Origin of the sequence: Buttiauxella noackiae ATCC 51607 (genome assembly GCF_001654865.1) — a bacterium.
Taxonomy (GTDB): domain Bacteria; phylum Pseudomonadota; class Gammaproteobacteria; order Enterobacterales; family Enterobacteriaceae; genus Buttiauxella; species Buttiauxella noackiae.
The window spans coordinates 57,672-173,014 of sequence record NZ_LXEO01000015.1 but is presented as its reverse complement, the minus strand read 5'-3'; the positions used below and the strand labels follow the sequence as shown (position 1 = coordinate 173,014).

105 protein-coding genes, 1 tRNA gene and 3 pseudogenes (2 of these 109 cut by a window edge) are annotated in these 115,343 nt (G+C 48.9%); 60 read left to right on the top strand and 49 right to left on the bottom strand.

The features are described 5' to 3' along the window. Positions 1 to 522, bottom strand: partial view of a glycyl-radical enzyme activating protein gene (locus tag M979_RS07055; protein WP_064554260.1) — the 5' portion only. Its footprint begins 378 nt before the window's first position; 522 of the gene's 900 nt are visible here — the first part of the coding sequence; its start codon is at positions 520 to 522; its stop codon lies beyond the left edge, outside the window. A gap of 132 nt (positions 523 to 654) precedes the next feature. On the opposite strand from M979_RS07055, the gene fsa reads away from it, so the two are divergent. Next, complete coding sequence (fsa, locus tag M979_RS07050; RefSeq protein WP_064554259.1) at positions 655 to 1,317, top strand: fructose-6-phosphate aldolase; 663 nt, start codon at positions 655 to 657, stop codon at positions 1,315 to 1,317. 27 nt (positions 1,318 to 1,344) lie between these two features. Here the strand turns inward: fsa and yciZ are convergent, their stop codons facing one another. Beyond that, on the bottom strand, positions 1,345 to 1,527 hold the full coding sequence (yciZ, locus tag M979_RS07045) for a protein YciZ/DeoL (protein WP_064554258.1): 183 nt from the start codon (positions 1,525 to 1,527) through the stop codon (positions 1,345 to 1,347). Between the two features lie 220 nt (positions 1,528 to 1,747). On the opposite strand from yciZ, the gene M979_RS07040 reads away from it, so the two are divergent. After that, positions 1,748 to 2,617 (top strand): crotonase/enoyl-CoA hydratase family protein, encoded by an 870-nt coding sequence (locus tag M979_RS07040; protein WP_034455446.1) that lies wholly within the window; start codon positions 1,748 to 1,750, stop codon positions 2,615 to 2,617. A 103-nt stretch (positions 2,618 to 2,720) separates the two neighbouring features. Here M979_RS07040 and M979_RS07035 read toward each other — a convergent pair whose 3' ends face one another. Further along, positions 2,721 to 3,611 carry a LysR family transcriptional regulator gene (locus tag M979_RS07035; RefSeq protein WP_064554257.1) on the bottom strand — a complete coding sequence of 297 codons (891 nt, stop codon included), beginning with the start codon at positions 3,609 to 3,611 and terminating at the stop codon, positions 2,721 to 2,723. 87 nt (positions 3,612 to 3,698) lie between these two features. On the opposite strand from M979_RS07035, the gene M979_RS07030 reads away from it, so the two are divergent. Further along, positions 3,699 to 4,073 (top strand): carboxymuconolactone decarboxylase family protein, encoded by a 375-nt coding sequence (locus M979_RS07030; protein WP_064554256.1) that lies wholly within the window; start codon positions 3,699 to 3,701, stop codon positions 4,071 to 4,073. Positions 4,074 to 4,104: 31 nt separating this feature from the next. Here M979_RS07030 and pdeR read toward each other — a convergent pair whose 3' ends face one another. Beyond that, complete coding sequence (gene pdeR / locus M979_RS07025; RefSeq protein ID WP_034455447.1) at positions 4,105 to 6,096, bottom strand: cyclic di-GMP phosphodiesterase; 1,992 nt, start codon at positions 6,094 to 6,096, stop codon at positions 4,105 to 4,107. 300 nt (positions 6,097 to 6,396) lie between these two features. Further along, a pseudogene (locus M979_RS23760) lies at positions 6,397 to 6,510 on the bottom strand (hypothetical protein); the annotation flags it as partial. 276 nt (positions 6,511 to 6,786) lie between these two features. Here M979_RS23760 and M979_RS07020 point away from each other — a divergent pair. Beyond that, positions 6,787 to 7,569, top strand: coding sequence for an HNH endonuclease (locus M979_RS07020; protein ID WP_064554255.1), 783 nt, complete (start codon positions 6,787 to 6,789; stop codon positions 7,567 to 7,569). Positions 7,570 to 7,832: 263 nt separating this feature from the next. Here the strand turns inward: M979_RS07020 and M979_RS07015 are convergent, their stop codons facing one another. From M979_RS07015 to fabI, 4 genes are all read right to left on the bottom strand, one after another. Further along, the gene (locus M979_RS07015; RefSeq protein ID WP_157093211.1) at positions 7,833 to 8,333 is read right to left on the bottom strand and encodes a hypothetical protein; all 501 of its coding nucleotides are present in this window, start codon (positions 8,331 to 8,333) and stop codon (positions 7,833 to 7,835) included. A 289-nt stretch (positions 8,334 to 8,622) separates the two neighbouring features. Further along, positions 8,623 to 10,557 carry an exoribonuclease II gene (locus tag M979_RS07010; protein ID WP_064554253.1) on the bottom strand — a complete coding sequence of 645 codons (1,935 nt, stop codon included), beginning with the start codon at positions 10,555 to 10,557 and terminating at the stop codon, positions 8,623 to 8,625. A 100-nt stretch (positions 10,558 to 10,657) separates the two neighbouring features. Continuing rightward, the gene (locus M979_RS07005) at positions 10,658 to 11,818 is read right to left on the bottom strand and encodes a CMD domain-containing protein (protein WP_064554252.1); all 1,161 of its coding nucleotides are present in this window, start codon (positions 11,816 to 11,818) and stop codon (positions 10,658 to 10,660) included. A gap of 224 nt (positions 11,819 to 12,042) precedes the next feature. Next, positions 12,043 to 12,834: an enoyl-ACP reductase FabI gene (gene fabI / locus M979_RS07000; protein WP_064554251.1), complete on the bottom strand. Its 792-nt coding sequence runs from the start codon at positions 12,832 to 12,834 to the stop codon at positions 12,043 to 12,045. 283 nt (positions 12,835 to 13,117) lie between these two features. Here fabI and M979_RS06995 point away from each other — a divergent pair, with 283 nt between their 5' ends. Next, positions 13,118 to 13,528, top strand: a complete 411-nt coding sequence (locus tag M979_RS06995) for an SRPBCC family protein (protein WP_034455451.1) — start codon at positions 13,118 to 13,120, stop codon at positions 13,526 to 13,528. A 50-nt stretch (positions 13,529 to 13,578) separates the two neighbouring features. On the opposite strand, the gene sapF is transcribed toward M979_RS06995, so the two are convergent. The 6 genes from sapF to pspF form a co-directional block, all read right to left on the bottom strand. Next, positions 13,579 to 14,385 carry a putrescine export ABC transporter ATP-binding protein SapF gene (gene sapF / locus M979_RS06990; RefSeq protein WP_034455452.1) on the bottom strand — a complete coding sequence of 269 codons (807 nt, stop codon included), beginning with the start codon at positions 14,383 to 14,385 and terminating at the stop codon, positions 13,579 to 13,581. Further along, complete coding sequence (sapD, locus tag M979_RS06985; RefSeq protein ID WP_034455453.1) at positions 14,385 to 15,377, bottom strand: putrescine export ABC transporter ATP-binding protein SapD; 993 nt, start codon at positions 15,375 to 15,377, stop codon at positions 14,385 to 14,387. The genes sapF and sapD overlap by 1 nt, the downstream gene beginning before the upstream one ends. Then, positions 15,377 to 16,267 (bottom strand): putrescine export ABC transporter permease SapC, encoded by an 891-nt coding sequence (gene sapC / locus M979_RS06980; RefSeq protein ID WP_034455454.1) that lies wholly within the window; start codon positions 16,265 to 16,267, stop codon positions 15,377 to 15,379. Before sapC ends, sapD begins: the two co-directional genes overlap by 1 nt. Next, positions 16,254 to 17,219, bottom strand: a complete 966-nt coding sequence (gene sapB, locus M979_RS06975) for a putrescine export ABC transporter permease SapB (RefSeq protein WP_034455455.1) — start codon at positions 17,217 to 17,219, stop codon at positions 16,254 to 16,256. The genes sapC and sapB overlap by 14 nt, the downstream gene beginning before the upstream one ends. Continuing rightward, positions 17,216 to 18,856, bottom strand: a complete 1,641-nt coding sequence (sapA, locus tag M979_RS06970) for an ABC transporter substrate-binding protein SapA (RefSeq protein ID WP_064554250.1) — start codon at positions 18,854 to 18,856, stop codon at positions 17,216 to 17,218. Before sapA ends, sapB begins: the two co-directional genes overlap by 4 nt. A 174-nt stretch (positions 18,857 to 19,030) precedes the next feature. Next, positions 19,031 to 20,029, bottom strand: a complete 999-nt coding sequence (pspF, locus tag M979_RS06965; RefSeq protein ID WP_209439628.1) for a phage shock protein operon transcriptional activator — start codon at positions 20,027 to 20,029, stop codon at positions 19,031 to 19,033. 158 nt (positions 20,030 to 20,187) lie between these two features. Between pspF and pspA the strand changes: the two genes are divergently transcribed. The 7 genes from pspA (at position 20,188) to tyrR (ending at position 26,086) form a co-directional block, all read left to right on the top strand. Then, positions 20,188 to 20,859 carry a phage shock protein PspA gene (pspA, locus tag M979_RS06960; RefSeq protein ID WP_034455458.1) on the top strand — a complete coding sequence of 224 codons (672 nt, stop codon included), beginning with the start codon at positions 20,188 to 20,190 and terminating at the stop codon, positions 20,857 to 20,859. A 62-nt stretch (positions 20,860 to 20,921) separates the two neighbouring features. After that, positions 20,922 to 21,149, top strand: a complete 228-nt coding sequence (gene pspB, locus M979_RS06955) for an envelope stress response membrane protein PspB (protein ID WP_064554248.1) — start codon at positions 20,922 to 20,924, stop codon at positions 21,147 to 21,149. Then, positions 21,149 to 21,508, top strand: coding sequence for an envelope stress response membrane protein PspC (gene pspC / locus M979_RS06950; RefSeq protein ID WP_064554247.1), 360 nt, complete (start codon positions 21,149 to 21,151; stop codon positions 21,506 to 21,508). The genes pspB and pspC overlap by 1 nt, the downstream gene beginning before the upstream one ends. 45 nt (positions 21,509 to 21,553) lie before the next feature. Further along, the gene (gene pspD, locus M979_RS06945) at positions 21,554 to 21,784 is read left to right on the top strand and encodes a phage shock protein PspD (RefSeq protein WP_373978627.1); all 231 of its coding nucleotides are present in this window, start codon (positions 21,554 to 21,556) and stop codon (positions 21,782 to 21,784) included. A 123-nt stretch (positions 21,785 to 21,907) separates the two neighbouring features. Continuing rightward, positions 21,908 to 23,305 carry a YcjX family GTP-binding protein gene (locus tag M979_RS06940; protein WP_064554246.1) on the top strand — a complete coding sequence of 466 codons (1,398 nt, stop codon included), beginning with the start codon at positions 21,908 to 21,910 and terminating at the stop codon, positions 23,303 to 23,305. Next, positions 23,302 to 24,366: a YcjF family protein gene (locus M979_RS06935; RefSeq protein WP_064554245.1), complete on the top strand. Its 1,065-nt coding sequence runs from the start codon at positions 23,302 to 23,304 to the stop codon at positions 24,364 to 24,366. Before M979_RS06940 ends, M979_RS06935 begins: the two co-directional genes overlap by 4 nt. A 157-nt stretch (positions 24,367 to 24,523) precedes the next feature. Continuing rightward, complete coding sequence (gene tyrR / locus M979_RS06930; protein ID WP_064554244.1) at positions 24,524 to 26,086, top strand: transcriptional regulator TyrR; 1,563 nt, start codon at positions 24,524 to 24,526, stop codon at positions 26,084 to 26,086. Between the two features lie 34 nt (positions 26,087 to 26,120). On the opposite strand, the gene tpx is transcribed toward tyrR, so the two are convergent. Then, complete coding sequence (gene tpx, locus M979_RS06925) at positions 26,121 to 26,627, bottom strand: thiol peroxidase (RefSeq protein ID WP_034455464.1); 507 nt, start codon at positions 26,625 to 26,627, stop codon at positions 26,121 to 26,123. Positions 26,628 to 26,976: 349 nt separating this feature from the next. Here tpx and ycjG point away from each other — a divergent pair, with 349 nt between their 5' ends. Continuing rightward, the gene (gene ycjG / locus M979_RS06920) at positions 26,977 to 27,942 is read left to right on the top strand and encodes an L-Ala-D/L-Glu epimerase (RefSeq protein WP_034455465.1); all 966 of its coding nucleotides are present in this window, start codon (positions 26,977 to 26,979) and stop codon (positions 27,940 to 27,942) included. 7 nt (positions 27,943 to 27,949) lie between these two features. Here ycjG and mpaA read toward each other — a convergent pair whose 3' ends face one another. After that, positions 27,950 to 28,657, bottom strand: a complete 708-nt coding sequence (gene mpaA, locus M979_RS06915) for a murein tripeptide amidase MpaA (RefSeq protein ID WP_034455466.1) — start codon at positions 28,655 to 28,657, stop codon at positions 27,950 to 27,952. Between the two features lie 379 nt (positions 28,658 to 29,036). Between mpaA and M979_RS06910 the strand changes: the two genes are divergently transcribed. Next, entirely contained in the window at positions 29,037 to 30,656 is a 1,620-nt protein-coding gene (locus M979_RS06910; RefSeq protein ID WP_064554243.1) for a peptide ABC transporter substrate-binding protein, read from the top strand. A 112-nt stretch (positions 30,657 to 30,768) separates the two neighbouring features. Here the strand turns inward: M979_RS06910 and M979_RS23265 are convergent, their stop codons facing one another. Further along, a complete protein-coding gene (locus M979_RS23265) occupies positions 30,769 to 30,867 on the bottom strand; it encodes a YoaK family small membrane protein (protein WP_034455468.1) in 99 nt (32 codons plus the stop codon). A gap of 10 nt (positions 30,868 to 30,877) precedes the next feature. Next, positions 30,878 to 31,969, bottom strand: coding sequence for a GGDEF domain-containing protein (locus tag M979_RS06905; protein WP_064554242.1), 1,092 nt, complete (start codon positions 31,967 to 31,969; stop codon positions 30,878 to 30,880). A gap of 217 nt (positions 31,970 to 32,186) precedes the next feature. Here M979_RS06905 and zntB point away from each other — a divergent pair, with 217 nt between their 5' ends. Beyond that, the gene (gene zntB / locus M979_RS06900) at positions 32,187 to 33,170 is read left to right on the top strand and encodes a zinc transporter ZntB (protein WP_064554241.1); all 984 of its coding nucleotides are present in this window, start codon (positions 32,187 to 32,189) and stop codon (positions 33,168 to 33,170) included. A gap of 264 nt (positions 33,171 to 33,434) precedes the next feature. After that, a pseudogene (ynaL, locus tag M979_RS24130) lies at positions 33,435 to 33,597 on the top strand (proline-rich small protein YnaL); the annotation flags it as partial. Between the two features lie 32 nt (positions 33,598 to 33,629). On the opposite strand, the gene ttcA reads toward ynaL, so the two are convergent. Next, entirely contained in the window at positions 33,630 to 34,565 is a 936-nt protein-coding gene (ttcA, locus tag M979_RS06895) for a tRNA 2-thiocytidine(32) synthetase TtcA (RefSeq protein WP_064554240.1), read from the bottom strand. A 249-nt stretch (positions 34,566 to 34,814) separates the two neighbouring features. Then, positions 34,815 to 34,937: a hypothetical protein gene (locus M979_RS24010; protein WP_390886950.1), complete on the bottom strand. Its 123-nt coding sequence runs from the start codon at positions 34,935 to 34,937 to the stop codon at positions 34,815 to 34,817. A gap of 286 nt (positions 34,938 to 35,223) precedes the next feature. Here M979_RS24010 and M979_RS06890 point away from each other — a divergent pair. The 3 genes from M979_RS06890 to M979_RS06880 all read left to right on the top strand — a co-directional run bounded on the left by M979_RS06890 (position 35,224) and on the right by M979_RS06880 (position 45,068). After that, a tRNA-Gly gene (locus M979_RS06890) sits at positions 35,224 to 35,298 on the top strand. Positions 35,299 to 35,640: 342 nt separating this feature from the next. After that, the gene (locus M979_RS06885; RefSeq protein WP_064554239.1) at positions 35,641 to 44,220 is read left to right on the top strand and encodes a GH36-type glycosyl hydrolase domain-containing protein; all 8,580 of its coding nucleotides are present in this window, start codon (positions 35,641 to 35,643) and stop codon (positions 44,218 to 44,220) included. Between the two features lie 485 nt (positions 44,221 to 44,705). Further along, the gene (locus tag M979_RS06880; protein ID WP_064554238.1) at positions 44,706 to 45,068 is read left to right on the top strand and encodes a hypothetical protein; all 363 of its coding nucleotides are present in this window, start codon (positions 44,706 to 44,708) and stop codon (positions 45,066 to 45,068) included. A 358-nt stretch (positions 45,069 to 45,426) separates the two neighbouring features. On the opposite strand, the gene M979_RS06875 is transcribed toward M979_RS06880, so the two are convergent. Next, positions 45,427 to 45,717, bottom strand: coding sequence for a Bor family protein (locus M979_RS06875; RefSeq protein ID WP_034455482.1), 291 nt, complete (start codon positions 45,715 to 45,717; stop codon positions 45,427 to 45,429). 271 nt (positions 45,718 to 45,988) lie between these two features. On the opposite strand from M979_RS06875, the gene dbpA reads away from it, so the two are divergent. After that, positions 45,989 to 47,362, top strand: coding sequence for an ATP-dependent RNA helicase DbpA (gene dbpA / locus M979_RS06870; RefSeq protein WP_064554237.1), 1,374 nt, complete (start codon positions 45,989 to 45,991; stop codon positions 47,360 to 47,362). Between the two features lie 43 nt (positions 47,363 to 47,405). On the opposite strand, the gene gap is transcribed toward dbpA, so the two are convergent. Next, positions 47,406 to 48,407, bottom strand: coding sequence for a type I glyceraldehyde-3-phosphate dehydrogenase (gene gap / locus M979_RS06865; protein ID WP_064554270.1), 1,002 nt, complete (start codon positions 48,405 to 48,407; stop codon positions 47,406 to 47,408). A gap of 190 nt (positions 48,408 to 48,597) precedes the next feature. Between gap and cybB the strand changes: the two genes are divergently transcribed. Further along, complete coding sequence (gene cybB / locus M979_RS06860) at positions 48,598 to 49,128, top strand: cytochrome b561 (protein WP_064554236.1); 531 nt, start codon at positions 48,598 to 48,600, stop codon at positions 49,126 to 49,128. Here cybB and M979_RS06855 read toward each other — a convergent pair. Further along, complete coding sequence (locus M979_RS06855; protein ID WP_064554235.1) at positions 49,125 to 50,135, bottom strand: glycosyltransferase; 1,011 nt, start codon at positions 50,133 to 50,135, stop codon at positions 49,125 to 49,127. The two genes, cybB and M979_RS06855, sit on opposite strands and share 4 nt — an antisense overlap. 413 nt (positions 50,136 to 50,548) lie before the next feature. Between M979_RS06855 and M979_RS06850 the strand changes: the two genes are divergently transcribed. The 4 genes from M979_RS06850 to M979_RS06840 all read left to right on the top strand — a co-directional run bounded on the left by M979_RS06850 (position 50,549) and on the right by M979_RS06840 (position 52,953). After that, complete coding sequence (locus M979_RS06850; RefSeq protein ID WP_064554234.1) at positions 50,549 to 50,818, top strand: hypothetical protein; 270 nt, start codon at positions 50,549 to 50,551, stop codon at positions 50,816 to 50,818. A 375-nt stretch (positions 50,819 to 51,193) separates the two neighbouring features. Beyond that, a complete protein-coding gene (locus tag M979_RS23750) occupies positions 51,194 to 51,322 on the top strand; it encodes a hypothetical protein (protein ID WP_245164669.1) in 129 nt (42 codons plus the stop codon). A gap of 205 nt (positions 51,323 to 51,527) precedes the next feature. After that, positions 51,528 to 51,803, top strand: a complete 276-nt coding sequence (locus tag M979_RS06845) for a metal/formaldehyde-sensitive transcriptional repressor (RefSeq protein WP_034455505.1) — start codon at positions 51,528 to 51,530, stop codon at positions 51,801 to 51,803. Between the two features lie 31 nt (positions 51,804 to 51,834). Continuing rightward, on the top strand, positions 51,835 to 52,953 hold the full coding sequence (locus tag M979_RS06840) for an S-(hydroxymethyl)glutathione dehydrogenase/class III alcohol dehydrogenase (protein ID WP_064554233.1): 1,119 nt from the start codon (positions 51,835 to 51,837) through the stop codon (positions 52,951 to 52,953). Between the two features lie 50 nt (positions 52,954 to 53,003). Here the strand turns inward: M979_RS06840 and M979_RS06835 are convergent, their stop codons facing one another. Next, complete coding sequence (locus M979_RS06835; RefSeq protein WP_074388630.1) at positions 53,004 to 53,354, bottom strand: winged helix-turn-helix transcriptional regulator; 351 nt, start codon at positions 53,352 to 53,354, stop codon at positions 53,004 to 53,006. Positions 53,355 to 53,476: 122 nt separating this feature from the next. On the opposite strand from M979_RS06835, the gene M979_RS06830 reads away from it, so the two are divergent. Continuing rightward, on the top strand, positions 53,477 to 54,220 hold the full coding sequence (locus M979_RS06830; RefSeq protein ID WP_064554232.1) for an SDR family oxidoreductase: 744 nt from the start codon (positions 53,477 to 53,479) through the stop codon (positions 54,218 to 54,220). Positions 54,221 to 54,290: 70 nt separating this feature from the next. Here the strand turns inward: M979_RS06830 and M979_RS06825 are convergent, their stop codons facing one another. Further along, positions 54,291 to 54,536 (bottom strand): DUF2554 family protein, encoded by a 246-nt coding sequence (locus M979_RS06825; protein ID WP_064554269.1) that lies wholly within the window; start codon positions 54,534 to 54,536, stop codon positions 54,291 to 54,293. 209 nt (positions 54,537 to 54,745) lie between these two features. Then, complete coding sequence (locus M979_RS06820) at positions 54,746 to 55,075, bottom strand: SMR family transporter (protein ID WP_034457061.1); 330 nt, start codon at positions 55,073 to 55,075, stop codon at positions 54,746 to 54,748. Positions 55,076 to 55,399: 324 nt separating this feature from the next. Here M979_RS06820 and nfrB point away from each other — a divergent pair, with 324 nt between their 5' ends. From nfrB to M979_RS06805, 3 genes are read left to right on the top strand one after another with little or no spacing between them, the layout of a single operon-like run. After that, positions 55,400 to 57,625 carry a cyclic di-3',5'-guanylate-activated glycosyltransferase NfrB gene (gene nfrB / locus M979_RS06815; protein WP_064554231.1) on the top strand — a complete coding sequence of 742 codons (2,226 nt, stop codon included), beginning with the start codon at positions 55,400 to 55,402 and terminating at the stop codon, positions 57,623 to 57,625. Beyond that, positions 57,622 to 60,402 carry an NfrA family protein gene (locus M979_RS06810; protein WP_064554230.1) on the top strand — a complete coding sequence of 927 codons (2,781 nt, stop codon included), beginning with the start codon at positions 57,622 to 57,624 and terminating at the stop codon, positions 60,400 to 60,402. The genes nfrB and M979_RS06810 overlap by 4 nt, the downstream gene beginning before the upstream one ends. Beyond that, positions 60,402 to 61,265, top strand: a complete 864-nt coding sequence (locus M979_RS06805; RefSeq protein ID WP_064554229.1) for a DUF4434 domain-containing protein — start codon at positions 60,402 to 60,404, stop codon at positions 61,263 to 61,265. Before M979_RS06810 ends, M979_RS06805 begins: the two co-directional genes overlap by 1 nt. Here the strand turns inward: M979_RS06805 and M979_RS06800 are convergent, their stop codons facing one another. From M979_RS06800 to M979_RS06790, 3 genes are read right to left on the bottom strand one after another with little or no spacing between them, the layout of a single operon-like run. After that, a complete protein-coding gene (locus M979_RS06800) occupies positions 61,266 to 61,388 on the bottom strand; it encodes a DUF2474 domain-containing protein (RefSeq protein ID WP_064554228.1) in 123 nt (40 codons plus the stop codon). Beyond that, positions 61,388 to 62,401 carry a cytochrome d ubiquinol oxidase subunit II gene (gene cydB, locus M979_RS06795; protein WP_064554227.1) on the bottom strand — a complete coding sequence of 338 codons (1,014 nt, stop codon included), beginning with the start codon at positions 62,399 to 62,401 and terminating at the stop codon, positions 61,388 to 61,390. The genes M979_RS06800 and cydB overlap by 1 nt, the downstream gene beginning before the upstream one ends. Further along, positions 62,401 to 63,801, bottom strand: a complete 1,401-nt coding sequence (locus M979_RS06790) for a cytochrome ubiquinol oxidase subunit I (protein ID WP_034455514.1) — start codon at positions 63,799 to 63,801, stop codon at positions 62,401 to 62,403. The genes cydB and M979_RS06790 overlap by 1 nt, the downstream gene beginning before the upstream one ends. 214 nt (positions 63,802 to 64,015) lie before the next feature. Between M979_RS06790 and M979_RS06785 the strand changes: the two genes are divergently transcribed. The 3 genes from M979_RS06785 to M979_RS06775 all read left to right on the top strand — a co-directional run bounded on the left by M979_RS06785 (position 64,016) and on the right by M979_RS06775 (position 66,420). Further along, positions 64,016 to 64,225: a hypothetical protein gene (locus M979_RS06785; RefSeq protein WP_064554226.1), complete on the top strand. Its 210-nt coding sequence runs from the start codon at positions 64,016 to 64,018 to the stop codon at positions 64,223 to 64,225. Between the two features lie 249 nt (positions 64,226 to 64,474). Beyond that, a complete protein-coding gene (locus M979_RS06780) occupies positions 64,475 to 65,887 on the top strand; it encodes an aminotransferase-like domain-containing protein (protein ID WP_064554225.1) in 1,413 nt (470 codons plus the stop codon). 2 nt (positions 65,888 to 65,889) lie between these two features. Continuing rightward, on the top strand, positions 65,890 to 66,420 hold the full coding sequence (locus M979_RS06775; RefSeq protein ID WP_064554224.1) for a GNAT family N-acetyltransferase: 531 nt from the start codon (positions 65,890 to 65,892) through the stop codon (positions 66,418 to 66,420). Here M979_RS06775 and M979_RS06770 read toward each other — a convergent pair. Further along, on the bottom strand, positions 66,412 to 67,203 hold the full coding sequence (locus tag M979_RS06770; protein WP_034457063.1) for an IclR family transcriptional regulator domain-containing protein: 792 nt from the start codon (positions 67,201 to 67,203) through the stop codon (positions 66,412 to 66,414). The genes M979_RS06775 and M979_RS06770 overlap by 9 nt on opposite strands. Before the next feature lie 314 nt (positions 67,204 to 67,517). Here M979_RS06770 and M979_RS06765 point away from each other — a divergent pair, with 314 nt between their 5' ends. The 7 genes from M979_RS06765 (at position 67,518) to benD (ending at position 73,727) form a co-directional block, all read left to right on the top strand. Next, positions 67,518 to 68,636 (top strand): muconate cycloisomerase family protein, encoded by a 1,119-nt coding sequence (locus M979_RS06765; RefSeq protein ID WP_064554223.1) that lies wholly within the window; start codon positions 67,518 to 67,520, stop codon positions 68,634 to 68,636. A 10-nt stretch (positions 68,637 to 68,646) separates the two neighbouring features. After that, complete coding sequence (gene catC, locus M979_RS06760) at positions 68,647 to 68,937, top strand: muconolactone Delta-isomerase (RefSeq protein WP_034455519.1); 291 nt, start codon at positions 68,647 to 68,649, stop codon at positions 68,935 to 68,937. A gap of 78 nt (positions 68,938 to 69,015) precedes the next feature. Beyond that, complete coding sequence (gene catA, locus M979_RS06755; RefSeq protein ID WP_064554222.1) at positions 69,016 to 69,942, top strand: catechol 1,2-dioxygenase; 927 nt, start codon at positions 69,016 to 69,018, stop codon at positions 69,940 to 69,942. Between the two features lie 88 nt (positions 69,943 to 70,030). After that, the gene (locus M979_RS06750; protein WP_064554221.1) at positions 70,031 to 71,416 is read left to right on the top strand and encodes a Rieske 2Fe-2S domain-containing protein; all 1,386 of its coding nucleotides are present in this window, start codon (positions 70,031 to 70,033) and stop codon (positions 71,414 to 71,416) included. Then, on the top strand, positions 71,413 to 71,901 hold the full coding sequence (gene benB / locus M979_RS06745) for a benzoate 1,2-dioxygenase small subunit (RefSeq protein WP_064554220.1): 489 nt from the start codon (positions 71,413 to 71,415) through the stop codon (positions 71,899 to 71,901). Before M979_RS06750 ends, benB begins: the two co-directional genes overlap by 4 nt. 14 nt (positions 71,902 to 71,915) lie before the next feature. After that, a complete protein-coding gene (gene benC / locus M979_RS06740; RefSeq protein WP_064554219.1) occupies positions 71,916 to 72,944 on the top strand; it encodes a benzoate 1,2-dioxygenase electron transfer component BenC in 1,029 nt (342 codons plus the stop codon). 9 nt (positions 72,945 to 72,953) lie between these two features. Continuing rightward, a complete protein-coding gene (gene benD / locus M979_RS06735) occupies positions 72,954 to 73,727 on the top strand; it encodes a benzoate diol dehydrogenase BenD (RefSeq protein WP_064554218.1) in 774 nt (257 codons plus the stop codon). Positions 73,728 to 73,917: 190 nt separating this feature from the next. Here the strand turns inward: benD and M979_RS06730 are convergent, their stop codons facing one another. Together M979_RS06730 and M979_RS06725 are read right to left on the bottom strand one after the other, a co-directional pair. Further along, positions 73,918 to 74,346 (bottom strand): TOBE domain-containing protein, encoded by a 429-nt coding sequence (locus tag M979_RS06730; protein ID WP_064554217.1) that lies wholly within the window; start codon positions 74,344 to 74,346, stop codon positions 73,918 to 73,920. Positions 74,347 to 74,390: 44 nt separating this feature from the next. Next, positions 74,391 to 74,777 carry a VOC family protein gene (locus tag M979_RS06725; RefSeq protein WP_064554216.1) on the bottom strand — a complete coding sequence of 129 codons (387 nt, stop codon included), beginning with the start codon at positions 74,775 to 74,777 and terminating at the stop codon, positions 74,391 to 74,393. Positions 74,778 to 75,066: 289 nt separating this feature from the next. Between M979_RS06725 and ydcS the strand changes: the two genes are divergently transcribed. The 5 genes from ydcS to patD are packed head-to-tail and all read left to right on the top strand — an operon-like array spanning position 75,067 to position 80,437. Then, on the top strand, positions 75,067 to 76,212 hold the full coding sequence (ydcS, locus tag M979_RS06720) for a putative ABC transporter substrate-binding protein YdcS (protein ID WP_064554215.1): 1,146 nt from the start codon (positions 75,067 to 75,069) through the stop codon (positions 76,210 to 76,212). Between the two features lie 13 nt (positions 76,213 to 76,225). After that, positions 76,226 to 77,251 carry an ABC transporter ATP-binding protein gene (locus tag M979_RS06715; RefSeq protein ID WP_064554214.1) on the top strand — a complete coding sequence of 342 codons (1,026 nt, stop codon included), beginning with the start codon at positions 76,226 to 76,228 and terminating at the stop codon, positions 77,249 to 77,251. A 7-nt stretch (positions 77,252 to 77,258) separates the two neighbouring features. Beyond that, the gene (locus M979_RS06710) at positions 77,259 to 78,197 is read left to right on the top strand and encodes an ABC transporter permease (protein ID WP_425338128.1); all 939 of its coding nucleotides are present in this window, start codon (positions 77,259 to 77,261) and stop codon (positions 78,195 to 78,197) included. Then, entirely contained in the window at positions 78,187 to 78,993 is an 807-nt protein-coding gene (locus tag M979_RS06705; protein ID WP_064554212.1) for an ABC transporter permease, read from the top strand. Before M979_RS06710 ends, M979_RS06705 begins: the two co-directional genes overlap by 11 nt. A gap of 19 nt (positions 78,994 to 79,012) precedes the next feature. Further along, complete coding sequence (patD, locus tag M979_RS06700; RefSeq protein ID WP_064554211.1) at positions 79,013 to 80,437, top strand: aminobutyraldehyde dehydrogenase; 1,425 nt, start codon at positions 79,013 to 79,015, stop codon at positions 80,435 to 80,437. A gap of 43 nt (positions 80,438 to 80,480) precedes the next feature. On the opposite strand, the gene M979_RS06695 is transcribed toward patD, so the two are convergent. The 3 genes from M979_RS06695 to M979_RS06690 form a co-directional block, all read right to left on the bottom strand. Then, positions 80,481 to 81,617, bottom strand: a complete 1,137-nt coding sequence (locus tag M979_RS06695; RefSeq protein ID WP_034455532.1) for an HlyD family secretion protein — start codon at positions 81,615 to 81,617, stop codon at positions 80,481 to 80,483. Between the two features lie 4 nt (positions 81,618 to 81,621). Further along, positions 81,622 to 81,948, bottom strand: a complete 327-nt coding sequence (locus M979_RS22425; protein WP_072009402.1) for a DUF3302 domain-containing protein — start codon at positions 81,946 to 81,948, stop codon at positions 81,622 to 81,624. A gap of 261 nt (positions 81,949 to 82,209) precedes the next feature. Next, on the bottom strand, positions 82,210 to 83,736 hold the full coding sequence (locus M979_RS06690) for a sensor domain-containing diguanylate cyclase (protein ID WP_064554210.1): 1,527 nt from the start codon (positions 83,734 to 83,736) through the stop codon (positions 82,210 to 82,212). Positions 83,737 to 84,265: 529 nt separating this feature from the next. On the opposite strand from M979_RS06690, the gene M979_RS06685 reads away from it, so the two are divergent. Both M979_RS06685 and yqfB read left to right on the top strand, forming a co-directional pair. Beyond that, a complete protein-coding gene (locus tag M979_RS06685; protein WP_064554209.1) occupies positions 84,266 to 84,439 on the top strand; it encodes a GhoT/OrtT family toxin in 174 nt (57 codons plus the stop codon). A 28-nt stretch (positions 84,440 to 84,467) separates the two neighbouring features. After that, positions 84,468 to 84,782 (top strand): N(4)-acetylcytidine aminohydrolase, encoded by a 315-nt coding sequence (yqfB, locus tag M979_RS06680; RefSeq protein WP_064554208.1) that lies wholly within the window; start codon positions 84,468 to 84,470, stop codon positions 84,780 to 84,782. 43 nt (positions 84,783 to 84,825) lie between these two features. Here the strand turns inward: yqfB and M979_RS06675 are convergent, their stop codons facing one another. Beyond that, positions 84,826 to 85,041, bottom strand: a complete 216-nt coding sequence (locus M979_RS06675) for an HP1242/YdcH family protein (protein ID WP_034455537.1) — start codon at positions 85,039 to 85,041, stop codon at positions 84,826 to 84,828. Between the two features lie 265 nt (positions 85,042 to 85,306). Between M979_RS06675 and M979_RS06670 the strand changes: the two genes are divergently transcribed. The 3 genes from M979_RS06670 to tsr all read left to right on the top strand — a co-directional run bounded on the left by M979_RS06670 (position 85,307) and on the right by tsr (position 88,417). Next, positions 85,307 to 86,068: a siderophore-interacting protein gene (locus M979_RS06670; protein ID WP_064554207.1), complete on the top strand. Its 762-nt coding sequence runs from the start codon at positions 85,307 to 85,309 to the stop codon at positions 86,066 to 86,068. Between the two features lie 10 nt (positions 86,069 to 86,078). After that, the gene (locus M979_RS06665) at positions 86,079 to 86,666 is read left to right on the top strand and encodes a PadR family transcriptional regulator (protein WP_034455540.1); all 588 of its coding nucleotides are present in this window, start codon (positions 86,079 to 86,081) and stop codon (positions 86,664 to 86,666) included. Positions 86,667 to 86,752: 86 nt separating this feature from the next. Further along, complete coding sequence (tsr, locus tag M979_RS06660) at positions 86,753 to 88,417, top strand: methyl-accepting chemotaxis protein (protein ID WP_064554206.1); 1,665 nt, start codon at positions 86,753 to 86,755, stop codon at positions 88,415 to 88,417. Positions 88,418 to 88,531: 114 nt separating this feature from the next. On the opposite strand, the gene M979_RS06655 is transcribed toward tsr, so the two are convergent. From M979_RS06655 to M979_RS06645, 3 genes are read right to left on the bottom strand one after another with little or no spacing between them, the layout of a single operon-like run. Further along, positions 88,532 to 89,569 (bottom strand): type II toxin-antitoxin system HipA family toxin, encoded by a 1,038-nt coding sequence (locus M979_RS06655; RefSeq protein ID WP_064554205.1) that lies wholly within the window; start codon positions 89,567 to 89,569, stop codon positions 88,532 to 88,534. Positions 89,570 to 89,571: 2 nt separating this feature from the next. Beyond that, positions 89,572 to 89,886 (bottom strand): HipA N-terminal domain-containing protein, encoded by a 315-nt coding sequence (locus M979_RS06650; RefSeq protein ID WP_064554204.1) that lies wholly within the window; start codon positions 89,884 to 89,886, stop codon positions 89,572 to 89,574. Next, a complete protein-coding gene (locus M979_RS06645) occupies positions 89,871 to 90,194 on the bottom strand; it encodes a helix-turn-helix domain-containing protein (RefSeq protein ID WP_064554203.1) in 324 nt (107 codons plus the stop codon). The genes M979_RS06650 and M979_RS06645 overlap by 16 nt, the downstream gene beginning before the upstream one ends. A 311-nt stretch (positions 90,195 to 90,505) precedes the next feature. Here M979_RS06645 and M979_RS06640 point away from each other — a divergent pair, with 311 nt between their 5' ends. The 7 genes and pseudogenes from M979_RS06640 (at position 90,506) to M979_RS06605 (ending at position 98,215) form a co-directional block, all read left to right on the top strand. Continuing rightward, positions 90,506 to 91,528, top strand: a complete 1,023-nt coding sequence (locus M979_RS06640) for an LLM class flavin-dependent oxidoreductase (protein ID WP_064554202.1) — start codon at positions 90,506 to 90,508, stop codon at positions 91,526 to 91,528. A 10-nt stretch (positions 91,529 to 91,538) separates the two neighbouring features. Then, a complete protein-coding gene (locus M979_RS06635) occupies positions 91,539 to 92,675 on the top strand; it encodes an amidohydrolase (RefSeq protein ID WP_064554201.1) in 1,137 nt (378 codons plus the stop codon). A 62-nt stretch (positions 92,676 to 92,737) separates the two neighbouring features. Next, positions 92,738 to 95,096, top strand: a pseudogene (locus M979_RS23745) (NtaA/DmoA family FMN-dependent monooxygenase). Between the two features lie 10 nt (positions 95,097 to 95,106). Continuing rightward, positions 95,107 to 95,610 carry a GNAT family N-acetyltransferase gene (locus M979_RS06620; RefSeq protein WP_064554199.1) on the top strand — a complete coding sequence of 168 codons (504 nt, stop codon included), beginning with the start codon at positions 95,107 to 95,109 and terminating at the stop codon, positions 95,608 to 95,610. A gap of 9 nt (positions 95,611 to 95,619) precedes the next feature. Next, entirely contained in the window at positions 95,620 to 96,546 is a 927-nt protein-coding gene (locus tag M979_RS06615) for an amino acid ABC transporter permease (protein WP_064554198.1), read from the top strand. Next, on the top strand, positions 96,530 to 97,309 hold the full coding sequence (locus M979_RS06610) for an amino acid ABC transporter ATP-binding protein (protein ID WP_064554197.1): 780 nt from the start codon (positions 96,530 to 96,532) through the stop codon (positions 97,307 to 97,309). The genes M979_RS06615 and M979_RS06610 overlap by 17 nt, the downstream gene beginning before the upstream one ends. Positions 97,310 to 97,318: 9 nt before the next feature. Then, positions 97,319 to 98,215 carry a transporter substrate-binding domain-containing protein gene (locus M979_RS06605; RefSeq protein WP_064554196.1) on the top strand — a complete coding sequence of 299 codons (897 nt, stop codon included), beginning with the start codon at positions 97,319 to 97,321 and terminating at the stop codon, positions 98,213 to 98,215. On the opposite strand, the gene M979_RS06600 is transcribed toward M979_RS06605, so the two are convergent. Beyond that, on the bottom strand, positions 98,202 to 98,786 hold the full coding sequence (locus M979_RS06600) for a TetR/AcrR family transcriptional regulator (protein WP_064554195.1): 585 nt from the start codon (positions 98,784 to 98,786) through the stop codon (positions 98,202 to 98,204). The two genes, M979_RS06605 and M979_RS06600, sit on opposite strands and share 14 nt — an antisense overlap. A 94-nt stretch (positions 98,787 to 98,880) precedes the next feature. Between M979_RS06600 and M979_RS06595 the strand changes: the two genes are divergently transcribed. Next, the gene (locus M979_RS06595; protein WP_064554194.1) at positions 98,881 to 99,771 is read left to right on the top strand and encodes an ABC transporter six-transmembrane domain-containing protein; all 891 of its coding nucleotides are present in this window, start codon (positions 98,881 to 98,883) and stop codon (positions 99,769 to 99,771) included. Here M979_RS06595 and tyrP read toward each other — a convergent pair whose 3' ends face one another. The 3 genes from tyrP to M979_RS06580 all read right to left on the bottom strand — a co-directional run bounded on the left by tyrP (position 99,772) and on the right by M979_RS06580 (position 103,084). Next, a complete protein-coding gene (gene tyrP, locus M979_RS06590; RefSeq protein WP_034455556.1) occupies positions 99,772 to 100,983 on the bottom strand; it encodes a tyrosine transporter TyrP in 1,212 nt (403 codons plus the stop codon). A gap of 150 nt (positions 100,984 to 101,133) precedes the next feature. Further along, positions 101,134 to 101,892 (bottom strand): transporter substrate-binding domain-containing protein, encoded by a 759-nt coding sequence (locus M979_RS06585; RefSeq protein ID WP_064554193.1) that lies wholly within the window; start codon positions 101,890 to 101,892, stop codon positions 101,134 to 101,136. A 31-nt stretch (positions 101,893 to 101,923) separates the two neighbouring features. Continuing rightward, positions 101,924 to 103,084 (bottom strand): amidohydrolase, encoded by a 1,161-nt coding sequence (locus tag M979_RS06580; RefSeq protein WP_209439627.1) that lies wholly within the window; start codon positions 103,082 to 103,084, stop codon positions 101,924 to 101,926. 91 nt (positions 103,085 to 103,175) lie between these two features. Between M979_RS06580 and M979_RS06575 the strand changes: the two genes are divergently transcribed. Further along, a complete protein-coding gene (locus tag M979_RS06575; RefSeq protein ID WP_074388629.1) occupies positions 103,176 to 104,141 on the top strand; it encodes a LysR family transcriptional regulator in 966 nt (321 codons plus the stop codon). Here M979_RS06575 and M979_RS06570 read toward each other — a convergent pair. Then, complete coding sequence (locus M979_RS06570; RefSeq protein ID WP_064554191.1) at positions 104,065 to 104,985, bottom strand: DMT family transporter; 921 nt, start codon at positions 104,983 to 104,985, stop codon at positions 104,065 to 104,067. The genes M979_RS06575 and M979_RS06570 overlap by 77 nt on opposite strands. Positions 104,986 to 105,190: 205 nt before the next feature. Between M979_RS06570 and M979_RS06565 the strand changes: the two genes are divergently transcribed. Continuing rightward, positions 105,191 to 106,105, top strand: a complete 915-nt coding sequence (locus M979_RS06565; RefSeq protein ID WP_064554190.1) for a LysR family transcriptional regulator — start codon at positions 105,191 to 105,193, stop codon at positions 106,103 to 106,105. Between the two features lie 173 nt (positions 106,106 to 106,278). Then, positions 106,279 to 106,914: a carbonic anhydrase gene (locus M979_RS06560; protein ID WP_064554189.1), complete on the top strand. Its 636-nt coding sequence runs from the start codon at positions 106,279 to 106,281 to the stop codon at positions 106,912 to 106,914. Positions 106,915 to 107,559: 645 nt separating this feature from the next. Here M979_RS06560 and M979_RS06555 read toward each other — a convergent pair. The 4 genes from M979_RS06555 to M979_RS06540 all read right to left on the bottom strand — a co-directional run. Beyond that, positions 107,560 to 108,858: a glycoside hydrolase family 10-like protein gene (locus tag M979_RS06555; RefSeq protein ID WP_064554188.1), complete on the bottom strand. Its 1,299-nt coding sequence runs from the start codon at positions 108,856 to 108,858 to the stop codon at positions 107,560 to 107,562. A gap of 209 nt (positions 108,859 to 109,067) precedes the next feature. Continuing rightward, positions 109,068 to 110,405: an HlyD family type I secretion periplasmic adaptor subunit gene (locus tag M979_RS06550; RefSeq protein ID WP_342446857.1), complete on the bottom strand. Its 1,338-nt coding sequence runs from the start codon at positions 110,403 to 110,405 to the stop codon at positions 109,068 to 109,070. Then, the gene (locus tag M979_RS06545; RefSeq protein WP_064554186.1) at positions 110,405 to 112,144 is read right to left on the bottom strand and encodes a type I secretion system permease/ATPase; all 1,740 of its coding nucleotides are present in this window, start codon (positions 112,142 to 112,144) and stop codon (positions 110,405 to 110,407) included. The genes M979_RS06550 and M979_RS06545 overlap by 1 nt, the downstream gene beginning before the upstream one ends. A 10-nt stretch (positions 112,145 to 112,154) precedes the next feature. Then, on the bottom strand, positions 112,155 to 115,343 hold the 3' portion of the coding sequence (locus M979_RS06540) for a peroxidase family protein (protein ID WP_064554185.1). The gene runs 2,136 nt beyond the window's last position; 3,189 of the gene's 5,325 nt are visible here — the last part of the coding sequence; its start codon lies off the right edge, out of view; it ends in the stop codon at positions 112,155 to 112,157.

Here is a 115,343-nt window from a genome sequence, read left to right as displayed (position 1 = left end):
ATGGTTAATCGATGGTTCAATGTATTTCCACGGCACATGGAGACAAGACTCCACGGCAGTATGAATGCCTGCCTCCTTGCTTCTACACAGCAACTGTTCTGCGATGTCAGGCTGCATAAAGGGCTCACCACCGGAAAGCGTAATTCCACCACCGCTGCGGTCGTAAAATGGTTTGTCGCGAAGCACTTTGTGCATGATCGCATCAATACTTTGTGTCTCACCGCATACGCTTAATGCCTGAGTAGGGCAGCAATCCGTCAACGTAGCCATATCGTCAGTCGTTAGCTTTCCACGAGCGATAACCAGGGCACCATCAGCACGACTAATTGCATGTGGTGCTGCCTGCGGGCAAAGATCGCAACCGGTAAGGCACAAACGCTCATCAAACAACACATCCTGGCCACGAGCGCGGCTTTCAGGGTTCTGGCACCAGCGGCAGCCCAGAGAGCAGCCTTTCAGGAATACGACAGTGCGAATACCTGGACCATCATGTGTTGAGTAACGTTGGATATTAAATAGCATAAGCCCGCCCTTATCTTCTGTTCGTAAATTAGATTACTTTCGAATGAAAGTTTTATTGATTTTGATCAGATAAAGAACAGACAGTGTCGTTATGATGTCTGTATTGAGATATTCGACAAATCCGGAGAGTTTATGGAACTGTATTTAGATACTGCTGACGTTGCTGCAGTGAAGCGCCTGGTGCGCGTTTTGCCTTTGCAAGGCGTTACGACAAACCCATCAATCGTTGCCAGGGCGGGAATTTCTTTGTGGGAAGTGCTGCCATCGTTGCAGGATGCATTAGGCGGTGAAGGCAAATTATTTGCTCAGGTCATCGCTTCGCAGGCTGAAGAGATGGTGAAAGAAGCAGAGCTGCTAGTGAAACGTGTCCCTGGTCTGGTAGTGAAAGTCCCTACCACGATAGAAGGCCTGGCGGCGATGAAACAGTTGAAAGTACTCGGTATTCCGACACTTGGCACGGCGGTATATGGCGCCGCTCAAGGATTACTTGCCGCATTAGCTGGTGCTGAATACGTCGCGCCATACGTCAACCGCCTGGATGCGCAGGGTGGCGATGGCATTCAAATGGTGCAGGATTTGCAGCAGTTGCTGACGCTACATGCTCCACAATCTAAAGTTCTAGCCGCAAGCTTCCGTACACCACATCAGGCCATGTCATGTCTGCTGGCAGGATGTGAAGCAATTACGCTACCTGTTGATGTCACTGAACAACTACTTACAACACCAGCCGTGAATGCGGCGATTGCAACGTTCGAGAAAGACTGGCAGGGCGCATTCGGCTCATTGAGCCTATAAAAAAGCCGATTTTCACCGGCGTTAGATTCAAATCTCCCAGGGCGACTTTTTCAAGTCGCCTTCTTTTATCTCTTCACCATTAGCGATTTTCAGCAATTCCGTTTTCAGGATTTCAAGATTGTTAATAGCAGACGCATGATCGCCCCCCACCAGAATATCCAGCACGGTATCAATACGTTTTGCGAGTTGCAGAGGGTCCACTGAAGGCATAGTGCGTCCTGTTCAGTTGCGGAAAAATGTTGCCTTCATAATGCAAAAAAAGGTCTGGAAAGAGAAGGCTCAATTGCGAATTTTTACCCTTACACATCAATCAATTATTGAACAACATATAAGTAATAATTATTAAACACTCCGATGCATTCATCCAATTGCAGTAGTGGATTAGTCTGATCCTGCGTGTAACGCGCTTTCATAACATGAGGATAAGATAATGACAGTAATTAACCAGCCAACCTGCAAATTGTTCACGGACACTACTCGATTCACCCAGTTGTCGGGTTACTACGAGGCAGAACGTCGCACTGTGTGGATGATGTTGAGAGCACAGCCCCGTCCTTGCTTCAACCATAAGTTAATCGAAGAAATTATGAACCTGCGGTATCTGGTTCAACAGGAGGGATTTGTGGTTGATTTTTGGGTGACAGGCTCTCTGGTGCAGGGGATGTATAACACCGGTGGCGATTTGGGCTTTTTCGTTGAATCAATACAGCAGGGGCGTCGTGAGGTACTGCGAGCATATGCCAGGGCTTGTGTCGACTGTGTCCATGCAGCCTCCCGAGGGTTTGATAGTGGTGCAATCAGCCTGGCAATGGTTGAAGGCAGTGCCTTAGGCGGGGGATTTGAAGCAGCATTAGCGCACCATTTTGTACTGGCGCAACGAGATGCACGTCTTGGTTTCCCGGAGATTGCTTTTAACCTCTTTCCAGGAATGGGCGCTTACTCGCTGGTTGCACGCCGTTCAGGCATGAAACTTGCTGAAGAGCTCATTTATAAAGGAGAGTCTCACACCGCAGAGTGGTATCAACAGTTTGGACTGGTTGATGAACTGTTTGAACCAGGCCAGGGCTATCTTGCTACTCGTACTTTCATTGATACATTGCAGCCTAAACTGAATGGTGTTCGGGCTATGTTGCGTGCCCGTCAGCGTGTACTTCAGCTTCCTCGTTCGGAGTTGATGGATATTACCGAAGACTGGGTTGATGCAGCATTTTGCCTCGAAGCTAAGGATATCGCTTATATGGAAAGGTTAGTGCAATTGCAAAATCGTCACAGCGCAACAGCTTTACGCAAAGCCAGTTAACATGTGAGCCAACGCTCGAATACGGCTGTGGGCCTGGGTCTGGTAAATAATTCTGCCGTTCGTTGACGCCGTTCTTGTAAAGAAAGGCGTCTTCTTTTAGGCATTACCGGCGTAGTAGTTCAAGAAATGCCTGCAGAACAGGTGACGGATTTTGTTTAGACCAGGCAACACCAATACCCATAGTCAGATGATGAGTCTCTTCCTTCAGTTTACGGAAAATAACACCTTGTCGCGTGATGCACTGCAATGATGAAGGGACCAGCGCAATACCTTTTCCTTCCGCAATAAGTCCCAGCATAATGTGATGATCTTGCGGTTCCGGAATGATATGAGGCCTGAAATCAATCTTGTGGAAAAACGCCTGGCAGTAATCATAAAAGCCGGGATTTAATCGCCGTTCGAACCAGAACATTGGTTCGTCGCGAAGTGAATCAAAACTGATGAGGCGTTTATGCGCGAGTTTATGGCCTGTGGGCAAAGCCACCACTAGAGGGTCATCTAAAAGTTTTTCAAAAGCCAGACCTTGAACGTCTGTATGCAAACCTATAAATGCCGCATCCATCGTCCCTTTTTTCACCTCACGAACGAGATTTATCGAATGATTTCCTGCTGTATGGATTTGCCAGGCAGGAAAACGTTGGCACAAATTTTCTGTCACATCAGGGATTGCACTCCGTTCGAAAACCGTTGTGTAACCAACAACAAATTTCCCACCAATGTTACTTCGCATCTCTTTTACGACGGCAATCGCTTTTTCTGCCTGAAGCAGAGTGCGTTTTACTTCCGGTAAAAATGCGTGACCAGCCTCAGTGAGAGTGACCCCCGTTTTGCTTCGAAGAAATAACGGTACTCCAAGTTGGTCTTCTAGCTGTCGAATTTGTCTGCTTAACGGGGGTTGAGAAATATGTAGACGCGATGCGGCACGACTGAAATTGAGCTCTTCACTCACTGCCAGAAAGTAACGAAACTGTCGTAAATCGATGGATTCATTCATACCAAAAAGGTATCACAAAAAGGGTATTGGATGCGTTGAACAATAAAATTTAGAGTTCGTTCACTACTCAACATAAGGGGCTATAAAATGGAAAGTGAACGCTATCAACGAGGTCTGGAAAAATTAAAAGAAGTTGATGGGCATGCAGGTGAAAATGTCATTAATAGTCTGAGTGATATAGCACCCGATTTTGCGCGTCTACTGATTGAATTTCCATTTGGCGATATCTACTCAAGGCCAGGGCTCGATTTAAAAGCCAGAGAAATTGCGGTTGTTGCCGCACTTACCGCGCTTGGAAATGCGACACCGCAGCTTAAAGTCCATATCCAGGGCGCACTGAATGTTGGCTGGTCAGAACAGGAAATTATTGAAGTGATCATGCAAATGGCTGTATACGCTGGGTTTCCTTGTGCGTTGAATGGGTTATTTGCGGCGAAAGAAGTTTTCGCACAACTAAAATAGCCAAGAAACGCCGGCTATTTTATTTGCATACTTATCGCGCCGTTCTGGCCTGATATCGCTTTAACCAACGTTCAAATACGGCAGCGGGCATGGGTTTTGCAAATAAGTAGCCCTGCCGCTCATTGACGCCATTCTTCGTCAGGAAGGCGTCTTCTTTCTGGTTTTCAACGCCTTCGGCAATGACCTGTAAATTGAGCGCTTGTGCCACTGCAACAATTGCACGCACCAGCGATTGGGATACCGATTGTTTATGAATATCGCGCACGAAACTTTGGTCGAGTTTTATCGCGTCGATCGGGAAACGGGCAAGCTGAGAAAGTGAGGAATAACCCGTCCCAAAATCATCCAAATGCACTTGGGCACCCAGGCGGCTGAATTGTTGAATAACCGAAAGTGCAAGGTCTTCATTTTCAATCAGGCAGCTCTCTGTAAGCTCAACATCAATCGGGCAGTATTCAAAATTGAGATCTTTTAGCGCTTGTTTCAGATCGCTGAAGATTGTCTGATCGGCTAACTGGCGGGCAGAGACGTTGACCGCGACGCGTAAATTAATGCCTTTGTCGCGCCATTTTGCTACCTGCTGGACCACACTTAACATCACCCATCGCCCAAGAGGCACAATTAACCCGGACTCTTCTGCATAGGAGATAAAATCCAACGGCGGAATAAGTCCACGTTCTGGAGATTGCCAACGTACCAGAGCTTCCAGGCTTCTGACTTCACCTCTCCAGGTCATTTTAGGCTGATAGTGAATAACAAGTTGGTCGTTATCGAGCGCTTTACGTAAGTTGGTGTCGAGCCATAAATACTCAAACACGCGTTGATTCATTTCTGGAGCAAATACGCAGAACTTGCCACGGCCACTCTCTTTAGCGGTGTACATCGCAGTATCAGCATTGCGAATCAAACTTTCACGGTCCTCACCATGTTGCGGAGCCAGCGAAATACCTAATGAACAGCCGGAATAGACTTCAATCAAACCAATGCGGAAGGGCTGTTTTAGCCGCGCCAGAATACGCGATGACATGGCTTCCAGCGTAGCCTGTGAGGTGTCAGTGGCGAGAACAATAAACTCATCACCACCCAGGCGCGCGAGTATCTGTCCTTCATCAAGGCAACTTAGAATCGCTAATGACACGGCCTGTAATAACTGGTCACCAAACATATGCCCGTAAGCGTCATTTACTTTTTTAAAGTTATCAAGATCGAGATAAACGATCCCAACCTGGCTTTCACCACGGTTTTCAATCGCGGAGGTGATTAAATCATTGATGGCATTACGATTGGGTAGGCCAGTGATGGTATCGGTATTCGCCAATACGCGCAGGCGTTCCTGTGCACGGCGTTCTTCGGTGATATCAGTACCAGAGCAAATCAAATAGATTTCATTCTTACCGCTGCCGCTATGGACAAATTTGTTGCGAAACAAAAACAGTCGCTGGCCCTTACGGGTTTTTATCCAGCGTTCTACTTCGTAAGAATTTCCATTACGAAAGAATCCACTAATGTTGCGTTTGGAAGCGGCTGCTTCACTACGGCTCATAAATAATTTAAAAACGTTTTGGCCAATAACTTCTTGTTCTTTAAGGCCGGTATACTCTTCGCTCAAACGGTTGAAACGTTGAATATTGCCTAATCTGTCGAGAATGACGATGACAGAGTTTGCCTCCGACACGACCTGTTCTGCGAATGAGAGCCCTTGCACCAAATCGCGGGCAACAGAAGGGGTATCATTCCAGGCCGATGCAGTACCTGCCCATTCTTTTTTTGATACCTTCCGGCCAACTAAATGTACGGAAACTTCACTACCAAATAATGAAATCGACATAGTGACGCTTGAAGTTATTACCGTCATTTGGCGGATTTGCTCCGCCTGTTCGGGTTCAAGAGCGACCACCTGGCTGACATCAGAGCTTTCGCTGGCTGCTAATTGCAGAGCGTTGCTATCGTTTGGTAAACGCCAGTATGGGCTGGTTGTCCCTAAATAACGGTAGAGCAGATTTTGCTCCAAATCGTCTTTCATGCTCTCTCCTGAACAGGGGCCGACATAGCGTGTCAGTCTGTTATTCATATTAGCAATATAAACCGATTTTAAAGCGACAACCGTGAGTTAAAGACATTGTTTTTGCAGAAGATGTGAAAAATCTGAATCTTCGGCACTTCGTAGATAGTTTTTCCTACCTTATAAGCAGAAGAAAACGAGTTATGGTGCTAATCATTACCCCATTGTGATTATGATCCTAAATGAATACCCAGCAAAAAAAGACCAAAAAAAAAGCTGAACACGAGGTTCAGCTTTTAGATTTAGATCACTAACTTACCGTCAGATTGCTGGACGTGCGATCACACTACGGGTTTCCATACGTACTTCTGCGATTGTCACATCAATCACATCTGTCACTTTGTAAGCCACTTGGCCTTTAATCCGCACAGTTCCTGGCTATCGGTTCTTACTTTTGTCCTTGTCTTAAATTCACTTTTGAGTTGCTGCTGTCTGCCAACAATGTAAACGTTTCATAAATGTCTTCATGAAAGCTGTTTGGGCGAATTATCTGGAACATTCATTCCGCCGCAAGAGGCTGATTGGTCTTGCAAGTTGACTAGTAATCTTGCAGGCAAATTGAGGTTAAAGACTCACGCACTTCATTTTTAACTTAAGTTTTCTTGCATAAGTGTCGATATTGTAATTATTAACTGTTTAAAGGAGAGAAACATGCAATATTTCTACGCATATCATGGCCCAAAAAATAAAAATGATTTTGATTACAGGAATGGGTATGGCGTCGGTCAAGAATGGAAAATGCGCCAAATAAAAACAGGTGACCGTATTTTTGTAATCCAAAATCTTACTGGTAATAACGATTTTCTGCTGTGCGGTTTGTTTGAAATTGTTAAAACGTATGAAGACTTGTCCAATATGTTCCCGTATCGAGTTGAGTTAATTGATCAGTCTAAGCTTGATGACTTCGTGCCTTTAGATGAATTGCTCATTGGTCAATTACTTCCCCAAGTCCAGGGAAGTGACAAATGGAATAATTTTAAAAGACATTTTTGTCGGCAGGGCGCATCACTTGAAGCTCCATTGGGTGAAGATGTTGTTACCGTGCTCAATTCACTGGTGGTCATGTCTGATGATCAACAGGAGGCAATCGAGCGCAGAGAGGATGGTCTGCGCATGGTTAAGTTCCGTAGGGATCAGGAAAAATTTCGTAAAGCAGTGATGTCAAATTGGGGCGGAAAATGCGCGATTACTGGTAGTTCGTTGGCAGTTGAAGCATGCCATATTATTAGTCATGCCGATAAAGGCTTACCAAGTGTAGAAAATGGTATTGCCCTTGCTGCCGATTTCCATAAGTTATTTGATAGCGACAACTTGAGCTTCTTGGAGAATCAAATCATTCTGTCAGAAGCAGCAAGGCTTGAACCTCGCTATAAAGACTTTCACAATAAAAAACTACGTGAGCCACTGAAGCCCGTGAATCTATCGCTTAAATGATGGATAAGCCCGCGAAGGATTAGAGACAGTTTGCGAAAATAGCTGATGATGTCTTTGGCCTGGTTTGTTCAATACAATCGGGGGTGTTTGATTTAATCTCAATAATGGGCTCAAGTTCGAATTATCTAATCAAGTCCATAACATTGGCTAATGTTACGAGGGGATCTCTGGATGAGGACTTTCGTAACATTAGGAATGAATCCTTTACGTGATAGATTTTAGGTGTCTTCTGCACTTTAGATATCACACCAAATCTTCTCGCATTATTCAAAATGTGTTTTGGCGATTGAGCAACCGTTAGATGTTTGTGAGGTAATCATATAACCATAGTTACCTTTTTGGGGGGTGAATATCACATCAGTAAGTAAGCCATCTTTGTATTGCCATTGAGCTTCACTTTCATGTCCTTCTATAGTGTAAATTTCTTGTCCGGCTTGGATTACTTTTTTCACATTGCCGGATAAGCGTAAAGTTCCGTTTGTATCGCTGTTGATATCAAACACAAACAACTTGCCTTTGTCTTGTTTGATCTGGATAAAAAATCCTTGCGCCTTACCCGTTTTACTTGAATCGTGGCGACTGATCCAGATTGCAGGGCTATCACACCTGATTTCAGAGCTAATTAACATATCCGTCTCAGAGAGAGCAGGTGGCTCTTTATCAACATTGCGACCATTGTTAGTTTTATCGCCACCACTGGCTATATACAGCACAACTAAAACAAACATAAGAACCAAACCTAAACACCCGTTTTTAGTATTCACTTCTATAATCTCACAAATAAAGATGATTTATCACTGGTAATAACAATCAACAATAATATCAGGTATTTAATACATATTATTAACAATACCTTGGTGTTGTTAATAATTATTTAATAAAGATGTTAATTAATAACAAATGGTATTTTGTAATGGAACTGAATGAAATAAATATATTCCGAATGGACTAGGGTATAAATAAATTTTTCGCAAAATTCTAAACTTAAGCCTCTCACAACAAAAAAAGCTGAACACGAGGTTCAGCTTTTAGATTTAGATGACTAATTTACCGTCAGATTGCTGGACGTGCAATCACACTACGGGTTTCCATACGTACTTCTGCGATTGTCACATCAATCACATCTGTCACTTTGTATGCTACTTCGCCTTTAATCTGTACCGTTCCTAATTCCTGGCTGCATACCATTTCATCGCGGACGGCATGGATGAATGGGGCAGGGATAAAGGCAACAGCGCCATTTTCAATCAGACGTACGCGCATCCCACCACGGCTAACATCAATGATCTCAGCGCTAAAACGAGTATCCGTTCCGGCTTTGTCACTCAGGAAGCGAGCATATAACCAGTCACCAACATCGCGTTCAGCCATGCGGTTCAGGCGACGACGTTCAGCCATTTGTACAGTGGTTTCGTCTTGTGGGCGGGATGCGGTTTCACCTTTGATTATCGCTTTCAACAGGCGATGGTTGATCATATCGCCATATTTACGAATCGGTGAAGTCCAGGTTGCGTAAGCCTCCAGACCCAGGCCGTAGTGCGGACCGGGTTCGGTGCTGATTTCAGCGAAGGACTGGTAACGACGAATGCGGGTATCAAGGAAACCAGTCGGCTGTGCGTCGAGTTCACGGCGCAGTTTACAGAAACCGTTCAGCGTCAGAACTTCTTGCGCATCCACCTCAAGGCCATGGCCTTGCAGCATGTTAGCCAGTTGCTCAATGTTTGCCGGATCAAAACCGGTATGGACGTTATAAATGCCGAAGCCCAGTTTTTCACGCAGCACAACGGCTGCACAAACGTTCGCGGCAATCATTGATTCTTCAACGATGCGGTTAGCGATACGACGTGGTTCCGCAACGATATCCAGCACTTCGCCTTTTTCACCCAATACAAAGCGGTAATCAGGACGATCTTTGAACACCAGTGCGTGGGTACGACGCCATTCAGCGCGGTTCAGGCAAACGCGTTCCAATAGGCGGATTTGCTTAGCGATAGTGTCGCTCGGTGGCTGCCAGTCGCCTTTATCTTCTAACCAGTCAGAAACGTTGTCATAGGCCAGTTTGGCTTTTGACTCGATGGTCGCTACGAAGAAGTTAATTCCCTCTTCGATGCTGCCATCTTGCGCGATAACCATACGACACGCGACAACCGGACGAGTCACGTTAGGGCGCAGTGAGCATAAATCGTCAGACAACTCGCGAGGCAACATCGGGATGTTAAAGCCCGGCAGATAGTTGGTGAAGGCGCGGACTTTGGCTATTTCATCAAGCTTGCTGCCTTCGGCAATCCAGGCGGTAGGATCGGCGATGGCAACGGTCAGTTGTAATTTGCCATCGGCAAGTTCTTCAACATGCAGCGCATCATCCATATCTTCGGTGCTGGCGCTGTCAATGGTGACGAAATCCAGGGCGGTTAAATCTTCACGCACCAGGCCTTCATCCAACATTTCAGTCGCTACACCATCTGGTGCTTCACGCTCAAGATTGTGACGTGACAGGGTCACCCACCATGGCGCGAGATGATCGTCACCAAAGGTAATGAATTGTGTCAGATCGGCGTAGAAACCGCGGTCGCCTTTAAGCGGATGGCGTTTCATTTCCGCAACTGCCCAATCACCATTCTGAAAATCATGCGTGACATTGCGGTCGGCGCGGCACTGAATGGCATCACGCAATAATGGATGGTCAGGAACGATAGACAGACGATCGTCCTTACGTTGGACACGGCCAACAAACCGGCTGAGGAACGGTTCGATAAGCTCTTCTGGCTCAGCGGTTTCGCGGTCCTTGTCGGTATGAATCACCGCGCTCACGCGGTCGCCGTGCATCACTTTTTTCATCTGCGGTGGCGGAATAAAGTAACTTTTTTGGGAGTCCACTTCGAGGAAGCCAAAGCCTTTTTCCGTGCCTTTTACCACGCCTTCAACGCGTGGAGTTTGGGAGTGCAGTTGCTGTTTAAGCTGCGCGAGCAGCGGATTATCCTGGAACATGTTTTTTAGTTTTCGTGGCCAAAAGAGCGGCTGACAGTTTTACGCGAAACCACCCTTTGCGGCAAGCGCTGTTTGCCGCAAAGGCATGTGCTATCAATGTTTAGCGGGTATTACCGAGCCCGATTTTCAATCGATTTATCCAGCCATATAACCCTGAACTGACCAGCAATTGCAAAGCTTCACCTTTACTAAAACCCTGTTCGAATAAAGGTTGAAGCTGGGCTGCGCTAAAACTCCCGGGTGCGCGAGTTAAAACGCGGACAGCCTGGATTATCGCGCGTTCACGTGGGTGATTATGGCTCCAGGCTTGTAACGCTCTTTCGCCGTTGCGCATGGTTTCAGGTAAACCACTTTCACCACGCCATGCTTTTGCAAAACCCGTAAAGCAACTGACACTTCCGTTAATACGTGCGGTCAACAGACCGACCAAAATTTGATCATCACAGGCCTGAGCACTCGGAGTGAGCAGAAAATGAGTTATCTGGCCGAATAGGGAAAAAGCTGTGGCATCGTGAAGCAGCAGCCAACTCATATCTTGCAAGATATTTTGAGACAGGCAGTCGTTGTGTACATCCAGTTGCAGTGTGTTTGCATAGCCAGGTTCAACTTGTGGCAAACCTGGTTGCCACACCTTGTCGCCATCAAGGAATAACTCAGTAGGGGCATCTTGCTGGGTATCAAGTCCCGGAAGCCAGCGGACAGGTAAACTTTGTAAAGCCTGGAATACTGCAATCACGCGGGCCTGAAAGCCGATAAAGCCAATCAACTGGTTAAATGTCACCATGTCATTAACCGACAGCGCAACTTCATCAAGCTGCTGACGCGAAATATCATCAATCAATGTCGGTTGGCTGGCCAGTTGGCGGGCATACTGGGTGATTTGTGTAAGACGGCGGTTGCTTTCGCGTGATGAGTCTGGCCCTGGTTGGGGGGCTAGTCGGGCCGCGTAATGATTGCAAAGTCGCTGAACACCATACACCTGCGCGACAGTGAGTGCGGTGCTCAGGCGGTCATAGCAACTCAGCGTATGCAGGCGGGTCACGGGGCTGTTTTCTGGCAACAAGCATTCGCTGATATCACGTGCAACTGAAAGCCACGCATACTGAGAGGTGAGCTGGTCAGCGCCGATTTTTAAATCAAGTAAAAAACGGTCTTCGAGAAACGCGGCTTCGGGAACTAACGGAAGCACAGCGGCATCGTTACGACTGGACTGTGTTTCATGGTACCAGTGGCCTTTGCCTGAGATTCGGCGTTGTTCCATGGTCATTCCTTGGTCAAAGAGTTTACAAGCCCGGGAAAAACACCTGACGGCCTGGTTTGCTGCTTTATCCTGGCGTAAGCGCGGGAGGTGACAAAAGAATGATCGGTGATAATAAATATCGGAAAAGTATAACTACGAAAGGAATTTCAGAATTAACAGGCAAGATTATGGGTGAGGCGAGGGAGTTAACAGGGCAGACAGAGCCTGCCCTGTTGTGAACTGAATTAAGCTTTCAATTCCAGTTCGTTCATTGCAGCGATGCTGAAACCGCCGTCAACGTGCAGAACTTCACCGGAAACACCGGCAGAGAGGTCTGAACACAAGAACGCTGCTGAGTTGCCCACATCTTCAATGGTCACAGTACGACGAATTGGTGTCACTGCTTCGCAATGTGACAGCATTTTACGGAAGTCTTTAATGCCAGATGCTGCCAGAGTACGGATTGGACCCGCAGAAATGGCGTTCACACGCACACCTTCTGCACCCATCGCGTTTGCCATATAGCGCACGTTAGCTTCCAAAGATGCTTTAGCCAGACCCATCACGTTGTAGTTAGGGATAGCGCGTTCTGCACCCAGGTAAGACAGTGTCAGCAGTGCTGAGCCTGGGTTAAGCATTTCACGGCAAACTTTTGCCATCGCAACAAAGCTGTAGGAGCTGATGTCGTGAGCAATTTTGAAGCCTTCACGGGTAACCGCATTCACGTAGTCGCCATCTAACTGGTCGCCTGGTGCGAAACCGATAGAGTGAACGAAGCCGTCGAATTTCGGCCAGCTTTTCGCAAGCTCAGCAAACATCGCATCGATGCTTGCATCTTCTGCAACGTCACACGGCAGAACCAGGCTTGAACCTAAGTCTGCAGCAAACCCTTCCACACGGCCTTTCAGTTTTTCATTCTGGTAAGTAAAAGCCAGTTCAGCACCTTCGCGGTGCATAGCCTGTGCGATACCGTAGGCAATGGAGAGTTTACTGGCGACGCCAGTGATCAGAATGCGTTTACCGGTAAGAAAACCCATAGCTTTGAATCCTTATAGTTTCTGCTAATTTTATGACTTTATAATCATCAAGTTGCTGACGACTAGTCACAATTTTTCAACACGAAAGTGAAATTATATCCCACTCAACGCCTGTTGTGTCAGGTTATTTTTCTTACTCGGAACGACTGGTTATCGTGTCACCAGAGGTCTGAACAGATGATTGTGCGGAGAAAGTGGTGGGCGCATTGCTGACACGACTGATGGATACTATGTTTTAGGGTGTTCATTTGCACTTGCCTGGTAACAAAATCACCGGAGATAAATGATGAAAATCACTGTTGAGACACAGGTTCATGCGCCCATTGAGCAAGTCTGGGATACCTACAATAACCCGCAAGATATTGAAAAATGGAATACTGCTTCGGCCGACTGGCATACCGTCAATGCGGAAGTAGATTTAAAGCCCGGAGGGAAGTTTTCATCACGAATGGAAGCGAAGGACGGCAGTATGGGCTTTGATTTTGCAGGTGTTTATACCCACATCATTCCGCATAAATTGATTGAATACACTTTCGGTGACCGTGAAGCGAAAGTCGAATTTACGGAGCAGGAGGGTGGTGTGAAGGTATATCTAGAATTTGACCCTGATACTCAATACCCCATCGAACATCAGAAAAATGGCTGGCAGGCAATTTTGGATAATTTTGCCCGCTATGTTGAAGAGAAAAAATAACGTGTTAAGGGTGGATCTCCGCAAACGGAATCCACCCTTGATATGTTTTCTTAACGATCTTTGCGCCACGCATCTGCCGTCAAAGCTTCACCGAAATGGCTGGCGATCAGGCGTTTGGTTAGGTCATGAAGCGGGGAGGCAAGAACCTCAGCAGTGCTGCCTCGTTCAACGACTTCGCCCTGATGCATCACAATAACTTTATCGCTGATGTGTTTCATCATGCCGATATGCTGTGTCACATAAATATAGGCAATGCCCTGTTTTTCCTGCAGCTCAAGCATCAGGTTAATTAGTTGCGAACGCATCGACATATCAAGAGATGCCAGCGCTTCGTCTGCAATAATCACTTTCGGACGCAGGATTAACGCGCGCGCCAAACCCAGACGCTGTTTCTGCCCTGGAGCCAGCATATGCGGGTAGTAGCTGGCGTGATCGGGAAGCAAGCCGACCATTCTAAGCGTTTCAATAATTTGCTTGTGACGCGCTTCCGGCTCAAGGTCGGTATTCAGGCGCAGTGGGAAGTCGAGAATTTGCGAAATACGCTGGCGCGGGTTTAGCGAGGTGCTCGGATCCTGGAAAATCATGCGAATATGCTGGCTTCGGTAGGTGTAATCACCGTATTGCAGCAAATGATCGTTTATCAGCACTTCGCCGGTGGTTGGCTCAACCATCCCGGCAAGCATCTTCGCCAGCGTTGATTTACCTGAGCCATTTTCACCAATAACCGCCAATGTCTGTTTTTCACGCAACGTGAAACTCAGCGGTTTTACGGCGTCAACATGCTGACGCTGGAACAAGCCGGTTCGATAGCGAAACGTTTTACTTAAATTACGAACTTCGAGCAGCGTTTCGACCATTACTGACTCTCCATATTCAGCGGGAAGTGGCAGGCATAAAGATGTGTTTTCGCCCCCATTAAGCGAGGTGTTTCTATACATTCACGCTGCGCATAAGGACAACGTGGCCCAAGCCGACAACCCATTGGTAATTGCTCCAGTAAAGGGATTGCGCCGGGCATAGTATTCAGACGGCTTTTATGTGGCATCGGGCTGCCAAAATCAGGGATCGCACGGATAAGCGCCTGTGTATATGGGTGGTGCGGGGTGGCAATTAGCTCTTCACTGGTTGCGCTTTCCACGGTTTGCCCACAATACATAACATTAATTTTATCGGCCCATTTGCTCAGCATCTGTAAATCATGGCTGATAAGCAAAATGGTGGTGTTGTTGTACTGATTTAGCCGCGTAAGTAGTTTGAAAATTTGCAACTGCGTGGTTGGTTCCATCGCATTGGTTGGCTCATCCGCAATCAACAAACGCGGCTGGTTTGCCAGCGCAATGGCTATCATCACCTTTTGACATTCGCCGTCAGTCAACTCATACGGATAGCTTCGCATCGCATCTTTATGATCTTTGATTCCCACGCGGTGTAACAACTCGGTCGCACGGCGTTTACGCCAACCGAAACGCTTCCACCAGCGGCCTTTATACGTCCAGCCCGGAATGTTCTGCATCAGCTGGCGACCAACACGTTCTGATGGGTCCAGACACGATTGAGGTTCCTGGAAAATCATCGAAACGTTGTGGCCGACAAGGCGACGACGCTCGCGTGAACTCAAACGTAGCAGATCGATGTCATCAAACCGCATACGGTCGGCGGTGACACGCCAGTTGTCTTTGGTCACACCGCAAATCGCTTTGGCAATCAGACTCTTTCCAGAACCGGATTCGCCCACTAAACCGCGGATTTCCCCTTCATTCAGGGTCATGCTGACGCGATCGACGGCTTTTACCCAACCCTCGGAGGTCATAAACTCGATGGTCAGGTTTCGAATATCAAGTAATGGCATTATTGCACCCCCGCATTGATTGCGCGGCGTAAACCGTCGCCCAGCAGGTTGACCAGCAACACACTGATCATGATAGCCACTCCGGGCAACATTACTGTCCACGGAGCGACATAAATCAACTCCAGTGCGTCACCTAGCATCGATCCCCATTCCGGTGAAGGGAGTTGTGCACCAAGGTCCAAAAAACCGAGTGCAGCAATATCCAGAATCGCCATCGATAGCGCACGGGTAATCTCAGTAACCAGAATCGCCGCCGTATTAGGCATCACCGCAAACCAAAGAATATTCAGTGTTGATGCGCCATCAAGGCGTGCGGCAACCACATAATCTTTTTCCAGTTCGTCGTGTACGGCGCTATAAACAGAACGCACCATACGCGGCAGCAGGGCGAGCCACACGGCAAACATCGCGTGCAATAAATGTGGCCCGACAAATGCCACGACAATAATGGCCAGCAGCAGCGACGGGATCGACAACAACGTATCGAGAATATGGTTGAGCACAGCAGAGCGAAGACCATGTGTTGAACCGGCAAACACACCCAGAATAATGCCGCATACAGCTGCAGCAAGCGTAACGATAAACGCGCCGCCAACTGTAGGTGCCGCACCACTTAACAGACGGCTTAACACATCACGCCCCAGGTCATCTGTACCCAGGAAGAAAGAGACATCGCCATAGCGTGACCATGAAGGGGGTAATAGTTGATACCCCAGGAACTGTTGGTCAATGCCGTAGGGCGCAAAAACACCACCAAAAATACACAGCACTACCAAAGCGCCACAACCATATAGGCCGATCATTGCCGTAGTGTCGCCGTAAAATTTTCGCCATGTCAGGCGCAGAGTGCTCGGCGGGCGCTTCTCGCGATAGACGCTATCGTAAGGCATACCATTCCTTATGTGTCAGAGGGTTAGCCATGGCACCCAAAATATCGGAGATAACGTTCACGATGATGACCAGTGAACCAATGACCATCACGCCAGCAGAAATGGCCGTGTAATCTTGTTGGCGAATCGCGTTGATAAGCCAGCGCCCAAGGCCCGGCCAACTGAATACAACTTCAGTGATCATCGCCAGCGTTAACATGGTTGAAAATTGCAGGCCGAGGCGCGGAATTACCGGCGGTAATGCGTTGTGCAGCACATGGCGATGAAGAATTGTCAGGCGTGATAAACCGCGTGTTGCTGCTGCTTTAATGTAGTTTTGGTCAAACACTTCAATGGTGCTTATACGCATCAGACGCACCACTTCAGTGGTAGGTGCGACTGCTAATGCCACCACCGGCAGCACCATGTGACGTATGGCGCTAATGATCATCTCTTCGCGATAAGGGGAGTCAGATAGCCAGGCATCAACCAGCGCAAAGCCAGTCACTGATTTCACTTCATAAAGCAAATCAAAGCGCCCGGAAACGGGCAACCAGCCTAATGTTAGCGAGAAAAACATTGTTAGTAGCAGAGCTAACCAGAATACAGGAATAGAAAAACCAACCAGTGCCAGAGCGCTAATCAGCCGGTCTTGCCATTTATTGCGCATGATACCGGCCAGCATTCCCACCGGAATACCTATCAGTAATGCCAGGCCAAATGCCAGGATGCACAGTTCCATGGTGGCAGGGAAGACAATACGTAACTGTTCATTAATCGACTGGCCGTTAATGCTTGATACGCCGAAATCCCAGTGCATGATACTTTCAAACCAGAAGACCCACGCGTTCCACAGTGATGCGCCTTGCAGTGGGGCATGAGGGGTAAAATAGTTGAGGCTAAAACCAATAAAGGTCAGAAAAAACAGCGTCACCAGCAGCAATAGCAGGCGGCGCAGAGTGTAAATAATCATGGTTTTTTCACCTCAACATTCTCACGGGAAACACCCGCAAACGATGCATTACCAAACGGACTCAGCACCAGCCCTTTAATGTCATAGCGATAGGCTTGCAAGCGCAGTGATGACGCCAGTGGCAGTACGGGCAATTGTTCGGCCAGAATGTCCTGAGCCTCGCGATAAGCTTCGATACGAGAGGCCAGTTGCTGAGACGACAATGCTTTTTGCAGTACTTCATCAAACTTAGGGTCACACCAACGAGCATAGTTGGTCTGCGATCGAATCGCGGCGCAACTCAGCATGGGGCGGAAGAAACTGTCTGGGTCATTACTGTCTGTTGCCCAACCGGCAAGCGTTAAGTCGTGATTCATATCCATTAAGCGAGCTTCCTGGAAACGGCCTTCGACGGGAACAATAATGACCTTCACCCCAATTTGCGCCATATCAGCCTGGATAAGCTCTGCTGTTTTGAGTGGGCTCGGGTTCCATGCCTGAGAACTGGTCGGTACCCATAGACGCAATTCCAGGTTGTTTAACCCGAGCGCTTTTAATTGCTGGCGAGCTTTCTGCGGGTCGTATTCGGTAATTTTGGAGTCACTATCATAAGCCCAGGAAGCACGCGGCAAAATAGAGGCGGCTGTTTCGGCTGTACCGTAGTAAATCGACTGCATCAGGCGTTGGTTATTAATAGCCAGTGCCAGAGCATGACGTACTGCCGGGTTATTTAACGGTGCTTTGTTGGTATTAAACGCCAGATAAGCGATGTTCATTCCCGGGCGCAAGGTAAGGCGCAACCGCGGGTCATCACGTAAAATTGTCAGCTGACTGGCTGCAGGATAGGCCAGCACATCGCATTCGCCGGTAATAAGTTTCGATAAACGACCTGTACCACCTGAACCCAAATCCAGAACTACCTGCGGCATTAATGGAACACCGCGCCAGAATTTCGGATGGCGCGCGAGGCGAATATATTGCCCCGCGCGATATTCACTTATCTGGAATGGCCCCGTGCCAACCGGCTGGCGGTCCATTAATTCCTGACGATCGGCCTTAGTCAGTTGATCTGCATATTCTGCAGACATCACGGATGCGTAATGTGTAGCCATATGCCATAAGAAAGAGGCATCAGGCTTTTCAAGGCGGAACTCAACGGTGTTGCTATCGAGCTTGCGAACACTTTTTACCGAGTCCGGGAACTGAAGGCTATCGAAGTAAGGATAGTTGCCGCCGTTAACGTTATGCCATGGGTGTTTGCGATCAAACACTCGTTGGAAGCTGAATACCACATCATCGGCATTCAGTGCGCGAGTGGGTTTAAACCATGGAGTGGTCTGGAACTGAACGTTCGAGCGCAGATGGAAACGATAAGTCGCACCGTTATCCAATACTTCCCAGCTCTCGGCCAATTCTGGCACCAGGCGATAAGTGTAAGGGTCAACATCCAGTAACCGGTCGTATAACTGTGCGGCAAGGGTGTCCACAGTCAAACCACCGCTGGCCATCTGCGGGTTAAAGGTATTGACCTGACCGTTGACACAATAAACAAATCCGCTGCTACGAATATCGGCTGGCTTTTCAATAGGTGTTGCAGCAAATGCCGCACCACTCAGGCAGCTAACCACCAGTAACAGGGAGGAGACAATTCCGCGCATAAGTTTTTGAGTTTTCTCGGGTGATAGCCAAAGTGTATCGCACTCTGAAGGGCTTCCCAAAATATGTCAGGCTATTTTGCTTTTTTTATAAACAAAGCCTGCAAAAAAGGCGGGGAGATGCTGTTTTTTGCAGCATGAACGGCCTTTGCTTAGACCAAAAAACAGCCCTGATACCTATTCAGATAACACAATCTGATGCTTTTTTAGTAATGCACGCAATTGATGATAAGTGAGCCCGAGCAAATCAGCGGCTTTACGCTGGTTATATTTCGCCTGCCTCAGGCTCTGTTCAACCAGTGTTTTCTCCTGATCGTTTTGCCAGGCGCGTAAATCCATTGGTAGGGCTTGTTGCGGCGGCTCGCCACTTTTTACAACAGGTACAGGTTGCCGGGCAAAGGGATCGAGGATGATTTCATCGACTGGTTCCTCACTGGACCCATGGCGATAAACTGAGCGTTCTACCACGTTTTTTAACTCACGGATATTGCCGGGCCAGGCATAATTCATCAGTGTTAATTGTGCTTCTTCGGTAAAGCCAGGAAATAGTGGAAGCTGCAATTCCCGACACATGGTGATCGCAAAATGTTCGGCCATCAACATGATATCGGGTTGACGCTCACGCAGAGGTGGCAGTTTTACTACATCAAAAGCAAGGCGGTCGAGTAAATCAGCACGGAATTTCCCTTCTTCAGCAAGTTTTGGCAGATCGGCGTTGGTTGCACAAACCAGTCGCACATTAACCTGCAATGGCTGGCTGCCGCCAACACGCTCAAGCTCACCGTACTCCACGACGCGTAACAATTTTTCCTGCACCATCATGGGTGCGGTTGCCAGTTCATCAAGAAACAACGTACCGCCGTCGGCACGTTCAAAACGGCCTGGATGGCGCTTCTGAGCGCCGGTAAAAGCCCCAGCTTCATGTCCGAAAAGTTCCGAATCCAGCAAGTTGTCGTTGAGTGCCGCGCAATTAAGGGAGATAAACGGGCCTTGCCACCGACGCGAAAGGAAGTGCAAGCGGTTGGCAATCAACTCTTTACCTGTTCCACGCTCGCCAATCACTAACACTGGTTTCTCTAGTGGTGCCAGGCGGGAGACTTGCTCCAGAACCTCAAGAAAACTGTTTGCCTCGCCAATCAAGTTATCTTTGCTATCCGCCATGATTAAATTAACCAATAGTTAGTGAATATCACCACTATAAACATAATTGATAGTGAGTCAAATTTAATGATTTCCTTATATATCAATGAAGTAAAAATCTGGCATGCCGATTGCAATAATCATTTCGAGCAAGGTGCTTGGCACCGGAAATAATGACTAAAGAGGATTGAATTATGGGTATTTTTTCTCGTTTTGCCGACATCGTGAATGCCAACATCAACTCACTGCTTGAGAAAGCAGAAGATCCACAGAAGCTGGTACGCCTGATGATTCAGGAAATGGAAGACACGTTAGTTGAAGTGCGTTCCACATCGGCTCGTGCGTTGGCTGAAAAGAAACAGCTTTCTCGTCGTGTAGAACAAGCAACGGCGCAGCAGGCCGAGTGGCAGGAAAAAGCCGAACTGGCACTGCGTAAAGACAAAGAAGATCTGGCACGTGCGGCATTGATCGAAAAACAAAAAATGACCGACCTGATCGCCACCCTGGAAGATGAAGTGGTGCATGTCGATGAAACCCTGGCGCGTATGAAAAAAGAGATTGGTGAGCTTGAGAATAAACTCAGCGAAACCCGCGCGCGCCAGCAGGCGTTAACGCTGCGCCATCAAGCAGCCTCTTCTTCACGCGATGTTCGTCGCCAGTTGGATAGCGGCAAAATCGATGAAGCGATGGCTCGTTTTGAATCTTTTGAGCGCCGCATTGACCAGATGGAATCAGAAGCGGAAAGCCACAGCTTTGGCAAACAGAAAAATCTCGACTCACAGTTTGCTGAACTGAAAGCCGATGACGAGATCAGCGAACAGCTGGCTGCGCTGAAAGCTAAAATGAATAACCAGGAACGTGGGTAATTCACTTTAACTGCGGCGTGCATAGCGCGCCGCAGCTGGCCTGACTTGTAAAAGGAGTACACATGAGCGCGCTTTTTCTTGCCATTCCGTTAACCATATTTGTGTTGTTTGTCGCCCCCATCTGGCTGTGGTTGCACTACAACAACCGTGCCGCGAATGGCGGGCAGCTTTCTCAGGGCGAGCAACAGCGACTGGCGCAATTAGCTGATGAATCACGCCGTATGCGTGAACGTATTCAGACGCTGGAGCAGATCCTTGATGCAGAACATCCGAACTGGAGAGATAAATAATGGTGAACTCAATTTCCGGTCGTAAATTGTGGCGTATCCCTGAAAAAGGGATGGTGAAGGGGGTTTGTGCGGGTATCGCGCAATACCTTGATGTACCTGTTAAATTGGTACGCCTGATTACTGTGTTAGCGATGATTTTTGGCCTGTTTTTCTTTGTGATGGTGGCCTACATTGCACTGACTTTTATCCTTGACCCAATGCCCGCGGGTGCCGACCAGGCAACGCCTCAACCGACTATGCGCGATTTGCTCGACGAAGTGGATGCTGAACTTGCGGCAGGTGAGCAGCGTTTACGTTCTATGGAACGCTATATAACCTCTGATACCTTCACGTTACGTAGCCGTTTCCGCCAGCTTTAATGTTCTCTATGGGGGCGAGTGCCCCCGTTGTAATTGGGAGAAATCATGTCTAAATTCCAGACGGCTGCGAACAAGGCTAAGCCGGGCCTGAAAATTGTCGGTAAGTTAGTCTTGCTGACTGCCCTGCGCTATGGACCTGCAGGCGTCGCGGGCTGGGCGGTCAAATCTGTCGCGCGCCGTCCATTGAAAATGCTGCTGGCGCTAACTCTTGAGCCATTGCTGGCACGAGTACTGCGCAAAATTTCAGCGCGTACTCAGGGCGGCAGTGCAAAGTAATCTTTTCTCCACACTTTTGATTTTCAATTCATTTGCCATTGATTCGGTATTAACAAGCCATATTTATTACAATCAGTGAAGATTCTCCTCAGTTGAGAGACAACGGGCGCAACCAGGACGCATATGAACAGAATCAAGAATGAACTGAATGCCCTGATGAACCGGGGTGTGGACCGACATTTACGTCTTGCCGTAACCGGTTTAAGCCGCAGCGGCAAGACGGCTTTTATCACTGCGATGGTAAACCAATTATTGAGCGTACATAACGGCGCTCGTCTGCCGTTGCTAAATGCGGTGCGTGAAGAACGCCTGCTTGGCGTGAAACGAGTGCCGCAGCGTGATTTAGGTATTCAGCGTTTCACCTATGATGAAGGCCTGGCGCAGCTTTATGGCGACCCGCCGACCTGGCCGACACCGACTCGTGGCGTGAGCGAAATGCGCCTTGCACTGCGTTACCGTTCTAACGATTCACTGCTGCGCCATTTCAAAGACACATCAACGCTGTATCTGGAAATTGTCGATTATCCGGGTGAGTGGTTACTGGACTTGCCGATGCTGGCACAAAATTACCTGAGCTGGTCACGCCAGATGACGAGTTTGCTTACAGGTGATCGAGCCGAATGGTCAGCAAAATGGCGCACGCTATGCGAAGGATTAGATCCGCTGGCTCCTGCGGATGAAAACCGCCTTGCCGCAATCTCAGAGGCCTGGACTGAATATCTACTGCACTGCAAACGAGAAGGTCTACATTTTATCCAGCCGGGGCGTTTTGTGTTACCTGGCGATATGGCCGGGGCTCCGGCGTTGCAATTCTTCCCGTGGCCAGATGTGGATAGCGTTGGTGAGTCCAGACTCGCTCAGGCAGACAAAACGACCAATATCGGCATGTTGCGGACACGCTTTGATTACTACTGTGAAAAAGTGGTCAAAGGATTCTACAAGAATCACTTCCTCAAGTTTGACCGTCAAATTGTACTGGTAGATTGCCTGCAACCGCTGAACAGTGGGCCGCAAGCATTCAACGATATGCGCCTCGCGCTGACGCAACTGATGCAAAGTTTCCATTACGGCCAGCGCACGCTGTTCCGTCGCCTGTTTTCGCCGGTTATAGACAAACTTTTGTTTGCCGCCACTAAGGCCGATCACGTTACGGTAGATCAGCACGCCAATATGGTCGCGCTGCTTCAACAACTGGTGCAGGACGCCTGGCAAAACGCAGCGTTTGAAGGCATTGATATGGACTGCATGGGGCTTGCATCAGTACAGGCAACACAAAGTGGCCTGGTTGACGTGAAAGGCGAGCAAATCCCGGCACTGCGTGGCAACCGTTTAAGCGATGGTGCTCCGCTGACAGTCTACCCAGGAGAAGTTCCGGCGCGTTTGCCTGGCAGCGCATTCTGGGAGAAACAAGGTTTTCATTTTGAACAGTTCCGCCCGCAAGTCATGGATGTAGACAGGCCGATGCCACATATTCGGATGGATGCGGCACTGGAGTTTTTAATCGGGGATAAATTGCGATGAATGAACCATTAAAACCACGTATAGATTTCGCGCAACCACTGGAAGTGGAACAAGAACCAATCTACAAAGCACCACACGCATTTAGTGAACCTGAAGCAGAAAAATTCACACCAGCACTCAGTCAACTCGATGAAATGGAAGACGACGGACAGGCAGAAGCGGTTATAGAAGCGGCGCTACACCCTAAACGCAGCCTCTGGCGACGTATGGTTCAGGTTGGGCTTGGTCTATTCGGTGTCAGCGTGGTGGCGCAAGGAATCCAATGGACGCATAACGCATTTATCACCCAGGACTGGATTGCGCTCGGTGGCGGTATTGCTGGTGGGTTAATTATTGCCGCAGGGATTGGCTCTGTCGCAACCGAATGGCGGCGGTTATGGCGTTTGCGCCAACGAGCCGAAGAACGTGATGAAGCACGTGATTTGATGAACAGTCACGGGATGGGTAAAGGCCGGGCATTTTGTGAAAAACTGGCACGTCAGGCAGGGCTTGATCACGGACATCCTGCTCTGCAACGCTGGTATGCGGCAATTCATGAAACGCAAAATGACCGGGAAGTGGTCGAGTTGTATGCACGTCTGGTCCAGCCGGTATTGGATAACCAGGCGCGTCGGGAAATCAGCCGTTCAGCCGCAGAATCAACGCTGATGATCGCAGTAAGCCCGCTGGCGCTGGTGGATATGGCGTTTATTGCATGGCGTAATTTACGACTGATTAACCGAATCGCCACGCTTTACGGCATCGAGTTAGGGTACTACAGCCGTATTCGTTTGTTCCGTCTCGTGCTTCTGAACATCGCCTTTGCCGGAGCAAGTGAACTTGTGCGTGAGGTGGGGATGGACTGGTTAGGCCAGGATCTTGCAGCGCGGCTCTCTACGCGTGCAGCACAGGGAATTGGCGCAGGCTTACTCACCGCTCGGCTCGGGATTAAAGCAATGGAGCTTTGCCGTCCGTTGCCGTGGATTGATGGTGACAAGCCTCGGTTGGGTGACTTCCGTAAACAGTTGTTGGTTCAGCTCAAAGAGACGATGAGTAAGAGCAAAAATAAACCTGCCGAGTGACACTCTGGTGATGCCGTGAGTCTTCAGGTTTACGGTATCACCTCCATTCATAGACTTATCTGTCAACTTTTCTTAACACATCTCTTCTGACCGTAACTTATCTGGAGTATCATCACTCCACCCAATGACTCAGCTTTTGCAATTGAAGGACACCTCCATGCGTCTGGAAGTTTTTTGCCAGGACCGCCTTGGTCTGACTCGAGAATTACTGGATTTACTTGTGCTGCGTAGTATCGATTTGCGAGGAATCGAAATTGATCCCATTGGGCGAATTTACCTGAATTTCTCGACACTGGAATTTGACTCATTCAGCAGTCTAATGGCTGAAATTCGCCGTATCCCAGGCGTTACGGATGTGCGTACTGTGCCGTGGATGCCTTCCGAACGCGAGCATCGTGCACTGAGTGCTTTACTTGAAGCGCTACCTGAGCCTGTACTTTCGCTGGATATGAAAAGCAAAGTAGAGCTGGCGAACCCAGCGAGCTGTGCGCTATTCGGACAAAACGAAGATAAGCTGCGTAACCATAATGCCGCAAGCCTGGTGAATGGTTTCAATTTTATGCGTTGGCTCGAAAGTTCTCCGGCCGAATCGCATACCGAACATGTGGTCATCAACGGGCAGAACTTCCTGATGGAAATCACGCCGGTTCATCTGGATGGCGAAAACGAAGAGTCTTCACTGGTGGGTGCGGTTGTTATGCTGCGCTCTACGGTGCGTATGGGTCGCCAGCTACAGAATCTCTCTAACACTGATGTTAGCGCTTTTAGTCAGATTGTCGCCGTTAGCCCGAAAATGCGCCATGTCGTTGATCAGGCGCATAAACTGGCATTACTAAATGCACCGTTGCTGATAGTTGGTGATACAGGTACGGGCAAAGATTTACTGGCTCATGCTTGCCATCTTGGTAGCCCGCGAGCGCAGAAACCCTATCTGGCACTCAATTGTGGCTCAATGCCGGATGACGTCGTTGAAAGCGAACTGTTTGGCCACGCGCCAGGGGCATACGCTAACGCTGTTGAAGGTAAAAAAGGTTTCTTCGAGCAGGCGAACGGCGGTTCGGTTCTGTTGGATGAGATTGGCGAGATGTCGCCGCGTATGCAAACTAAACTGCTGCGCTTCCTCAACGATGGGACTTTCCGCCGTGTTGGTGAAGAACACGAAGTCCATGTCGATGTTCGCGTGATTTGCGCCACCCAGAAGAACCTGGTTGAAATGGTACAAAAAGGGGAGTTCCGTGAGGACCTCTACTATCGCCTGAACGTGCTGACCCTGAACCTACCGCCGCTGCGTGATCGTCCGCAGGACATTATGCCGTTGACCGAACTGTTTGTGGCACGATTTGCCGATGAACAAGGTGTACCGCGTCCGAAATTGGCAAACGACCTGAGTAATGTGCTTACGCGTTACGGATGGCCAGGTAATGTGCGTCAGTTGAAAAATGCGATTTATCGCGCATTAACGCAATTGGAAGGGTATGAACTGCGCCCACAAGACATTTTACTGCCTGATTTTGATACCGTCAGTTTGGCTGTGGGTGAAGAGGCGATGGAAGGATCGTTGGATGATATTACCAGCCGCTTTGAGCGCTCGGTACTGACACAGCTTTATCGAACTTATCCAAGTACGCGTAAACTGGCAAAACGCCTGGGTGTGTCACATACGGCAATTGCGAACAAATTACGTGAATATGGTTTGAGCCAGCGTAAAACAGAAGAGTAGTAAGAATGCCCCCGGTTATCGGGGGCATTAACACTTAAGCCTGGAGAGCTTCCAGCGCCGCAGCGTAATCTGGCTCGTTAGTGATTTCATTCACTAACTGGCTGAATACCACTTCATCTTTCTCATTGATAACCACAACCGCACGGGCAGTCAGGCCTTTCAGTGCGCCCTCAGAAATACCAACGCCATAAGCTTGCTGGAACTCAGGGTTACGCAGAGTAGACAACGTTACCACGTTGCTCAGACCTTCTGCGCCGCAGAAGCGAGACTGTGCAAATGGCAGATCGGCAGAAACACACAGTACAACAGTGTTATCCATCTCAGTTGCCAGTTGGTTGAATTTACGCACGGATGCTGCGCAAACGCCGGTATCGATGCTTGGGAAAATGTTCAGTACTTTACGTTTTCCGGCGAACTGGCTCAGTGCAACATCAGAAAGATCTTTTGCTACCAGTGAGAAAGCTTCAGCTTTGTTGCCAGCTTGTGGGATCTGACCTGCAACCGCTACAGGGTTGCCCTGGAAATGAACGATTTGTGACATGTTTGATTTTCCTGTTTACATATAATTAACGCCGCGAACAGTGTATGTCAGTATTCCTCGTCTGAATATAAAAAACTGATACTGCAAGTAAAAGTGTCCCCGGCTATATGCCCTTCATACATCAAGTTGCCTTTTTGTTGGCTGCGCTTACTCACCCGACAAATTTGTCTGGAGTAGATTTGAACGCTATTACAGCAGCCCCGGAGAGGTGAGACCTATGGATGAGCCGAATAATCACTTACTTATGTAAGCTCATCGGGACTCGCTCCCTTGCCGACTCGATGCAGCTCGAATTATTTTGGGTATACTCTGGCAAAGATAAAAAACAACGATAACAGGCAAAACAATAATGAGAACAGTCAAGGTTTACCAGGAAGCATGGCCACTCCATACGCCGTTTGTCATTTCACGCGGTACTCGCAGCGAAGCAGTCGTGGTTGTCGTGGAGTTAGAAGAGGACGGAATTAAAGCTGTGGGTGAATGCACACCGTATCCGCGTTATGGAGAAAGTGATGTTTCTGTTCTGGCACAAATCACTACGATTATCCCGCAGCTTGAAAAGGGGATGACGCGTGCGCAGCTGCAAGACGCCTTGCCGGCTGGGGCCGCGAGAAATGCCGTTGATAGCGCATTGTGGGATTTAGAGGCTAGAAAGAATAAACGCACGCTGGCTTATACAGCAGGTTGTGAGCTTCCGGAATTAATCACAACAGCGCAAACAGTCAGTATTGCCGAGCCAGAGCAAATGGCGAAGGCGGCAAAACTGTTGTGGGATAAGGGGGCGCGTCTTTTGAAAGTCAAAATTGATGACCACCTCATCACTGAACGTATGGTGGCGATTCGGGCTGCGGTTCCGGAAGCCGTTTTAATTGTTGATGCCAATGAAGCATGGCGCAGCGACGGGCTGGCGGCGCGTTGCCAGCTACTGGCCGATCTCAATGTTGCGATGCTTGAGCAGCCTTTACCGGCTGGGCAAGACAGCGCACTGGCGAACTTTATTCATCCGTTACCTATTTGCGCTGATGAAAGTTGCCATACTCGTGAAAGTTTGCCAGCGCTGAAAGGTCGTTACGAAATGGTAAACGTGAAGCTGGACAAAACGGGAGGCTTAACTGAAGCGCTGGCGTTAACTCAGGCCGCACGCGAACAAGGGTTTGATGTGATGTTAGGCTGCATGTTGTGTACCTCGCGGGCAATAGCCGCAGCGTTGCCGCTGGCAGCTAAAGTCCGCTTTGCTGACCTCGATGGGCCAACCTGGCTGGCTGTTGATGTCGAACCAGGTTTGCACTTTGAAACCGGCAAACTTTATCCGTAACGGATTATTATTTTTGCCAGTGCAGTAAGCCCATCATGGCATCCAGATACCGCTCACTCGCATCGTCAGCCGAGATGGGCGGGAACTCGGCGGTAATACAAGGCAAATCTAAATCTGCGCACCAACTACCAAAAGAACCGGGCGTTTCATAACCGACACTGGTAACCAACGGCAGTTCGAACGCCTTCGCAAGCCATCCCCCGAGTGCTGAGTTATCAGGATCTTCAATGCAACCTAAAGGGTCGTGGAAAGAGACAACCCATGCAGGTTGTAAGGTATGAATCAGTTGGCATAAGGCTGCGGTCTCTGGCTCAGAACCCGGTTTTTGGCCTGTAGAGAGCACCACATCACGTTCATCCGCGCTACTGTTCCAACGATAAACCGTTTCACCTGATTTCCAGTTAGCTGCGGGGAAATTACGATTCAGGTCCACACCATTGGCGTTGGCGCGTAAGCCAAGTTGGCAACCGTCTGGATTGACGGCCAGCACCACATGATGGCGACGATATTCGGGCTCAAGAGTGCGCAAAGCGCAAGACAGCGTAACCATCGCGGCATTCTCATCGCCATGTGTGCCGGCAATAATTAACCCACTGCGCTGTTCGCTTTGTGCCGCGGGGAACCAAATAAGCGGTGCGCCAAAAACAGATTTACCATAACGTTCGCTACCCGGAGGCAAATGGCCTCGTTGGGAACGGGGGCGGTGGCCTGACATAAATGTCCTTACTAGAATGAGTTGCAATACGTTATTAATATCAGTGTTTAGCAAAAATCTCATCTGAAACAAATAGCCGCCAGGCCGTAGTGCTTAATCAATGAGCAGGGACGTCTTTTTTCGCCAGAAAGCTGCGGGTAATTCCAATTTCAAATGGAACAAGTTGGTACATATGGCTGGGAAATAAGAAACAAAAGATGATATAAAAAATACTCTTAAGCGTCTGTAACGACAAACTCAGACAATCATTACATTCATTCATCCGTTTATTTAGGACTGTAATTTTTCTTATTGGCAAAACAAGTAATTGCGATACATTACTGTTCAGTTCTGGGCGTGATACGTCCCTCTCTAAAAATTAACAACTACAGGGTCACTCATGAGAATACCTTTTCGTATAACGACTTGTGCATTAACGCTTACGTGCCTGTTTTCTCAAGCCTGGGCTGCGGATGTTCCCGCGGGGACTAAACTTGCCGCTGACCAGAGCCTCGTACGTCATATCAAAGATGAGCCAGCCTCTCTTGATCCGGTCAAAGCAGTAGGGTTACCAGAAATTCAGGTTATCCGCGATCTGTTTGAAGGCTTAGTTAACCAGAATGAAAAAGGGCAACTGGAACCGGGTGTCGCGACCAAATGGCAAAGCAATGACAACCGCACCTGGACCTTTACTCTGCGTGATAACGCCCGCTGGTCAGACGGAACACCTGTAACAGCGCAAGATTTTGTTTATAGCTGGCAGCGTCTGGTTGATCCAAAAAACACCTCCCCATTTGCATGGTTTGCAGCTCTTGCAGGTATTAACAACGCGCAGGCTATCATTGATGGAAAAATGCCTGCTGATAAGTTGGGCGTGACGGCAGTTGATGCCAGAACACTAAGAATTCAGTTGGATAAACCAGTACCTTACTTCCCAAATCTTACAGCCAATTTCTCGTTCTATCCGGTTCCTAAAGCTGTAGTGGAGAAATTCGGTAACGACTGGACTAAGCCTGGTAACCTCGTGGGTAACGGTGCATACGCGCTTAAAGATCGCATCGTTAACGAAAAGCTGGTGGCGGTACAGAACCCTCATTATTGGGATAATAGTAAAACAGTTATTACCCAAGTGACGTTTATTCCAATCAACCAAGAATCTTCGGCAACGAAACGTTATCTGGCGGGAGATATTGATATCACGGAATCTTTCCCAAAAAACCTCTACCAGAAATTGCTAAAAGATATTCCTGGTCAGGTTTATACCCCGCCACAGTTGGGAACTTATTATTACGCTTTCAACACCCAAAAAGGCCCGACTGCTGATCAACGAGTACGTCTTGCTCTGAGTATGACTATTGATCGTCATATCATGGCTGAAAAAGTACTGGGAACCGGCGAAAAACCTGCATGGCGTTTTACACCGGATGTCACCGCAGGATTTAAACCGGAAACGTCGCCATTTGAGCAAATGAGCCAGGAAGAGGCCAATGCACAGGCGAAAACCTTATTGCAGGCAGCAGGCTACGGACCGACCAATCCGCTTAAACTCACGCTTTTGTATAACACCTCTGAAAACCACCAGAAGATTGCAATAGCCGTTGCTTCTATGTGGAAGAAAAACCTGGGTGTGGATGTGAAGCTACAAAACCAGGAGTGGAAGACATATATCGATAGCCGTAACACCGGAAACTTCGATGTTATTCGCGCCTCATGGGTGGGTGACTACAACGAACCGTCCACCTTCCTGTCATTGTTAACTTCATCCCATAGCGGCAATATTTCACGCTTCAACTCGCCGGAATATGACAAAATTCTGCAGCAAGCAAGCCAGGAAACGACGGATGAAGCGCGTAATAAAGACTACAACCAGGCTGAAAAAATCATCCAGGAAAAAGCGCCAATAGCGCCTATCTATCAGTACACCAATGGCCGTTTAATCAAGCCATGGTTAAAAGGTTATCCAATTAATAACCCTGAGGATGTCGCTTATAGCCGCACCATGTATATCGTGGCCCACTAGATTTAGCCTGTCCTCCAGTGATGCCGGCCAGTTACACAACTGACCGGCATCACTGAACACGTCTAACCATGAGTTCTGAACATTCAGGGTTGTCTTTTTTCTTCACCATCTTTCACGAAGCGGATGTTGCGTAGCCACCCACAATAAACCAGGTGATGAATACAATCGCTGCAACAATGATTGCTATTGGAAACAGTACGCCAATTTTCATTTTTCTCTCTTTAATAATGTTGGAAAACTTGCCACCGGTTGCGGCCATTTTCTTTGGCCTTATACAGCGCGGCATCAGCTTGTGCGATAAGGCGTGTCGAGGTGGTTCCTGGCATCACAGTGGCAATACCGAGACTGATGGTTACATAAGGCATTACAGGTGAGGCTGCGTGTGGGATAGACAGGGCCTGTAGGTTCATTCTAAGCCGTTCAGCTACTTCAATTGCCTGCTGCTCCACTGCATCTGGCAGTAAAATGATAAACTCCTCTCCGCCAAAGCGAGCAACTGCGTCATGTGTTGAGCGAATTGCATCCGCCAGACATTGACCTATTTTCACCAGACATTCATCACCAGCCTGATGGCCATAATGGTCGTTGTACTTCTTGAAGTAATCGACATCCAGCATAACCAATGAAAGTGGTGTGCCGCATTGTTGCTGGCGCTGCATCGCCTTTTCGAGAAGAAGATGAAAAGAGCGACGATTGGCAATACCGGTAAGAGGGTCGTTATTCGCCAGGTCTTGTAGTTGTTTAATTAACTCTCTATTTTCTTGTTCACGACGAATCGCCAGCACAAACCACCCTCGCAAAATTCGACGGCCCGACTCAAAAAGACCGGCGAGAAGTAGATAGAGCAGCGCGTTGAGTAGGGTCAGATCAGAGGGATAAATAAAATTACAGACCAGAATCGAGATCCAGATAGGCAGGGTGAAACTCAGTAAAACCCGGCCGTCAAAATAAAGTGAAATTAGCGCAGTGAAAATCAGCAATGCTGCGAAGGGGAAAACAATCCGCGAATCGCCACTTGCCAGGAATACATAAAAACATCCTACCCATAATGCGCTGATACAAAGCAATGTCCCGTACAGAAATTTGCTTAGCCACTCGGCATATTGATCATGTGCCATGCGCAAAATGAAAATGGCGGATGATGAGACGGCGAGAATTAGCCCCATAAGAATTTCAAGTACGGGTACTGATGCCGCCACGCTTGCGATTTGCTGTGAGGGTGAGAAGTAATGCCTGCCTAAAATAAATAAGCAGAACAACAAATTAATCCATAGAAACCACGGGCCACTGACAGTGATTGCCCGTTGGCGCATGCTCTTAAGGCGGAGGTCTAAATTGGGTGAAGCCCTACGTCTTTGTGACAAACATCATCTCCGAATGCCGCGAGGCATGATTGGTTCTAAAAAACTGCAGAAATGTAACATTTTTTATTCAGCAAATTCAGCGTGTTTGGATATTTTTCCGAGTTACATAACAAAAGAAGACGGCTAGACTGACAACAGTATTGTGGTAACGCGTGGAGATAATGCAGTGGAAACCATTAAGGGATACCAGTTAAATGTGCCGGATGCCGTGTTCGCCTGGCAATTGGATGGTAAAGGCGGGGTCGATACCATTGAGGATAATGACACCATTGATGCCGAACATCCTGGTTGGTTGCATTTGAATTATACCAATAGCATTAGCGCAAATTGGCTGGCGACTACACCTCTGCTGCCAAATTATGCTCGTGATGCATTGGCAGGAGAAAGTCTGCGCCCGCGAGTTACGCGAATAGGTGAGGGGACGCTGATTACGTTGCGCTGCATTAATGGCAGTACCGATGAACGCCCCGACCAACTTGTTGCCATGCGCTTATATATTAATGAGCGGCTTATTGTGTCAACGCGCCAGCGCCAGGTTCTGGCTCTCGACGATGTGGTGAACGATCTTAAGGAAGGCGCCGGCCCGCTCGATTGTGGAAGCTGGTTGGTGGATGTTTGTGATGCGCTGACCGATCACGCAAGTGAATTTATTGAACAGCTGCATGACAAAATCATCGACCTTGAAGATAACTTGCTGGACCAGCAAATTCCCCCGCGTGGTTTCCTTGCTCTGTTACGTAAACAGTTAATCGTGATGCGCCGTTATATGGCACCTCAGCGAGATGTGTATGCGCGCCTTTCGAGTGAGCGTTTACCCTGGATGACTGATGATCATCGTCGTCGTATGCAGGATATTTCCGACAGGTTAGGGCGCGGGCTTGATGAAATTGATGCCTGTATCGCGCGCACTGCGGTTATGACTGACGAAATTGCCCAGGTTATGCAGGAAGCCATGGGAAGAAGAACCTACACCATGTCGCTAATGGCGATGGTTTTTTTACCCAGTACGTTTCTGACGGGACTATTTGGTGTGAATTTAGGGGGCATTCCTGGCGGTGGTTGGCATTTTGGTTTCAGCCTGTTTTGCATCATGTTGGTGGTTCTTATAGGCGGTGTTGCCTGGTGGTTACATCGTAGTAAATGGCTGTAAAATTTAACATTTTTAACATGCTATCGAGTAAAAAAGGCGGCGATAATTGAGCAAGGTCAATAAATGGAACGCTGGTTCAAGGCAATATCTCTTTCGCAGGTGAATGCAACGTCAAGCGATGGGCGTTGCGCTCCATATTGTCTTACTTCCTTTTTTAGAATTACTGCATAGCACAATTGATTCGTACGAGCCGACTATAAGTCGGCTTTTTTTTGTCCGCAATATGTGGTCTATGCTTAAAAGGAGTATTTAAAGGAGGCAATAATGACTGTTTATCGAAGATTAGATATGAGTGACCCGTCGTTTCCGAGTGAGCCTACGCCAATACCTGATCCGATCCCAAGACCGCAGCCGATACCAGACCCACCGCTTGACCCCGACCAAAGACCGATTATCGAGCCACCACCGCACAGTTAGCGCAGAGATTTCCCTCTCTCAGGCGAGAGAGGGAAGAGAGGATTATTTGATTTCGAGAATATCTAGGCGTTGAACAGGCGTTTCACTGTCATCTTCTTCGGGCTGCCAGCCAGCAGGTTGCATTGGCAACTCTTCGCGGTCGAAAGCTAAATCTCCGCCATCAACAACTTCAGCGCCGTGTTGCAGGCCTTTAAAATCGAACAGTTCCGTGTCACACATGTGTGAAGGCACAACATTTTGCATGGCACTAAACATGGTTTCGATACGGCCAGGATAACGTCTATCCCAGTCACGCAGCATTTCACCAATGACCTGGCGTTGCAGATTTGGCTGCGAACCGCACAGGTTGCACGGAATGATCGGATACTCACGCGCCGTTGCAAAACGCTCAATGTCTTTCTCACGGCAATATGCCAACGGACGAATGACAATGTGTTTTCCGTCGTCACTCATCAGTTTTGGTGGCATACCTTTCATCTTGCCGCCGTAGAACATATTCAGGAAAAGCGTCTGAAGGATGTCATCACGGTGATGACCAAGAGCTATTTTTGTCGCACCCAGCTCAGTCGCAGTGCGGTAAAGGATGCCACGGCGTAAACGAGAGCACAGAGAACAGGTAGTTTTGCCTTCCGGGATCTTATCTTTAACGATACCGTAAGTGTTCTCTTCGACAATTTTGTATTCAACACCGATGCTTTCCAGATACTCGGGCAGGATATGCTCAGGGAAACCGGGTTGTTTTTGATCGAGATTAACGGCTACCAGGCTGAAATTAATCGGCGCGCTCTGCTGTAAGTTTCGTAGAATTTCCAGCATGGTGTAGCTGTCTTTGCCGCCTGACAGGCAAACCATAATACGGTCGCCTTCTTCAATCATATTGTAATCAGCGATCGCTTCACCCACGTTACGACGCAGGCGCTTCTGTAATTTATTCAGGTTGTATTGATCTTTCTTTGTAATTTCTTGTTTATCTTGCATTTTATTGATTTGCCGGTTGTTTCAGGGGCACCACAGAAGCACAGCCTATAGCGCGAGTTTTTGGTTTAGATGCTGAACTGATCGCCGTTCATATCCTGTATTCAGGTTGAATCAATGTCATAAACCATTTGGGTATTTCGTGGCCCATCTGGCTGGCGATAGATGACGGGTTTCTTCCCGAAGTAAGCATTCAGCATGCGTAAGTGTGGCGTGTATGGTACGGATTGCCACGGCGAATGCCAGCACGTTTTACAGCTGCGTTCCATCCAGCGCCAATTGAGTCAGATTTTTGTTCGTCCAGGCAGATTCCAGGAACAAAATGAAGCGTACATGTTGCGATTCTTTTTTCCCATACTCACTAAGATTAAACATGATGCGCTATCCGCAATAGATAATGTGAAGTTGGGTAACGGGCTTGTTTCCGTGCAATTGTTGTTATAGTAATCAGTAGCGGGAAAATATCACCTCAATAAATACTTATAGATTGCAGGGTTAATTTCACTTATGTATTATGCCGCGCCGGCCGTTAACCCTCTCCAGAGTGTGCGATTATTAAATCTGATGTGTCGGTAGTATTACCAAACCGCCACTAGCTCATCGGGAAGAGCGGCAATCATAGGTTGTAGTACGGGGTTCGAGGCTCCGGTGGCGGACCAAAGCGGTCATCGTATAATGGCTATTACCTCAGCCTTCCAAGCTGATGATGCGGGTTCGATTCCCGCTGACCGCTCCAGACAACCTTTTTATTCGACCAGTTTGGTAGGGTAAAAAGCACTCCCTCATATTCGCTGCTTTAATCATATTCAGGCAACTGTGCGTTATTTATGCATAGGCATGGTAGGATGAACTCCCTTCATTGAAAGGCAAATCAATTTTAGCTCCACGCTATCTCGCAATGCTTATCACTGGCATATGAAAACTCACGCAAGAAAAACGAATAAAATTTAAGCTATGCTTTATAGAAGACTCTTGCAGCTGTTAAATCCCTGATGCCTGACACACCATCCTGAGAGAACGTTTCTGATCTGATTGAACAACTGCTCCTGCGCGTTCACATCGCCTGATGAGCAAATTCATGAAATTAAATCTTAAACAGTGGTTTACCGCGAGTAAGTCACTGGAACTGCATCCAAAAACCCCTGACTGGTTAGGCACTGAGCCTGCGAATGAAAGCCCTATCAAAGCTGAGCTGTTTTCTGCGGCCCAGATGGAGCGCTATGGCCAGAAGCTGGCGCGTTCCCATAAATTATCGAGCAACAAATTACCTTACTACTTACTCAAGCGCCTGGAAGATAATGAAGCCATCATTACCCGTAACTGCTACCTGCTCAATGCGGGTGAAAAGTCAGGGATTACGCCTGCAGGCGAATGGCTGCTGGATAATTACTATCTTATCGAAGAACAAATTCGTGTGGTTCGCCACCACTTACCCAAGAATTTTGGCAAGGGTTTACCGCCGTTAGCCGCGCCACATAATTGCCCGCGTATTTATGATATTGCCTCCGAAGCGATTGCCCATGCCGATGGCCGATGGGATGCCGACAGCCTGACAAGCTATATTGCAGCATATCAACAGGTGACACCGCTAACGCTCGGCGAACTTTGGGCACTGCCGGGAATGTTACGCCTGGCTCTAATCGAGAATTTACGCCGGGTCAGTATCGAAGTCGCTGACGCGCAGGAAGAGCGAAACCTGGCCGATGTCTGGATAACGCGTATTTTTGAATGTGCCGAGAACACGCCAGCAGATTTGATTATGGTAATTGCGGATATGGCACGTTCGCGTCCGCCATTGAGCAGTGCCTTTGTGGCTGAGCTGGTTCGTCGCTTGCAGGGGCGGGGGAATATGCTCTCTTTGCCGCTGACCTGGGTTGAACAGCGCCTTGCTGAAACGGGCGTCACCACCGATTACCTGATTCACCGCTTTAACCAACAACTTGCTGCAAGTCAGCTATCGGTTAGTAACAGCATTGCCGGTTTGCGTCTGCTAAGCGAAACCAACTGGGCAGACTTTGCCGAGGCCATGAGCCTGGTCGAGCAAACATTGCGTAAAGACCCTGGCGGTATTTACCCGGCAATGCACTTTGATACACGCGATCACTATCGGCACATTATTGAGATCCTTGCCCGGCACAGCCACCATAATGAACCAGAAGTCGCGAGTCATATTCTGGAGATGGCGCAGTCAGATGGTAACCATGTTGGCTATTATCTTATTGGTGAAGGGCGCTCGAAACTTGAACACCAGCTTGGGGCTAATACGTCGTGGATCGTCCGACTCCGCCACAGTTTTAACCAAATTCCGCTGCTTTCATGGCTCGGTAGCCTGAGCCTGTTGACCATCGCCTTTACCGCCGACGTTTTATCTCATACACACGAACAAGGCATGAGCTGGCCGCTGGTGCTTCTTGCTCTGCCGCTGGTGGTTCTGGTTAGCCAGTTAGCGATTAATTTACTCAGCGAGGCAACAACGCGTTTCCGTTCGCCGCTCCCGCTGCCTCGTATGGATTTCTCGACTGGCATTCCGGCTGAGTTTTGCACCATGGTAGTGATCCCTTGTTTGCTCACCAGCCGAGTGGGGATAGACAAGCTGCTTAACAGCCTGGAAGTGTGTTACCTCGGTAATAACACTGCCAATCTTTATTTTGCATTGCTGACGGATTTTGCTGATTCACCAGATGAAAACTCGCCGGAAAACGCCGATCTTCTACACTGGGCTGAAGCGCAAATGCAGAATCTGAATCGCCGTTATGCCTCCATATCCCAGCCGCTTTTCTTCTTACTTCACCGTAAAGCGCAGTGGAATGAACAACAAAACGTCTGGATGGGTTATGAGCGTAAACGCGGTAAATTGTCGTTGCTCAATAGTTGGTTACGCCAACCGGCAGAGCAGTTTTCAGAAGTCCACAGTAATGTGATTAGCCCGCCTGCTGGGGTGAAATATGTCATCACGCTGGATAGCGATACCGTCCTGCCGCGCGATACTGCCCATAAGCTGGTCGCGACTATGGCGCACCCGCTTAATCACCCGGTCTACGATCCGGTAAAACAGCGTGTCGTCAAAGGTTACGGTATTTTGCAGCCTGGGCTTGCAGAAGAGATCCCGCGTAACGGGCAGGGACGCTATGCGGCTATGTGTAGTAACGTGCCGGGTAACGATCCCTACTCAATGATGTCATCAGATATTTATCAGGATCTTTTTGGTGAAGGGTCATTCGTCGGTAAAGGTATTTACGACGTAGATACTTTTACGCAAGCCACGCGCAATACCTGCCCAGAAAACCTGGTGCTGAGCCATGATTTACTGGAAGGGTGCTATGCCCGTTCGGGCTTGCTGAGTGAAGTGCTGCTTTACGAGCAGTATCCCAATAATTACCTCACCGATGTGGCAAGGCGTACCCGCTGGATACGCGGCGACTGGCAACTGCTGAACTGGCTTACATTCAACCCCAGAAAAGAAGATGGAACGCGTGGTAAAAACCCGCTAACTACGCTTTCACGCTGGAAACTGCTGGATAACTTACGTCGAAGTCTGGTCGCACCGTCATTTCTGGTGCTTGTGTTTTGTACGCTTTTACTGGTCCCGAATCCATTTTACTGGATATGCGTATTGGCAGCGGTGCTGTTACTTCCCACAATACTGGTTATCGCCCAGGACATTCTCAACAAACCCGCACGGCGGCCATTCGTACAGCATCTGATTCTGGTGTCATCTGGCGGGCTTAAAAGCCTGATGCGTATTGGCCTTGGGTTTATCACCATGCCCCATGAGGCCGGTTATTCGCTTTATTCCATAGTGGTGACGTTATGGCGCCTGGGTATTAGCCATCGCAATCTCAACCAGTGGGCCAGTTTCGATCAGAGTACTGAGAGTGCAAAGGCTTCGCCGATGCGCTTTTATCGCGCAATGTGGCTCAATGTTGTTGCCGGTTTGGCACTGATTCTGCTCGCGGCAACCCTGGCCCCGATGATGCTGTTTGTTGCGCTACCAATCGGCGTGTTGTGGTGTCTCGCTCCATTGTTATTAAGCTGGCTGAGTCGTGAGCCCGCCCGGCCTGCCGTTACGTTTAATGCTGAAAATAAACGCCTGTTGCGCCAAAGTAGCCGCGAGATTTGGGCCTTTTTCGAAACGTTCGCCAATGAGAAAGAAAACTGGCTCCCGCCGGATAATTACCAGGAAATTCCCCAGCCGGTGATTGCACACCGCACCTCGCCAACAAATATTGGTTTGTCGCTAATGGCCAACCTGACGGCGTGGGATTTTGGCTATATTCCGCAGGGTGAAATGCTGCAACGCATCACGTTGACGCTCGACACGCTGGATAAAATGGAGCATTACCGCGGTCATTTATATAACTGGTACGACACGCGCACCCTGGCACCGCTTAACCCTCGTTATATCTCAAGTGTTGATAGCGGCAATATGGCCGGACATTTGCTCACCCTCAGCGCAGGGCTAACGGGGCTGCGTAACCGCCCAATCCTGAACACTAAACAATTGCTAATGGGCCTCGATGACACATTACAAATACTCGAGAAAGCCTGGGGGCAGCATGCACCGACATCGCTGCGCCAGCTCAGTAATCACTGTAAAAACGCCACTACACTTCATCCGGCGTTACTCTTTCCTGAATTGAAAAACATGCGTGCGCAAAGCAATCGTCTGCACGCACTTTGCAATCATGAAGAGGGGCGCATCCGCCGTTGGGTGGATCATCTCCAGCGTCAATTAGTACTTATCTGCCACGAATGGACTCATTTTCTGAGTTGGCTTCCCGCAAACTGGCAGGGTGAGTCGTTGCCAACACTTTCCTGGCTGGCACAGGCAAAACATACCGGCGAAGGCACACCCACTGAATCAGCGATACGCCAGGCTCGCACACGCCTGGATATTATTACTGAGCTGGAACAGCGTCTGAATGAGCACGCACGAATGGACTTTGCCTTTCTGTATAACGAGGTCACCAGCCTGCTCAGCGTCGGTTACAACTGCGATAACAATAAGCTCGATAATAGCCATTACGATCTGTTGCCTTCAGAAATTCGTCTTACCAGTTTCCTGGCGATTGCCACTAACCAGTTACCGCTGAAAAGCTGGTTTGCGTTAGGGCGACTCTTTACCACCATTGATAACGAAACGGCATTAATGTCGTGGAGTGGCTCAATGTTTGAATATTTAATGCCGAACCTGGTGATGCCGACCTATCCGGGAAGTTTACTGGAGGAGATGAGCCAATCAGCGGTAAAACGCCAGATTGACTGGGGCAAAGAGCGGGGCGTGCCGTGGGGGATTTCAGAGTCGGGTTACTACTCCTTTGACGCATTGCAAAATTACCAGTACCACGCTTTTGGTGTGCCGGGCCTTGGTTTGCGACGGGGGCTTGCGGATGACATGGTCATCGCACCGTATGCCACCATGATGGCATTGACGGTCTCGCCGCATAAAGCCTGCGAAAACCTGCTGAATCTCGAGAAAAACGGTGCTCGTGGGGAATATGGTTTCTACGAAGCGCTGGACTATACGCCTTCGCGTCTCGCCAGTGGCCAAATGTACGCGGTGGTTCGTTCGTGGATGGCGCACCACCAGGGCATGGCGTTTCAGGCACTGTCCCACGTCTTGTTGGGAGCGCCCATGGTCGACAGATTTATGTCCAGCCCATCATTCCAGTCAGCTCGTCTGTTATTGCAAGAAAGGGTTCCTGATGCCGTTGAGTTGTATAGCCCGCGCCGCCATTTCGAATCTCACGAAGGGGTTCTGCAACCAGTTCAGTATGAAACTCGCGAGTTTACCGATGTTGATAGCCTGATTCCCGAAGTTCAGTTGCTGTCGAACGCTGATTACCACCTGATGGTCAGCCAGTCTGGTGGCGGATACAGTCGCTGGAAAGATCTGGCGTTAACCCGCTGGCGCAGCGATGCAACCTGCGATAACTGGGGCGCGTTTTGCTATATCAGTGACCCTGTCATGAATGAAGTGTGGAGCAATACCTGGCAGCCGCTTGGTGAGCCGGTCAGCCAGTACGACGTGATATTTACCGACGCTGGGGCTGAGTATAAATTGCTGGCGGGAACAGTTAGCGTTAAAACGCAGATTGTTGTTTCACCCGAAGATGATATTGAACTGCGACGCGTCACGCTGCTGCATCGTGGGCGGCTGCCGCGTACCATTGAACTGACAACTTACGCAGAAGTGGTGCTGGCGCCGAAAGAGAGCGACCTGGCTCACCCGGCATTCAGTAACTTGTTTATTCAGACCGAGCTGCTACACGATCAGCACGCCATTCTCTGTCACCGCAGGCCTCGTGCACCTGATGAAGCTTGTCCGTGGATGTTCCATACCATGGTGGTACACGGCCAGACTCAGAACGATACCTCGTTTGAAACCGACCGCGCTAAATTCCTCGGTCGGGGAAGAACCCCTTCCAATGCGCTTGCAACCATACAAAGCGGTTCACTAAGTAACAGCGTTGGGCCAGTGCTGGACCCGATTCTTGCCATCCGCCAGTCCATTGTTTTACAACCTGGTTTACCGGTGACGGTCGATATCATTTATGGCGTAACGGAAAGCCGCCAGCACAGCCAGGCGCTGATTGAGAAATACCACGACCACCCGATAGCCGATCGCGTATTTGAACTGGCGTGGTCACATAGTCAGATAGTGTTGCGCCAGATAAATGCCAACGAAGACGATGCAACGCTCTTTAACCGCCTTGCAAGCGCAGTGCTGTTCCCTGGCCCCGAACTTCGTGCGGACGCCAAAATACTGTGCCGTAACCGTCGCGGGCAGTCAGGATTATGGGGTTGGTCTATTTCAGGCGACTTGCCGATTGTGATTCTTAATGTCACCAGCGATGAAAGTATTCTGCTTATCACCACGATGATTCAGGCCCACCATTACTGGCGGTTAAAAGGGCTGTCCGTAGATCTGGTTATTCTTAACGATAATCCTGGCGGCTATCAGCAAGAGCTACAAAACCAAATAATAGAATTGATTATGGCCGGGTCTGAAGCCAGCCAGATAGATAAACCTGGCGGTATTTTTGTGCGCAACGGTGAACATATGTCGGCGGAAGACCGACTTTTACTCCTGAGTGTGGCGCAAATTGTGCTCGACGATCGGTTCGGTGGCCTGAAAGAACAACTTGACCAGCGTCTGCAGGCGACAAATCCTACACAACTGGCCTTTATTCCTCGAACGGGAATCCCGACCAATCAACACGATCCATGGCAGCCAGATACCCGCGCGCTGGTATTATTCAATGGCCGCGGCGGATTCTCGCAAGATGGTCGCGAATACCAGATTACGTTAGATGAAAATGACCAGACACCTGCACCATGGGCCAACGTGTTGGCGAACGCCAGTTTTGGCTCCGTCATTTCTGAAGCAGGCCAGGCGTATACCTGGTATGAAAATGCACATGAATACCGCCTTACTCCGTGGGAAAACGACCCCATTAGCGATCGATCTGGTGAAGCGTATTATTTGCGTGATGAAGAAAGCGGTGCGGTCTGGTCACCGACCACCTTACCGGTGCGTGGCAACGGCCACTATCTTTCCCGCCACGGATTTGGCTACAGCGTTTTTGCGCACCGTGAAATGGGTATCGACACGGAGTTGACGATACTGGTGGCAGAACATGCACCAGTAAAAATTGCCATTCTGACACTTAGCAATACGTCTGGGCGTACACGTAAAATCTCCGTGACAGGTTATGTGGAGTGGACACTGGCTGAATCTCGTAGCAAATCGGCCATGCATGTTGTGACTCGCGCGTCGACAACCGGGCGCGGCTGCGGCGTATTGGCAAATAACTTCTACAACAGCAATGGTTCGGAGAGAACGGCATTTTTCGCGGTGTCAGGAGTGCATTGTTCAATAACCGGCGACCGCCGGGAATTCCTTGGACGCAATGGTTCGCAGCGAAATCCAGCGGCCATGAAGTTGCGCACATTGTCTGATAAAACGGGCGCGGGTCTGGACCCGTGTGGTGCGATTCAGTCTGCCACCACGATGATTGATGGCGATCAGCGAACCTTTATTTTTGTGCTGGGTATCGGGCAAAGCCCGCATGACGCGGAGCTAATGATTAATCAGTATCTGAGTGAAGACGCGGCACGTAGCGAACTGGCGAATGTTCACCGTTACTGGCACCGGATGCTCGATCAAATCGTCGTTACCACCCCGGACTCTGCCGTCAACCTGCTTTCCAATGGCTGGCTGCTATACCAGACCATAGCTTGCCGCCTGATGGCTCGCAGCGGTTACTACCAGTCTGGTGGTGCTTTTGGTTTCCGCGACCAGTTGCAAGACACATTGGCTCTGAGTCATGCCGCTCCGGAACGGCTGCGCGAGCAAATCCTGCTGTGTGCATCACGTCAGTTTGTTGAGGGCGATGTGCAGCACTGGTGGCATCCACCATTAGGAAATGGGGTTCGCACCCGTTGTTCTGATGATTACCTTTGGTTGCCGCTGTCTATTTGCCACTACGTTAAAACCACCGGTGACATTGGTTTGCTTGAACATCGCTTGCCGTACCTTGAAGGGCGTGAATTACAGCCTGGCGAAGAGTCAGCCTATGAACAACCCGTTATCAGCGCGCTGGAGGAGACGCTCTGGCAGCACGGGGTAAAAGCCATTCGCCACGGCTTGCGATTTGGTCAACATGGCTTGCCGTTGATGGGCGCGGGTGACTGGAACGATGGTATGAACCTCGTCGGGCTGGAAGGCAAGGGCGAGAGCGTCTGGCTTGGGTTCTTCCTCTATGATGTTTTGCCGCAGTTTGCGCAACTCGCGGAACAAAACCACGATGGGGAAATTGCCGCGCTTTGCCACCAAGAAGCCGCAAAACTGCAAATCAATCTTGAGACGGCTGCCTGGGATGGGGCATGGTATCGCCGGGGCTATTTTGATAGTGGAGAAGCTCTGGGCTCGCAGAGTGCCAAAGAGTGCCAGATAGATGCCATTGCCCAAAGTTGGGCGGTGTTATCCGGGGCGGGAAGCGCGGAGCGGTGTGCGCAAGCGATGCAGGCGCTGGACTCACGTCTGGTGGATAACGAGGCCGGCCTGATAAAACTTCTTACCCCGCCATTTAACGGGAACGGGCCAAACCCTGGCTACATTCAGGGTTACTTGCCAGGCGTGCGCGAAAACGGTGGGCAATATACTCATGGGGCTATCTGGGCGGTGATGGCGTTTGCCCGCAGCGGCAATATCGAACGGGCCTGGCAGCTATGGTCTCTGATTAACCCGATTAATCACGGACTCACTACAGATGCCATTGAACGTTATAAAGTCGAACCGTATGTGATGACGGCAGATATTTATAGCGTTGCGCCGCACACCGGGCGCGGCGGCTGGAGTTGGTATACCGGTTCGGCCGGTTGGGCATATCGGTTAATCATCGAAACCTTGCTGGGTATTCAACGCCAGGGTGACTCAATCACTGTTCATCCATTACTGCCGCGCGACTGGCCTTATGTGAGCCTGGTTTATCGACATGGTTCGAGTGATTATCAGATAAATGTGCAGCGAGGGGAGGGAGAGTATCAGCTCATACTGGATGGCGTATCGCAGCCAGGAAATACCATCCCATTGATAGATGATGGGCAGAGGCACGTTGTAGATATTAACTTAGGGATACCAGGCAATGAATGACTGTAAAAGATGACAAGCCTAAAAGCGTAGTATGAACTAAAGACTACCGAGGATACCGCCTGAACTCTTCACATACCATCGCGCTTTTGACGCGGAATATGTGAAGTAAGGTCATGCAACTCAGGTAGTCGTCCTCATCAGCTACATGGCCGGAGGTTACAAGCCTTGATGACTCTATGTTTGCGAAATAATAGTCAAAGAACCAGAAAGGCATAAATAATATATGGGTATATTCCGTAGGACTAAGAAACTAATTACCTGCTAACTTTTTGTCGTCATATGCAACAGATATGATCATAGAATTAACAATATATTAAAATATAAACACTGCAAACTAGTATCAAATAGAATATTCACTCAGAGTTATAATTGGTGTGAATAAATACCGTTTAATACAAATATAAAAAAACCATTTCAAAATGTGTAATCAATAAGTGGATTCCTATATACTTCGACCCCCTCTCACTTAAAACATCTCTGGGATCATGAAAAAAATACATCTTATTTCTTTGGCTGCAGCATCACTTGCACTTGTGCTTTGCGCAGTTTATTCGCTCAACAGTGCTCCATCCTATGTAAGAGATGCAGAAGCGCGGGTTGCTTCTTATCTCAGCTATTCCTTCGGGCCGACTACCTGTCAGAGTGATGAAAAGGAAGTAAATGCATGGGCTATGAAATGCAAGATAGAATCTGGTCAGAAGGATTTAAATTACACTGTATATCCTGCTGAGAAAGCGCCAGAAGGTGCATCCAGATCATTTTATATTGTTGCTGAAGACACTGCCGCTAAACAGAGCGCAAAAGCTGAGTTGATGGTCTATCTCAATATCAATACTCACACAAGCTAATTTATTGATATCTTAATAATTTTCGAGGTTGTAATGTGCCGGTGGTGGGGCTTTAGAATCAGCGCAAATTTATAAATTGAGGTGATTTAGCGTAAGTCACCTCAAGTAGGTTCCTTCAATTTGATCGATCAAATAATGAAAATGTGCATATTTATCGAAGGTGTTGATAATTAGCATCAGCCAAACCATTACGACAACAACAAGAACTGCTGTTGCTACTTTAAATCCCCATGTCATTGAAAATCATCTTCTTATTCATTTTATACTATTGCCAGACGGTATCATTTCGGCATGTTATTATTTTATGTTAATCAAATCAAAAACGTTTAATGCCGGTGCATAACACCGGCAAGGGTATTTATTTAGAGCAATATACGCGAGCATCGCGAGGGGTATAAATTCCCAGAGTGATAAAGCCCAGGAAACCGTCAGCAAATGTCTGCTGCACTTCAGTGCGAACAACTTTATCAGCACCACCACATACAGCTGCAGCATCAACAGTTTTTGTTTGACCAATTCCGCTAACGAAGAAATGGTGTGTCGTGGTTTGCTGTGGTTTTTCAGCAATATCTTTGTTAATGGTAAATGTCTGCTGGGCGCAGCCAGATAAAATTACAGAAGCAACAACCGCTATCATTAACTTTTTCATAAATACCTTATTTTAATTGTGGTAACCATAAACAGCTTCGCATTGTATATGTGGTTATTAAATCCGACTAGCAATGCGTAAGAATTATCTCGGCTATCGTTTGGTTTTTGTTTATGTTCCGAACAAACAGTAGGGACAGACGTTTATCCATGGCGGCTTTATGATTGAAAACTCCAGCGCTATTTTGCCTGAAACTGCCGCGTTGCCCCCTCAAATCTGCTAAGATGCGCGCCAGACGCTGTCTGACAGCCCATTAATTGAGAGTATAACTGTGACATCTTTTTCTACCCTAAACGTTCTGCCAGCAGAACAACTCGCCAATCTCACCGAACTTGGTTACCACACCATGACGCCTGTTCAGGCGGCTGCATTACCCGCGATACTGGCTGGGAAAGATGTCCGTGCTCAGGCGAAAACCGGCAGCGGTAAAACTGCGGCCTTTGGCCTGGGTTTGTTGCAACATATTGATGCGAGCCAATTTATTACGCAGTCGCTGGTGCTATGCCCAACGCGTGAACTGGCCGATCAGGTGGCTAAAGAATTACGTCGCCTTGCGCGCTATATGCCAAATATCAAGGTGTTGACGCTATGTGGCGGCCAGCCATTTGGTGCCCAGCGTGATTCATTGCAACATGCGCCGCATGTCATTGTCGCAACACCAGGCCGTTTGTTGGATCACCTGAAAAAAGAGACCGTTAATTTAAACGCTCTGCAAACCCTGGTGCTGGACGAAGCTGACCGTATGCTGGATATGGGCTTTGCAGATGCAATTGATGAAGTCATCAGCCATGCACCGCAGGATCGTCAAACGTTATTGTTCTCCGCGACCTGGCCTACCGCGATTGCAACCATCAGCTCCCGAGTTCAACGTTCACCTGAAACAATTGAAATTGATTCAGTAGACGAGCTGCCGTCTGTTGAACAGCAGTTCTACGAAATCTCACGTAGTGGCAAAATCAGCCTGCTGCAAAAACTGCTTAGCAAGCATGAACCAGCTTCTTGCGTGGTTTTCTGTAATACCAAGAAAGATTGCCAGGCTGTTTGTGATGCGCTGAGTGAAAGCAATCAAAGCGTACTGGCGCTTCACGGCGACATGGAACAGCGTGACCGCGATCAAACGCTGGTGCGTTTTGCAAACGGCAGTAGCCGAGTGTTAGTGGCAACCGATGTTGCGGCTCGCGGCCTGGATATCAAAGCGCTGGAAATGGTCATCAACTACGAACTGTCCTGGGACCCGGAAGTTCACGTTCACCGCATTGGCCGTACCGCGCGTGCGGGAGAAAGTGGCCTTGCTATTAGCCTGTGTGCACCGGAAGAAGCACAGCGTGCCAGCGTGTTGGCCGACATGCTGAACTTGTCCCTGAGCTGGCAGCCTGCACCAACCGGTGGCAGCATCAAACCACTTGAAGCGGCAATGGCAACGTTGTGTATTGATGGTGGCAAGAAAGCGAAAATGCGCCCGGGCGATATTCTTGGTGCATTGACGGGTGACATGGGGCTCGATGGCGCGGATATCGGTAAAATCGATGTGCACCCAATGCATGTTTATGTTGCTGTTCGCGAGTCTGTTGCACGCCATGCGTGGAAACAGTTGCAACAGGGCAAGATCAAAGGCAAATCAGTTAAAGTGCGTTTGCTGAAGTAAGTCTTAAAACCTCTCCCTGCGAATCAGCAGGGAGAGGGATCTGTTATTCCTTCGCAACTGCGTCCAATACCCGTACCAACTGCGTAACGAAACCATATTCGTTATCGTACCAGGCGACGGTTTTAACCAATTGCAAATCGCCAACTTCGGTCACTTCCGTCTGTGTCGCATCAAACACCGAACCAAAATTTGTGCCGACTATATCGGAGGAAACAATCTCCTCATCGGTATAGCCAAACGATTCATTGCCCTCAGTTGCTTTTTTCAGCGCTGCGTTAATTTCCTCGACCGTCACCTTTTTCTCAAGAATCGACACCAGTTCTGTTACTGAACCGGTAAGCGTCGGTACGCGTTGCGCGTGACCCTTGAGTTTACCTTGCAGCTCGGGGATCACCAGACCAATAGCTTTCGCCGCACCAGTGGTGTGCGGAATGATATTTTGTGCTGCAGCACGAGAGGCACGTAGATCTTTACCTCGCGGGCCATCCACCAGTGATTGCGTACCGGTATAAGCATGGATGGTGGTCATGGTGCCAACTTTAATACCAAAGTTGTCGTGCAACGCTTTCGCCATTGGCGCGAGACAGTTAGTTGTACAGGAGGCAACAGAGAGGATTTTATCTTCCGGCGTAATAGTGTTGCAGTTAACGTTGAAGACGATTGTTTTCATATCGCCAGCGGGAGCAGAAATCAGCACTTTCTTCGCACCTGCGTCCAGATGTGCGCTGGCTTTGTCTTCCGAAGTATAGAAACCAGTACACTCAATAACGATCTCAACGCCCAGTTTTCCCCACGGGATATTTTTTGCCTCTTTTTCGGCATACACCGCAATTTTCTTACCGTTGACGACTAACGCATCGTCAGTGTAATCCACTGTTCCGTCAAAGTTATGATAGCTGGAGTCATGCTTAAGCAAGTAGGCCAGCACTTTTGGCGAGGTAAGATCGTTGATAGCGACAATCTCAACTTCGCTTTTGGTTTCAAGAACACGGCGTAATACCAGACGACCAATGCGACCAAAGCCATTGATACCGATTTTTTTCATGATATGAACCCCACTTTTAACCATCAGAAGTTGCTCAATCCTTAATCAACTCTAGTGATAGTCCATAAACCGAGGTGCCGCAAACAGGTTTTGTGAGGAGGGATGTTAGATAATTTCACCAGATGTTAATGATTTTCTAAGAATTAGCCGCTATCCTGGAAAAATCATAGTGACCAAGCAGGACACCCTAATGCGCAGCAAATACACCTCGTTACAGATAACACTTCATTGGCTGGTTTTTTTATTGATAGTGGGAGCATATTGCGCGATGGAACTGAAAGGTTTTGCACCGCGATCATATCGGCCTGTCTTCAACGCGACTCATGTGACATGTGGGATCAGCGTGTTCTTTTTGATGATTGCCCGCTTGCTGGTACGCATTAAATATCGCGCACCAGCAATTACGCCGAAACCGCATCCCGCTATTACGGGAATGTCCCATTTGGTGCACACGATAATCTACCTGATGTTTATTGTGTTACCGATTCTCGGCTTTACAACGGTGTACTTTAAAGGCAGTGACTGGTCGGTATTTGGTATTCCGATGCCGCATGCGATTGAACCCGATGAGGATATGGAATTCACCATCAAGAGCTACCACGAGCTTATTGCTAACATCGGCTACTTCGTGATTGGCATTCATGCATTTGCCGCGCTGTTCCACCATTATGTTTGGAAAGACAATACATTGCTGCGCATGATGCCCGGCAAAAAGGATTAAATTAAACCGAGTTGGCCCTGAAAAACCAGAATGGTTGGAATGGCCAACTCGTATAAATTATTTTTTCTTATCCGTACGAGAGTATTCAGATAAACAGGAAGAATAAGTATTTGAATTTTACGAGAGAGCTTAAATTCGCTTATAAAAGACATTAACGCCTTTTGCAGAGTTCTTTGCTCTGACAGCGAGAATTTCGCGTGCTTATTTTTAACTAAATTGTACTTTATAAAATTAAATATTCGCTGTATGGTAGGGAAAATTATTTTTATTGCTTCAGAATTCTCTTTTGAAAGAGAGGATAGTTTGGTTGCAACATAAACCAAATCAGAAATATCTTTTTGCCTGAAGGTTTGTGTAATGCTTTTTTTGTGAAAACGGTACCAGACAAGTGATTTGTTAATTCCAAAAATGCATTTATATTTTAAATACAAAGCAGGGATAGTACTCATATCTTCGTACAATCTGCCATCCGGGAATTCAATATTGTTATCCAGAAATAACGATTTTTTGTAAACTCTCGCCCATGGGTACCATTTGCATCGCTGAAATGCGGGCTTCAATTGTTCGATTGAATAAATAGATTTTTTGCCAGAAAAAACCGCACAATCAATGTGTTCGACTATATTGGACAGCTCGTTTTCAAACTGTTCAGCATTAAACTCGATGATATCAATCGATGAATCATTAAGAAGATGAGGGACTTCAGACCAAAATTTTTGATCAAAAAGATCATCAGAATCCAGAAGTGAAATATACTCTCCGGAAGCAATGCTTAACCCTTTGTTTCTGGCAGCAGATAACCCTGCATTGTCCTGGTTAATAATTATCAGATTTTTATCAGGATAACGGTGCGCGATTTTTATTATTATATCGTTGCTATTATCCGTTGACCCATCATTGACAACAATGACCTCCATATCACTTTGGATATTAGGGAGGACTGATTCAAGACACTCTTCAATAAACTCAGCAGAGTTGTAGCATGGGATGATAATACTTAGTTTCATCAATGTATCGAAGCTCGTTTTTTGGGTTTTTTAAAATAGTGCAGCATTTTAACACTTATTTGTTTGTGCCGCATCTTAACGACGAGTTATTGTTTGCAATTGAAAATCGCCCGTAAGATTTCCATGTTGACCAGTTAGCAACATAAATTGTTATTTCTGACCTTCATTTTTCAAGAGTTTAAAAGTGAACAACGCTAAAAGATGTGTTGCCAACAGATGGTTCAAATGAATCAGGGTGAAAAGAGGTGAATCTTGCAGTTAACCATCCCAGTCTTACCAATGATTTTGCTGGGTTCGATCAACTAAAATGCAAATAAGTGTGCAGTTGGATGCGAAACCACAGGCAGATATGTACGGAATTAATACAGGTATGTATGTTGTTTAAGCGCGAATTCCTAAATGTGGAGCACCAAATGCCGGATTACTGTTTTTTTAAAAAAGATAAACAAACCGTTGTATTAGAAAGGCCTGACACGGACGCAGCCGCTCGATTGACTGAACAGGGTTACGAAAAACAATTCGAAGAAGTCAGTGCCATTGATGAAAACCACGCGCTGGCCCGCTTTGCTGATATCCGCCGCGAAAAGCGAATAGACCAGCATAACTTTTTAGCGGGCGCTATAGCCATGCCTCTGATAGGGATTCTGACGGCAGTCGCTATTAAACTTTTTCGCAAAAAGTAGCAGAACACAAATCCTGTTGGTGTTATGGCACCGGACATCCACAACACCAACGGCTGCTTTTTGCTCGTAAATTATTCCCCAGCAATAAAGCGGATGATGCCAGGGTTAGGATTTTATCCCCACAAAAAGTATAGATAGATATATCGCAAACCGCTTCGCTAGCGATTTTATGAACCTGAAACTATACTTTGTTTGCAGTAAAATGCTGCAACCACTGAGGACTGAGTTATGAAAAACTTAAATACGAACGTTTCCAAAGAGCAGCCTAAAAATCCAGATAAAGCACCTAAGAACGACGAGAAAAAGCCAAAGCAAAATCAAAAATAAGCTTTGTTCCATTTGTAGTTTTTAACTGCCCTTACGTTGGAGGTTCTTATGTCTAACCATCCAATCTTAGTCGATCCAGTTCCTGTCGATGAACCGCTGCCCGGAGATACGGTTCCTGATGTTCCCGATCCCATTGAACCGCTTGATCCTGGCTTACCCCGGGATCCGATAAGATGATGAGTGAGATGAAACCGCCTACGGGCGGTTTTTTTATACCTGAATCTGGTTTTGGTGCAGTTTTAGGGGTAACTAAATAACTGTATATATCCCCACGTGTCTTTTGGGTGAAATTATTATCTTATTGAATAATATAATAAAATCAAATTTATCAATTAAGTGTGAAATGGTGTACCATACCCCCCTATAGTATCAAGAGGTCAAAATGCCACATTCACCTGAAGACAAAAAACGCATTCTGACTCGCGTGCGACGCATACGTGGCCAGACTGAAGCAATAGAACGCGCCCTGGAAAATGGTGATCCTTGCATCGCCATCTTGCAACAAATCGCAGCGGTTCGCGGAGCGGCGAACGGCCTGATGGGCGAAATGATGGAGATCCATCTAAAAGACGAGCTGGTCGCGGGGGACACCTCTGAGGACCAGCGTGCTGTGCGTATGGCAGAAGTCGGTAATTTAATTCGCTCTTATCTAAAATAAAATCACTCCCACCTGACGACGGAAGAAGAATATGAAATCACGTGCAGCTGTTGCATTTGGCCCAGGCAAACCGCTTGAGATCGTAGAAATTGATGTAGCGCCGCCACAAAAAGGCGAAGTGCTGGTAAAGATTACCCATACTGGCGTTTGCCATACCGATGCTTTCACCTTATCTGGTGATGATCCTGAAGGTGTGTTCCCGGCAGTGTTAGGCCACGAGGGCGGCGGTATCGTTGTGGAAGTGGGTGAGGGTGTTACTAGCCTGAAACCAGGCGATCATGTTATTCCTTTATACACCGCAGAATGCCGCGAGTGTAAGTTCTGTAAATCAGGCAAAACTAACCTGTGTCAGGCCGTTCGCGCCACCCAGGGTAAAGGTTTGATGCCAGATGGCACCACGCGTTTTTCTTATAATGGCGAACCGATTTACCACTACATGGGCACCAGTACTTTCAGTGAGTACACCGTGGTGGCGGAGATTTCTTTAGCAAAAGTTAACCCGCAGGCGCCACTGGATAAAGTGTGCTTGTTAGGTTGCGGAGTCACCACAGGCATCGGCGCGGTGCATAATACGGCGAAAGTGAAAGAGGGCGATACTGTTGCTGTCTTTGGCCTGGGTGGGATTGGTCTGGCGGTGATTCAGGGGGCGGTACAGGCGAAAGCCGGGCGTATTCTGGCCATTGACACCAATCCAGAGAAATTCAAACTGGCGACCGAAATGGGTGCGACCGATTGCATCAACCCGAAAGATTACGAAAAGCCGATTCAGGATGTGATTGTCGAACTGACCGACGGCGGCGTGGATTTCAGCTTTGAATGTATCGGCAACGTCAATGTTATGCGTTCCGCGCTGGAATGCTGCCACAAAGGCTGGGGCGAAAGCGTTATCATCGGCGTTGCGGGCGCAGGTCAAGAGATCAAAACCCGTCCGTTCCAGTTGGTAACAGGCCGCGTATGGCGTGGTTCTGCATTTGGCGGAGTGAAAGGGCGCACACAACTGCCAAGTATGGTGGAAGACGCAATGGTTGGCAAAATCAACCTTGACCCGTTTATCACGCACCGCATGCCGCTTGAGCAAATCAACGAAGCATTCGATTTAATGCACGAAGGCAAGTCGATTCGTACCGTTATCCATTTCGGCGATAAGTAACCGATAAAGGCCCCTCACTGGTTGCATTTATTAGCACATCAGTGAGGGTTCTACTCTCTCAACTGCTCACTATTTTCCCGCATCCAGTCCGCTAACGAATCAAGCGTAGGCCGTAGCGACTTCCCTAATTCCGTTATCTGATACTCCACTCTCGGTGGCACTTCCGCGAAGACCTGCCGGGTCACCAGCCGTCTTGTTTCAAATTGCCGTAGCTGGCGCGTCAACTCTTTTTGAGTAATCGGGTAAACCGCACGCTGTAGATCGCTAAAGCGCACCGGTTCATCAATGATTATCAAGCGGTAAAGAATTGGGATCGCCCATTTTCCAGAAATCAAATTCACAAAACTGACCATCGGACAGTTTTGATCCGCTGTTGGCAAGGTCGAAAAATTATTTATCATGCCTCCTCCTGTGAATAGTCAATGCATCCCATCAAGTGCCTTAGTATCCAAATGGTGCCTACTATCCAAAAGATACTATAGCGTAAATAATGCGCTGACTAGTCAATCATGGAGTAACAGCAATGGGCAGACTTCAAGGTAAATACGCATTAATCACCGGTGGAACCAGCGGTATTGGGTTTGAAACCGCGCGGCAGTTTATTGCCGAGGGGGCAACAGTTGCGATCACCGGGCGTAGCGAATCAGGATTATTGGCTGCCAAAGAACAACTGGGAAAAGTACATATTATTCGCAGCGAAGCGGGTGATATCGGTCAACAACGTGATGTGGCTAAACAGATTGCGCAACGCTGGCCGCGCCTGGACGTGTTGTATGTGAATGCCGGTGATGTAACGCATCATCCACTACAAGACTGGGACGAAAGCAGTTATGACCGACTGATGAATACCAATCTTAAAGGGCCGTTCTTTTTGATTCAGGCGCTATTGCCACTGCTGGCTAACCCAGCCTCGCTAATTGTTTGTGGTTCTGTGAGTGCGCATATTGGTTTGCCACAAAGCAATGTTTACGCTGCCAGCAAAGCCGCAATTCTTTCACTGGCACGAACACTTTCTGGCGAGTTGCACTCGCGAGGTATTCGGGTGAATGGATTAAGTCCTGGCCCAACAGAAACGCCGGCTTTGGGTAAACTTGGCAATGGTGCGTCGCAAGAAGCACTACACGAAGAGATTCGTGCGCTCGTGCCAATCGGTCGTTTGGGCACGGCTCTTGAATTGGCAAAAGCCGCCGTCTTTCTCGCATCTGATGAATCTGCTTTTATGGTCGGCAGCGAATTATTAATAGATGGTGGAGTAGGCAATTTGTAATAACGATTGAAGAGCTCAGTTCGATTTACCAGAAGAGATATTCGTTTAAATCGAACTGAGTTATACGGCCTTAGAGTTGATGAATCCCCGGACGGCGCTCTTTTACGTGAAAATGCTGTTCACGAAAATCGGCGGCGGAATCCTCGGCAGCCTGACGAATTTCGTCACTATCAGCCTGATGGCGTAGCAACATGTCAGCACTTTTGACGACCAAATAAAAATGACCATGTGTTTGTGCTGTAGTCTGACCAGAGAACAGCACCGTGCCTATAAGCAACAAAATCATCCCTAATTTTGATCTCAATTGTTTAACCATTACCATCAACCTCATTAACGTGACGGGCACACTGTATAGATAATTCCGCCTGGTTACTATTCAACTTTTAGAAAAAAAGCAAAAGAATTGTCAGCAGTGTAAAAGGTTCAACAGTTAAGTTTTGGTTGATGATTGGTTAATAATTGATATGCCATGCTGCCAAGCTTTCGCTATAGAAAAGCCCGCAAACATGGCGATAAAAAGAGGGATTAATGCGCAACCGACTTTGAAAATAAGTTAATGACTAACACGCCAATAATGATCAACGCCATACCCGCGATCGCCGGCCAATCAAGTTTCTGACCCAAAAAAATCCAGCCCACAGCACCGATTAACACGATTCCAGCACCAGACCAAATGGCATAAATTATACCGGTAGGGATGGTGCGCATGGTTACCGACAAGCAATAAAACGCCACGCCGTAGAACACAATAGTGACCACGCTTGGCCATAAACGGCTAAATCCCTCCGAGAGTTTCAGGGATGTGGTCGCAATCACTTCTGCAATAATTGCCACAATCAGCCAGATATAAGTCATGTTCGTTTCTCCCTCACTATTCAGGCCGTCAATGTAAAGATCAAAGCCATTGCTGGCAAGAAATGCTCCCTCACCATCGTAGAAACTCTCATTTTCCATGCCTTTCTAATGCTCTGTGTTTCATTTGGATACTAGTTGAAAACACTGGTTTTTATGCTGATAATGCGATTTTATTGATTGTAAAAAGCATTAATTGCAGGTTTATAACCTTCCAGGATTCATCTTATTATTTTATGATACGGGTAACATATGAGGCCTTGTTGTCGATGCATCTGACCTCTGTGGATCGCAGCACTAGGCTTCACATGACCTTTGAGGTAAAAAATGGACTGGTTTGTTGATTACTTTTCAACGTATCTCTACGGTTTGAAATTCATCGCTATTACGCTGGCGATATTGATGTTAATTAGCGGAATTGATGACCTATTTATTGATATTGTTTACTGGGTTCGCCGGGGATGGCGCGCAGTGACGGTATATCGCAACAATGATTATCTCGACTATAAAGCCCTGTATGAGCCACAAGAAAAAGCATTGGCTATTATGGTTCCCGCATGGAATGAAACCGGGGTTATCGGGAATATGGCGCGTCTGGCTGCCAGTTCACTGGACTACGAAAACTACCATATATTTGTAGGTACTTACCCTAATGACCCGGATACGCAACGTGATGTAGATGAAGTCTGCGCACGTTTTCCAAACGTTCATAAAGTGGTATGCGCACGGCCAGGCCCCACCAGCAAAGCAGACTGCCTGAACAACATTCTGGATGCGATTTTACAGTTTGAAAACAGCGCGCGTTTTAACTTCTCCGGTTTTATTCTTCACGATGCAGAAGATGTTATTTCTCCCCTCGAATTGCGCCTTTTCAATTATCTGGTTGATAGAAAAGACTTAATTCAGATCCCTGTGTATCCCTTTGAACGCAAATGGACGCACTTCACAAGCCTTAGCTATCTGGATGAGTTTTCAGAGCTGCATGGTAAAGATGTACCGGTACGCGAGGCATTAGCCGGGCAGGTTCCCAGCGCAGGTGTGGGTACATGTTTTAGCCGCCGTGCGGTTCTGGCGTTATTAGCCGATGGTGACGGCATTGCGTTTGATGTGCAGAGCCTGACGGAAGATTACGATATTGGTTTCCGTCTGCGTCAAAAAGGAATGGAAGAGATTTTCTGTCGCTTCCCGGTTGTTGACGCAAAAGATAAATCAGCCAAACCCTTTGGCCAACGCGCTCGAACTGCCAATGTTATCTGTGTGCGCGAATATTTCCCTGACACCTTTGCCACAGCCGTGCGGCAAAAATCACGTTGGATAATCGGCATCGTATTCCAGGGTTTTAAAACTCACCGCTGGAGTTCGAGCCCGGTTCTCAACTATTTCCTGTGGCGTGACCGTAAAGGGGCGATCGCAAACTTCCTGAGTTTTGCGGCGATGCTAGTCATGTTGCAACTGGTTGCCATCATCATTTATCAGCGCAACGTCGATGGAGCATGGCAGTTCTTATCAATATTTGTCGGCGGTTCATGGTTGACGATGTTGCTGTGGATTAACTTTCTGCTGATGTCTAACCGCATCATTCAACGCATGATTTTCGTGACAGGTTATTACGGGCTGGCGCAAGGTTTGTTGGTTATTCCACGGCTGTTCTGGGGCAACCTCATTAACTTTATGGCGAACTGGCGGGCGATTAAGCAGGTTATCCAACATGGCGACCCTCGCCGCGTGGCATGGGATAAAACGACTCACGATTTCCCGAGCGTTAGTGCTCAGCGCTCAGCTCAACCATTAGGTTATATCCTCGTGGATTCTGGTGTGATTACCCAGGCTGAACTTGAAGAAGCGCTGCAAAAGCGCATTCCAGGACTAAAACTGGGCGGAAGCCTCGTACAACTGGGCTATATCACTGCATATCAGCTTGCAGTTGCCCTGGCAAAACAGGCTGAAGTGCCAATGGAGTCGATTGATCCTCTCGCGCTCGATGAATCACTGATTAAGAGCGTTCCTGCAAAAGTAGTGCTGCACCATGCGGTTCTGCCATTGCGCATGGAAGGTGACACCCTGATTCTGGCTTGTGAAAACTCAATTGATCCCGTTTCTTTATCAGCGCTGGGCCGCAAACTCGAACGCAATGTCAGCTACGTTATTGTGCCGCGAGGCCAGGTGGTGATTGGCCTGCGTCACTGGTATGGCGAAGAACAATCGACAAAAGAAAAGCAATTGCTCGACAGTGCTGTAAAAGAAAACCTTCTCACAAAAGCGCAGGCTGATGAGATTTGGGACAAATATGTCTCCGGACAACTTCTGTTTGCTGAAGTGTTGAGCAATGAGTCTCACCTTAATGAAGCTGTTCTGCGTGCTGTGCTATTACGTTATGAACGCAGCGATTTGATGTTCGGCGAGTTTCTGGTGCAAGAAGGTGTAGTGAGCCAACATGTTGTTGATCACGCGCTGGCACAGCAAAAGAGATTGCAACCTTCGTTGAAAGGTCTGCTGAAAAAAGCAGGTATCAGCGGATTGCAACAGATACAGCTCGCCGGAGAGAGAGTATGAAAATACGACTAACTCCGCTGGCGACTCTGGTTTGTGGTGTTTTACTTGCCGTACCCGCTTTGGCTGCGCAGGAAGGGTCTAAACAAGATCCTGAAATCAGTGATTACCTTTATTTCAAGGTTTACCCGCATATTGAACGGGCACATAAAGCCCTGAAAGCTAATGATGAAACTCGCGCGTTGCGCAGTTTTGAGCATGCACATGCAATGGCACCCGAAAGTGTTCGCCTGTCGTTATGGCTGGCTGAGGCTTATCGACACTTTGGCTACGATAAGAAAGCACGGGAATTACTGGAAACTGAGCTTGCGAAAAGGCCACAAAACCCTGATTTACAGCGCGCTCTGGTGGCGATTCCTGTGCCTGCTCCAGAAGTCAAAACACATGAGCAATTGTTAGCTTTCCAGAAAAACTGTGATGCCGCGCCGGGCATTCAGTGTCGTAGCGAAGTGGGCAACTATGCTCTCAAACTCAATAACCTGGATATAGCCCGAGCGCAGTTATCTGACCCGCAGTTCCGTCACTCAAAAGAGGGGCAACAACTGACGGACAACTACACGCAACGTGCAATTTTCTTGCACCAGTGGGCGGCAGCCGATCAGGGTTTCGCCCTGTTAGATAGCGAGGCGACGTTGAGTGAGGCGCAGTATCAGCAATGGTTTGCCATTTTGTTGCATATGCACCGCGATCAGCGAATCCTGGATTTGCAAAGCCAGGGCGTGATGAACAGTGCCGGAATGCAACTGGCTTATGCGCAGTCATTGGCTGATCGTAATGCACTGACTCAATTGCGCCGTTATCTCGCAAGCCGTAAACCCGTATTTGCTTCAGCCATAGAAGAACGTAATTGGATGCGATTATTGGCAACCTATAGCCAGCAACCAGGGCACACCGTTGCGGGATGGAGCGTTAAATATCCAGAAAACAAAAAGTATGTGTTATCGACTTTAGTGCCCATCCGCATCCAAAAAGGTGACTGGACAGGGGCGCGCGAACTGCTCAGTACCTTCCCGCAAATGCAGGCTCTCGATCAGCGTTTAGCGTTAAGTCTGGCGCAGAAAGACACACAGTCCAGCATGCAGATCATTAATAAAATCTCGCAAACTCGCGGTTTATCCGCGCAAGAACTGGAAACTGCAAGCTATCAACTGGTTTCGATGGGCCAGGGGAAGGTGGCTACCAAACTGCTATTGCGTTACTGGCCATTTAATCAGGCCGGTAAGTTACAGCATTCACTGAGTGCACGCTTATATAGCCAGCTTGCAGCACACCCGGATTGGTTGACTGCCGAGAATAAAGCGCGACTGGCCAAACCTTTGCCAACTGCCACACAACGTATGGCGCAGGCACGACTGTTCCAGGGACAGGAAAACTGCCACATTGTGCGCAACCTGGTAGGTGATTTATCTGCGCAGTATGACGCTGAAACCTGGTCGCATCTGGCGCAATGCTATCCGGGGCAGCCTGGTTTGGCTCTGTATGCAGCTGAACAAGCGGTAGCGCGCGACCCTTCGCCGTTTTATCAACGTCAGGTGGCTTATCTGGCTTATGCCGCAGAAGATTACGCACTAGCCAATACGAGTTGGGCACAGATTCCTGCCACAGAAATGGTGGATATCGATGTACAGGCTGCGGCGCGCAGCGCAAAACTTGCCGGAGATGAGAAGGCCTTTGCTCATTGGCAGAATATTGCCTCACAACGGGGAATGTCGGATCTGAAACTGGAATCGACTCCCATGATGGATGATGCCGTGCGTGGTTTCGCGCTATTAACGCAAGGTAAGCATTACGAAGCCCGTGATGCACTGGAAAAAGCCCTTGAAACCCACACGGATTCCCCCGAGATCTTGCGCCAACTGGTTTATCTCAATGAACGGCTGGACGATAAGCCGAAAACTAAGCAGTACAGCGAGCAAGTTGTGGATGACATTGATAACAGCATCACGCCGCAACAACAGTTGAGTGACAAACAGCAAGAAGACCGTTTTGAGTTCCGCCGAATTCATGAGGATAGCCAACGTCGCTGGACTTTCACCTACGATGGTTCATTCGGTTTAACGTCAAATTCATTGAATAGTGGAGGCAGTAATAACGGGGTTCAGCAGGGGAAAAGTTACCGTAGCTATCAGCAATTTGAGGCCGAGTACCGCATTGGTAAAAACCAGCTTATCGACGGCGATCAGCTTTCTGTTTACAGCCGTGTGTTTGCTGGTAGTGACAGTAACGGCCAGCAGAGCTTTATGCCGGTTTATGAGCCAATGTTGGGAGTTGGTGTGCGCTGGAAACCGCTTCGTGAGCAGGTTATTTATCTGGCGGCTGAACAACAAATTCCGCTGGATCATCATCACGGCCAGGCTGACGTTATGCTGCGTGCCAGTGCCTCGTTCTTTAATGGCGGTAAATATAGTGATGATTGGCATCCGACAGGAAATGGATGGATGGCACAAAATCTCTATCTTGATGCGGCGCATTTTGTGAAAGCGGATTATCAGCTTTATACCGCCGATTACCGCATGAGTTGGCATCAAAAAATCAATAGTAAACAAACTATTGAGCCTTACTGGCATGCCCAGTACAACGCCAGTACAGACACTCCGTATCGCGACAATACCCTGGGTGGGGTTGGTGTGAGGCTGAATACCTGGTTTGGAGAGACGCACTACAGTGCCTTCCCACACAAAGTCAGTGTTGGGCTAGAGTATCAGCGTGCATTCTCCGGGCACAACCGCGATACCGACTCCAAAAATAATCTTTTCCTGACTCTGGGAGCACGCTGGTAATGAAAATCTTATTAACCGCGTTACTGCTGGTTGCCCCTTTTGCCAATGCCATGAATGCGGTGATGTATCAGCCGCAATTGCGCGATATTACAGTGACTGATGCCCAGTGGCAGAGTGTGTTGAGTAAACTCAAAGGGCAGGGAATTGATACGCTGGTATTGCAGTGGAGCCGCTACGATGATGCGTTTCGCGATGGGAAATCTCGCGCCTGGCTTGAACAGAAAGCACAACTCACCGCTGCCAACGATATGAAACTGGTCATCGGCCTTGCTGCCGATGGTCGATTTTTTGAGCGACAAAAACAGCCGCTTCCGGCGCTTGAAAATTATCTCAACCGCCTGCGAGCGAATGATGTTGCGGTCGCAAAACGTTGGGTAGATGTACTGGGAGAGAAGTCGATTGCGGGTTGGTATATCAGTAGCGAACTCGATGACCTGCGCTGGCGCGACCCAAAAATGCAGCAGGCAGCGCTGAGCTGGCTGAGTAAAACCCGTCTGTCATTGGCGGGGGTTGCTGATAAGCCCGTTGCGGTAAGTAGTTTCTTTGCCGGAAATATGACGCCCGACTCTTATCGTAAATGGGTGACAACCATTAGCCATAGTGGCGTAAAAGTTTGGGTGCAGGATGGCGCGGGAACGCAAATGTTGACTGATGCTGAACGGGCGTTGTATCTGAAAGTCCCGTCTGCGGGCAACGTAATCGAACTGTTCCGTCAGGATAAACAGGCCAAAACGTTTAAAGCAACACCTGCACCTGCGGCATATCAGCAAAAATGGCTTGCGACACCTGTCCCGCCGGGGCAGGACAGAGTCTACTTTTCATTGCGCTATATGAGTGCGGCAAGTGGTGTGTTAGCCATTTGATCAGGACTTAAACCCGGCCGCTGTCATCAGCAGCCGGAATCCCATCCCCACAGCGGTTAAAGCTAAAACACTCGCGCCCCATAACGCGACCATCCACAACAAACGGACTCCGGTCTGTTTCATCAGTGATACCCCTCACCATGTTGTACTTTTCCGCGAAAAACGTAATAGCTCCAGAAGGTGTAAACCAAAATAATGGGGATAATAAACAGCGCGCCGACCAGCATAAAGCCCTGACTTTGCGGCGGAGCCGCAGCCTGCCAAAGCGTAATTGATGGCGGGATGAGATAGGGCCAGATACTAATACCCAGGCCGCTAAAACCTAAGAAAATCAGCCCCAACGTCAGCAAAAACGGTGTGCTGTGCCAGCTTTTCCCGGAACCAACCGCTTTCCATAACCAGATGCTGCACAACACCACCAGAAGTGGTACTGGCAACAGGAAGTACAGATTCGGCAGGCTAAACCAGCGGTCAGAAATTTGTGGATGTGCAAGGGGTGTCCAGACACTGATTACCGCGATAATGGCCAACATCATCGCCAGTAATGGCTTCACGGCTTTACGCATGGTTTTCAGCAAAGGATCTTCACTTTTCATTACCAGCCAACTGGCACCCAGCAGTGCATATGCCACTACCAGACCAACGCCACAGAACAGATTAAACGGAGTAATCCAGTCCAGTTGCGAACCGCCGAAAGTACGCCCGGTGACCGGGAAGCCGGAAATCACCGCTCCTACCACAACCCCCTGGCAAAACGTCGCCACTATCGAGCCGCCAATAAATGCTTTATCCCAGAAAGGCCGATGTGCAGGCGTTGCTTTAAAGCGGAACTCAAATGCCACTCCACGAAATATCAAACCAATGAGCATTAGCGTTAACGGAATGGTGAGAGCATCAATAATAACGGCGTATGCAAGAGGGAATGCGCCAAATAACGCCGCGCCCCCGAGAACCAACCAGGTTTCGTTACCGTCCCAAACGGGAGCCACACTGTTCACCATCACATCGCGATCCTCTGCGTCACGAACAAACGGGAACAGAATGCCAATGCCGAGATCAAAGCCATCCATCACGATGTACATCAATGTTGCGAAGACAATAATCACGAACCAAATAACTGACAGATCGACGCCCATTAGCGTAGCTCCTCTAGTGATTCTGTTGCCGCAGAGAGCGGGCGAGAAGGTGTGCCGTGCGAAGGAGGTGTGTCGTCGTTAAACGGTTGCGGCCCTTTCTTAATCTGACGAATCATATAGCTATATCCCACGCCAAATACCGACATATACACCACAAAGAAAGTCAGCAGGCTTATGCTCATCTGCAAGTTGCCATGTGCTGAAACAGCATCTTTAGTGCGCAACAGGCCGTACACAACCCACGGTTGGCGTCCCACTTCTGTCGTCACCCAACCGGCCAGAATTGCGATAAGCCCGGATGGACCCATCCATAACATAAAGCGCAGGAAGGTGCGGTTCTCGTATAAACGATGGCGATAGCGCAGCCACAAACTCATCACGCCCGCCAGAATCATCAACATGCCCAGGCCCGCCATAATACGGAACGACCAGAACACTATCGTTGAGTTCGGTCGGTCTTCTTTTGGGAACTCTTTTAGCGCCGGAACTTGTTTATCCAGGCTATGGGTGAGAATGAGACTGCCAAGTGCCGGGATTTCAAGGCCAAAGCGCGTGCGTTCTTGCTCCATATCAGGCCAGCCAAACAGCAGTAACGGCGTGGGCTCACCTGGCACATTTTCCCAATGGCCTTCGATGGCTGCAATTTTGGCAGGCTGGTGTTTCAGGGTATTGAGTCCGTGCATATCGCCAATCATGGCTTGTAGTGGAGCAACAATTAACGCCATCCAAAGCGCCATTGAAAACATGGTTTTAATGGCTGGGCTTTTGTTGCCACGGAGTAAATGCCAGGCTGCCGATGCTCCCACAAAGAAGGCACTACTCAGGAATGCTGCCACCGACATATGCAACAGGCGGTAAGGGAAGGAGGGGTTAAACACCACCGCGAACCAGTCTACCGGCACAACCTGGCCGTTGTGGATTTCAAACCCTTGTGGCGTTTGCATCCAGCTATTAGAGGCCAGAATCCAGAATGTTGAGATAAGTGTGCCGAGTGCCACCATACAAGTGGCAAAGAAATGCAGCCCAGGCCCGACACGCTTCCAGCCAAACAGCATCACGCCCAGGAATCCAGCTTCGAGGAAAAATGCCGTCAGTACTTCATAGGTCAAAAGCGGTCCGGTTATGCTACCCGCGAATTGCGAAAAGCCGCTCCAGTTAGTGCCGAACTGATAGGCCATCACCAGCCCGGACACCACGCCCATGCCGAAGTTAACAGCGAAGATCTTTGACCAGAAATCGTATAGCGAACGATAAGTCGGATTTTTAGATTTCAGCCATAGCCCTTCAAGCACAGCCAGATAGCTGGCAAGCCCGATGGTGATGGCAGGGAAAATAATGTGGAAAGAAACAGTAAAAGCAAACTGAATCCTCGCCAGATGAAACGCATCTAAACCAAACATGCAGGACTCCGCATAATAATTATTTCGATACGATTGTAAGCCGCGCCACATCTGGCTTGTAGAAACAGACTGCTGACATAAACCTATAACAGTTTAGACCCTCTCCGGACTCTTCCCCAAAACGGCACAAGATTTATACATCAATGAACATCCGGTTTTTGTTTCGTTCAGCCTGGTACAAATGAAGTATCAAGGCAGTCGATGGCTTAATTAAATGCAGACATTATCGATGCTTAAGGTTCTTCGATATTCGGCTGAGTCTTTAACCCTGCTACTTGCTGCTGCCAAATTGGCTGACATCCCAGCCCTCATGGATGTGAGCGTTAACAATAAAAAAATCCCGGCCATGCGACTCCGCAATTACCGGGATGAATTCAAACACAGCAGTAAATATCTTTTTTATGTACACACCATTTATGTGTAATTCAGAAACAGAAAATCCACAATTGAATACTCTTTCATTGTTAAGTTTATTTTAAGTTTTTGCGCGCCGTAGCATTGTGAATGGTACGGTTTGGTTTTGTGCTTAGCGCCAACAATTTGGCAATCACTGATTTCCATAGATAGTCTGTAGTGACATGGCTGGTGCGAAGGAAAAGCCTTATTTGTCTATAACAGTTGATTAAATTGGCGTATTTTTAGTTAACTGATATAGAAACGGTACGGCCACAAAATGAAAAAATACCAGCAACTTGCACAGCAGATTATCGATCAAATTGCCCTCGGTGCCTGGCTGGCAGGGGATAAGTTGCCGTCGTTGCGCGAACAAGTCGCGCTAAGCGGCATGAGTTTTATGACTGTCAGCCATGCCTATCAGATGCTCGAAAGTCAGGGGGTGATTGTCGCCCGGCCTCAATCTGGCTATTACGTGGCTTCTCGCCCGGCAACGCGCAGTGCGATAGCTCCTGTAAAAGTGACGCGTGATGAAGCGGTAGATATTAATACCTATATTTTTGATGTGTTGCAGGCCAGTGCTGACTCAACTGTGGTGCCATTCGGATCCGCTTTCCCCGACCCGCGTTTATTCCCGCTTCAGCAACTCAACCGCTCACTTGCCACCGTCAGTAAAACGGCAACAGCAATGAGCGTGATTGAAAACCTGCCGCCGGGTAACGAAGCGCTACGCCATGCCATTGCTCGACGTTACGCCCAACATGGAATGCAAGTTTCGCCGGATGAAATTGTCATAACCGCCGGTGCGCTGGAAGCGTTAAATCTCAGCCTGCAAGCGGTGACTGAGCCGGGCGATTGGGTGATTGTGGAAAACCCCTGTTTTTACGGTGCGTTACAGGCTCTGGAACGCTTGCGATTAAAGGCGCTGTCAGTGGCGACCGATCCACAAAATGGCATCGATCTGGTGGCACTGAAACAGGCGCTTAACGATTATCCAGTCAAAGCCTGTTGGTTAATGACCAACGCTCAGAATCCACTTGGTGTGACGTTGTCACAACAAAAGAAGCAGCAACTTGTTGAATTGCTACAACAACATAATGTGACGCTCATCGAAGATGACGTGTATAGCGAGTTGTATTACGGCCGCGAACGTCCGCTACCAGCACGGGCATATGATGCGCAGGGTATTACGCTGCATTGCTCGTCATTTTCGAAATGCCTGGTAGCTGGGTTTCGTATTGGCTGGGTGGCGGCAGGGAAACATGCACGTCGTATTCAGCAGCTTCAGTTAATGAGCACACTTTCCGCCAGTTCGCCAATGCAGCTGGCGCTGGTGGATTATCTGGCGACCAAACGTTACGACACTCACTTACGTAAGCTGCGGCGCATTCTTGCTGAGCGCAAACAGCAAACCTTGCAAGCGCTACATCAACTTTTCCCCGCAGAAGTAAAAATCCATCACAGTGAAAGCGGCTATTTCGTCTGGGTTGAACTGCCGGAATATATGGATGCCAGCGTGCTAAGTGAACAGGCTATTGCTCATAAAATCAGTATCGCTCCGGGTAAAATGTTTACCACCGGAGGCGCCTGGCATAACTATTTTCGTCTGAATGCCTCATGGGCTTTAGGCGAGCGAGAGCAGCACGCGGTGGAGACATTAGCGAATCTCATCAAAAATCAAATGAAGGAGTAGCCATGGAATATCACACCGAACGCCTGATCCTACGACAATGGAAACAGAGCGACCTCGAACCGTTTGCTGCGTTAAACGCGAATCCTGAAGTGATGCGCTACTTTCCGAAGATACGTACGCGTGAAGAAAGTGACGAAATGGTCAAGACTATCGAACAACGAATAGCGGAAAACGGCTGGGGTTTTTGGGCCGTGGAGGAGAAAAGCAGCGGAGCATTTATCGGTTTTGTTGGGCTAAATATTCCTGGCTATGAATTGCCTTTTTCACCAGTTATTGAAATTGGCTGGCGGCTTGATAACGCGTTCTGGGGCAAAGGTTATGCGCCAGAAGCAGCGCATAAAGCATTGGAAATTGGTTTTGAGCAGTTTGCAATGAAAGAAATTGTGGCCTTTACCGCGCTGGATAATATCCCTTCACAGCGCGTGATGGAAAAAATCGGTATGCAGCGCGGTGAGGAGTTTGATCATCCTCTCCTGGATGAAGGGCACCCCTTACGGCGACATATTGTTTACCGGATTGCCAACCTAAAGTGACATCGATAACTCTGCGGCAGCACGACGCAACGGCGGTAATATCTGCGCACGAAGATCGGCCACGGTAAGTTCTGCGGCAGGGACACCTACATTCATCGCCGCAACGACTTTCCCACCGCGAGCCAGCATGGGCACTGCCACAGACCGCAGGCCAATTTCAAGTTGCTGATCGTTAATGGCATACCCCTGGCGGCGCACTAGCGCAATCTCTTCGCGCAATTGTGTAACTGTCGTGATGGAGTATTGGGTGTAGCGGATAAGTTTTACCCGTTCCAGCCATGCTTCAAGTTCAGCCTCCGGCAATGCGCTTAATAACACGCGGCCCATGGATGTGGCCCAGGCTGGCAGGCGGCTGCCCCGGCCTATATCGATGCTCACCAGGTTATTGACTGCGGTGCGTGCGATATACAGTACATCATCCCCATCCAGAGTGGCGACTGAGCATGATTGGCTCAGGCTTTTACTCAGGTTATCGAGCGATATTTGCGCAGCTTTCGCCAACGGCGTACCCGCCAGATAAGCATGGCCGACGGTCAGTACTCGTGGCAGCAATTCATAACTGCGCCCATCAGGGCTATGCACCATACCCAGTGTCGCAAGGGTATACAGGCAACGGCGAACAGCCGCCCGTGAAATATGCGTTTTCTGGCTCAGTTGAGAAATAGTCAAACGCTGGCGCTGAGGGGTAAAAGCATTAAGCACTTCCAGGCCACGAGCCAGAGAGAGCATAAAATTAGGATCGCGTTTTGCAACAGATTGAATTTCTTCGTTTTCGCTCGCCATAACTTCAATGTTATCAGGATTGCTGCCTGCCATTTAAATGTCCCACGGTCGCGTCAGAATGTTCTCCAGAATGCGCTAACTACTGCGTAGCGACAATCGTGAATCAATCAATATGAAGAATATTCCACTGGGATCACAAATTAACGGTGAATAACCGAAACGCGTCGATAATCGCACATAAATTCGATTACCGCCGTTGACGCCGGGTCGAGTGAACTCCTATTGTCAGAAAACACCGCTAAGGTTGCAGGGGTAATTTACCCGCAACGAAGGGTGATAACTATCTGATTATAAAAGTGCCCAAGGGAAGAGATATGAGCGCCACTATCGAACAACTCGACACCGTGATTGTTGACCTGCCGACCATCCGGCCACATAAACTCTCCATGACCACTATGGGATGCCAGACTTTGGTTATCCTGCGTCTGACTCGCTCAGACGGTATTGTCGGGATTGGCGAAGCGACAACCATTGGCGGCCTGAGTTACGGCGTGGAAAGTCCGGAAGCTATCAAATCGGCAATTGATACCTATCTTGCGCCACTGCTCATCGGGCAGGCAGCAGGTAATGTGAATGCCCTTGTGGCGCTGATGAACAAGTGCGTGCGTGGCAATACCTTCGCTAAATCCGCCATTGAAACCGCACTGCTCGATGCGCAGGGAAAAGCGTTGGGTCTGCCGATAAGTTCGCTGTTGGGTGGTGCTCTGACCACGAAACTTCCGGTTTTATGGACGCTGGCCAGCGGCGACACCAGTAAAGACATTGCAGAAGGTGAAAAGCTGCTGGCAGAAGGGCGGCATAACGCCTTCAAACTTAAAATTGGAGCGCGGGATTATCACACCGATATGCAACACACCCGTGCCATTGTGGATGCACTTGGCGATCGTGCCAGCATTCGCGTTGATGTGAATCAGGCGTGGGACACCAGCACCGCCGTGCGCGGTTGCGCTGAGCTTGATGCAATGGGTATTGATCTTATTGAACAGCCGGTGGCGGCGCAAAACCGGGAAGCACTGGTGCATCTTAGCCAGCATTGCCGAGCTGCTATCCTTGCCGACGAAGCGGTTGCCAGCAGTGATGACGGTTTTGATATTGCCCGCCGTGGTTTTATTGGCGCATACGCGTTGAAAATTGCTAAATCAGGTGGCCCGGCTAGCGTGTTGAGGCTGGCCCATGTGGCTCAGGCTGCGGGAATCGGTTTGTATGGCGGGACGATGCTGGAAGGCACTGTCGGTACAGTTGCCTCTTTACATGCCTGGTCAACGCTGCCATTGCAGTGGGGGACTGAAATGTTCGGCCCTCTATTATTGAAAGATGACATTGTTGAGAACCCGCTGCATTTTTCCAATAGTTCCGTCGAATTGCCTCAGACTCCAGGGCTTGGCGTAACCATTGATGAAGATAAGCTCAACTATTATCGCCGCAAGGAATGAGGAGAATGAGATGTTATTTAAAGTTGAAATGACGGTAAATATTCCGCCAGATATGCCGGTAACAACGGCGACAGAAATTAAAGCGAAAGAAAAAGCCTATTCACAAGCTTTACAGCAAGAAGGTAAATGGCGGCATATCTGGCGCGTTGCTGGTCTGTATTCAAATGTTAGCATTTTTGATGTTAAAGATGCCGATGAATTGCACGAAATATTAATGGGACTACCACTTTATCCTTATATGGATATTCAAGTGGATGCTTTGTGTCGCCATCCATCATCAATTCGTAACGACGATAAGTAAATAACAATAATAATCTATCTTAGTCGTGCTCTTTTTTTAGGGCATGGCTCCCTACAAATAAGCAATGAGACAATTATTATGACAAAGAACTTCATTAACCAACCAGAAGTGCAAGCATTATTAAGAGAGAGCGCCGGTTTAAATAGTGCGGAGGGCGATGAGCGTTTTAAAAATATTATCCATCGCATGTTAGAAAATATCTGTGCGTTGATTGATGATTTTAATGTTACCGAAGAAGAGTTCTGGCACGCAGTTAATTACCTGCACGAGTTGGGTGGCAGCAAAGAGGCGGCATTATTAGCCGCAGGCCTTGGCATTGAGCACTATCTGGATTTACGTCAGGATGCTCTGGATGCCGCAGCTGAGATTGAAACCGGCACACCACGTACCATTGAAGGGCCGCTGTATGTTGCTAATGCGCCACTTTCTCAGGGCCATGATCGTATGGATGATGGGAAGGACCAGGGTAAAACCATGTGGCTGTTCGGAACTGTGCGTGACACGAAAGGCAACCCGGTGGCAAATGCTGTGGTTGATATCTGGCACGCCAATACGCTGGGTAACTACTCCTTCTTCGACCAAAGCCAGAGCGAATACAATCTGCGTCGCCGCATTAAAACCGGTAGTGATGGGCGTTACAGTGTGCAAAGTATTGTACCGTCAGGCTACGGTTGCCCACCGAATGGTCCGACACAGCACCTATTGAATGGTTTAGGACGTCACGGAAATCGTCCCGCGCATATTCATTTCTTTGTTTCCGCTCCAGGTCATAAACATCTCACCAGCCAGATCAATCTCAGTGGTGATAAATATCTATGGGATGATTTTGCCTTTGCAACCCGTGACGGATTAATTGCCGATCCGGTAGAAGTGAATGATACACAGATTATTAAAACGCGAGGCTTGAATGGCCCGCATACCGAAGTGAATTTTGACTTCACGCTTTGCGTTTCTCATTCACCAGAAGAAGAGTCCCGCATCACTCGCCTGCGCGCCAAAGAATAATAAGAGTGCCAGCATAAGCTGGCACCGCTTTCACCTCAGGCCATACATTACATCGCGAAATAAAAGATCCCCAACGGGAGATTAAGCTATGCAAAACAAACTGGATTTATTAAAGAAAAAAATCGGCAATGCGTTAATTGTTGATCGTGAAAATGATATTTATCGCTACAACAGGAATATTTTTATTGATGAGCAACTGTTTGAGCTCGAAATGAAACATATATTTGAAGGAGGGTGGGTCTATCTGGCACACGAAAGCCAAATTCCTGAGCCTGGTGATTATTTTACGTTAACGCTTGGTAGACAACCTGTCATTATTACGCGTGATAAAAAGAGTGAATTACACGGTTTAATTAATAGCTGTGCACACCGTGGTGCCATGTTATGCCGCCGTAAAGCAGGTAATAAAAGCTCATTTACCTGCCCATTCCACGGTTGGACGTTTAGCAATAACGGTAAATTACTAAAAGCCAAAGATGAAAGCGTGGGTGGCTATCCGGGAAACTTTAAACAACACGGTTCCCACGACCTTAAAAAGCTCCCGCGCTTTGAGTCATATCGCGGGTTCCTGTTTGGCAGCCTTTCAGAAGATGTGATGCCGCTTAATGATTATCTCGGTGAAACGCTAAAAATCATCGATCTGATAGTCGATCAGGCACCTGATGGACTCGAAGTTCTGCAAGGTGCATCGAGTTACATTTATGAGGGTAACTGGAAACTGGGTGCTGAAAATGGCGCCGATGGCTATCACGTCAGTGTCGTCCACTGGAATTACGCCTCGACCATGTCGCGCCGCAATTATGAAGAAGAGGGGACGCAGGCGGTAGACGCCAATGGCTGGTCGAAAAGCATTGGCGGTGGCTACGGTTTTGAACACGGACACATGCTGCTCTGGACGCGGGCACTTAACCCGCAGGTACGTCCGGTATTTGCCGAGCGTGACCGTCTGACTGCCCAGTTTGGTGAGTTACGAGCCGACCAAATGGTGAATGAAACGCGCAATCTATGCCTGTATCCCAATGTTTACCTGATGGATCAGTTCTCCACGCAGATCCGTGTCATCCGCCCTCTGGCGGTGGATAAAACCGAAGTGACCATCTATTGTTTTGCGCCCAAAGGGGAAGCCCCTGAAACTCGTGCCACACGTATTCGCCAATACGAAGATTTCTTTAATGTCAGTGGGATGGGTACGCCGGATGATTTGGAAGAGTTCCGCGCCTGCCAGAACGGTTATCTGGGGCAAAACCTGGAGTGGAGCGATCTGAGTCGTGGGGCGCAACATTGGGTTTATGGACCTGATGAACATGCCCAGAAAGCAGGGTTTGTGCCGCAAATGAGCGGCATACGTTCCGAAGACGAAGCGTTGTATATCGCGCACCACCATCACTGGCAACAAACCATGTTGGCCGCGATTGAAAAAGAGCAACGCAGTTACGACGCCTCCATTACCCAACGCGTGGAGGTGATGCCATGAGCCTGGATATCAATGCCATCAGCCAGTTTCTCTATTATGAAGCGAGTTTGTTAGACGATCGTCAGTGGGATGAATGGATAAGCTGCTACAGCCCGAAAGTGGTGTACTGGATGCCAGCCTGGGGTGATGACGACCAACTCACCACCGACCCCTATAGCCAGATTTCACTGATTTTTTACCCAAACCGCCAGGGGCTGGAAGACCGTGTATATCGCATTAAAACGGAGCGCTCCGGTGCCAGTACACCCGAGCCACGGACTACGCATATGCTGTCAAATATCGCCATTGTAAGCCAAAACGGTAACTGCGTAGATGTGCGCTACAACTGGGTGACTCATAGCCACCGCTATCAGCAGAGTGGTTATTTCTTTGGCACCACATATTGCACCCTGGATTTGAGCGAAAGTCGTCCGCAAATCACACGCAAAACCATTCATCTGAATAACGATTACATTCGTCAGGTGATCGACATCTATCACGTCTGAGAAGAGGTAATGCCATGAGCTTTAACATCGCCCTCAACTTTGAAGATGGGGTCACGCGTTTTATTTCCTGCAATGTGGGTGAAAAGGTGCTGGATGCGGCCTATCGCCAGAAAGTGAATTTACCGATGGATTGCTCTGATGGCGTATGTGGCACCTGTAAATGCCACTGTGCGAGCGGAGAGTACAATCTCGGTGACGATTTTCTTGAAGATGCGCTCTCCGAAGATGAAGCACAACAGCGACTGGTTCTAACCTGTCAGATGGTGCCTGATTCTGATTGTGTGATTGATGTGCCAGTGCCCGCAGCTGCCTGCAAAACAGGTATCGGCAGTTTCGAGGGGACGGTAATACGCAGTGAAGCACTGACGCCCAGCGCGATAGAGCTGGTCATTGCCCTGGATAAGGGAGTCGATTTCCTGCCGGGGCAGTACGTCAATATCCAGATCCCCGGAGGGACGCAGGTGCGCGCCTATTCATTTAGTTCACTACCCGGTGATACGCAGGCCAGTTTTCTCATTCGCAATGTTCCCGGCGGCATGATGAGTACCTGGCTTGGGCAGCATGCGAAAGCCGGAGATGTATTAACGCTCACAGGTCCAATGGGCAGTTTTTATCTGCGCCCGGCGTTACGACCTATTTTGATGCTGGCCGGTGGTACAGGGCTGGCTCCGTTTCTCGCCATGCTCAGGCAATTGGCGAAAACGCCCGCTGAACAGCCGATTACGCTGCTTTATGGTGTGACGAAAGATACCGACCTGGTGATGGTTGAGGCGCTTAACGAACTGGCCGCTCGTTTGCCAAATTTGACCTGGCTACCGGTAGTGACCGATGAGGCTTCCACCTGCCCACAAAAAGGCTATGTCACCGATCACTTCAGTGAGGAGTTGCTTAATCAGGGTGAGGTGGATGTGTATCTGTGCGGCCCACCTCCAATGGTTGATGCGGTTTTACGCAGCTTCCGTGAGCGTCAAATCACTCCGGCGAATTTCCATTACGAAAAATTCACGCCCAGCCAGAATGCAACGGATAACGCGGCAGCCTAAGGAGCCATAATGCGATTTCATAATAAAGTGATGGTTATTACCGGAGCGGCTCAGGGCATTGGCCGCCAGGTTGCTGAACAAGCCGTTAAAGAAGGGGCGCGACTGGTGCTGATTGACCGTGCTCGCTACGTTCACGAACTTGCGCACAACTTGCGTCAACAAGGTGGAGATGTGTTGGCTATTGAGGCCGACCTTGAACAATGGCAAAGCACTGAACAGGCCATGAGTGAGGCTCATTTGCATTTTGGCGTGATTGACGTGCTGGTTAATAACGTCGGCGGGACTATTTGGGCTCGCCCTTTTGCTGAGTATCAGGCGGAGCAAATTGAAGCGGAAATCCGACGCTCGTTATTTCCCACGTTGTGGGGATGCCGCGCCGTTTTGCCTTACATGCTCACCCAACAACGCGGCGCGATTGTGAATGTTTCTTCTGTGGCTACGCGTGGGGTTAACCGTGTGCCATATTCCGCCGCCAAAGGTGGGGTAAATGCGTTAACACAATCGTTGGCGATGGAGTATACGGGAAGTGGCATCCGTATTAATGCCACGGCACCGGGCGGTACCGACGCGCCTGCGCGCCTGACACCTCGTAACCAGGAGCAGCCAGGCCCGCAGGAACAGGAGTGGTATCAGCAGGTGGTCGATCAAACCAAAGAGAGCAGCCTGATGCATCGTTATGGCACGCTCGCTGAACAGGCTAATGCCATTTTATTTCTGGCAAGTGACGAGGCAAGCTATATCACCGGGACTATTCTTCCGGTAGGTGGTGGGGATTTGGGATAAGAGCGTGAAAACCAGGGCCGTTATCGGCCCTGGGAGACTAATGACAAACCTTTTCGTAGGTCGGATAAGCGTAGCGTCATCCGACAAAACGGGCCAAAACGGTGGATGACGCTAATGCTTATCCACCCTACAAAACCCGGTCATCACTCTTTTTCAGCAATCTGGCAGGGCCGTTATCGGCCCTGGTTTATTACTTTTTCACTGCCAGCAGCACGGATGAGGCTTTGACTAAGGCGATCAAACGGCTGCCGTCTTTCAGCGCCATGTCATCGGCGGCTTCGTTGGTCACAATCGCAGTTAATTCAGCGCCGCCATCAGTGGCAATACTTACTGTGGTATTCACCGCACCGCGCGCAAGGGAGCGTACTTTCCCTGGGAATTGATTGCGGGCCGAAAACTGTAAACCGCAATCTTCGGTGGCCAGCATGACCCAAGGGGCTTTAATCAGCGCGATGGCTTCTTTACCCGGTTTTAACCCTAACGCTTCTTTGCTGGAGCGCGTCACAACCGCCACCAGCTTACCGCCACTGTTAAGCGTCAGTTCAACTTCGTCATTCACCGCGCCATCAGCAATATGGCTCACCGTTCCAGTGAGTTGGTTACGTGCGGAAATAGTCATTTTTTCTCCTTTTAATGATTCGCAGATGCACTAAGCATAGAGCATCAAGACGTTATCTCAATCAGATTGCCATCCGGGTCGGCTATCACCGCCTCGTAGAAACCATCACCCGTCCAGCGAGCTTCGTGAACCAAAGCCCCCAGTGGTTTAAGACTTGCCACCAACTTATCGACCGCTTCAACAGACCCCAGGCTAATGGCAATATGTGCCCAGCCGGTGCGGTTATCTTCGCGTGGCGGTTTCGCTACCAGCCCTGGTAATGTCATCAATTCCAGCGCGGGGCCATTTTCCAGCGTCACAAAATGGGAGATAAACCCTTCGCGGCGCTTCGAATGGTATGCCTCACCAATTTTTGCGTTGAAGTGTTGACGCCAGAATGCGCAAGCATCTTCAAGGTTATTGGTCCACACAGCGATATGAGCAACCTGCATTTTCATCTCCATCCATATGAAATTTCGATAATTGAGAAAAACGGTAGCGCGGAGTCACCGTCTCGCTTACATCTATCTACACTTTAAAAATCATCCAGTTATCTTACCTCGGCGAAAATTTCTGCGGTGTACTTTACTGCGCCCTATATCACATCCTGGTGAAATTTCCCCAAGCCAGCATGCTGGCTATATTGGCGCAGACTATTGTTTTTGTACGGGGATTTTTTTGCTCTTTCGGCACTAAACCCAATCAGGTGCCGCCTTTATCTTTCCGACAGGAGAAGCAGCAATGCGTACAAAACAGGCTATATGGACTTTATCCACCCTCTGTTTGACCGTGCTTTCTGCACAGGCGGCAGGGCTTCCAGACAAAATTGGCCCCGGTGAAGGGCAGCTCGATATTATCGCCTGGCCGGGTTATATCGAACGCGGCGATACCGATAAAGCGTACAACTGGGTGACGGATTTCGAAAAAGAGACCGGTTGTAAGGTGAACGTGAAAACGGCCGCCACCTCAGACGAAATGGTCAGTTTAATGGCGAAGGGCGGTTATGACCTGGTTACCGCGTCAGGCGATGCATCTCTACGCCTGATTATGGGCAAACGCGTACAGCCGATTAATACGGCACTCATCCCAAACTGGAAAAACGTCGATCCGCGTCTGGTGAAAGGATCGTGGTTTAACGTGGGCGATAAAGTTTACGGCACGCCATATCAGTGGGGGCCGAACCTGCTGATGTACAACACCAAAACCTTCCCGACACCACCTGACAGCTGGGGCGTGGTGTTCGTCAAACAGGATTTGCCTGACGGCAAAACCAACCAGGGCCGTGTGCAGGCTTATGACGGACCGATTTACATTGCCGATGCCGCGCTGTTTGTCAAAGCCACCCAACCGCAACTGGGTATTACCGACCCATACCAGCTGACCGAAGAACAATATGCCGCAGTGCTAAAAGTACTGCGTGATCAACATGGGTTGATTCACCGCTACTGGCACGACACGACCGTGCAGATGAGTGACTTCAAAAATGAAGGCGTGGTTGCTTCAAGTGCCTGGCCGTATCAGGCAAACGCCCTGAAAGGCGAAGGCCAGCCGATTGCCACAGTATTCCCGAAAGAAGGCGTCACCGGGTGGGCGGATACCACCATGCTGCATGCTGATGCAAAACATATGAACTGTGCCTACAAATGGATGAACCACTCGCTGACCCCGAAAGTGCAGGGTGACGTTGCTGCATGGTTTGGTTCACTGCCAGCGGTGGCTGAAGGTTGTAAAGCCAGTACGCTTCTGGGCGACAAAGGCTGCGAAACCAACGGTTATAACTACTTCGATAAGATTGTGTTCTGGAAAACTCCGATCGCTGAAGGCGGTAAATTCGTGCCGTACAGTCGCTGGACCCAGGATTATATCGCCATTATGGGTGGCCGCTAAGCCTGGAGGAGTTATGTCGTACGCTGTGCAGTTCAGAAACGTCTCGCGCCTTTATGGTGATGTGCGAGCTGTCGATAACGTCTCAATTGATATTGATGACGGGGAGTTTTTCTCTATGCTCGGGCCTTCTGGCTCGGGCAAAACCACCTGTTTAAGGCTGATTGCCGGTTTTGAGCAGGTGACTTCAGGCGAGATCGCGATTTTTGGCAAACCGGCACAAGACGTGCCGCCTTATCAACGCGATGTGAATACCGTCTTCCAGGATTACGCATTATTCCCCCATATGACAGTGCTGGAAAACGTCGCTTATGGACTGATGGTGAAAGGTGTTGATAAAAAAACGCGACTTGGTAAAGCGCAGGAAGCACTGGAACGCGTAGCGCTTGGCTTTGTTCATGCACGTAAACCCTCACAGCTTTCCGGCGGTCAACGTCAGCGTGTGGCACTGGCACGAGCGTTAGTGAATCGTCCGCGAGTGTTGTTACTGGATGAGCCGCTGGGGGCACTGGATCTTAAACTGCGTGAACAGATGCAGGGCGAGCTAAAGAAACTCCAGCGTGAACTGGGCATCACTTTTATTTTTGTCACCCACGATCAAAGTGAAGCGCTGTCGATGTCCGACCGCGTGGCGGTTTTTAACAACGGACGCATTGAACAGGTCGATACGCCACGCCAGTTGTATATGCAGCCGCGCACAGCTTTTGTGGCCAGTTTTGTCGGTACATCAAATGTGTTGCAACCCGCTCTTGCCGGGAAAGTGTGCGGTGAGGAGGGCCTATTTTCCCTGCGCCCTGAGCATATTGTTCTCAACGATCATTCCGGCCAGAGCGGCGGAATCAGCGTTAGCGGCATGATTCAGGAGATCCACTATCAGGGGGCGGCGACGCGCCTCGAACTGCGCCTTGCCGACGGTGAGAAACTGCTGGTCAGTGAAGCGAACCCGCAACGTATCGTCAGCGAAGAGCGCTATCAAATTGGTCAGCAGGTCACCGCTGTCTGGCCTCGCGCGGCGATGGTCCCGCTGCTGGGGGAAGGATGAAATGGATATGAGTCTCCCCACATCGCACCCTGACAACCGCCTGATGCGGCGCATTGCTACTTTTTTGTGGCAGCGCCCAGGATTCTGGTTGGCCTTACTGCTGCTGCCACCGCTGTTATGGTTCGGCGTTGTTTATCTTGGTTCATTACTCACACTGTTATGGCAGGGGTTTTATACCTTTGATGACTTCACCATGTCGGTCACGCCCGATCTGACATTCGCCAACATTACAGCCCTGTTTAACCCCGCTAATTACGACATTATTCTGCGCACATTGACGATGGCCATTGCGGTGACCCTCGCCAGCGCAGTGCTGGCGTTTCCGATGGCCTACTTTATGGCGCGCTATACCAGCGGCAAACTGAAGGCGTTTTTCTATATTGCCGTGATGCTGCCAATGTGGGCCAGTTACATCGTTAAGGCTTATGCCTGGACACTGTTACTTTCCCGTGATGGCGTAGCGCAATGGTTTCTTGAACACATGGGGCTAGAACCACTATTAAACCTGATGCTGACCATTCCGGCGGTAGGCGGAAATACGCTCTCTACATCCGGTTTTGGGCGTTTTCTGGTGTTTCTCTACATCTGGCTGCCATTTATGATCCTGCCGATTCAGGCGGCACTTGAGCGCTTGCCGCCTTCATTGTTACAGGCATCGGCTGATTTGGGCGCACGCCCAACTCAAACCTTCCGCCATGTGATTTTGCCCCTTGCCATTCCTGGTGTAGCGGCCGGTTCGGTATTCACATTTTCACTGACGCTGGGTGACTTTATTGTGCCGCAGTTGGTGGGGCCACCGGGGTATTTCATCGGCAACATGGTCTATTCCCAGCAGGGCGCGATAGGCAATATGCCGATGGCGGCGGCATTTACGCTGGTGCCGATTGTACTGATCGCCATTTATCTTTCACTGGTGAAACGACTGGGGGCCTTCGATGCACTCTGAACGCGCACCGTTACTGCTAAAAATTGCTGCCTGGGGTGGGGTGATTTTTCTGCATTTCCCGCTGTTGATCATCGCGCTTTATGCGTTTAACACCGAAGAGGCGGCATTTAGCTTTCCACCAAAAGGATTGACGTTGCACTGGTTCAGCGTGGCGGCATCGCGCAGTGACATCCTTGACGCCGTGACGTTGTCACTCAAAATTGCCGCACTGGCAACTATACTTGCGTTGATCCTGGGCACACTCGCTGCCGCTGCACTCTGGCGGCGAGAGTTTTTTGGCAAAAATGCCATCTCCTTGTTGCTGTTGTTGCCAATTGCGCTGCCGGGAATCATCACGGGCCTTGCACTGCTAACCGCCTTCAAAATGATGAATTTTGAACCGGGCTTTTTCACCATTGTGGTGGGGCACGCAACGTTTTGCGTCGTTATTGTGTTTAACAACGTCATCGCTCGTTTCCGGCGCACCTCTTATAGCTTGATTGAGGCGTCGATGGATCTGGGTGCCGATGGCTGGCAGACCTTTCGCTATGTCATTTTGCCTAACCTGGGGTCTGCATTGCTCGCCGGAGGCATGCTGGCGTTCGCGCTGTCGTTTGATGAAATTATCGTCACGACCTTTACCGCCGGGCATGAACGCACATTGCCACTGTGGCTGCTCAATCAATTGGGACGCCCGCGCGAAGTGCCGGTCACGAATGTGGTGGCGCTAATGGTGATGTTGATGACAACCATACCGATTTTAGGGGCGTACTGGCTGAGTCGCGGTGGAGATGAAGTCGCGGGCAGCGGTAAATAATGTTGAAAAGGGTATCACTATGCAAAGCCAGCTATTAATAAACGGCCAGTTAGTGCAAGGCATTGGGGAAAAGTTGCCGGTATACAACCCGGCAACGGGAGAGGTTCTGCTGGAGATCGCGGAAGCCACTGCGGATCAGGTAAACGATGCGGTACTGGCTGCAGATATTGCTTTTGCTACCTGGGGGCAAACCACCCCAAAAGAACGTGCGGAACATCTGCTAAAACTGGCGGATGTTATTGAGCAAAATGGCGAAGTGTTTGCCCGTCTGGAATCGCAAAACTGCGGTAAACCTTATCACTGTGTGTTGAACGATGAAATTCCTGCGGTGGTGGATGTGTTCCGCTTCTTTGCTGGTGCAAGCCGCTGTCTGAACGGACTAGCCGCAGGGGAATATCTCAGTGGTCATACGTCGATGGTTCGCCGTGACCCTGTGGGCGTGGTGGCGTCTATCGCGCCGTGGAACTACCCACTAATGATGGCAGCATGGAAACTAGGCCCGGCGCTCGCTGCGGGTAACTGTGTAGTGATCAAACCCTCCGAAATCACTCCGCTTACCGCGTTTAAACTCGCTGAGCTGGCGAAAGATATTTTCCCGGCTGGCGTACTGAATGTGCTGTTCGGGCGCGGGCAAACGGTAGGTGATGTGCTGACCGGTCATCCGAAAGTGCGCATGGTTTCTTTAACCGGATCGATTGCCACTGGTGAGCATATCATCAGCCATACCGCACCTTCGATTAAGCGTACCCATATGGAACTGGGCGGCAAAGCGCCAGTGATTGTTTTTGATGATGCGGATTTAGATGCGGTCGTCGAAGGTGTGCGCACATTCGGATATTACAACGCCGGGCAAGACTGTACCGCGGCGTGCCGAATTTACGCCCAGAAGGGCATTTACGACAAACTGGTGGAAAAACTGGGGGATGCGGTCAGCAGCCTGAAATATGGTGCACCAGACGATGAATCCACAGAACTCGGGCCGCTAAGTTCTGCCGCTCATCTTGAGCGGGTAAGCAATGCGGTGAATGCTGCTAAAGCACTCCCACACGTCAAAGTGGTGACGGGAGGGGCGAAAGTAGAAGGGCCGGGATATTACTTCCAGCCAACGCTACTTGCGGGTGCAAAGCAGGAAGATGACATTGTGCAAAAAGAGGTGTTTGGCCCGGTGGTTAGCATCACGACCTTTGATGATGAAGAGCAGGTGCTTGGCTGGGCGAACGACTCCAGCTACGGGCTGGCGTCTTCAGTCTGGACACAAGATGTCGGCCGCGCACATCGCCTGAGTGCTCGTTTGCAGTACGGCTGTACATGGGTGAATACCCATTTCATGCTGGTCAGTGAAATGCCGCACGGTGGACAAAAACTCTCGGGTTATGGCAAAGACATGTCGTTATTCGGGCTTGAGGATTACACCGTCATTCGTCATGTAATGATTAAGCACTAGCGTTATCTCACCACCTCCCAAAGAGGTGGTGAGTTTTTGCAACTTAATGATCCAGATATAAATAGTGCATCCAACTGGTCATCCGCAATAACACCTTACGCATCACAGATACATGGGTAAAGTGGTCAGAATAGACGGCCACCTGGGCAAAGATCCCATCGGGTAAGGCATCCACTTGCGCATCGGGTGCGAGTTCAATCACTGCTAATACACCGTCACTTCCTGGAGTTAACGTCAGAGATTGCAACGTACCTTGAGCCTGATAAGAACCGCCAGGGACAACAGGCAGAACCGTGGTCAACTTACCCTGGAAAACCTGCCCAGGTAGCGCATTGAATACAACTTCGGCTTCGTCACCCGCTTCCAGACGTAACAAAGAGTTCTGCCTGAACTGGGCAATAATCTGGCGTTTTTGTTGCGGAATAAACACCATCACCGGGCGTAACGGCAGGGCAGCGGCATAGGTTCCGGGGCGAATCAGAACTTGCGTGACATAACCATCGCTGGGCGCACGAATAACGGTTTGGTTGAGATTATATTTGGCTTCGGCAAGCTGGGCGCGCAGGCTGACAATCTGTGATTGTTCGCCATTCACCATGCTGTCTAACTGGCTTTTGATCTGTGACTGTTCGGCAACTGAACCTTTTACCAGCGCATCTTGCGCGAGAAAGTTCTGTCGTGCGTTATCAATATCACTTTCAGAGAAGGGGTTTACTCGCGCTTTGCTGCCCTGAAGGTAACGTTGGTAATCTTTATATAGTCTGTCGCGTTCGGCGGTGACACGAGTTGTGTTGGCCACGGCGGCATCAAGTTGTGACTTGAGTGACTGCGTGCTGTGAATTGCCGTCATTAAATCAGCTTGCAGCCTGTCGACACGAGCCTGGTAGCGCGTAGGGTCTATTTTAAATAGCACTTCACCTTTTTTAATCATCATGTTTTGTTTATCGGTAACTTCACTGACAATTCCCGTTACTTGTGGAGTAAGAGGAATAGAAATAACCGCTTTTTGCGCTAAATAAGTATAAGGATGGTTGTAGTTCATTAATAAAATAAGTGCGCCAATTAAAAATACTCCGCCCAAAGCAGCGGTTGGCACTGTCCATTTATTTACCGGTATTTTAAAAATCTTAAATACGGCCCACGCAAATGCCACATATGTCAGGATAATGAGCAGATCCATGATATTACTCCGATGGAGTTATTTTGTTGTTATCCAGTTTCTGTTCCAGTTCGCTTACGCGTTGCTGTAACGAAGCCAGTGTTGCGTCGGCATTTTGTTGCATACCCCAGCCCCGTTCAGGGCGGTAGAGCGTTGCCCAGATCCATAAGAACGGCCATATAACATGGAGTGTAAACAAGCTGACCCAGCCTGCGACATGAATGGCATCGGCGTGCGGGTGGTTGCGGGCTTTGGCTATCAGGTAGGGGATATCATGGAGAATAATAATCCCGTAGAAAATAATGAGGAAGACAACGATCAGGACGCCGAGAGCGAAGTAGTTGAGGAACATAATGACCTCGATGGGGATAACACTGTTTATTAAAGATAGTCGTTATCGGGTTCGAGAGGTCATTACGTATGCAAAATTCACCCATATTGATTAATGATCAATTTTGAGAGCGCAAGAGGAGCATCTTGCGCCTACCGACCCATAGTGAGCGGTAAAACTTCAAGTTACTACTTTATTGGCTGCGTTCGCTTACCCGAATCACTTACTTATGTAAGCTCATCGGGATGCGCTCTCTTGCCGCTGCGATGCAACTCGAATTTTTTAGGATATAGGCGGGTAAATACAATTTTTCCCTGACTCTTTTGCCTGGTACAACAATTTATCGGCCGTTGCGACCAATTCATCTATCGAGCTGCACTCAACCGAACTGGCAATTCCGCAGCTAAACGAAACCAACATGCCTTGTTCACGCCACTTTCTTTTTGTCACGGTATAGCGCCAGCTATCAATAAGTTCATAGCATTCATTGAATGGTAAATCATAAATTAATGCGACTAATTCTTCACCGCCAAATCGATAAATGTCATGTTTCCCACCAAATCTCTCAACGCCTGCTTTACTCACATTTTGCAGGACACAGTCACCGGTTTGATGGCCCCATGTATCATTTATTTTTTTAAAGTTATCAAGGTCGATCATTGCCAGATGGAACGGAACACGGGAATTAAACAGGTTCAGCACATCTTGTTCGAATTTTCGGCGTGAACCAATTTTCGTCAGCGGATCGGTGGTGGCGGCCTCTACTGCTTCTTTCAGCGTTTCATTTTTTTTGGCTATTCCCTTACAAAGATTTTCCAAATTACGTGGAGTTTCGTTGGATATATTTTCATTAACACTGAGATAAAGTACATCGACCCATTGTTTAAAATACACCCTGATAATTATAGCCACAATGAGATAACAAATTAAACAGCCGAGTATGATGTAGGTTAATGCAAGATAAGCATTATTCAGCAATTTATTATAATTTTCATAGCTGACAGTGGATAATGCAACCCAGTCAGGGTTTTGATATGCCTGATAGAAAACAATCTGCTTATTGTCGTTATCGTTAAATGAGCCTGATGTCTCTTTTATCTCCTTTAACCAAGATTCTGGTATCTTTTGGACGAAAATTTCCTTGGTGTTCGCGTACATAATGATTGAGCCATCCATTGCTGCAACCTTAAATCGGCCATTATAAGGTATGGTAAGGCCCTTCAGAATGTTGCTTAATGCATCCAGATCCAGATCCAGGGCAATATTGCCAACGAAATCCGATTTTCTGTCAAAGAGATTCATGCTTACCGTGACATCGAGCACGTGCTTATTGGTAATGGGGCTCTTACTGATACCCACATAAGGATCAGAGTAGTAAATTGTATTTTTAACGCCATCTGTCGGAAACCAGGGACGTTCGGATGGTTTAAACCCTTGATATTCTTTATGCGGGTAAACCCTGTACCGGTCCTGGCTATCAGATAGCAGTACACTGGAAAACATCTCATTAGAGATAATTAATGAAGGTAGCAATGAATTTAATTCAGAGTGATCAGGAGAGATGTATTGAGAAATATCTTCTTTGCTAATCATGCCAGCCATAGCATTAAGTTTTGCATTAATTTTTCTTACGGGGGTTTCTATGCTGGCATAGGCAGTATTTTTGGTAAATCTAAACATTGTTTCGTTAAAATTATTTTCCATTCCCACTTTAATGTAGAAAAATGAATATGTAGCAATTAGAACAAAAGGAGCAATAAGAACAAAAACAGTCAATATCAATGCTTTTCTAGAGGTTAATTTGAACATTATGAATATTCTTATTTATACAAGATAGCGTAGAAGAAATTTTGTACGGATGTATACACTCATTATCATAATATCCTTAACGAATAGCAAGAAAATTAAATTTTACGACAGTTATAGGAAACACTATTGTTTAGATAATCTAACGCTAAGAAAATTCATCATAATGATAAGAGCACAAATACAATAAATATGTTTTTTATTTAATCTAAATACATTAGAGGCGCTTAACCATTTAGGGGTATATGGAAATTTCATTTCCAATAGTTGTTTTTATGTTGTGAATATTTGGTAGTGTAATTAGGTTAATATTTTTATCAATCCTTCCGATAATAAAATTGAGACCAGGTATTATAAGCAAGCTATGAAATTTGAGAGCAGTTGTCTTTCCAAATGAGACTGGACCGCATAAATGCTAAAGCGATGGTTAAAAATCACATACACCCATTTGCTCAACTAACGTGAAAACTTGATCTGCATCATAAAAAAGAGCATATTTTGCGGGAATTTTTCCAAACACCCCATTATAAAAATGACTCTTTATCAAGATATGCTGATTTTTTACGCTGTAATGTCGTTAATCACTGCTTTGGTCACCTGGTTTTTGGCTCGCGATACCAAACGAATTAAACTATTAAGCTCTGTGCTGGTGGGAGCGACCTGGCCGATGAGCTTTCCAGTCGCATTGATGTTTTCTCTGTTTTAAAACCCTTCATACTTCGAGCAGGAATTCCATGAACGACATAACCTTTTTCCAGCGTTTCGAGAACGATATTGTCGCCGGGCGCAAAACGATTACATTGCGTGATGCCTCTGAATCACACTTTACCCCGGGCCAACAACTGCGCGTCGGGCGTTATGAAGATGATGTTTATTTTTGCACTATTGAAGTGGTCAGTGTGACGCCGGTGGCTCTTGACCAACTGACTGATGAGCATGCACGGCAGGAAAATATGACGCTGCCAGAGCTCAAGGAAGTGATTGCTGAAATATATCCGGGCTTGAATGAACTTTACGCGATTGTTTTTACGCGTGTCACCAAAGCCTGATGTACAAAAACAGGAAGGGGGTTTCCCCTTCCTGACAACGAACCTAATGACTGGCTTTCTTCAACATCTGATACAACTCATCTTTTAGCCGCAGCTTCTCTTTTTTCATCTGCACGACCTTTTCATTGTATCCCGTCCCTTGCGGCCCCCCTCTGCGTAAAATCTCATCGTCGAGTTGATTATGCTTGTCATACAAGCTGAGGAAGCGCGGGTTCGCGGATTTTAGTTCGTTGATCAATTCACGGTACTCAGGAAACATTACAAACCTCCTGGACTTTGGTGGGTGAATGGAGTTTTACCTGGCAGTAGCTGCCAACCTCAGTGTAGGCACCACTTAAAGCAAATTGAAAGCCCCGCTTGGTAAGGGTTTGTCAATTTGCGACCCGTGAGACGAGTTAATTAAATTGATTAAATTTTCAGCGAGGCGAGGCTTGTATAATCGCAAAAATTGATAACGACAATCTCACATTCATGTGCTAAAACATATCTATGATATATCTTACACGATGAATAATGAGAACCCGATGACCATACAAACCAAACCTAAACTTCCTGAACGCGTAAAAAATGAGCTTAAATTCCGTGAGTTAACTGTTAAAAGCAAACAAACGGTCGCAGGCTGTTTCCACCGTATTGTTTTTACCAGCCCCGAACTGGTTGGTTTTTCTTCACAAGGGTTTGATGACCATGTAAAAGTCTTCTTCCCACCTGAAAACGGTGATTTTGTGCGACCATCCGTTACCGATGATGGCATTGTCTGGGGCGAAGGGCTGCGCCCTGTTTCTCGCGATTACACCCCTTTGTCTTTTGATGCCGCACGTAACGAATTGACGCTGGATTTCTATATTCACGATGGCGGTGTGGCAAGCATGTGGGCTGATAAAGCCGCAGTGGGTGATACGCTCCTTATCGGTGGGCCAAGAGGATCGCTCGTCATCCCAACCGATTACACGTTCCAACTCTATATTTGCGATGAAAGCGGTTTACCTGCAGTCCGTCGCCGCTTGCTCTCACTACCCGAACATATTTCACCTGTCGTGCTGGTCAATTGCCACCATGCACAAACTCATGAGTATCTCAGCGAGTTTGAACATGCGCGCGTTGAGTGGCTTGATATCGAATCTATCGCACGTAACGTCAGTACCATTGAATTCCCGGAGAATGACTATTTCGTCTGGATTACCGGCGAAGGGCACGATGTTAAACAACTCAGTGATGAACTGCTGGAAAACCGTGGTCTGGACGCCGATTACGTACGCGCTGTCGCTTACTGGCATAACAAATAAGGAAACGAACATGAGAATCAAACATATTCATCATCGTTTTTGCGCAAAACATGAGCGTCATGAACAGCATGGTTTACACGGTGGCCATCATGGTCATCACGAACACGGGGGAATGGAAGGCAAAGCGCGGATGCGTCGAGAGCGCCTGTTTGATGCCAATGATATTCGTCTGCTGATCTTGCACTTCCTCTCAGCCAATACCGCGCATGGCTATGAACTGATCAAATCTATTGAGGCGACGGCGAAGGGCGAGTATGTCCCAAGCCCTGGAATTATCTATCCGAACCTCTCTTTGCTTGAGGAGATGGGGTTTATCGCCGCAGTGCAAAGCGACAGCAGCAAAAAGGCGTGGATGCTCACCGAAGAAGGGCATGCGGAACTTGCTCAGCAGCAAGAGCATCTCGGTCATATCATCGCTAAGCTCGAGTCGCTGGGCGTGTTAGGCGATAATCGCCGTTTACCTGAAATACAGCGAGCGATCCATAACTTTAAAATGGCGCTCAATACCAAACTTGGGCAAAGCAATTTACCCAAAGAGACGCTCTACAAAATCATCGACACCTTAGATCAGGCCGCTAAAGATATTGAGCGCAGCTGATCTCAGCTTTTCTCAGACAATAAGCATAAAGTTTTAGCGCCAACTGCCGAAACTTTATGCTTCTGTTGCCATGAGAACAAAAAAGCATGTTAAATCGCATAAAAGTTGTAACCAGCCTTCTACTTGTGCTGGGTTTATTTGGTATTTTGCAAATTACTTCCGGTGGATTGTTCTTCAATGCACTGAAAAACGACAAAGAAAACTTCACTGTACTGCAAACGATTCGTCAGCAGCAGTCCACGCTCAACGGTAGCTGGGTTGCCTTGCTTCAAACCCGCAACACTCTAAACCGTGCTGGTATCCGTCATATGATGGATACCAACAATATCGGCAGCGGTTCGACAGTAAATGAGTTAATGCTTATTGCCAGCCAGTCGTTAAAGCAGGCCGAAAAAGAGTGGGCCGCGTATGAAGCCTTGCCACGCGACCCGCGTCAGAGCGAAGCATCAATCAACGAAATCAAACGTAACTATGATATTTACCACGGTGCGCTTGCCGAGCTGATTCAATTGCTGGGGGCGGGTAAAATTAATGAGTTCTTCGACCAGCCAACACAGAAATATCAGGATGGTTTCGAGAAAGAGTACGTCAACTATCTACAACAAAACGATAGCCTGTATCAACAAGCAGTAGACGACAATAACCAGTCATACTCTCAGGCCATCTGGATCCTGGTTGTGATTCTGGCGCTGGTTGTCGCGGCGATTATTGTCGTTTGGCTGGGTATCAAGAAAACCCTTATCGAGCCGCTTCACCGCTTGATTGATAACATTCGCCATATCGCGGACGGTGACCTGGTGCACTCCATCGATGTGGATGGGACCAATGAAATGGGCCAACTGGCGGCAAGCCTGCGACATATGCAGTCGGAGCTGGTGAGCACAGTGAACGAAGTTCGTAACGGCGCGCATGCGATTTATAGCGGTGCCAGCGAAATATCTATCGGTAACAACGACCTTTCTTCCCGTACCGAACAACAAGCCGCTTCGCTTGAAGAGACTGCTGCCAGCATGGAACAGTTAACTGCAACCGTGAAACAGAATGCGGAAAACGCCCGTCAGGCAAGCCAGCTGGCATTGAGCGCGTCAGAAACCGCGCAGAAGGGCGGCAAAGTGGTGGATAACGTGGTGCGCACCATGAACGACATCGCCGGTAGCTCGAAAAAAATTGCCGACATCACCAGTGTGATTGACGGTATCGCTTTCCAGACCAATATTCTGGCGCTGAACGCCGCAGTTGAAGCGGCACGTGCCGGTGAGCAAGGGCGAGGATTTGCGGTTGTAGCCGGTGAAGTGCGTAACCTGGCACAGCGTAGTGCACAGGCGGCGAAAGAGATTAAAGGGCTAATTGAAGATTCCGTTAATAAAGTGGATACCGGTTCAACTTTGGTTGAAAGTGCCGGTGAAACCATGGGCGAAATCGTCAATGCGGTAACGCGTGTGACGGATATTATGGGTGAAATTGCCTCGGCGTCTGATGAGCAAAGCCGTGGTATCGACCAGGTTGGGCTGGCGGTTTCTGAAATGGACCGTGTGACCCAGCAAAACGCCGCCCTGGTGGAGGAATCTGCCGCTGCTGCTTCAGCACTTGAAGATCAGGCAAGCCGTCTGACTCAGGCTGTTGCCGTGTTCCGTATTGGCCAGGAAGCCAAAAAGGAGCCTCGTCAGGTTGAGCCAAAACTGACTATCACCCCGGTAATGAATCGTAAAGCCGCCGTCAGCGACTCAAACGAAAACTGGGAAACCTTCTGATTTTCTTGATGTAAATGTAATTGGTGGATGACGCTTGCGCTTATCCACCCTACGAATTTGAAATCGTAGGTCGGGTAAGCGTAGCGTTAGCCGACTCTTTTTCACACTTCAGTTTCACAACTCCGCTTCATCCAGGCGCATCAACCTGTCCAGCCGCTGATGGTAACAACGCAACGTGGCGGCAATCGCCTCGGGTGGCATAAACGAATCACGATATACCGCTTCCACAATGCGGCTCTCTTTTTGCAAATCATTCAATAACTTCACGATAAGTTTGTCGGTCAATCCTATCGCCAGGCCGAGTTCCCGAAAATCCATACCCAGATATTCACCATAGGCGGTTTTAAAACCTGGCGCTAACTCCCGGTCGCCTTCCTCGCAACTCAGTAATGGCAGCGCCATAAATCCTGAGCTAAAAATGGTGGGATAGGGGGCAACGGAGACAAAGTCATAAATCGGGGATAGCGTTGGTTCGCCAACTCTTGGATGCATCAAGCCGAAATTGCGTAGATGCATATCGTTATTACCCAGCAAATACGCATAGGTGATACGGCGGAACAAGTCGATTTTAAAGGCGAGGTTGCTGTTCACATGTTGGGTCAGAAACTCTGCCAATTGCTGATAGCTAACATACTGCTTACCGTCGCTGCCGGTTTTGCCGTACTTCTCGCCAATATTCATCGCCGCATCAAGCTGTTCCTGGTGAATGGCCGCGCCAGTTATCATATCCCGGTCAAAACGGCGGATAACAAAGGCCAACTCACGTTCAGTATCATTTCCTTCAGGCGCAAAACTGACTAATCCATGTGGCGGTACGTCAAATCCGAGTCGCGCCATTAGCGTCATTGTCGCGTGTTCATTTTCTGCCAGATGTGGAAATTCGGCCGGAGAGGGTTTGAGTATGTATTCACCCTGATGCTCTACCACCGCAAACTCGCCATCGCGCACCACCATTTGCAGTTTTGGTTGATACCCGGAAATACTCATCCCTCGCTGGGCTTTTGGCAATTCGTGAATAAATTCACTGCGCGTAAAACTCAGCTGCGGGTTGACCTTACCTGAGCTGGTCAGGTGCTTGAGGCCTTTGTTTGAATAACCAGACTCCCGCTCTTTGGCCTGCACCAGCGGAGTCAAAAGAATGTGGCAGCGCATTGTTAATCCTCCAGAATGTTGACCAGCTGAACTGCGCCAATCAGGTTCTTGCCGTTATCAATCAGCATACCGAGTAGATCATGCTCATCGCGTTGTTGCAGTTGGCTGTAACGCCTTTTCAACCAACCTTCAGGTGCTAATGATGCAAAAAAGGGCGGTAGAGTTCGGCTGTGAAAGTGGCCAACACGCACCGGTAAACTTAAGGAGAGCGGCGGGCCGATATAGTCGGCATGGTAGCTAAACGCAAAACCATCATCATCCTGGCGCAATTCACCCACCGCTTCACCGTATAACCACACTTCTACACGGCGGCGCACAGTTTCACTCCTAATGCGTCAGCGACACTCAATACGGTACCAAATTTGACCTGATCGGGATCTTTAAACAGCCGTTTCAACGTTGATGCTGAAACACCCGTTTGCAGCTCAAGGGTTGCCAGGTCGATCTCCAGTTCTTTGCGACGTTGGTTTAATTGTTGCCCCAACTGTACAGATTCCGTAATGACCTGTTCGGTTAGCGCCAGATCTGACTCTTGCGCTCTCAGTGCCACCGCTTTTTTAACGTCACTCAATAATTCACTCATGGTATGCAGCTTGGCGACGAGGTCTGCGTTGTCATAGTTCATATATGACCCTTAGATTCATTTTTTGACAATACATTGGTTTTTTATGAGCCACTTTTAATCAAAGGGGTCATAAATGGTCTTTTTATTAAATTAATAATAAAAATGGGTCATTTATGGACTAATGTCAATCAAAAGGGTCATAAAAGATCTATTTATAATTAATAAATACTACAATAGGCCATATATGAAACTTTAGATCCCAATGGATGGGCTTATCCAGTTTTTGGCTAACTAAATGTAAATTAATTGTTTCACTCACGTTGACGGAAACCTTATTAATTAAGACATGTTAAACAATACGAGTTGGTCGCATGTCTTATCGAATTAGCCTGCTGGATAAAAGTCCGGTCGCAAAGGATGGCACTCCTGGCGACGCTCTCAAGCACACGTTACATCTGGCTCAACAGGCCGAAGCCTGGGGTTATCACCGTTTCTGGATTGCCGAGCACCATAACACTTCCCACCTGGCAAGCCCGTCTCCTGAGTTGCTTATTGCCTGGATTGTTGGGCAAACCCACCGCATTCGTGTCGGCTCCGGCGGGGTGATGTTGCAACATTACAGCCCTTATAAAGTGGCGGAGAACTTCAATTTATTAGCAAGTCTTGCTCCAGGGCGTGTGGATCTCGGTGTGGGTAAAGCGCCAGGTGGGTTACCGCTTTCCACACAAGCATTGCAACGTGCCGGGCAAGATAAAGAGTCGTTCGCGGAAAAACTCACTCAACTTGATAACTGGCTCTCATTACCAGCAGCACAGGATGACGAGGAAACCTTACGCGCAACGCCGGTTCCTGCACAAAGTGCCGAGCGTTTCTTGCTGGGCGCAAGCCTTGAGAGTGCACAGCTTGCCGCAAATCTTAACTGGAATTTCGTCTACGCCGCCCATCTGAATGGCGATAAAACCCTGATGCGCGATGTTCTTAACGCGTGGCGTAGTAAAAGCCAACGCGACACGCAGGTGGCGGTGCAGGTGATTGTGGCGGCTGATACAGATACCGCCGATGAACTGGCAAGCCTGGTGGAAATCTGGAGCGTTGAGCTTGAAAACAGCCAACGCGTTAGTGTCGCCAGTGAAGCGCAGGCTCACGCATTTGCTCGCCAGGCAGGCAGCGCTATCAAAAAAATCGAACGACGCGAACCCTCGCTGCTTAAAGGTACCGCAGAGCAAGTACATGCCGGACTTGAGGCATTGAGCCAACAGTTTGGTATCGACGAATTTATCATTGATACCCCGATTGCCGACCCGGCAGCACGTTTGCAGTCGCTGCGTTTGTTGGCTGGCGCTCAGCCTGCAATATCGCACCTCGATTTTGCTGCACAGCATGAAGCCTGGTAAGGGGTTGCCAATGACATTCGCCCCACAGACATTCAAACAACAGCTTATCGACTGGCGACGTGAACTCCACCAGAACCCTGAACTGTCCGGCAAGGAAGTGGCAACTACCGCTCGCATACGTCACTGGCTGGAGTCCGCAGGGCTGCGTCTGTTGCCGTACTCACTTGCCACTGGTGTGGTGGCTGAAGTAGGGCACGGCGATAAGGTGATTGCGCTGCGTGCGGATATTGACGCACTGCCGATTCAGGAAACCAGCGGTGTCTCTTTTAGTTCACAACACGATGGCGTGATGCATGCCTGCGGGCATGATGTTCACAGCAGCGTGATCCTCGGCGCAGCTCTGTTACTTAAGGAGCGTGAAGACCAATTGCCAGGTCGCGTGCGCTTGCTGTTTCAACCGGCGGAAGAAAATTTTACCGGCGCAAAGGCACTGATTAAGGCCGGGGCTCTGGAAAATGTCTCAGCTATTTTTGGGATGCATAACGAACCCGGTTTACCGGTCGGCACCTTTGCCACCAGAGGCGGCGCATTCTATGCCAATGTTGATCGCTTTGTTTTGCGGGTGAAAGGAAAAGGCGCTCATGCCGCCCGCCCACATGAGGGCCACGACCCCATTGTATTGGCAAGCCAGCTGGTTATCGCGCTGCAAACTATTGCCAGTCGCGATATTGATACGCTCGATTCGGTGGTCGTGAGTGTGACACGCATACAAGGGGGGAATACCTGGAATGTGCTGCCTGAAAACGTTGAGCTTGAAGGAACCGTGCGCACTCATCGTGGTGATATTCAAAAACAGGTCGAGAAACGCATCCGCGAAATTGCTTCCGGCTTAGCCAGTGCCTTTGGCGCACAGATTGATGTGGAGTGGTTTAACGGGCCGGTGACGTTAATCAACGATGAGAAATGGGCGGCGTTTTCTATGCAGGTTGCAGAAAGTGTGGGTTATAAGACACAAACCTCCGAACTGCATATGGGTGGCGAAGACTTTGCTGTTTATCTGCAAACCATTCCCGGCGCATTTGTCAGTATTGGTAGCGCCAGCCCTTATGGTTTACATCATTCGGCGTTTAATCCGGATGAGACATTAATTGAAAATGCGGCACGATATTTCGCAACGCTTGCTGAAAAAGCACTACTGCAAAACTAACAATAGCTAATACGCAGGGGTCAACTCCCCAGGATGCGTGCGGCCAAAATAAAGAGGTAAATATGTCAAATAATCGACAACTGCGTCTTGGAACAATCTTACATGGCGCATCAGGAAATATGTCGGCATGGCGGCACCCGGCAGCAATTGCGGATGCCAGCATTAGTTTTGAATTTGTGAAAGAGACGGCGTTAAAAGCAGAAGCGGGCAAACTGGATTTTTTATTTGTCGCAGACGGTTTATATATTAACGAAAAGTCGATTCCTCACTTCCTGAATAGATTTGAGCCATTAACGGTGTTGTCAGCATTAGCCAGCGTCACTACGAATTTGGGGTTGGTTGGCACACTGTCTACCTCATATAGCGAACCCTTTACCGTCGCTCGCCAGTTTGCAAGCCTTGACCATTTGAGTAAAGGACGTGCGGGCTGGAACGTGGTGACATCGCCGCTGGAGGGTTCAGCGAAGAACTTTTCCCGTGAAAAACACCCTGAGCATGCGCTGCGTTATCGCATTGCCGATGAATATCTGGATGTAGTGAAAGGACTGTGGGACTCCTGGGAAGAAGATGCATTTATTCGTGATAAAGCCAGTGGGCAATTCTTTGACCCTAATAAATTACATACGCTGGATCATCGCGGAGATTTCTTCCAGGTAGCAGGCCCGCTGAATATTTCCCGCACGCCGCAAGGTCGTCCGATTGTATTCCAGGCAGGTGCATCAGACGACGGCAAGAAATTAGCCGCCCACCATGCCGACGCTATTTTCACCCATCATGAAACTCTTGAAGAGGCGCAACATTTCTATCGTGACGTTAAAGGTCAACTGAAAAATCATGGCCGTAAGGACGATGACTTAAAAATATTCCAGGGTGTCAGCGTGATCGTTGGGAAAGATGCTGATGATGTGGAGAACCAATATCAAACGACCGCCGCACTGGTCTCAATTAACGATGCCCTGAATTACCTCGGCCGCTATTTTGAGCATCACGATTTTAGCCAGTACCCGCTTGATGAACCCTTCCCGGATATCGGTGACCTGGGGCAGAACAGCTTCCGCAGTACCACAGATGAAATCAAACGTAATGCTCAGACACGCAATCTGACGCTGCGCCAGGTCGCGCTTGAAGCAGCATCACCGCGCCCGCGTTTTTCCGGGACCGCACAGCAAGTGGCAGATGGGCTGCAGCAGTGGTTTGAAAGCTATGGCGCCGACGGTTTTATTATTCAGGGCGGTACGCCTGATACCTTCCCACGCTTTGTCGATGAAGTTGTCCCGGTACTGCAAGCCCGTGGGTTGTTCCGCAAGGAGTATCCCGGTACTACGCTGCGCGAAAGCCTGGGGCTCGCCAATCCGGTAAATCAATTTTCGTAGGCGCAAAATGGTGGATGGCGCTAACGCTTATCCCCCCTACAACGGCGCTTTCGTAGGTCGGATAAGCAAAGCGCCATCCGACAAAACACCAAAATAAAAAAGAGAACCTGCTATGCAAAAAATATCGCTAATCCTTGCTATCGCTCTGGCACTTTCGTCGGCACAAACTCTGGCACAAGAAGTCACCATTAACGGTACTGGCGTCAGTCTCGAGGCCAATAAAACGCCGATTAATACGGCCGTAAATCCATCGGCTGTGGCACAGCTGCCAAAAGATCATCATTTTGCGGTGCCCGGTAAATTCACCGTAGCCGTTGCGGCACTTAACTCGCCACCCTTGACGGTGTTTGCTGAAGACAACAAAACGTTGCTCGGCAGCGAAGTCGATATTGCACGTCTGGTGGCTGACAGCTTAGGGCTTGAACTCAACGTCGTACCCACATCCTGGGAAGACTGGCCATTGGGTGTGGCATCGGGGAAATACGATGCGGCAATCAGCAATATTACCGTCACCAAAGATCGCAAACAGAAATTCGACTTCGCCACCTACCGTAAAGATTCACTGGGTTTCTATGTGAAATCTAACAGCCCAATCAAGAAGATTGAGAAAGCACAGGACATTGCAGGGCTGCGCATTATTGTCGGCTCCGGGACCAACCAGGAGTCTATTTTGCTCGCATGGAATGAAGAGAACCTGAAGAAAGGGCTTAAACCCTTCACCCCGGTATATACCAAAGACGATGCGGCACAAACGCTGGCATTGCAGTCCGGTCGCGCTGATGCGTTCTTTGGCCCCAATGTAACGGGTGCCTGGAAAGCCGCACTCACGCAGAAAACCCAGTTAGTTGGCGTGGTGGATGGCGGCTGGCCTAAAGCTGCACATATCGCCGTCACGTTGAAGAAAGGCAGTGGGCTCGTGGAGCCAGTACAAACTGCGCTCAATGGTGTCATCAAAAATGGGGATTACCACAAAGTCCTGAATCGCTGGGGAGAAGGCGTAGAGCAAATCCCGGCATCTGAAGTTAACCCAGCCGGACTCGGCGATTAAGGAGCAGAACATGCGTGAACAATTTCGTGATGTTTCACCTGAGGCGCCAGAACTACAGCCGATTATTGCTGGGCTGTTTCAAGAATATGAAGCGCGCTACGGCGACTATTTTTCCCGTGATGCTGAAGTCGAACTAACCGAATGGTATCTGACACCACAGGGGCTGTTTATTGTTCTGGAGCGTGACGGTGAAATTATTGCCACTGGCGCTTATAAGCCATTCGACGAGCAGACAGCCGAAGTGAAACGGATCTGGACGCATCCTGCACTACGCCAACAAGGGCTTGCTCAGCGTGTGATGCGTGAGCTGGAAAGTCGCGCGCAGATTGCCGGTTATCGCCATATCTATCTGACTACCGGTTTTCGCCAGCCAGAAGCGGTGAAGCTTTATCTGAGCCTTGGCTATCAACCGCAGTTTGATATTCACCGTAACCGGGAAGAATACAGTGTGGCTCCGTTCGACGGCCGCCTGCGTTTTACCAAAGAGTTAGCTCGTCTGAGCAAAACGGCCTGAGGAGTACTTATGCATACCCCATCAACGATTAAAGTGGTGCCTGCGCGCTATCCGCTCAGAACACTCGGTGCGATTATCGCTCTGTTTGTACTGGCTGTGGTTATCCAGTCGGTTGCATTTAACCCCCGCTGGGAGTGGAGCGTATTTGCCCGCTGGTTCTTCGATCCGGTAATTCTTGAAGGACTGGCGCAAACTTTACTGCTGACGCTAATAGGGACTGTGCTGAGTGTAGTGATTGGCGGAATGCTGGCGCTGGCACGGCTTTCGTCTTCGTGGCTGCTAAATAGCCTTGCGTGGAGTTATATCTGGCTGTTTCGTTCACTGCCGCTGATTGTCGTGCTGATTATTCTCTATAACTTCTCCTATCTGTACGACACGCTCTCGATTGGTATTCCGTTTACCCAGATTCAGTGGGGAAGTTACCAAACGATAAACGTGTTGGGGCAGTTTTCTACCGCCGTGGTTGGCCTGACGTTAGTGCAAAGCGCCTATACAGCCGAGATCATTCGCGGTGGTTTCCTGGGCGTGGATCACGGGCAATATGAAGCGGCGGCAGCGTTAGGGCTACCCGCATGGCGTCGTACGCTGCGTATTATTCTGCCGCAGGCGCTGCGCACTATTTTGCCTTCAGGTTTTAATGAAATTATCAGTCTCGCTAAAGGCACGGCGATGGTTTACGTGTTGGCGATGCCTGAGCTGTTCTACACCATTCAGATGATCTACAACCGCACCCAGGAAGTGATCCCACTGCTAATGGTGGGGGCGGTCTGGTATCTGGTTATCACAAGCGTATTGTCGCTGATTCAACATCTGGTTGAACGCTGGCTGGCACGTAGTGAACGCCGCTCCGCGATTAATCAACAAACTCCAGCTCGTCATCCGTCACATCAGCCTGTGCTGCATACCCAGGAGGCCGCCCATGTACCACTCCCATAACCAGACTGGCCAAATTTCGATTACCGGCGTGAGTAAATATTTTGGCCGTCATAAAGCGCTGGATAACGTCTCACTGGAACTGGAGCCCGGTTCTGTGACGGTGATCCTTGGGCCGTCAGGCTCCGGTAAATCCACCTTGTTGCGCGCGATTAATCATCTTGAACGTGTAGATGAGGGTTTCATCCAGATTGATGGTGATTACATTGGCTATCGTCAGGCCGGCGACAAGCTGTATGAACTGAAAGAAAAAGAGATCCTGCGTCAGCGCATCAACGTTGGCTATGTATTTCAAAACTTCAATTTGTTCCCGCATCTCACGGTACTGGAAAACCTGATCGAAGCACCGATTGCCCATAAACAGCTGAGCCGAAAAGCGGCTATTGAACAAGCCTATCAATTACTTGATGTGGTGGGGCTGCGTAATAAAGCGGATGCCTGGTCGCGCCATCTTTCCGGCGGTCAGCAGCAACGTATCGCCATAGCCCGTGCGCTGGCATTGCGCCCACGCGTGATGCTGTTTGATGAACCTACGTCCGCACTCGATCCGGAGCTGGTGGGCGAAGTGCTGGATGTGATTAAAAAACTGGCCCGATCTGGCACAACGCTTGTGGTCGTCACCCATGAGATAGGATTTGCCCGTGAAGTGGCGGATAACGTGGTGTTTATGGTCGACGGGAAAATCGTTGAGCAAGGCTGCAGCGACGAAGTGCTTAACCATCCACAACATTCGCGAACGCGTCAGTTTTTATCAAAAGTTCTCTAAGGAGCAGTTATGAAATTTGTCCCACTGGCGCTGCTGATAGTTAGCTCGGCGAGCTTTGCACAGGGAAGTCTTGATCTTAAAGCTAATGAAGTGCCGATACATACGGCTAAAGACCCTGTGGCTATCAGTAAAATTCCACAAGGCTATAAATTTGTTGAGCCGGGCACCCTGACTGTGGCGATTTCAGCGCTAAATTCGCCACCGCTTGCAATGCTTGCAAGTGATAACCGCACAAGGATCGGTAGCGATCCTGATATTGCACGTTTACTGGCCGATAGCTTAGGGCTAAAACTCAAACTTGTGCCTACCGCCTGGGAAGACTGGCCTCTTGGCATTACATCCGGTCGCTATGATGTGGCATTAGTGAATATTGCGGTAACCGAGCAGCGTAAAACTAAGTTTGATTTTGCGACCTATCGCGTAGATTCTCTGGCATTTTCGGTGAAATCAGACAGCCCGATTCAAAAAATTGAAGGGCCAGCAGATGTTAGCGGGTTACGAATTATTTTAGGTTCCGGTACGAATCAGGAAAAAATTCTGTTGGGCTGGAATGACCAAAATGAACAAGCAGGGCGCAAACCGGCTCAGCCGATTTACCTGACGGATGACGCTTCCGGCAACCTCTATATTCAGGCCGGAAGAGCTGATGCGACCTTCGGCCCGCAGAGTGTGGCGGCCTATAAAGCGGCTCTGACTGGGAAAACGCGTGTTGTAGGGCTTGGGCCTAAGAAAGCCTATGTTGCGACCACTACCAAAAAAGGGAACGGGCTGGTTTATGCATTACAGGCAGCCCTCGATGGTGCAGCGAAACGTGGCGAATACCAGCAAGTTCTCGACAGATGGGGTGAAAAGGGTGAAGAAGTCGCTTCGTCTGAAGTGAATCCCCCGGGGATCACTTATCCGTAATTAAAATCTGACTGATAAATGCCTGGATATCTTCTAAAGCCTGATCGCGGGCAAGTGGCGCGCTATCGATAATCAGTTGATCCGAATACCCGTTAAGCAATGCACCAAGCTGACGGGTTGTTCGCCAGACATCGGTCTGGCGGAAAACGCCGCTTTCAATGCCCGACTCAATAATACTCGCCAGCAAAGCATCCCACTTTTCGGTCAACGTTAACGCCAGATCGGCGTAAACCTTGTTATGCACGGCCAGGCGCCACAACGATCCATACAGCTCCCACACCGCGTCAGCACGGTCCGGTAAATAGTCTTCAACAAAAATATTCAAACCTTGCTCCGGCGGCAAGGCACGCGTTTTTTGGCTAAAAGCGTCCAGTTCTGCGTACATAAAGCGCGAAAATGCTGCAATGCATAACGTCTGCCAGTCCGGGAAATAGTGGTAAATGTGGCTACGGGCTATCCCAACCTGTTCTGTTAATTCGCGAGTGGTGACCTTTTCCACTCCTTTTTCAGTAAACAGGGCGATCGCTGCATCAAGAATATTCTCTTTCAGAACAGACGCTTTCTCTTTCATAACGGCACCTTCGTTGACTTTGAGCAAGTGCTCAAATAGACTTCCTTCACTCTTGAGCAACCGCTCAAGAATAACAATTTAAGAATACAAAGTCATGCATACGACCCAAACCGCGGAGCTTAAACCATCACGCGGCGCAATGAATACATTAAAAAAACTCGCAAAACTCCACAGTAAAAAATTAGTGATTACGCTGATGCTGGTGGTCGCTGAAAACATCATCTATTTGCTTTATCCATTAATGGCCGGATTTGCCATCAACGCCATCATTAAAGGGCAACCGCTACATGCATTGCTGTATGCGCTGGTGGTCTTTGTGATGTGGGCGATAGGTGCTGCACGCCGCAGCATGGATACCCGGACATTTGCCAGAATCTATGCCGGACTTGCCGTGCCGGTGATCCTTGCACAGCGCGAGGATGATCATAGCCATTCGACCATTGCCGCTCGCGTGACGTTGTCACGTGAATTTGTCAATTTCTTTGAAACACACCTGCCGCTACTGATTACCTCCGTGGCATCAATTATCGGCGCAGTCATTATGTTGTTGACGATTGAGTTCTGGGCAGGTGTCGCTTGTCTGGGTGTGTTGATTTTCTTCGTGATGTTCCTGCCGAGCTATACACGCAAGAATGAAATGTTATATGAGAAGCTCAACGACAGGCTGGAAAAAGAGGTGGGTTTTGTCGGCACTGCCAGTGAAAACACGCTGAACAAGCATTACAACTTTTTGGCGCGTGTCCGTATTCGCTTGTCCGACCGGGAGGCATACGGCTATTTATCTATTGGTATTGCCGCAGCGTTCCTTTTCGCGATGACCATTTGGCTTATGACCGTGAAAGGTGTCGGGAACGCCGGGCATATTTACTCTGTCATGACCTACATGTGGATGTTTGCCATGAGCCTGGATGACGGCCCATCTCTGCTTGAGAAGTACTCGCAGCTTAAAGAGATAGGCAAGCGCGTCAACACAGGGCTGGTGTAATTAACCCACTTCCGGCAATGCGCCAGACGCAATCAACGCCTGAATCACAATCACGGCGATACCGCAGGCAAACACCAGAATCAGCAGCGGTTTGCCGCCAGCAACACGGTAGCCAGGCTCTTTTTGAGTCTGGCGACTTTTCCAGACCAAAAGCGACGGGATAATTAACGCCAGTATTGCCAGCGCAACACCGGCATAACCCAGCGCCATCACAAACCCTTGTGGGTAAAACAGAGCGAAAACTAACGGCGGCGCAAATGTCATCAACCCTGTTTGCACACGGCCAGATGCATTACGGGGACGCGAAAAGAGGTCGCTCAGGTAATCAAACAACCCTAACGATACACCCAGGAATGAAGTCGCCAGTGCCAGATCCGCAAACAGATGCACCGCTAATTCAACGTGCGGCGAGGCCACTACTTCACGAACCGCCTGCAACAAACCATTCAGCCCTGAATGGTTGGCTAACAGCCCACTGAACACACCAGAATCAATCGCACCCAGCGTGGCAACTTGCCAGAAGATATAGGCAACTAACGGAATTGCGCTGCCGATGATAAACACCCAACGCAGTTTGCGCAGATTGCCGTCAAGGTAACTGACAATACTCGGCACGCTGCCGTGGAAACCAAACGAGGTGAAGATCACCGGAATCGCTGAAAGAGCCAGGCCTTTCTCCAGAGGCAACGTCAGTAAATTAGTGTGATGGATGTGCGGCATCATCAGCCCCAGCATCACCACCAACATAATCACCTTGGCGCTGAACAGTACGCGGTTAAACATATCCACCATATGAGTGCCGATGCAGACAATGCCACCGGCAACAATCGTGAACAGTAAAACCCCGGTTGTAACGGAGATTGAGGATGCAAACCATTGATTCAGACTTGCGGCCAGCAGTTCACCTGCACCGCTGATGTACGCCGCCGTTAACGCATACATCAGGAACAACATGCTAAAACCGGTAAGCCATTGTCCTGGACGCCCAAGGTAGCGGCGGGCAAGGGTGCCAAGCCCTGTGTCGGCGGAAACATGCTGATAAACTTCGACCAGAAGCAGTGCTGTGTAACACATCAACCCCCACAGGCCGATGAGCAACAGGAAAGTCACCCCAAACCCAACGCCTGCTGAAGCCAATGGCATTGCCAACATTCCTGCGCCAATTGTGGTGCCAGCCACGATAAAGATACTGCCAAGAGTGCGATTCTTCACGCTTCCCTCTGAATTTACGCTTGTAATAACGAGATTATGCCGCGCAGGGTAAGGGATTGTTGTGACTGCGTCAAATGAGGGTTACATGAAGTGTAATTTTATGTTTACGATAAGCTGTGCTGTCTCAGCACTGACTGAGACAGCCGAAGGTTAATGCTTGCCGAGATACTCTTTTTCCAGCCTGGCCACAGTGCCGTCCTGCGTCATTTTTGTGAGTGCATCATTGATAAGTTTCAGCGTCTGCTCATCACCTTTGCGCACACCGATGGCGCTATTGGCGGATAACATCGGGTCTTTCACCGGCTCACCCGAGAAGGCGTACTCTTTGCCAATCGGTTGGTCAAGAAAGGCTGATTGCCCGGAGGTGGCAACGACAAAAGTGGCATCCAGTCGGCCATTGGCTAAGTCGCCGTAAATCGACTGTTGATCGGGATATTCCGTGACGTTGGCACCTTGCGAGCGCCATTTCGCATCCGCATATTTTGCCTGTACTGAGCCTTGTAATACGCCGACATTTTTTCCGCTCAGCGATGCGGCATCCGGTTTCAACGGTGCATTTTTGGCAGAGATTAGGCGGCTGTTGTCTTCATACAATGTCTGGCTGAAGTCGATGACTTTCAGGCGCTGCGCATTCGGGGCCATTGAGGAGATAACCGCATCGAATTTTTTGGCATTCAGGCCCGGAATGAGACCATCAAAACCGGATTCAACCCACTGGCAGGTGACGCCTGCGGTTTTGCAAATTTCATTGCCAATCGCAATGTCCAGTCCCACCAAACTTCCGTCAGGCTTTTTCGATTCATAAGGTGGATAAGTGGGGTCGGTACCAAAACGTAATGTTTGCGCCTGAACGGCCTGGCAGACCGTCAATGCCAGCAATCCACAAACCCCTGCAACGTATTTGTTCATCTTACACTCCGGTGATAGTCAGTTAGCGCTGTTATGCACAAAGGCGGTCGAGGGCGAGGGTAATGAAATAGCGCACGCCCAGCGGCAGTACATCGTCGTTAAAATCGTATTGTGGGTGATGGCAAAAAACGCCTCCCTGGCCGAGCAGCACATAAGCACCGGGCCTGCGTAATAAAAACTCTGAGAAATCTTCTGAACCGTTCATCGGTGGGAAACTGCGTAACACGTTGTCTTTGCCAAACACTTTTTCGGCACTTTTTGCTGCGGCCTCGGCCTGAGCCGGGTGGTTGACGGTTGCCGGGGAACCATTGGCAAAACGAACGCTAATCGCGCATTCGCAGGTTTTTGCCACCCCTTCGCAAATTGCCTCAACACGGCGCTTTGCCTGGGCGCGTACCGCTTCGTTAAATGTGCGCAATGTGCCTGCAAGTGTGGCGTGAGCAGGGATAACGTTCGGCGTACTGCCAGCATGCATGCTACCGATGCTCAGCACCGACATTTCTGAGGGGGAGATGGTACGGCTGACTACCGTTTGTAATGCGCAGACCAGTTGTGCTGCGGCAATCACCGGGTCGCGAGTTAATTCTGGTGCGGAACCATGCCCACCCACGCCATCGATACTTATCAACACATCGTCACATGAGGCCAGCATTGCGCCATCCAGCACGCCAAATGTCCCAGGCGCAAAATGTGGAGCGTTGTGCAGTCCGTAAATTTCATCCCAGTCAAACTGTGTTTCAGCACCGGCCTCCAGCATCGCCAGTGCGCCACCGCCGTTTTCTTCGGCAGGCTGGAACAAGAACACCACTTTCCCGGCAAAATCGCGGTTTTGGCTAAACCAATGCGCCGCACCTAACAACATAGCGGTGTGCCCGTCATGCCCGCAGCCGTGAAAAGCGCCCGCATGAGTGGAGCGATATTCCGGAGTACCTTCTTCTTCCATCGGCAGCGCATCCATATCCGCACGCAGAGCGATAGTGCGCCCAAGGCCGCGTTCGCCTTCCACCACACCAACAACACCTGTTCCGCCGATATTGCGCCAATGGGTGACTCCCCATTGTTGCAGGCAATTAGCGACACGATCACTGGTGCGTGTTTCTTCAAAAGCAATTTCGGGATGAGCATGTAAATCACGGCGTAGTGCCACTAACTCAGCAATATTTACCGTCAAATCAAGGTTATTGTTCACCACTTATAAAGCCCTCTATTATACTGATTTCGCAAAACGTCCGGTTTTATGATGCTAGAAGAGACTGAAATCATTGGTCAATTTCCAGTTTCTTATGCCTATAACAAACAGTTATAGCGGAGGGTTTATCAAAACATCTCAATTGCGGATCTTAGTGGCAGTAGCCCGACATGGAACGCTGATCGGTGCGGCTGGCGAGTTAGGGTTATCTCAACCGGGCGTCACGCGCAGTATCAAAGAACTCGAATCTCGACTAGGTGTGCAGTTACTGGTGCGCAGTGGCGCTGGCGTGCGTTTCACCACTTATGGCAACACGCTGTTGCGTTATGCCCGCACCGTGATAACCGAAATTAACCGCGCAGAGCATGAAATTGCTGCCATGAAAGCACAATCCCATGCCAGTTTGAATATTGGTGTCTCTTTGCTTTCAGCAACTGTTCCGGTTTATGAGGCTCTACGTCGCTTTCGCTTACGCTTCCCACAGGCCCGCGTTAACGTTCATGAAGGCATGCCGGGACAAATCATTGATGGGTTACGCAATGGTGACTTTGACCTGTGCCTGGCATTTGTGGCACAAACCGACCCGATTGCTGAGTTTCGCCTGATTGCTTTGCAGCACTGGCCGCAAACTCTGGCGGTGGCAAAAGGCGATCCGCTGGCCAAGGCCGTCAATCTGAACCAACTCTCTGAGGCACAGTGGCTATGCAGCCACACCAGGGAAAGCTGGCAACCGTTCTGGCAACAGTTGGCAGGGGAGCAACAGGTTCTGGAGCCCGCGCAGGTGAATATCTGCACTTCATGGGGGCTCTATTCAGCACTGGCACAGGATGCTAACACCGTCAGCATCTGGCCGGATTTCTTGCTGCGTGCCCGCCCTGGGCAAGAGGAATTAGTACCGCTAAACATTCAGACGCAATTACCCGATATCACCTTTGGCTTTATGTTGCGAAAAGACCAGGTACTGACGCCAGTTTGCGAATATTTTATCGACTGCATGGGTCAGGAGCTAAAAGCTTCTGCTTTGGAGCCATCGAGCAAAGTGCAATTCCCAGTGCGATAAGCAACGCGCTGACGAGGTGAAAACCATGTAGCGGCACGTTGAGAAACAGCACGCTAAACACGCCGCCGCTGAGCGGAATCAGGTGCGAATAGACTTCACCGCGCGTTGCACCAATGGCCTGAATGCCTTTATTCCACAGCAAATATGACAACCATGACGGTAAGATAACCAGGTAAGCCAACCCTAATAAAAAACCTGAATTAAAGTAGGCTTTCATCTCAGATGCATAATGGGCCGCCGAATAGAGTGATAACACCGGCAGCAGCACTATCGCGCCAATCGCGGCACTGACCGCAACAAACGCATTTCCGCCAACCTGTTTAGGTTTGAGGCGCAAGAACGCGCAGTACAGCGCCCAACTAATAGCCGAACCCATGGTCCATACGTCGCCACGGTTAAGGTTTTTAAGCGTGTCCAAATGCAAAAGGTCGCCTTGCATCACCAGGTAGATCACGCCCAAAGAACTGAGCACTACGCCATAAATATTGCGCCGTGAAATAGCCTCTTTGAAAATAAACTTATTAATCAGCAACACTAATGCGGGCGTGGTGGATAAATATATTGCCGCATTTAATGAGGAGGTGTATTGCAGGCCGATATATAGCGTCACCGGGAATAATACTTGCCCGCACAAAGCGAGGAAAAATACCGTGTATTTCGCCTCAACCATCGCCTGCCATTGCGCTCCTATTTGCCGGAAATAGAGGCTGATAAGCACCAGGGCGGTGAGCATCCAGCGCGCCTCCGACAGCACAATGGGGTCAACCTGCGCCACCAGTTCGTGACCCACAACATAGTTTCCACCCCAGAAACAGGCGGCAAGACTTAACAGTAAATACGGCATAATTTGAATTCCAGAAAACGGTTTAATACAATCAGGTATAGATTTAATGCATACATGCGATATCACGCAGCTGATGAAGAGTACGTGAGCCCAGCGGCCAGATACCTGCGAATGCTTGAATCAGTGATTTGCTGAAGACCATGGTAGGGTTGCGGGGCAACCAAATCTAATTCATCTTTTTCATGGCAAGGTATAGTTTAAAACTATGAGGTTCACGCTACGGCAGTTAGAGTTTTTCATCGCGCTTGCGCAAACACAGCAGATTTCCAAAGCGGCTTCACGCTGTAATATCTCGCAGTCGTCGATGACGGTCGCGATGCGCAATCTCGAAACCTCGTTAAACAACCAGCTGTTTTTGCGCCAGCCAAAAGGTATTGAACTCACCGCCGCAGGTGAGCGCTTCCTGCATTACGCCCGTAAAATTATTAATGACAGCCAGCTTGCCATTGACGATTTGCTGCACCAACCGCAACTGGAACAAGGCACGGTGAATATTGGCATCGCCAAAACGCTTTCTGCTTATTTACTGCCAGCGATTATTCTTGAAGTTGAACAGCATTTTCCATTAATGACGATTAATTTTATTGAGTCAGACCCGCAGGAATTAACCGAATCATTAAAGACTCAGGATATTGATTTCTCGCTGCTGTTAACCTCAAATATTGCTCACGACAATGCCCTGAAAAAAGAGATATTTATTCGTTCACCGCGCCGACTTTGGGCCGCGCAGGGCCATCCGCTATTGAACCAGTCAGTGATTCATTTGGCTGATCTTGAAAACCATCCATTTTTGCTGCTGGATACCGACGAATACCCCAACGTGATTAAAGAGCACTGGCGTGCCCGAGGCGGTAGCCCAAATATCAGTTTCATCACCACCTCGTTCGAAACGGTGCGCAGTCTGGTGGCAAAAGGAAAGGGGGTGACGATATTGTCGGATCTGGTTTACCGCCCGTGGTCGCTCGAAGGATTGCGCGTGATGCGCCGCAGCATTACTGACAGCACCACCTACATGGATGTTGGCGCGGTCACGCTTGCTGAATCCTCCCTGAGCGAAACGGCAACAGCAGTGCTGACTTATTTGCGCACAGTGATAACGCGGCTGGGTGAGGAGGCATGATAGTGACCTGGAACCACTGCGATTATTCGAATGAAGCGGATATAAAGCAGCATAAAAAACAGGGGGAAATATAATAACAATAAATATGTGGATATATATATCGTATGACAGTGAATTGATCTGTCATTATCTGCGTGGCATCATATCGGCACAAAAAATATATAGGGCTTACGATGAAAGACGTTATTGACGGTTTTTTGAGGTTTCAGAAAGAAGCCTTTCCGCAACGCTCCAAACTATTCAAAAAACTCGCATCAAATCAAAATCCTAAAACACTTTTTATTTCCTGTTCCGACAGCCGACTAGTTCCTGAATTAGTTACACAGCGTGAACCGGGTGAACTGTTTGTCATTCGAAACGCAGGTAATATTGTGCCACCGTTCGGGCCAGAGCCTGGTGGTGTTTCAGCATCGGTTGAATATGCGGTGATGGCACTTGGCGTTCGTGACATCGTGGTTTGTGGGCATTCAGATTGTGGGGCGATGACCGCGGTCGCCAACTGCCAGTGTCTTGACCATATGCCAGCCGTTGCTCACTGGTTACGTTATGCAGATGCTGCAAAAGCCATTAACGAAGCGGAAGAGCATAGCTCAACCCAATCTCGCGTTGACGGCATGGTTCACCAAAATGTGATCGCACAACTGGGGAATTTACGTACCCACCCTTGTGTTGCATTAGCGCTTGCGAAGGGCAACATTACGCTTCACGGCTGGGTTTATGATATTGAATCGGGATGTATTGAAGCATTTGATAGCAAAGGCGGGAAATTCATCTCGTTATCAGACAATCCGGGTGTAACGGCGTCTTAATCAGCCATTTATGAAAACCTCCGCCACGGCTAATAACCTGGCGGAAGTTTTCAATAGGGAAGTGTGGTCACTTCCCTGGCGGTTAAATAAATAGCCTCGGATTATTCCGGGGTTTATTTTTAATTAGCGATAATGGTGATGATGCCAGCCGTGGTGATGTCCACCATCCCTGTAAATACAGCCAGATAGGCTCATAACAATTACTATGCTACTGATAATTAATGCAAATTTTTTCATGGTTGATACCGTTTCTCACTATTAACATTACCAGTGATTATCGGTTGATATAAAATTGGAACAACCAGATAAAACTCAATTTTATCCCCTCCACATTTTCCTCAATATTGTTCAATTAATATTCATCGCATAATTAAAAATAACAAATAATTAAAGTAGCTGAATTGATGCACCAATCGAGGAACAGAAAACGACCGTTTCGATTGGTTTTTGGAACCAACGTGGGAAAACAAAAAGAGATGAGCAATTATGATTTATGTCGGGAAGTGATTTTGAAAATGAAACCCAAATTCCCAGATGCTTTTACGTGAATTCTGCTGCACCGATGTACTGCCAGAACAGTAAAATTCACGTAGCGACGCCATTTTGAAGAAAAATCATTTTATTCAATTGTTTATGTGGCAGGTGTTAACTGCCCCAGCGGTTTTTAAGATAGCTAACGGCTTCTCTGGTTTGCGGCTGGTTGAGATTGTTCTCTCTGAACAAGATCGTACCGCTGATTTGCGGCAATGATTCGTTAAGATCGAGCTGTTTTTTCAACTCGGGCACACCACCGTTTACCGTCCAATCCGGCTCTTTCCGGGACGGTTCACCGACTTTGTAGAGTGCAACCCCAATATACAGACGTGTATTTGTTGGTTTCACCACATCGGCCCACCATTTTGCGAGTACATCATAACGGGCGGCATCACGCGCAAAAGGCCAGTACAACTGCGGAGCGATGTAATCCAATAAGCCCTGTTGTACCCACTTTCGTGTATCAGCAAAAGATTCATCATATGCCGCTGCACCTCGGGTATCGGAACCGGCAGGATCAAATGAACGGTTGCGCCATACACCAGCAGGACTCACACCAAATTCAACACCCGGCTTTAACTGCTTGATAGTTCGGGAAACTTGCTCAATAAGTTGCTGCGTGTTGTGCCGACGCCAGTCTGCTTTTGAATCAAATCCCTGACCATATTTTTGGAATGTCGGGTTGTCGTTGATGCGGGATCCTGGAGACTCTGTATAGAAGTAGTCATCAAACTGTACGCCATCGACGTCATAACGCGATACGACTTCAGCAACGACGCTGGTAATCCAGTCTCGAACTTCTGGAATTCCAGGATCTAAGACATAACGATCGCCTGAGATACGAATCCAGTCACGATGGAGCACAAACACGCTCGGTGGTTGGTCCGATAAAGTGTTGTTGAGTTCTGCAACGGTCGACGGTTTGGTATTGGTGGAAACACGGTAAGGGTTAAGCCAGGCGTGAACTTTTATACCGCGCTTGTGTGCTTCGTCGAGCATAAATTGCAGCGGGTCGTAACCTGGGTCTTCACCAATTTTACCCGTCATTACATCAGACCATGGCAAAATTTTTGATTGCCAAAGCGCGGTGCCATCAGGTTTGATCTGGAAAAATACGGTATTAATTCCAAGGCTTTTCAGGTTATCTAATTTGTTTTTTAACGCTTGCTGTTGCTGACTAACGCGAGTGGAAGCATTGTTCGGATTTACTGATGCAACAGGGGGCCAGTCAAGACGAGATACCGTTGCGAGCCACACGCCTCGCACGGGTTCTTGATTTTGCGAAGGCGATGCCGGATGCGCCGGTTTAGTCACCGGGGTCACGAGCGAGACCGGAGGTTTTGAAGAACAACTGGCAAGTAAAATAGCGGCGATAATAAAGGCGCCTGACGTTTTCACTTTTCTTGTCATAAGCGGAAAGCTACGAGAACGGCTAATGGTAGACTCCAGTTTTGCGGCACATAGTCAGGAACGAATATTCTCTGCTGATTCGCATTTAAGTCAATGATGTAGATTATGTTAATTGGCATCGGGTGACTGAGAGCTGCCAACGCACCTGCCGCTTTAAGTATGACGGGTAGCGAGTGGCACTATGGCCACTCGCCTTAGACAGGATGGCATCAGTACTCCTTAAACGCCAGTTCCAGGCGAGCGATTAATGGCTTGAACAGATAGCTCAAGAATGTTCGCTCTCCGGTTTTAATTGTCACACTCGCCGGCATGCCTGCCTTAATTTTGTAATCCCCCAACAAACGCACACCTTCTGTAGAGACCTGAACTTCTGCCAGGTAATAGGGCTGCTGCGTGGCTTCATCGATTAAGCGGTCAGCCGAAATAGTTAACACATGCGCAGGAACTGACGGTAATAAAGCATGGTTAAGGGCAGGGAACAGCACATCAACCATCAACCCCGGAACCAGTTTATCAATGGCATGCACCGGTATTTTTGCATCTATTTGCAGAGGTTGCCCGGCGGCAACAATATCCATTAAATGTTCTCCTGGCTGAATAATACCGCCCACAGTGCTGACTTTTACATCCAGAACGATGCCATCAATAGGTGAACGAATTTCCGTATTATCCAGTTCATGTCGAGTCGAAACTAATTCATCTTCAAGCATTGCGACTTCTTTTTGCTTTTCCGTAAGCTCTGATTCTACTTCCCGCAGATACTGATGGCGCACCTGATACGCTTTGATCTTCAGTTCGTTTTGTTGTGACTTTAATTTGGCGATATTCAGAATATCTTCTGAAACGTTGCTGGATATTTCAGCGGCTTCGCGTTCAAGTACCAACAATTGTGCTTTTGGATAGTAGTTTTTTTCGCTGAGCGCTCGAATAGCACCCAGTTCTCGATTGATCAGAGTCGATTGGTGATCCCGATAGCTTTTAATTTTATTCAGGTTTTCGATTTGCCCAACAAGGCCATCCAGTGTTTCCTGAATCATGGACAACTCATCCTGGATGTTTTTTCTACGCGTATCAAATAATTTTCCCTGCAAATTTCTGACTGCTGCCAGGCGTTTATTGTCCGGAAATTGCTGTGTCAGTGTATTGTCGAAGGCAATAACTTCCAGCCCATCTCTTTCTGCCAGTAAACGGTCTTCAATACTTTTTGCTGATATATATTGTGCATTTAACGTGCTGTAACGCATGCCAAGTTGCATTTTATCCAGCCGCACTAACACCTGGTTTTTTTTAACTAAATCGCCTTCTTTAATAAAAATATCGGTGACTCGCCCGCCGCTTAAATGCTGAATAGTTTTACGGTGGCTTGAAACCGTCACCGTCCCGTCAGCCACTACACCGGCATCTAAAGGTGCCTGCACCGCCCATAATAAGAAACCACCAACGCCAATTGTTATAACGATGATTCCACGCAGTATTGGTGGCCAGATATTGGTATCAACGCTGCCAGAACCGGAGGTTTCAGTGTCTTTATTATTCTTTTTCATCATCAGGCTTCTCGTTGCTGTTCAGTACTCGATGGAGAGGAGGTCGCTACCGGTTTTAATATATTGGCCTGCCGTAGATTGGCAAAAACCTGGTCGCGGGTTCCGAACTCTTGCATGGCTCCGTCATTAAGTAATAAGACTTTATTGACCACGCCGAGCAGCGTCGGGCGATGGGAGATAATGACGGTGGTTTGGCCTTGTGTGCGCAACGTATTAATCGCTTTGACGAGAGCAAACTCACCGGCATCATCCAGATTGGCATTTGGCTCATCCAGAACGACGAATGCCGGATTGTTGTAGACCGCGCGCGCAAGCCCAATACGTTGCCGTTGCCCGCCGGATAACTGGTGTCCACCTGCACCCAGAGGCGTGTCGTAGCCCTGGGGGAGACGTAGAATCATGTCATGCACACCGGCCAAAGTTGCGGCAGCGACGATAAGTTCGCTGTCGTTTTCGGCAAAACGGGCAATGTTTTGTGCGATGCTGCCGTCGAATAATTCAACATCTTGTGGAAGATAACCGATGGAGGGGCCAAGCAACTCTTTATCCCACTGGCAAATATCCGCGCCGTCGAGGCGAACCTTGCCGGATAAAGGTTTCCAGACGCCGACCAGTAACTTAGCAAGTGAGGTTTTCCCTGATGCCGAAGGGCCGATAATACCCAGCACTTCACCTTTCTCGAGTTGAAATGAGATATTACGTAGCAGTGGTGCATGTTGGCCTGGTGCTGCGGCAAAAATACTTTCAACACTGATATTTCCGTTCGGACGCGGCAGGGTCAGAACTTCTTTTGGTACCGGGTATTCCTTCAGCAAAGTTGATATCTGATGCCATGCGCTACGAAATTGCACAAATTGCTTCCAGCTACCGATAATTTGTTCCACCGGATTCAGTACACGCCCGAGAATGATGGAGGCGGCAATCATCAGCCCTGGGGTAATTTGGCCTCCGATCACCAGTAAGGCCCCGGCACCCAGCGCAATAGATTGCAGCAGTACACGTACAAAGCGGCTTAAACTGTTTAATCCAGCCGTTTTATCGGCAATCTGCGTTTGCAAAACCAGCACTTTGTCATGCTGTTCACCCCAGTGATGTTTTAGGGTAGAAAGCATTCCCATCGCTTCTATGGTGTCGGAGTTTTGTAATTGTTTATTGAGTTTGCTGGCATTATTGATGGTTAGCGCATGTGCTTGCTGAATAGGGCGTTTGGTCGAAAATTCAGAAACCAGGGTCAGGATAAATAATATTGTTATCCCTCCTAAAGAGAGGTATCCCAACAGCGGGTGGACAAGAAAGGCAATGAATAGATATACCGGTGTCCACGGAATATCCAGCAGCGCAAATAAACTACTGCCGGAAAGAAACTGACGAATCTGATCGAGCTCCGCTAAAGCCTGGGCAGGGTTGCTGTCGCCAGTAGCAACTTTTCGTTTAAATGCAGCATTAAAGACTAACTTATTCATTTTGACATCGAGCCGATTGCCAAGCCTAATCATGACGCTTGAACGGGCCGATTCAATCATCGCAATAACGATGTATATACCGACAATAAGTAACGTCAACATCAATAAAGTGGTCGTATTTTTACTGACCAGAACACGGTCATAGACCTGCAACATATATATTGCCGGCGCCAGCATAAGCATGTTAATTACACAACTAAAAAACAACAGCATTATAAAGGTCGGTTTAGTCCCTTTTAATGCACTCTTCAGTTCTGTTGGCGTATGCTGGCGCGACATAGTCTTCTCCTTACGCAATCAGTGAGTTATTGCCATTATTAGCGGCAAAGGTTGACGGTATTTCGAGAATAAAATCACCGATATTAACGGTGGTTGAGTTCACGCCGACTAAAGTAATAACATCCGCACCAACGGTAACGACGGTATTACCGTTGCTTCCCGTAATCGCGACGTTGCCGTTAAAACTACCCGCAGTAATACCTAACAAACTTAAATCGAGGTAATCCTGCCCACCAACGGCATTACTATCGAAACTCGTGATGCGGTCTTGCCCAAAGCTTGCGCTGAAGGCGAAGATGTCATTACCGGTGCCGCCGTCCATGGTGTCATTACCCGCCTGGCCATTGAGGATGTCGTTACCTGTACCGCCAGAAAGAATATCGGCACCCGTTCCACCAATCATCACATCGTTGCCAATCCCACCCTGGAGGTTATCGGCACCATCACCACCATCTAGGAAGTCATTACCGTTCCCACCGATCAACTGGTCATTGCCTCCCATCCCAAACAGAGAGTCATTCCCATTACCGCCAGTGATGGTGTTAGCAATCGCGTTCCCGGTACCGATGAAACTTCCCTGGCCGGTAAACACCAGTTCTTCGATGTTATCGGTCAAGTCGTAGCTTGCGAGGCCGGTTTGGACAATATCTGTCCCGGCATTGAGACCTTCGATAACGATGTCACCTGCGTTATCAACAATATAGGTATCATTTCCGGCACCGCCGGCCATGCTGTCTGCCCCCAGACCACCATCAAGATCATCGTTGCCAGCATCCCCTTGCAGGGTATCTTGTCCCGCTTCACCTGACAGGCTGTCGTTGCCTGCACCACCTACCAACAAATCGTCACCCGCACGTCCAAGCAGGGTATCGTTACCGCCTTCACCGCGCAGGATGTCACTCCATGCTGTACCGATGAGAGTGTTACCGGCGTTAGAGCCAACAATAAGATCGCCAACAGGCTGGGTAGTGGCAGATGTGAGGACAACAGGTGCGTTTCCTTCATCATCTGTGACTGTCACCACCACTTGCAGAGTTCTGCCAACCATCGCCTGAGCCGGAGTGAAGGTAGCCGCAGTGGCGCCAACAATATTCACAAACCCGGTCGCGGTGCTCATTCTCCATTGATAACTAAAGTTACCGCCGGTCAAACCATCCGCATCAGCAATACCGGAGACAACAGCCGTCAGTGTGACGCTTTCGGTCGGTGTGAGGTCATTAATCACCGGGGCACCGGTAGTCGGCTGGTCGCGCACCATAACGGCCTGGGTTTGAGCCGAAACCAGGGTTTCAGCATCTCCCATACGGTCATTGAAACTGGCAACCACACGCAGTGGAGCACCCAAAATAGCGCCAGGTACTCTGAACTCCTCACCGACGGCCTGATCACGCCATTGGCCATTGGTAAATGCCTGCCATGTCAGCGTGATAGCTGCGTTAGCCGCAATACCGTTCCCATCCTGCAAATTCGCCAGGTTGACTCGCAGGAGGTCGCCAACTTCGGGTGTTGGGTTATCAATGGTGAGATTGCCTGTCGCCTGTTGCGCTGTTACCCACAACTGTTCACCGTTGCCAAACTCCAGTTTTTCGATGTTCAGCAGGCGATCAATACCGTCATCAAAATTCAATGCGGCATCGGGGGTAGCATGGTCAACCCGGAGGCTGCCATCGGGCATACGGGTAAAGGCATAGTTGCTACTGATATCGCGGTACACCGCAACGTCGGTTTCAGAGCCATTACCCTCACTCAAGATCTCACGCACTATAGAGAGTTGGTGCGGTTTTAAGGTGCCAGCCAGCATGTAAGATTTCAGTTCGTTCATACTGTCCGCACTGGTGATGCCCGGCATCCCACTGACCGCAATTCGCACGTTCAGCCACGAGTCGCCATCAATAATGTCGTTGCCCGCTTTACCGGTTATGCGGTCACTTCCTCCACCACCGAGCAAAATATCGCTGCCATCATCGGGGTTAAGCAACACTGCATTCGGGTCCGCTGAGTGCGCGACACCGAGTACGGCCTGAAGACCGCTAATCCTGTCAGCTCCTTCCTGGGTAAGATTATTGGAGAGCGGGGTGCCAAGAACCGGTGCCGTCCCGAGAGGCTGTTCGGTGCCCACTAACACATCGTTGTGTTTCCAGCCCGAAAGCCCCTCAACCAGATCGAAGCGATCCCGCAGGATAAACTCTTGCTGGTTAACGAAAATCGGAATGCCGAGGTCGGAATTAGCACCATGTGGGTCGCCTTTATGGATTGCCCAGTCGAAACCGGCCATGCCATTGTTGCGCTGAATGCCGGGGCCCTGAACCATAATGTCGTCACCTGCTTCGCCATCGTAGTCCGTGTCGTTACCCTGGCCGTTAAGCACATCGTGGCCAACAATCGTACTGTTGAAGAACAGCTCGGAGTTTTCGCCCGTCAACGAGTCAAACCCGTCACCGCCTTCCAGCCAGTCATCGCCTTCGTTACCAAGCAGGGCATCAGCGCCGGAGCCCCCCAGAACAAAGTCATTGTCCCGACCAGCAAAGACTTCCTGGGCATCTTCGCCAACAACCACAAAATCACTGCCGCTGCCGCCGAATACCAGATCGTTACCGTTACCGGAGAAGATGACATCGTGACCTGCGTCTCCGTGCAGGAAGTCTGCATCACCAACGGGTGTGCCGGTGTCGGTAATAATGTCATTACCATCGCCACCGTGGACCACATCTGCCTCATCGCCACCATCCAGGCGGTCATCGCCACCATCGCCCCATAGGCTGTCGATGCCTTTACCGCCGATTAACGTATCGTTACCCGCAGAACCGCCGAGCACCACATGCCCATCACCGGTGTACTTAAGGTAAGCGCCGTCAGCTGCGCCATCGCCGTTAACGTCCTGTGTGGCCGCGCGTCGGGTTAGCAAAGGCGTTAACAGATCTTTTAGTGGGTTACCCCACGTTGGGTCAGCTTCCGTTTGCAGTGCCCGATTCACTTCGAAAATATGGTCAGGAGTCTGGAACAGGTTAGCGGGCAGGTGAGATGAGCCATTTTCCCCAAGGTCGCTGTTACGCATAACCAGCGCGGAGAATGAGTTGGCTTCCAGCTCATTAAGCATGTTCAGCCCCTGAGCTCGACTCAGATAGTAGAAACGGTCGCCGTCTTGCAGCATTTCCATTTGCGTTTCAAAGACAAAGTTGAAGGTAGATCCCAGCATCCC

What these genes read in the sequence shown, in the direction of transcription:
- M979_RS06715 (WP_064554214.1), top strand. Translation starts at nt 76,226, where the DNA reads ATGTCGTACGCTGTGCAGTTCAGAAACGTCTCGCGCCTTTATGGTGAT.
- M979_RS23265 (WP_034455468.1), bottom strand. Translation starts at nt 30,867, where the DNA reads ATGAAAATTGGCGTACTGTTTCCAATAGCAATCATTGTTGCAGCGATT.
- fsa (WP_064554259.1), top strand. Translation starts at nt 655, where the DNA reads ATGGAACTGTATTTAGATACTGCTGACGTTGCTGCAGTGAAGCGCCTG.
- sapB (WP_034455455.1), bottom strand. Translation starts at nt 17,219, where the DNA reads ATGATTATTTACACTCTGCGCCGCCTGCTATTGCTGCTGGTGACGCTG.
- M979_RS06645 (WP_064554203.1), bottom strand. Translation starts at nt 90,194, where the DNA reads ATGAACTATGACAACGCAGACCTCGTCGCCAAGCTGCATACCATGAGT.
- yqfB (WP_064554208.1), top strand. Translation starts at nt 84,468, where the DNA reads ATGAACGACATAACCTTTTTCCAGCGTTTCGAGAACGATATTGTCGCC.
- tsr (WP_064554206.1), top strand. Translation starts at nt 86,753, where the DNA reads ATGTTAAATCGCATAAAAGTTGTAACCAGCCTTCTACTTGTGCTGGGT.
- M979_RS06565 (WP_064554190.1), top strand. Translation starts at nt 105,191, where the DNA reads ATGAGGTTCACGCTACGGCAGTTAGAGTTTTTCATCGCGCTTGCGCAA.
- M979_RS06575 (WP_074388629.1), top strand. Translation starts at nt 103,176, where the DNA reads ATGCCTATAACAAACAGTTATAGCGGAGGGTTTATCAAAACATCTCAA.
- M979_RS06835 (WP_074388630.1), bottom strand. Translation starts at nt 53,354, where the DNA reads ATGATAAATAATTTTTCGACCTTGCCAACAGCGGATCAAAACTGTCCG.
- M979_RS06675 (WP_034455537.1), bottom strand. Translation starts at nt 85,041, where the DNA reads ATGTTTCCTGAGTACCGTGAATTGATCAACGAACTAAAATCCGCGAAC.
- M979_RS06595 (WP_064554194.1), top strand. Translation starts at nt 98,881, where the DNA reads ATGCATACGACCCAAACCGCGGAGCTTAAACCATCACGCGGCGCAATG.
- M979_RS23750 (WP_245164669.1), top strand. Translation starts at nt 51,194, where the DNA reads ATGTCTAACCATCCAATCTTAGTCGATCCAGTTCCTGTCGATGAACCG.
- M979_RS06810 (WP_064554230.1), top strand. Translation starts at nt 57,622, where the DNA reads ATGAAAATACGACTAACTCCGCTGGCGACTCTGGTTTGTGGTGTTTTA.
- tpx (WP_034455464.1), bottom strand. Translation starts at nt 26,627, where the DNA reads ATGTCACAAATCGTTCATTTCCAGGGCAACCCTGTAGCGGTTGCAGGT.
- M979_RS06885 (WP_064554239.1), top strand. Translation starts at nt 35,641, where the DNA reads ATGAAATTAAATCTTAAACAGTGGTTTACCGCGAGTAAGTCACTGGAA.
- M979_RS07035 (WP_064554257.1), bottom strand. Translation starts at nt 3,611, where the DNA reads ATGAATGAATCCATCGATTTACGACAGTTTCGTTACTTTCTGGCAGTG.
- yciZ (WP_064554258.1), bottom strand. Translation starts at nt 1,527, where the DNA reads ATGCCTTCAGTGGACCCTCTGCAACTCGCAAAACGTATTGATACCGTG.
- M979_RS22425 (WP_072009402.1), bottom strand. Translation starts at nt 81,948, where the DNA reads ATGTTCCTCAACTACTTCGCTCTCGGCGTCCTGATCGTTGTCTTCCTC.
- M979_RS06730 (WP_064554217.1), bottom strand. Translation starts at nt 74,346, where the DNA reads ATGACTATTTCCGCACGTAACCAACTCACTGGAACGGTGAGCCATATT.
- pspD (WP_373978627.1), top strand. Translation starts at nt 21,554, where the DNA reads ATGTCTAAATTCCAGACGGCTGCGAACAAGGCTAAGCCGGGCCTGAAA.
- benD (WP_064554218.1), top strand. Translation starts at nt 72,954, where the DNA reads ATGCGATTTCATAATAAAGTGATGGTTATTACCGGAGCGGCTCAGGGC.
- M979_RS06600 (WP_064554195.1), bottom strand. Translation starts at nt 98,786, where the DNA reads ATGAAAGAGAAAGCGTCTGTTCTGAAAGAGAATATTCTTGATGCAGCG.
- M979_RS24010 (WP_390886950.1), bottom strand. Translation starts at nt 34,937, where the DNA reads ATGTTTAATCTTAGTGAGTATGGGAAAAAAGAATCGCAACATGTACGC.
- nfrB (WP_064554231.1), top strand. Translation starts at nt 55,400, where the DNA reads ATGGACTGGTTTGTTGATTACTTTTCAACGTATCTCTACGGTTTGAAA.
- M979_RS06790 (WP_034455514.1), bottom strand. Translation starts at nt 63,801, where the DNA reads ATGTTTGGTTTAGATGCGTTTCATCTGGCGAGGATTCAGTTTGCTTTT.
- sapC (WP_034455454.1), bottom strand. Translation starts at nt 16,267, where the DNA reads ATGCCTTACGATAGCGTCTATCGCGAGAAGCGCCCGCCGAGCACTCTG.
- M979_RS07005 (WP_064554252.1), bottom strand. Translation starts at nt 11,818, where the DNA reads ATGGAACAACGCCGAATCTCAGGCAAAGGCCACTGGTACCATGAAACA.
- catC (WP_034455519.1), top strand. Translation starts at nt 68,647, where the DNA reads ATGTTATTTAAAGTTGAAATGACGGTAAATATTCCGCCAGATATGCCG.
- M979_RS06560 (WP_064554189.1), top strand. Translation starts at nt 106,279, where the DNA reads ATGAAAGACGTTATTGACGGTTTTTTGAGGTTTCAGAAAGAAGCCTTT.
- M979_RS06875 (WP_034455482.1), bottom strand. Translation starts at nt 45,717, where the DNA reads ATGAAAAAGTTAATGATAGCGGTTGTTGCTTCTGTAATTTTATCTGGC.
- M979_RS06765 (WP_064554223.1), top strand. Translation starts at nt 67,518, where the DNA reads ATGAGCGCCACTATCGAACAACTCGACACCGTGATTGTTGACCTGCCG.
- sapA (WP_064554250.1), bottom strand. Translation starts at nt 18,856, where the DNA reads ATGCGCGGAATTGTCTCCTCCCTGTTACTGGTGGTTAGCTGCCTGAGT.
- M979_RS06880 (WP_064554238.1), top strand. Translation starts at nt 44,706, where the DNA reads ATGAAAAAAATACATCTTATTTCTTTGGCTGCAGCATCACTTGCACTT.
- M979_RS06905 (WP_064554242.1), bottom strand. Translation starts at nt 31,969, where the DNA reads ATGCGCCAACGGGCAATCACTGTCAGTGGCCCGTGGTTTCTATGGATT.
- M979_RS06780 (WP_064554225.1), top strand. Translation starts at nt 64,475, where the DNA reads ATGAAAAAATACCAGCAACTTGCACAGCAGATTATCGATCAAATTGCC.
- sapD (WP_034455453.1), bottom strand. Translation starts at nt 15,377, where the DNA reads ATGCCATTACTTGATATTCGAAACCTGACCATCGAGTTTATGACCTCC.
- M979_RS06855 (WP_064554235.1), bottom strand. Translation starts at nt 50,135, where the DNA reads ATGAAACTAAGTATTATCATCCCATGCTACAACTCTGCTGAGTTTATT.
- pspB (WP_064554248.1), top strand. Translation starts at nt 20,922, where the DNA reads ATGAGCGCGCTTTTTCTTGCCATTCCGTTAACCATATTTGTGTTGTTT.
- M979_RS06555 (WP_064554188.1), bottom strand. Translation starts at nt 108,858, where the DNA reads ATGACAAGAAAAGTGAAAACGTCAGGCGCCTTTATTATCGCCGCTATT.
- M979_RS06845 (WP_034455505.1), top strand. Translation starts at nt 51,528, where the DNA reads ATGCCACATTCACCTGAAGACAAAAAACGCATTCTGACTCGCGTGCGA.
- M979_RS06785 (WP_064554226.1), top strand. Translation starts at nt 64,016, where the DNA reads ATGCAGACATTATCGATGCTTAAGGTTCTTCGATATTCGGCTGAGTCT.
- M979_RS07030 (WP_064554256.1), top strand. Translation starts at nt 3,699, where the DNA reads ATGGAAAGTGAACGCTATCAACGAGGTCTGGAAAAATTAAAAGAAGTT.
- mpaA (WP_034455466.1), bottom strand. Translation starts at nt 28,657, where the DNA reads ATGTCAGGCCACCGCCCCCGTTCCCAACGAGGCCATTTGCCTCCGGGT.
- M979_RS06775 (WP_064554224.1), top strand. Translation starts at nt 65,890, where the DNA reads ATGGAATATCACACCGAACGCCTGATCCTACGACAATGGAAACAGAGC.
- M979_RS06545 (WP_064554186.1), bottom strand. Translation starts at nt 112,144, where the DNA reads ATGTCGCGCCAGCATACGCCAACAGAACTGAAGAGTGCATTAAAAGGG.
- gap (WP_064554270.1), bottom strand. Translation starts at nt 48,407, where the DNA reads ATGAAAAAAATCGGTATCAATGGCTTTGGTCGCATTGGTCGTCTGGTA.
- M979_RS06705 (WP_064554212.1), top strand. Translation starts at nt 78,187, where the DNA reads ATGCACTCTGAACGCGCACCGTTACTGCTAAAAATTGCTGCCTGGGGT.
- M979_RS06935 (WP_064554245.1), top strand. Translation starts at nt 23,302, where the DNA reads ATGAATGAACCATTAAAACCACGTATAGATTTCGCGCAACCACTGGAA.
- M979_RS06585 (WP_064554193.1), bottom strand. Translation starts at nt 101,892, where the DNA reads ATGAACAAATACGTTGCAGGGGTTTGTGGATTGCTGGCATTGACGGTC.
- M979_RS07040 (WP_034455446.1), top strand. Translation starts at nt 1,748, where the DNA reads ATGACAGTAATTAACCAGCCAACCTGCAAATTGTTCACGGACACTACT.
- fabI (WP_064554251.1), bottom strand. Translation starts at nt 12,834, where the DNA reads ATGGGTTTTCTTACCGGTAAACGCATTCTGATCACTGGCGTCGCCAGT.
- M979_RS06820 (WP_034457061.1), bottom strand. Translation starts at nt 55,075, where the DNA reads ATGACTTATATCTGGCTGATTGTGGCAATTATTGCAGAAGTGATTGCG.
- tyrR (WP_064554244.1), top strand. Translation starts at nt 24,524, where the DNA reads ATGCGTCTGGAAGTTTTTTGCCAGGACCGCCTTGGTCTGACTCGAGAA.
- catA (WP_064554222.1), top strand. Translation starts at nt 69,016, where the DNA reads ATGACAAAGAACTTCATTAACCAACCAGAAGTGCAAGCATTATTAAGA.
- M979_RS06805 (WP_064554229.1), top strand. Translation starts at nt 60,402, where the DNA reads ATGAAAATCTTATTAACCGCGTTACTGCTGGTTGCCCCTTTTGCCAAT.
- M979_RS06910 (WP_064554243.1), top strand. Translation starts at nt 29,037, where the DNA reads ATGAGAATACCTTTTCGTATAACGACTTGTGCATTAACGCTTACGTGC.
- sapF (WP_034455452.1), bottom strand. Translation starts at nt 14,385, where the DNA reads ATGGTCGAAACGCTGCTCGAAGTTCGTAATTTAAGTAAAACGTTTCGC.
- M979_RS06640 (WP_064554202.1), top strand. Translation starts at nt 90,506, where the DNA reads ATGTCTTATCGAATTAGCCTGCTGGATAAAAGTCCGGTCGCAAAGGAT.
- M979_RS06825 (WP_064554269.1), bottom strand. Translation starts at nt 54,536, where the DNA reads ATGGTTAAACAATTGAGATCAAAATTAGGGATGATTTTGTTGCTTATA.
- M979_RS07020 (WP_064554255.1), top strand. Translation starts at nt 6,787, where the DNA reads ATGCAATATTTCTACGCATATCATGGCCCAAAAAATAAAAATGATTTT.
- M979_RS06800 (WP_064554228.1), bottom strand. Translation starts at nt 61,388, where the DNA reads ATGAAACAGACCGGAGTCCGTTTGTTGTGGATGGTCGCGTTATGGGGC.
- patD (WP_064554211.1), top strand. Translation starts at nt 79,013, where the DNA reads ATGCAAAGCCAGCTATTAATAAACGGCCAGTTAGTGCAAGGCATTGGG.
- M979_RS06610 (WP_064554197.1), top strand. Translation starts at nt 96,530, where the DNA reads ATGTACCACTCCCATAACCAGACTGGCCAAATTTCGATTACCGGCGTG.
- M979_RS06605 (WP_064554196.1), top strand. Translation starts at nt 97,319, where the DNA reads ATGAAATTTGTCCCACTGGCGCTGCTGATAGTTAGCTCGGCGAGCTTT.
- M979_RS06995 (WP_034455451.1), top strand. Translation starts at nt 13,118, where the DNA reads ATGATGAAAATCACTGTTGAGACACAGGTTCATGCGCCCATTGAGCAA.
- pdeR (WP_034455447.1), bottom strand. Translation starts at nt 6,096, where the DNA reads ATGAAAGACGATTTGGAGCAAAATCTGCTCTACCGTTATTTAGGGACA.
- M979_RS06830 (WP_064554232.1), top strand. Translation starts at nt 53,477, where the DNA reads ATGGGCAGACTTCAAGGTAAATACGCATTAATCACCGGTGGAACCAGC.
- M979_RS06635 (WP_064554201.1), top strand. Translation starts at nt 91,539, where the DNA reads ATGACATTCGCCCCACAGACATTCAAACAACAGCTTATCGACTGGCGA.
- M979_RS06615 (WP_064554198.1), top strand. Translation starts at nt 95,620, where the DNA reads ATGCATACCCCATCAACGATTAAAGTGGTGCCTGCGCGCTATCCGCTC.
- M979_RS06665 (WP_034455540.1), top strand. Translation starts at nt 86,079, where the DNA reads ATGAGAATCAAACATATTCATCATCGTTTTTGCGCAAAACATGAGCGT.
- ycjG (WP_034455465.1), top strand. Translation starts at nt 26,977, where the DNA reads ATGAGAACAGTCAAGGTTTACCAGGAAGCATGGCCACTCCATACGCCG.
- M979_RS06620 (WP_064554199.1), top strand. Translation starts at nt 95,107, where the DNA reads ATGCGTGAACAATTTCGTGATGTTTCACCTGAGGCGCCAGAACTACAG.
- M979_RS06850 (WP_064554234.1), top strand. Translation starts at nt 50,549, where the DNA reads ATGCCGGATTACTGTTTTTTTAAAAAAGATAAACAAACCGTTGTATTA.
- ydcS (WP_064554215.1), top strand. Translation starts at nt 75,067, where the DNA reads ATGCGTACAAAACAGGCTATATGGACTTTATCCACCCTCTGTTTGACC.
- M979_RS06670 (WP_064554207.1), top strand. Translation starts at nt 85,307, where the DNA reads ATGACCATACAAACCAAACCTAAACTTCCTGAACGCGTAAAAAATGAG.
- M979_RS06940 (WP_064554246.1), top strand. Translation starts at nt 21,908, where the DNA reads ATGAACAGAATCAAGAATGAACTGAATGCCCTGATGAACCGGGGTGTG.
- M979_RS06690 (WP_064554210.1), bottom strand. Translation starts at nt 83,736, where the DNA reads ATGTTCAAATTAACCTCTAGAAAAGCATTGATATTGACTGTTTTTGTT.
- M979_RS07010 (WP_064554253.1), bottom strand. Translation starts at nt 10,557, where the DNA reads ATGTTCCAGGATAATCCGCTGCTCGCGCAGCTTAAACAGCAACTGCAC.
- pspA (WP_034455458.1), top strand. Translation starts at nt 20,188, where the DNA reads ATGGGTATTTTTTCTCGTTTTGCCGACATCGTGAATGCCAACATCAAC.
- cybB (WP_064554236.1), top strand. Translation starts at nt 48,598, where the DNA reads ATGCGCAGCAAATACACCTCGTTACAGATAACACTTCATTGGCTGGTT.
- M979_RS06655 (WP_064554205.1), bottom strand. Translation starts at nt 89,569, where the DNA reads ATGCGCTGCCACATTCTTTTGACTCCGCTGGTGCAGGCCAAAGAGCGG.
- M979_RS06685 (WP_064554209.1), top strand. Translation starts at nt 84,266, where the DNA reads ATGACTCTTTATCAAGATATGCTGATTTTTTACGCTGTAATGTCGTTA.
- M979_RS06770 (WP_034457063.1), bottom strand. Translation starts at nt 67,203, where the DNA reads ATGGCGAGCGAAAACGAAGAAATTCAATCTGTTGCAAAACGCGATCCT.
- benB (WP_064554220.1), top strand. Translation starts at nt 71,413, where the DNA reads ATGAGCCTGGATATCAATGCCATCAGCCAGTTTCTCTATTATGAAGCG.
- M979_RS06710 (WP_425338128.1), top strand. Translation starts at nt 77,259, where the DNA reads ATGAGTCTCCCCACATCGCACCCTGACAACCGCCTGATGCGGCGCATT.
- M979_RS06550 (WP_342446857.1), bottom strand. Translation starts at nt 110,405, where the DNA reads ATGATGAAAAAGAATAATAAAGACACTGAAACCTCCGGTTCTGGCAGC.
- M979_RS06695 (WP_034455532.1), bottom strand. Translation starts at nt 81,617, where the DNA reads ATGGATCTGCTCATTATCCTGACATATGTGGCATTTGCGTGGGCCGTA.
- benC (WP_064554219.1), top strand. Translation starts at nt 71,916, where the DNA reads ATGAGCTTTAACATCGCCCTCAACTTTGAAGATGGGGTCACGCGTTTT.
- M979_RS06750 (WP_064554221.1), top strand. Translation starts at nt 70,031, where the DNA reads ATGCAAAACAAACTGGATTTATTAAAGAAAAAAATCGGCAATGCGTTA.
- pspC (WP_064554247.1), top strand. Translation starts at nt 21,149, where the DNA reads ATGGTGAACTCAATTTCCGGTCGTAAATTGTGGCGTATCCCTGAAAAA.
- M979_RS06840 (WP_064554233.1), top strand. Translation starts at nt 51,835, where the DNA reads ATGAAATCACGTGCAGCTGTTGCATTTGGCCCAGGCAAACCGCTTGAG.
- cydB (WP_064554227.1), bottom strand. Translation starts at nt 62,401, where the DNA reads ATGGGCGTCGATCTGTCAGTTATTTGGTTCGTGATTATTGTCTTCGCA.
- M979_RS06725 (WP_064554216.1), bottom strand. Translation starts at nt 74,777, where the DNA reads ATGCAGGTTGCTCATATCGCTGTGTGGACCAATAACCTTGAAGATGCT.
- M979_RS06570 (WP_064554191.1), bottom strand. Translation starts at nt 104,985, where the DNA reads ATGCCGTATTTACTGTTAAGTCTTGCCGCCTGTTTCTGGGGTGGAAAC.
- ttcA (WP_064554240.1), bottom strand. Translation starts at nt 34,565, where the DNA reads ATGCAAGATAAACAAGAAATTACAAAGAAAGATCAATACAACCTGAAT.